102 protein-coding genes and 9 pseudogenes (2 of these 111 only partly in view) are annotated in these 113133 nt (G+C 61.4%); 51 read left to right on the forward strand and 60 right to left on the reverse strand.

Annotation, left to right across the window (positions count from 1 at the left end; all coding sequences use genetic code 11):
- The 6 genes and pseudogenes from xdhB to ETW23_RS14285 form a co-directional block, all read left to right on the forward strand.
- Positions 1-516, forward strand: a pseudogene (xdhB, locus tag ETW23_RS14260) (xanthine dehydrogenase molybdopterin binding subunit) (it extends 1815 nt beyond the left edge of the window).
- Positions 506-1440: pseudogene (gene xdhC / locus ETW23_RS14265) on the forward strand (xanthine dehydrogenase accessory protein XdhC). Before xdhB ends, xdhC begins: the two co-directional pseudogenes overlap by 11 nt.
- Positions 1437-2952: pseudogene (locus ETW23_RS14270) on the forward strand (ABC transporter ATP-binding protein). Before xdhC ends, ETW23_RS14270 begins: the two co-directional pseudogenes overlap by 4 nt.
- Before the next feature lie 99 nt (positions 2953-3051).
- On the forward strand, positions 3052-4134 hold the full coding sequence (locus tag ETW23_RS14275) for an ABC transporter permease (protein WP_134830375.1): 1083 nt from the start codon (positions 3052-3054) through the stop codon (positions 4132-4134).
- Complete coding sequence (locus tag ETW23_RS14280) at positions 4134-5054, forward strand: ABC transporter permease (RefSeq protein ID WP_129370072.1); 921 nt, start codon at positions 4134-4136, stop codon at positions 5052-5054. The genes ETW23_RS14275 and ETW23_RS14280 overlap by 1 nt, the downstream gene beginning before the upstream one ends.
- Positions 5055-5119: 65 nt before the next feature.
- Positions 5120-6193 (forward strand): BMP family ABC transporter substrate-binding protein, encoded by a 1074-nt coding sequence (locus tag ETW23_RS14285; protein WP_129370071.1) that lies wholly within the window; start codon positions 5120-5122, stop codon positions 6191-6193.
- 71 nt (positions 6194-6264) lie between these two features.
- Here ETW23_RS14285 and ETW23_RS14290 read toward each other — a convergent pair whose 3' ends face one another.
- Complete coding sequence (locus ETW23_RS14290) at positions 6265-6855, reverse strand: hypothetical protein (RefSeq protein WP_134830376.1); 591 nt, start codon at positions 6853-6855, stop codon at positions 6265-6267.
- Positions 6856-6970: 115 nt separating this feature from the next.
- Here ETW23_RS14290 and ETW23_RS14295 point away from each other — a divergent pair, with 115 nt between their 5' ends.
- The 4 genes from ETW23_RS14295 to ETW23_RS14310 all read left to right on the forward strand — a co-directional run bounded on the left by ETW23_RS14295 (position 6971) and on the right by ETW23_RS14310 (position 10065).
- Positions 6971-7924, forward strand: coding sequence for an aldo/keto reductase (locus ETW23_RS14295; RefSeq protein WP_134830377.1), 954 nt, complete (start codon positions 6971-6973; stop codon positions 7922-7924).
- Between the two features lie 4 nt (positions 7925-7928).
- A complete protein-coding gene (locus ETW23_RS14300; protein ID WP_134830378.1) occupies positions 7929-8999 on the forward strand; it encodes an FAD-binding oxidoreductase in 1071 nt (356 codons plus the stop codon).
- A complete protein-coding gene (locus ETW23_RS14305; protein WP_134830379.1) occupies positions 8999-9655 on the forward strand; it encodes a DUF938 domain-containing protein in 657 nt (218 codons plus the stop codon). Before ETW23_RS14300 ends, ETW23_RS14305 begins: the two co-directional genes overlap by 1 nt.
- 74 nt (positions 9656-9729) lie before the next feature.
- The gene (locus tag ETW23_RS14310) at positions 9730-10065 is read left to right on the forward strand and encodes a carboxymuconolactone decarboxylase family protein (RefSeq protein ID WP_134830380.1); all 336 of its coding nucleotides are present in this window, start codon (positions 9730-9732) and stop codon (positions 10063-10065) included.
- Positions 10066-10128: 63 nt separating this feature from the next.
- Here ETW23_RS14310 and ETW23_RS14315 read toward each other — a convergent pair whose 3' ends face one another.
- Positions 10129-10974 (reverse strand): LysR family transcriptional regulator, encoded by an 846-nt coding sequence (locus ETW23_RS14315; RefSeq protein WP_247676946.1) that lies wholly within the window; start codon positions 10972-10974, stop codon positions 10129-10131.
- Between the two features lie 99 nt (positions 10975-11073).
- On the opposite strand from ETW23_RS14315, the pseudogene ETW23_RS14320 reads away from it, so the two are divergent.
- Positions 11074-11663, forward strand: a pseudogene (locus ETW23_RS14320) (HD domain-containing protein).
- Positions 11664-11801: 138 nt separating this feature from the next.
- On the opposite strand, the gene ETW23_RS14325 reads toward ETW23_RS14320, so the two are convergent.
- From ETW23_RS14325 to ETW23_RS14350, 6 genes are all read right to left on the reverse strand, one after another.
- Complete coding sequence (locus tag ETW23_RS14325; RefSeq protein WP_134830382.1) at positions 11802-12953, reverse strand: matrixin family metalloprotease; 1152 nt, start codon at positions 12951-12953, stop codon at positions 11802-11804.
- Between the two features lie 579 nt (positions 12954-13532).
- Positions 13533-16040 (reverse strand): FAD-dependent oxidoreductase, encoded by a 2508-nt coding sequence (locus ETW23_RS14330; protein WP_129370062.1) that lies wholly within the window; start codon positions 16038-16040, stop codon positions 13533-13535.
- Positions 16041-16258: 218 nt separating this feature from the next.
- Positions 16259-16600 (reverse strand): hypothetical protein, encoded by a 342-nt coding sequence (locus tag ETW23_RS14335; protein WP_129370061.1) that lies wholly within the window; start codon positions 16598-16600, stop codon positions 16259-16261.
- A gap of 540 nt (positions 16601-17140) precedes the next feature.
- The gene (locus tag ETW23_RS14340) at positions 17141-18544 is read right to left on the reverse strand and encodes an FAD-binding oxidoreductase (protein WP_134830383.1); all 1404 of its coding nucleotides are present in this window, start codon (positions 18542-18544) and stop codon (positions 17141-17143) included.
- A gap of 134 nt (positions 18545-18678) precedes the next feature.
- Positions 18679-20457, reverse strand: a complete 1779-nt coding sequence (ggt, locus tag ETW23_RS14345; protein WP_134830384.1) for a gamma-glutamyltransferase — start codon at positions 20455-20457, stop codon at positions 18679-18681.
- A 41-nt stretch (positions 20458-20498) separates the two neighbouring features.
- Positions 20499-21485, reverse strand: coding sequence for a D-glycerate dehydrogenase (locus ETW23_RS14350; protein WP_134830385.1), 987 nt, complete (start codon positions 21483-21485; stop codon positions 20499-20501).
- A 209-nt stretch (positions 21486-21694) separates the two neighbouring features.
- On the opposite strand from ETW23_RS14350, the gene ETW23_RS14355 reads away from it, so the two are divergent.
- Complete coding sequence (locus tag ETW23_RS14355) at positions 21695-22192, forward strand: SH3 domain-containing protein (RefSeq protein WP_129372846.1); 498 nt, start codon at positions 21695-21697, stop codon at positions 22190-22192.
- Between the two features lie 309 nt (positions 22193-22501).
- Positions 22502-24715, forward strand: coding sequence for an NADP-dependent isocitrate dehydrogenase (locus ETW23_RS14360; RefSeq protein ID WP_134830386.1), 2214 nt, complete (start codon positions 22502-22504; stop codon positions 24713-24715).
- Positions 24716-24799: 84 nt separating this feature from the next.
- On the opposite strand, the gene ETW23_RS14365 is transcribed toward ETW23_RS14360, so the two are convergent.
- Complete coding sequence (locus ETW23_RS14365; RefSeq protein WP_134830387.1) at positions 24800-26695, reverse strand: methyl-accepting chemotaxis protein; 1896 nt, start codon at positions 26693-26695, stop codon at positions 24800-24802.
- Positions 26696-27184: 489 nt separating this feature from the next.
- Between ETW23_RS14365 and mobC the strand changes: the two genes are divergently transcribed.
- The 4 genes and pseudogenes from mobC to ETW23_RS14380 all read left to right on the forward strand — a co-directional run.
- Positions 27185-27604 carry a plasmid mobilization relaxosome protein MobC gene (gene mobC / locus ETW23_RS14370; protein ID WP_134830388.1) on the forward strand — a complete coding sequence of 140 codons (420 nt, stop codon included), beginning with the start codon at positions 27185-27187 and terminating at the stop codon, positions 27602-27604.
- Positions 27585-27740 (forward strand): hypothetical protein, encoded by a 156-nt coding sequence (locus ETW23_RS25190; RefSeq protein ID WP_167738119.1) that lies wholly within the window; start codon positions 27585-27587, stop codon positions 27738-27740. The genes mobC and ETW23_RS25190 overlap by 20 nt, the downstream gene beginning before the upstream one ends.
- 44 nt (positions 27741-27784) lie before the next feature.
- A pseudogene (locus ETW23_RS14375) lies at positions 27785-28955 on the forward strand (IS3 family transposase).
- A gap of 43 nt (positions 28956-28998) precedes the next feature.
- A pseudogene (locus ETW23_RS14380) lies at positions 28999-29286 on the forward strand (hypothetical protein); the annotation flags it as partial.
- Here ETW23_RS14380 and ETW23_RS14385 read toward each other — a convergent pair.
- The 5 genes from ETW23_RS14385 to ETW23_RS14405 all read right to left on the reverse strand — a co-directional run bounded on the left by ETW23_RS14385 (position 29244) and on the right by ETW23_RS14405 (position 33161).
- Complete coding sequence (locus ETW23_RS14385) at positions 29244-30029, reverse strand: formate/nitrite transporter family protein (protein WP_134830389.1); 786 nt, start codon at positions 30027-30029, stop codon at positions 29244-29246. The pseudogene ETW23_RS14380 and the gene ETW23_RS14385 overlap by 43 nt on opposite strands.
- 6 nt (positions 30030-30035) lie before the next feature.
- On the reverse strand, positions 30036-30596 hold the full coding sequence (locus ETW23_RS14390) for a hypothetical protein (RefSeq protein ID WP_134830390.1): 561 nt from the start codon (positions 30594-30596) through the stop codon (positions 30036-30038).
- Positions 30593-31192 carry an SCO family protein gene (locus tag ETW23_RS14395; protein WP_134830391.1) on the reverse strand — a complete coding sequence of 200 codons (600 nt, stop codon included), beginning with the start codon at positions 31190-31192 and terminating at the stop codon, positions 30593-30595. The genes ETW23_RS14390 and ETW23_RS14395 overlap by 4 nt, the downstream gene beginning before the upstream one ends.
- Positions 31192-32544: a cbb3-type cytochrome c oxidase subunit I gene (locus tag ETW23_RS14400; protein ID WP_247676709.1), complete on the reverse strand. Its 1353-nt coding sequence runs from the start codon at positions 32542-32544 to the stop codon at positions 31192-31194. Before ETW23_RS14400 ends, ETW23_RS14395 begins: the two co-directional genes overlap by 1 nt.
- 107 nt (positions 32545-32651) lie before the next feature.
- Entirely contained in the window at positions 32652-33161 is a 510-nt protein-coding gene (locus ETW23_RS14405) for a cytochrome C oxidase subunit I (RefSeq protein WP_134830392.1), read from the reverse strand.
- Positions 33162-33269: 108 nt separating this feature from the next.
- On the opposite strand from ETW23_RS14405, the gene ETW23_RS14410 reads away from it, so the two are divergent.
- Complete coding sequence (locus ETW23_RS14410; RefSeq protein WP_134830393.1) at positions 33270-33725, forward strand: Rrf2 family transcriptional regulator; 456 nt, start codon at positions 33270-33272, stop codon at positions 33723-33725.
- Positions 33726-33766: 41 nt separating this feature from the next.
- Here the strand turns inward: ETW23_RS14410 and ETW23_RS14415 are convergent, their stop codons facing one another.
- From ETW23_RS14415 to ETW23_RS14460, 11 genes are all read right to left on the reverse strand, one after another.
- The gene (locus ETW23_RS14415; RefSeq protein WP_134830394.1) at positions 33767-33949 is read right to left on the reverse strand and encodes a hypothetical protein; all 183 of its coding nucleotides are present in this window, start codon (positions 33947-33949) and stop codon (positions 33767-33769) included.
- Positions 33933-34805, reverse strand: coding sequence for a cytochrome-c oxidase, cbb3-type subunit III (gene ccoP / locus ETW23_RS14420; RefSeq protein ID WP_134830395.1), 873 nt, complete (start codon positions 34803-34805; stop codon positions 33933-33935). Before ccoP ends, ETW23_RS14415 begins: the two co-directional genes overlap by 17 nt.
- Entirely contained in the window at positions 34796-34888 is a 93-nt protein-coding gene (locus ETW23_RS25985) for a cbb3-type cytochrome oxidase subunit 3 (RefSeq protein ID WP_368075896.1), read from the reverse strand. The genes ccoP and ETW23_RS25985 overlap by 10 nt, the downstream gene beginning before the upstream one ends.
- 70 nt (positions 34889-34958) lie before the next feature.
- The gene (ccoO, locus tag ETW23_RS14430; protein ID WP_134830396.1) at positions 34959-35690 is read right to left on the reverse strand and encodes a cytochrome-c oxidase, cbb3-type subunit II; all 732 of its coding nucleotides are present in this window, start codon (positions 35688-35690) and stop codon (positions 34959-34961) included.
- A 6-nt stretch (positions 35691-35696) separates the two neighbouring features.
- A complete protein-coding gene (gene ccoN, locus ETW23_RS14435) occupies positions 35697-37319 on the reverse strand; it encodes a cytochrome-c oxidase, cbb3-type subunit I (protein ID WP_134830397.1) in 1623 nt (540 codons plus the stop codon).
- Positions 37309-37461 (reverse strand): hypothetical protein, encoded by a 153-nt coding sequence (locus ETW23_RS25990; protein WP_254695026.1) that lies wholly within the window; start codon positions 37459-37461, stop codon positions 37309-37311. The genes ccoN and ETW23_RS25990 overlap by 11 nt, the downstream gene beginning before the upstream one ends.
- Positions 37425-37598, reverse strand: coding sequence for a hypothetical protein (locus ETW23_RS25995; RefSeq protein ID WP_254695217.1), 174 nt, complete (start codon positions 37596-37598; stop codon positions 37425-37427). The genes ETW23_RS25990 and ETW23_RS25995 overlap by 37 nt, the downstream gene beginning before the upstream one ends.
- Positions 37595-38335, reverse strand: coding sequence for a DUF2189 domain-containing protein (locus ETW23_RS14445; protein WP_134830398.1), 741 nt, complete (start codon positions 38333-38335; stop codon positions 37595-37597). Before ETW23_RS14445 ends, ETW23_RS25995 begins: the two co-directional genes overlap by 4 nt.
- 73 nt (positions 38336-38408) lie before the next feature.
- Complete coding sequence (locus ETW23_RS14450) at positions 38409-38828, reverse strand: group III truncated hemoglobin (protein WP_134830399.1); 420 nt, start codon at positions 38826-38828, stop codon at positions 38409-38411.
- Positions 38829-38955: 127 nt separating this feature from the next.
- Positions 38956-39957: a haloalkane dehalogenase gene (locus tag ETW23_RS14455; protein ID WP_247676710.1), complete on the reverse strand. Its 1002-nt coding sequence runs from the start codon at positions 39955-39957 to the stop codon at positions 38956-38958.
- A gap of 13 nt (positions 39958-39970) precedes the next feature.
- Positions 39971-40801: an SDR family oxidoreductase gene (locus ETW23_RS14460; protein WP_167738120.1), complete on the reverse strand. Its 831-nt coding sequence runs from the start codon at positions 40799-40801 to the stop codon at positions 39971-39973.
- A gap of 490 nt (positions 40802-41291) precedes the next feature.
- Here ETW23_RS14460 and ETW23_RS14465 point away from each other — a divergent pair, with 490 nt between their 5' ends.
- Positions 41292-41795 (forward strand): hypothetical protein, encoded by a 504-nt coding sequence (locus ETW23_RS14465; RefSeq protein WP_134830401.1) that lies wholly within the window; start codon positions 41292-41294, stop codon positions 41793-41795.
- A gap of 47 nt (positions 41796-41842) precedes the next feature.
- On the opposite strand, the gene ETW23_RS14470 is transcribed toward ETW23_RS14465, so the two are convergent.
- The 4 genes from ETW23_RS14470 to ETW23_RS14480 are packed head-to-tail and all read right to left on the reverse strand — an operon-like array spanning position 41843 to position 47853.
- The gene (locus tag ETW23_RS14470) at positions 41843-43300 is read right to left on the reverse strand and encodes a hypothetical protein (protein WP_134830402.1); all 1458 of its coding nucleotides are present in this window, start codon (positions 43298-43300) and stop codon (positions 41843-41845) included.
- Between the two features lie 37 nt (positions 43301-43337).
- Positions 43338-46193 (reverse strand): efflux RND transporter permease subunit, encoded by a 2856-nt coding sequence (locus ETW23_RS14475; RefSeq protein ID WP_254695027.1) that lies wholly within the window; start codon positions 46191-46193, stop codon positions 43338-43340.
- Complete coding sequence (locus ETW23_RS26000; RefSeq protein WP_254695028.1) at positions 46118-46717, reverse strand: efflux RND transporter permease subunit; 600 nt, start codon at positions 46715-46717, stop codon at positions 46118-46120. The genes ETW23_RS14475 and ETW23_RS26000 overlap by 76 nt, the downstream gene beginning before the upstream one ends.
- Before the next feature lie 2 nt (positions 46718-46719).
- Positions 46720-47853, reverse strand: a complete 1134-nt coding sequence (locus ETW23_RS14480) for an efflux RND transporter periplasmic adaptor subunit (protein ID WP_167738121.1) — start codon at positions 47851-47853, stop codon at positions 46720-46722.
- A 132-nt stretch (positions 47854-47985) separates the two neighbouring features.
- On the opposite strand from ETW23_RS14480, the gene ETW23_RS14485 reads away from it, so the two are divergent.
- Entirely contained in the window at positions 47986-48603 is a 618-nt protein-coding gene (locus ETW23_RS14485) for a TetR/AcrR family transcriptional regulator (RefSeq protein WP_134830404.1), read from the forward strand.
- 179 nt (positions 48604-48782) lie between these two features.
- Here ETW23_RS14485 and ETW23_RS14490 read toward each other — a convergent pair whose 3' ends face one another.
- A complete protein-coding gene (locus tag ETW23_RS14490; protein ID WP_134830405.1) occupies positions 48783-49301 on the reverse strand; it encodes a MarR family winged helix-turn-helix transcriptional regulator in 519 nt (172 codons plus the stop codon).
- Positions 49302-49382: 81 nt separating this feature from the next.
- On the opposite strand from ETW23_RS14490, the gene ETW23_RS14495 reads away from it, so the two are divergent.
- From ETW23_RS14495 to ETW23_RS14505, 4 genes are all read left to right on the forward strand, one after another.
- On the forward strand, positions 49383-50372 hold the full coding sequence (locus tag ETW23_RS14495; protein ID WP_134830406.1) for an alpha/beta fold hydrolase: 990 nt from the start codon (positions 49383-49385) through the stop codon (positions 50370-50372).
- Between the two features lie 164 nt (positions 50373-50536).
- Positions 50537-50794 (forward strand): hypothetical protein, encoded by a 258-nt coding sequence (locus ETW23_RS26005; protein ID WP_254695029.1) that lies wholly within the window; start codon positions 50537-50539, stop codon positions 50792-50794.
- Between the two features lie 157 nt (positions 50795-50951).
- Entirely contained in the window at positions 50952-51926 is a 975-nt protein-coding gene (locus ETW23_RS14500) for an aminotransferase class V-fold PLP-dependent enzyme (RefSeq protein ID WP_254695030.1), read from the forward strand.
- A gap of 24 nt (positions 51927-51950) precedes the next feature.
- Positions 51951-52229 carry a Crp/Fnr family transcriptional regulator gene (locus ETW23_RS14505; RefSeq protein WP_134830407.1) on the forward strand — a complete coding sequence of 93 codons (279 nt, stop codon included), beginning with the start codon at positions 51951-51953 and terminating at the stop codon, positions 52227-52229.
- 656 nt (positions 52230-52885) lie between these two features.
- On the opposite strand, the gene ETW23_RS14510 is transcribed toward ETW23_RS14505, so the two are convergent.
- Entirely contained in the window at positions 52886-53065 is a 180-nt protein-coding gene (locus tag ETW23_RS14510) for a hypothetical protein (protein WP_134830408.1), read from the reverse strand.
- Between the two features lie 345 nt (positions 53066-53410).
- On the opposite strand from ETW23_RS14510, the gene ETW23_RS14515 reads away from it, so the two are divergent.
- A complete protein-coding gene (locus ETW23_RS14515; RefSeq protein WP_134830409.1) occupies positions 53411-53821 on the forward strand; it encodes a hypothetical protein in 411 nt (136 codons plus the stop codon).
- A gap of 11 nt (positions 53822-53832) precedes the next feature.
- Here the strand turns inward: ETW23_RS14515 and ETW23_RS14520 are convergent, their stop codons facing one another.
- Entirely contained in the window at positions 53833-54594 is a 762-nt protein-coding gene (locus ETW23_RS14520) for a GntR family transcriptional regulator (protein ID WP_134830410.1), read from the reverse strand.
- 158 nt (positions 54595-54752) lie between these two features.
- Between ETW23_RS14520 and ETW23_RS26010 the strand changes: the two genes are divergently transcribed.
- The 11 genes and pseudogenes from ETW23_RS26010 (at position 54753) to ETW23_RS14560 (ending at position 63336) form a co-directional block, all read left to right on the forward strand.
- Positions 54753-55199, forward strand: coding sequence for a hypothetical protein (locus tag ETW23_RS26010; RefSeq protein WP_254695031.1), 447 nt, complete (start codon positions 54753-54755; stop codon positions 55197-55199).
- Between the two features lies 1 nt (position 55200).
- Positions 55201-55533: a hypothetical protein gene (locus tag ETW23_RS26015; RefSeq protein WP_254695032.1), complete on the forward strand. Its 333-nt coding sequence runs from the start codon at positions 55201-55203 to the stop codon at positions 55531-55533.
- A 4-nt stretch (positions 55534-55537) separates the two neighbouring features.
- Positions 55538-56716 (forward strand): Xaa-Pro peptidase family protein, encoded by a 1179-nt coding sequence (locus ETW23_RS14530; protein ID WP_167738122.1) that lies wholly within the window; start codon positions 55538-55540, stop codon positions 56714-56716.
- An 18-nt stretch (positions 56717-56734) separates the two neighbouring features.
- Entirely contained in the window at positions 56735-58186 is a 1452-nt protein-coding gene (locus tag ETW23_RS26020; protein ID WP_254695033.1) for an FAD-dependent oxidoreductase, read from the forward strand.
- Between the two features lie 11 nt (positions 58187-58197).
- A pseudogene (locus ETW23_RS26025) lies at positions 58198-58763 on the forward strand (aminomethyltransferase family protein); the annotation flags it as partial.
- A gap of 18 nt (positions 58764-58781) precedes the next feature.
- Positions 58782-59189: a glycine cleavage T C-terminal barrel domain-containing protein gene (locus ETW23_RS26030; RefSeq protein WP_254695210.1), complete on the forward strand. Its 408-nt coding sequence runs from the start codon at positions 58782-58784 to the stop codon at positions 59187-59189.
- Positions 59190-59353: 164 nt separating this feature from the next.
- Positions 59354-60196, forward strand: coding sequence for a transporter substrate-binding domain-containing protein (locus ETW23_RS14540; protein WP_129370010.1), 843 nt, complete (start codon positions 59354-59356; stop codon positions 60194-60196).
- Positions 60197-60262: 66 nt separating this feature from the next.
- Positions 60263-60928: an ectoine/hydroxyectoine ABC transporter permease subunit EhuC gene (gene ehuC, locus ETW23_RS14545; RefSeq protein ID WP_134830412.1), complete on the forward strand. Its 666-nt coding sequence runs from the start codon at positions 60263-60265 to the stop codon at positions 60926-60928.
- A gap of 3 nt (positions 60929-60931) precedes the next feature.
- A complete protein-coding gene (gene ehuD / locus ETW23_RS14550) occupies positions 60932-61597 on the forward strand; it encodes an ectoine/hydroxyectoine ABC transporter permease subunit EhuD (RefSeq protein WP_134830413.1) in 666 nt (221 codons plus the stop codon).
- A gap of 2 nt (positions 61598-61599) precedes the next feature.
- Positions 61600-62415 carry an ectoine/hydroxyectoine ABC transporter ATP-binding protein EhuA gene (gene ehuA / locus ETW23_RS14555; protein WP_134830414.1) on the forward strand — a complete coding sequence of 272 codons (816 nt, stop codon included), beginning with the start codon at positions 61600-61602 and terminating at the stop codon, positions 62413-62415.
- 639 nt (positions 62416-63054) lie between these two features.
- Positions 63055-63336 carry a hypothetical protein gene (locus ETW23_RS14560; protein WP_134830415.1) on the forward strand — a complete coding sequence of 94 codons (282 nt, stop codon included), beginning with the start codon at positions 63055-63057 and terminating at the stop codon, positions 63334-63336.
- Between the two features lie 330 nt (positions 63337-63666).
- Here ETW23_RS14560 and ETW23_RS14565 read toward each other — a convergent pair whose 3' ends face one another.
- The 17 genes from ETW23_RS14565 to ETW23_RS14645 all read right to left on the reverse strand — a co-directional run bounded on the left by ETW23_RS14565 (position 63667) and on the right by ETW23_RS14645 (position 80116).
- Entirely contained in the window at positions 63667-63963 is a 297-nt protein-coding gene (locus tag ETW23_RS14565) for a transposase (protein ID WP_134830416.1), read from the reverse strand.
- 204 nt (positions 63964-64167) lie between these two features.
- On the reverse strand, positions 64168-65541 hold the full coding sequence (locus ETW23_RS14570; protein ID WP_134830417.1) for an aspartate aminotransferase family protein: 1374 nt from the start codon (positions 65539-65541) through the stop codon (positions 64168-64170).
- A 28-nt stretch (positions 65542-65569) separates the two neighbouring features.
- Positions 65570-67045, reverse strand: coding sequence for an NAD-dependent succinate-semialdehyde dehydrogenase (locus tag ETW23_RS14575; RefSeq protein ID WP_134830418.1), 1476 nt, complete (start codon positions 67043-67045; stop codon positions 65570-65572).
- Between the two features lie 121 nt (positions 67046-67166).
- On the reverse strand, positions 67167-67952 hold the full coding sequence (locus ETW23_RS14580) for an SDR family NAD(P)-dependent oxidoreductase (protein ID WP_134830419.1): 786 nt from the start codon (positions 67950-67952) through the stop codon (positions 67167-67169).
- Positions 67953-68049: 97 nt separating this feature from the next.
- Entirely contained in the window at positions 68050-68529 is a 480-nt protein-coding gene (locus tag ETW23_RS14585) for an Lrp/AsnC family transcriptional regulator (protein WP_129371850.1), read from the reverse strand.
- Positions 68530-68541: 12 nt separating this feature from the next.
- A complete protein-coding gene (doeB, locus tag ETW23_RS14590; protein WP_134830420.1) occupies positions 68542-69534 on the reverse strand; it encodes a N(2)-acetyl-L-2,4-diaminobutanoate deacetylase DoeB in 993 nt (330 codons plus the stop codon).
- 3 nt (positions 69535-69537) lie between these two features.
- Positions 69538-70725 (reverse strand): ectoine hydrolase DoeA, encoded by a 1188-nt coding sequence (doeA, locus tag ETW23_RS14595; protein ID WP_134830421.1) that lies wholly within the window; start codon positions 70723-70725, stop codon positions 69538-69540.
- A 19-nt stretch (positions 70726-70744) separates the two neighbouring features.
- Positions 70745-71620, reverse strand: a complete 876-nt coding sequence (gene eutC / locus ETW23_RS14600) for an ectoine utilization protein EutC (protein WP_134830422.1) — start codon at positions 71618-71620, stop codon at positions 70745-70747.
- Positions 71620-72735, reverse strand: coding sequence for a hydroxyectoine utilization dehydratase EutB (eutB, locus tag ETW23_RS14605; RefSeq protein WP_134830423.1), 1116 nt, complete (start codon positions 72733-72735; stop codon positions 71620-71622). The genes eutC and eutB overlap by 1 nt, the downstream gene beginning before the upstream one ends.
- 18 nt (positions 72736-72753) lie before the next feature.
- Positions 72754-73518, reverse strand: coding sequence for an ectoine utilization protein EutA (gene eutA / locus ETW23_RS14610; RefSeq protein ID WP_134830424.1), 765 nt, complete (start codon positions 73516-73518; stop codon positions 72754-72756).
- 11 nt (positions 73519-73529) lie between these two features.
- A complete protein-coding gene (locus ETW23_RS14615; protein WP_134830425.1) occupies positions 73530-73958 on the reverse strand; it encodes a universal stress protein in 429 nt (142 codons plus the stop codon).
- A 12-nt stretch (positions 73959-73970) separates the two neighbouring features.
- Positions 73971-75257 (reverse strand): TRAP transporter large permease, encoded by a 1287-nt coding sequence (locus ETW23_RS14620; RefSeq protein WP_134830426.1) that lies wholly within the window; start codon positions 75255-75257, stop codon positions 73971-73973.
- A gap of 10 nt (positions 75258-75267) precedes the next feature.
- Positions 75268-75834, reverse strand: coding sequence for a TRAP transporter small permease (locus ETW23_RS14625; RefSeq protein ID WP_027234607.1), 567 nt, complete (start codon positions 75832-75834; stop codon positions 75268-75270).
- Positions 75835-75903: 69 nt separating this feature from the next.
- Positions 75904-76920 carry a TRAP transporter substrate-binding protein DctP gene (dctP, locus tag ETW23_RS14630; RefSeq protein ID WP_134830427.1) on the reverse strand — a complete coding sequence of 339 codons (1017 nt, stop codon included), beginning with the start codon at positions 76918-76920 and terminating at the stop codon, positions 75904-75906.
- 95 nt (positions 76921-77015) lie between these two features.
- A complete protein-coding gene (locus ETW23_RS14635; protein ID WP_254695034.1) occupies positions 77016-78380 on the reverse strand; it encodes a PLP-dependent aminotransferase family protein in 1365 nt (454 codons plus the stop codon).
- A 231-nt stretch (positions 78381-78611) separates the two neighbouring features.
- Positions 78612-79709: a DegT/DnrJ/EryC1/StrS aminotransferase family protein gene (locus tag ETW23_RS14640; protein WP_134830429.1), complete on the reverse strand. Its 1098-nt coding sequence runs from the start codon at positions 79707-79709 to the stop codon at positions 78612-78614.
- Positions 79706-80116: an FdtA/QdtA family cupin domain-containing protein gene (locus ETW23_RS14645; protein ID WP_254695035.1), complete on the reverse strand. Its 411-nt coding sequence runs from the start codon at positions 80114-80116 to the stop codon at positions 79706-79708. Before ETW23_RS14645 ends, ETW23_RS14640 begins: the two co-directional genes overlap by 4 nt.
- A gap of 109 nt (positions 80117-80225) precedes the next feature.
- On the opposite strand from ETW23_RS14645, the gene ETW23_RS14650 reads away from it, so the two are divergent.
- From ETW23_RS14650 to ETW23_RS14665, 5 genes are all read left to right on the forward strand, one after another.
- The gene (locus tag ETW23_RS14650; protein WP_134830430.1) at positions 80226-80900 is read left to right on the forward strand and encodes an acetyltransferase; all 675 of its coding nucleotides are present in this window, start codon (positions 80226-80228) and stop codon (positions 80898-80900) included.
- A gap of 78 nt (positions 80901-80978) precedes the next feature.
- On the forward strand, positions 80979-81464 hold the full coding sequence (locus ETW23_RS26035) for a hypothetical protein (protein WP_254695036.1): 486 nt from the start codon (positions 80979-80981) through the stop codon (positions 81462-81464).
- A gap of 118 nt (positions 81465-81582) precedes the next feature.
- A complete protein-coding gene (locus ETW23_RS26040; protein WP_254695037.1) occupies positions 81583-81825 on the forward strand; it encodes a hypothetical protein in 243 nt (80 codons plus the stop codon).
- A 3-nt stretch (positions 81826-81828) separates the two neighbouring features.
- Positions 81829-82770, forward strand: coding sequence for a GNAT family N-acetyltransferase (locus ETW23_RS14660; RefSeq protein WP_254695038.1), 942 nt, complete (start codon positions 81829-81831; stop codon positions 82768-82770).
- A gap of 95 nt (positions 82771-82865) precedes the next feature.
- The gene (locus ETW23_RS14665; RefSeq protein ID WP_302658486.1) at positions 82866-83885 is read left to right on the forward strand and encodes a glycosyltransferase; all 1020 of its coding nucleotides are present in this window, start codon (positions 82866-82868) and stop codon (positions 83883-83885) included.
- Here ETW23_RS14665 and ETW23_RS14670 read toward each other — a convergent pair.
- The 5 genes from ETW23_RS14670 to pcaQ form a co-directional block, all read right to left on the reverse strand.
- Entirely contained in the window at positions 83812-86457 is a 2646-nt protein-coding gene (locus ETW23_RS14670) for a methyl-accepting chemotaxis protein (protein WP_134830432.1), read from the reverse strand. The two genes, ETW23_RS14665 and ETW23_RS14670, sit on opposite strands and share 74 nt — an antisense overlap.
- A gap of 244 nt (positions 86458-86701) precedes the next feature.
- Positions 86702-87160 carry a hypothetical protein gene (locus ETW23_RS14675; RefSeq protein WP_129371866.1) on the reverse strand — a complete coding sequence of 153 codons (459 nt, stop codon included), beginning with the start codon at positions 87158-87160 and terminating at the stop codon, positions 86702-86704.
- Positions 87161-87313: 153 nt separating this feature from the next.
- The gene (locus tag ETW23_RS14680; protein WP_129371867.1) at positions 87314-88972 is read right to left on the reverse strand and encodes a transcriptional regulator; all 1659 of its coding nucleotides are present in this window, start codon (positions 88970-88972) and stop codon (positions 87314-87316) included.
- A 375-nt stretch (positions 88973-89347) separates the two neighbouring features.
- Positions 89348-90259 (reverse strand): MBL fold metallo-hydrolase, encoded by a 912-nt coding sequence (locus ETW23_RS14685; protein ID WP_134830433.1) that lies wholly within the window; start codon positions 90257-90259, stop codon positions 89348-89350.
- Positions 90260-90387: 128 nt separating this feature from the next.
- Positions 90388-91314, reverse strand: coding sequence for a pca operon transcription factor PcaQ (gene pcaQ, locus ETW23_RS14690; RefSeq protein WP_129371869.1), 927 nt, complete (start codon positions 91312-91314; stop codon positions 90388-90390).
- A gap of 88 nt (positions 91315-91402) precedes the next feature.
- Between pcaQ and pcaC the strand changes: the two genes are divergently transcribed.
- The 4 genes from pcaC to ETW23_RS14710 are packed head-to-tail and all read left to right on the forward strand — an operon-like array spanning position 91403 to position 93995.
- Entirely contained in the window at positions 91403-91801 is a 399-nt protein-coding gene (gene pcaC, locus ETW23_RS14695) for a 4-carboxymuconolactone decarboxylase (RefSeq protein ID WP_134830434.1), read from the forward strand.
- Entirely contained in the window at positions 91798-92532 is a 735-nt protein-coding gene (pcaH, locus tag ETW23_RS14700) for a protocatechuate 3,4-dioxygenase subunit beta (protein ID WP_134830435.1), read from the forward strand. The genes pcaC and pcaH overlap by 4 nt, the downstream gene beginning before the upstream one ends.
- Entirely contained in the window at positions 92532-93152 is a 621-nt protein-coding gene (gene pcaG, locus ETW23_RS14705; RefSeq protein WP_134830436.1) for a protocatechuate 3,4-dioxygenase subunit alpha, read from the forward strand. The genes pcaH and pcaG overlap by 1 nt, the downstream gene beginning before the upstream one ends.
- 12 nt (positions 93153-93164) lie before the next feature.
- Positions 93165-93995 carry a 3-keto-5-aminohexanoate cleavage protein gene (locus tag ETW23_RS14710; RefSeq protein WP_129371873.1) on the forward strand — a complete coding sequence of 277 codons (831 nt, stop codon included), beginning with the start codon at positions 93165-93167 and terminating at the stop codon, positions 93993-93995.
- Positions 93996-94109: 114 nt separating this feature from the next.
- Here the strand turns inward: ETW23_RS14710 and cueR are convergent, their stop codons facing one another.
- Complete coding sequence (gene cueR / locus ETW23_RS14715) at positions 94110-94499, reverse strand: Cu(I)-responsive transcriptional regulator (RefSeq protein WP_129371874.1); 390 nt, start codon at positions 94497-94499, stop codon at positions 94110-94112.
- Positions 94496-97002, reverse strand: a pseudogene (locus ETW23_RS14720) (heavy metal translocating P-type ATPase). Before ETW23_RS14720 ends, cueR begins: the two are co-directional and overlap by 4 nt.
- A gap of 356 nt (positions 97003-97358) precedes the next feature.
- Here ETW23_RS14720 and ETW23_RS14725 point away from each other — a divergent pair.
- A complete protein-coding gene (locus ETW23_RS14725; protein WP_129372948.1) occupies positions 97359-98471 on the forward strand; it encodes an S-(hydroxymethyl)glutathione dehydrogenase/class III alcohol dehydrogenase in 1113 nt (370 codons plus the stop codon).
- A gap of 112 nt (positions 98472-98583) precedes the next feature.
- Here the strand turns inward: ETW23_RS14725 and ETW23_RS14730 are convergent, their stop codons facing one another.
- From ETW23_RS14730 to ETW23_RS14740, 3 genes are read right to left on the reverse strand one after another with little or no spacing between them, the layout of a single operon-like run.
- Positions 98584-100098, reverse strand: coding sequence for a SpoVR family protein (locus tag ETW23_RS14730; RefSeq protein ID WP_134830437.1), 1515 nt, complete (start codon positions 100096-100098; stop codon positions 98584-98586).
- Entirely contained in the window at positions 100085-101422 is a 1338-nt protein-coding gene (locus ETW23_RS14735; protein ID WP_129371877.1) for a YeaH/YhbH family protein, read from the reverse strand. Before ETW23_RS14735 ends, ETW23_RS14730 begins: the two co-directional genes overlap by 14 nt.
- Before the next feature lie 18 nt (positions 101423-101440).
- On the reverse strand, positions 101441-103375 hold the full coding sequence (locus tag ETW23_RS14740) for a PrkA family serine protein kinase (protein WP_129371878.1): 1935 nt from the start codon (positions 103373-103375) through the stop codon (positions 101441-101443).
- A gap of 727 nt (positions 103376-104102) precedes the next feature.
- Here ETW23_RS14740 and ETW23_RS14745 point away from each other — a divergent pair.
- The 4 genes from ETW23_RS14745 to ETW23_RS14760 all read left to right on the forward strand — a co-directional run bounded on the left by ETW23_RS14745 (position 104103) and on the right by ETW23_RS14760 (position 111471).
- The gene (locus ETW23_RS14745; RefSeq protein ID WP_134830438.1) at positions 104103-106631 is read left to right on the forward strand and encodes an Ig-like domain-containing protein; all 2529 of its coding nucleotides are present in this window, start codon (positions 104103-104105) and stop codon (positions 106629-106631) included.
- Between the two features lie 72 nt (positions 106632-106703).
- Positions 106704-107993, forward strand: a complete 1290-nt coding sequence (locus ETW23_RS14750) for a TolC family protein (RefSeq protein ID WP_134830439.1) — start codon at positions 106704-106706, stop codon at positions 107991-107993.
- A 5-nt stretch (positions 107994-107998) separates the two neighbouring features.
- Complete coding sequence (locus tag ETW23_RS14755; protein WP_134831332.1) at positions 107999-110296, forward strand: ATP-binding cassette domain-containing protein; 2298 nt, start codon at positions 107999-108001, stop codon at positions 110294-110296.
- A complete protein-coding gene (locus tag ETW23_RS14760) occupies positions 110293-111471 on the forward strand; it encodes an HlyD family type I secretion periplasmic adaptor subunit (protein ID WP_134830440.1) in 1179 nt (392 codons plus the stop codon). Before ETW23_RS14755 ends, ETW23_RS14760 begins: the two co-directional genes overlap by 4 nt.
- 69 nt (positions 111472-111540) lie before the next feature.
- Here the strand turns inward: ETW23_RS14760 and ETW23_RS14765 are convergent.
- Positions 111541-112253 (reverse strand): annotated as a pseudogene (locus ETW23_RS14765) (serine protease).
- A gap of 542 nt (positions 112254-112795) precedes the next feature.
- Here ETW23_RS14765 and ETW23_RS14770 point away from each other — a divergent pair.
- On the forward strand, positions 112796-113133 hold the beginning of the coding sequence (locus ETW23_RS14770; RefSeq protein ID WP_134830441.1) for a HAMP domain-containing methyl-accepting chemotaxis protein. 1996 nt of this gene lie beyond the right edge of the window; only the first 338 of its 2334 coding nucleotides appear in the window; it begins with the start codon at positions 112796-112798; its stop codon lies beyond the right edge, outside the window.

A 113133-nucleotide genomic window follows, 5' to 3' on the forward strand; every position in this document is an offset into this window, starting at 1 on the left:
GGTGCAATGGGACCGGATCAAGGGCCAGGGCCGCCCGTTTTATTACTTCGCCTATGGTGCCGCGGTGACCGAAGTGGTGGTGGACGCCCTCACCGGCGAGAACCGTATCCTGCGTGCCGACATTCTGCATGACGCCGGCGCCTCGCTGAACCCTGGCATCGACATCGGCCAGATCGAGGGCGGCTATGTGCAGGGCGCCGGCTGGCTGACCACCGAGGAGCTGGTCTGGGATGATGCCGGGCGCCTGCGCACCCATGCCCCTCAACTTACAAAATCCCTGCCTGCTCGGACCGGCCCGATGTGTTCAACGTTGCCCTCTATGACGGGCAGAACCGCGAGGACACCATCTACCGTTCCAAGGCGGTGGGGGAGCCGCCTTTTATGCTGGGCATCTCCGCCTGGCTGGCGCTCAGCGATGCGGTTTCGGCTTTTGGTGATGCCTACCCGGCGCTGGATGCCCCCGCCACAGCGGAGGAAGTCTGGCGCGCAATCCGGAGGGTACGTGATGGGGTTTGATGTCCAGGCCCTCCGCAAGGCGGTCGAGGAACATGGCCGCGTGGTGCGGGTGGTGATCGCGGCTGTCCGCGGCTCCTCCCCGCGCGAGGCCGGCACTGCCATGCTGGTTTGGAAGGACGGCCAAAGCGGCACCATCGGCGGCGGCACATTGGAGTTTGAAGCTGCAGAGGCCGCACGCCTGCAAGCCGAGCCCAAGACGTTCAGCACCCATGCATTAGGGCCGGACCTGGGCCAATGCTGCGGCGGCGCGGTCACCCTGCTGAACGAGGTCTATGAGACCGCGGATCTGGCCGCGCTGGACCAGGAGATCATCGCCCGCTCCGCCAGCCCGGCGCCGATGCCGATGGCGGTGAAACGCATTCTTGCTGCCGCCCGCAGCCAGGGCCTGCCCCTGCGCCGCAGCTGGTGGACGGCTGGATGATCGAACCTGTTCATAAACCAAACAGCCCGGTCTGGATCTGGGGCGCAGGCCACGTGGGCCGCGCACTGGTGAACGTTCTGACACCGCTGCCGGATCTGGAGATCACCTGGGTGGACACCGGCGCAGAGCGGTTTCCGGCAGAAACGCCTTCCGGCATCACAGTAGTTCCTGCCACAGACCCTGCGCTTCTGGTGCCGCATGCGCCTGAAAACGCTGTGCATTTGGTGCTGACCTATTCCCATGCGCTGGATCTGGCGCTATGCCACGCGCTGTTGGGCCGCGGCTTTGCCTTCGCTGGGCTGATCGGTTCCAGAACCAAATGGGCGCGGTTCCGGTCGCGTCTTGCCGCCCTGGGCCACAGCCCGGACCGGATTTCACGGATCGCCTGCCCGATCGGCGATCCGCAACTTGGAAAACATCCGCAGATGATTGCGGTCGGCGTCGCGGCCCAGTTGCTGCGGCTGAGTGCAAAAGATGAATTGAGAAAGGACCGGCGCGCGTGAGTGTACCACTGTTGAGCCTGCAAGGCCTGACCAAGGCCTACCCCGGGGTTGTGGCCAATGACTCCGTCTCCTTTGACATCGGCGAGGGCGAAGTGCATGCCCTCCTTGGTGAAAACGGCGCCGGGAAATCGACGCTGGTCAAGATGATCTATGGCCTCGTGAAGCCCGACAGCGGCCAGATGCTGCTGCGCGGAGCGCCTTTCGCCCCTGCTGAGCCGCGTGCGGCACGTGCTGACGGCATCGCCATGGTATTTCAGCATTTTTCGCTGTTTGACGCCTTGAACGTGGCTGAGAACATTGCGCTGGGGATGGAGAACCCGCCGGAGTTGCGCGACCTCGCCGCCCGCATCCGCGAAGTGTCGGAAACCTATGGGTTGCCGCTGGATCCCTTCCGCACCGTTGGTGATTTATCGGCAGGTGAGCGCCAGCGGGTCGAGATCATCCGCTGCCTGCTGCAGGACCCGAAACTCTTGATCATGGACGAGCCGACCTCGGTCCTGACCCCGCAGGAGGTGGAGATCCTGTTCAAGACCCTGCAGAAGCTGCAGTCCGAGGGTACCTCGATCCTGTATATCTCGCACAAGCTGGAGGAAATCCGCACGCTCTGCGATCACGCCACCATTCTGCGGCTGGGAAAGAACGTCGGCGAATGCACCCCGGCCGAAACCTCGGCCCGCGACATGGCGGAGATGATGGTCGGCAGCACCCTGCAGACCCCGAACGCGGCAGCCGCGAATTCGGCGGTGTGGCGATGGATATCTCCGGCCTGTCGGTACCGGCGCCTTCGGCCTTTGGCACTGCACTGAAGAACGTGCATTTGACGGTGAAAAAGGGCGAGATCCTTGGCATCGGCGGCGTGGCAGGCAACGGGCAGGACGAACTGCTGGGTGTGCTTTCCGGCGAGGTCCTGACCGATGCGGATGCGGTGAAACTGCATGGGCAGCCCATTGGCCGCCTTGGCCCCGCCGCACGGCGCAAGCTGGGCGTTCTGGCAGCACCCGAAGAACGTCTGGGCCATGCCGCGGCGCCTGATATGAGCCTGACGGAGAATGCCATGCTCACCGGATCGGTGCGCGAGGGGCTGGAAAAGAACGGGTTTCTGGATTGGGCTGCAACCAAGGAATTTGCCGAGCGCATCATCAAGGCTTTTGACGTCCGCACGCCTGGTCCCGGCAATGCGGCGCGCTCGCTGTCGGGCGGCAATCTGCAGAAGTTCGTGATCGGGCGCGAAGTGCTGCAGGATCCGGACGTTCTGGTGGTGAACCAGCCGACCTGGGGCGTCGATGCCGCAGCAGCCGCAGCCATCCGCCAGTCGCTGCTGGATCTGGCCGCCAAGGGGCGGCGGTGATCTGCATCAGCCAGGATCTGGACGAGCTGATGGAAATCTCCGACAGCTTTGCCGCCTTGAACGAAGGCCGCCTGAGCGCCCCGCGCGAGGCTGCGGGCCTGACCGTAGACGAAATCGGCCTGATGATGGGCGGCGCCCATGGCATGGAGGTGGCGCATGTTTGACCCCGCCCGCAGTTGTTTCACCTCCCCTCTCGGCGGCAAAGCGGTCTGCCGGGCAAAGGGCGGGAGTATTTTTGGAAAGATGAAACAGGGAGCCGCTACATGATCCGGCTTGAGAAACGGCCGCAGCCGTCGCGCGCCTGGTCGATGGCAACGCCGCTGGTGGCGGTGCTGGCGACGATGCTGTTTGGCGGGCTGTTGTTTGCAGCCCTTGGCAAACCGCCGGTGGAGGCGATCCGCACCATTTTCTGGGAACCGCTGTTTGGCGAGTTCTCCTTTTACTACCGCCCGCAGCTCTTGGTGAAAGGCGCACCGCTGGTGCTGATCGCCATCGGCCTGTCGCTGGGTTTCCGCGCTGGGATCTGGAACATCGGTGCCGAGGGCCAGTACATCATGGGCGCCATCTTTGGCGCTGGCGCGGGCCTGGCCTTCTATCCTTCCGATTCCTTCCTCATTTTCCCCTTCATGGTCCTCGCCGGCGCCTTTGGCGGCTGGCTCTGGGCGATGATCCCGGCGGTGCTGAAAACCCGCTTTGGAACCAATGAGATCCTGGTGTCGCTGATGCTGGTCTATGTGGCCGAGCAGTTCCTCGCCTCGGTCTCATTGGGGCTGCTGAAGAACCCGGAGGGATTTGGCTTTCCCGGTTCGCGCAACCTGCAGTCCTGGGACGCCGCCCATAACGCTGAGCTGATCGCGGGCAGCGGCATGCACTGGGGCGTGGTGGCGGCGCTGATTGCGGTGATCTTTGCCTATGTGCTGCTGAACCGCCACATGACCGGCTACCACATCCGCCTGACCGGCGAGGCGCCGCGCGCGGCCAAGTTTGCCGGCGTGAACCCCACCCGGCTGGTGCTGTTCTGCCTTGGCACCTCTGGCGCTTTGGCCGGGCTTGCCGGCATGTTTGAGGTTTCGGGCCCCTCCGGCCAGGTCAGCATCGACTTTAACGTGGGCTATGGCTTTACCGCCATTATCGTCGCCTTCCTGGGCCGTCTGCATCCTGTCGGCATCTTGCTGGCAGGCGGGCTGATGGCGCTGACATATATCGGCGGCGACATCGCGCAATCTAACCTGCAGCTGCCCGCCGCTGCCATTCAGGTGTTCCAGGGGATGCTTCTGTTCTTTCTCTTGGCCTTTGACCTGTTGACCAATTTCCGCATCGCACTCAGCAAGCCGGAGGTGGCGTAATGGATCTTTCTGCAATCAACCCGGTCCTGCTCATCGCTTCGCTGATGGTGGCCGCCACCCCGCTGCTGCTGGCCGCCATAGGCGAGCTGGTAGTCGAGAAATCCGGCGTCCTGAACCTTGGCGTTGAGGGGATGATGATCACCGGCGCCATCGCAGGCTTTGCCGTGGCGGTAGAGAGCGGTTCGCCGCTCCTCGGCTTCGTGGCCGCCGCCATTGCCGGTGCCGCCCTGTCGGTCCTGTTTGCCATCCTCACCCAGTTTGCCCAGGCAAATCAGGTGGCCTCGGGCCTGTCTTTGACCCTGTTCGGGCTCGGGCTTTCGGCGCTGTTGGGACAGTCCTATGTCGGTGTGAAACCGCCGCAGATGGGCGATATCCATATCCCGGTGCTCAGCGATCTGCCCGTGGTCGGCCCGATCCTGTTCGGCCATGACATCATCCTTTACTTCGGTATCGTGCTGACCGCCGCGGTCTGGTGGGTGCTGAAATATTCCCGCATCGGACTGGTGCTGCGCGCAGTGGGGGAAAACCACGACGCCGCCCATGCGTTGGGATACAAGGTGCTGAAGATCCGCCTGATGGCGATCATGTTCGGCGGCGCCTGTGCCGGTCTTGGCGGCGCCTACATCAGCCTGATCCGTGTTCCGCAATGGACCGAGGGCATGACCGCCGGCATCGGCTGGATTGCCCTGGCGCTGGTGGTTTTTGCCAGCTGGAAACCCTGGCGCGCGCTGCTGGGTGCTTATCTCTTTGGCGGGGTCACCGTGGTGCAGCTCAATCTGCAGGCGGCAGGCGTTGCCATTCCGGTCGAGTATCTGGCAATGTCGCCCTATCTGATTACGATCATTGTGCTTGTTATCCTTTCGGCGGACAAAAGCAGCGCACCCGCCTCGCTTGGCCGCAACTTCCACGCCTCCCGTTGAACATGGGGGGCTTTTCACTGCCCCGGCAGCCCGGGGCCAAAAAGATCCAAACTGGGGAGAAATTGATGAAACTGACCAAACTTCTGACCAGCGCCGCGATGGCGCTTGGCCTCGCCGCAGGCGCGGCGATGGCCGACACCACCAAAGTGGGCTTTGTCTATGTCGGCCCCGTCGGCGACGGCGGCTGGACTTATGAGCACGACCAGGGCCGCAAGGCGGTTGAGGCCGAATTCGGCGATCAGGTCGAAACTGTGTACGTGGAAAACGTCGCCGAAGGCCCGGACGCCGAGCGGGTAATGACCCAGATGGCGCTGGAGGGTGCCGACCTGATTTTCACCACCTCCTTCGGCTACATGGACCCGACCATCAACGTCGCCAAGAAATTCCCGAATGTGAAGTTCGAGCACGCCACCGGCTATAAACGCGCCGACAACGTCTCGACCTATTCCGCCCGCTTTTACGAAGGCCGCGCAGTACAGGGCACCATCGCGGGCCACATGACCGAAAGCAACGTGGTCGGCTACATCGGCTCCTATCCGATCCCGGAAGTGGTGCGCGGCATCAACTCCGCCTATCTCCACGCCAAGAAGGTGAACCCCGACGTCCAGTTCAAGATCGTTTGGGCCTTCACCTGGTTCGATCCTGCGAAAGAGGCAGATGCCGCCAAGGTGCTGATCGAACAAGGTGCCGACGTGATCCTGCAGCACACAGACTCCACCGCGCCGCAGGCCGCCGCACAGGCCGCAGGCAACGTGATCACCTTTGGTCAGGCCTCTGACATGGCGGAATACGGTCCCAAGCCGCGGGTGTCTTCGATCATCGACGACTGGGCGCCCTATTACATCGCCCGCACCAAGGCAGTGATTGACGGCAACTGGGAGTCGGTTGACACCTGGGACGGCATCGGCGCCGGCATGGTTGGCATCGGCGAGATTTCCGATGCGGTTCCGGCGGATGTGAAAGAGGCAGCCCTTGCGATCAAGGCGTCGATCGCCGACGGCTCTTACCATCCGTTCACCGGTCCGGTCAAAAAGCAGGACGGCTCTGACTGGCTGGCTGAGGGCGAGACCGCAGACGACGGCACCCTGGCTGGCATGAACTTCTATGTCGAAGGCCTGGAAGGCGACATCCCGCAGTAAGCGCGCGTCACTCAGAAATGGAAAGGCCCGCCGGTTGGCGGGCCTTTTTCATTCGGTGTCCCCGGCCCCGGTCAGGAACAGCGCACCGGCGCTGCCAGCCGCCGCACCTGCCCGCTATCCCGTTCAGCCAGCGGCGCGCCGGTCACTGCGCAGCCTGAAATCTGCGCGACATAGGCCGTCAGCTCCTGCAGCGCGGCACTGCCACCGGCCTGCAGCCCGGCCCTGGGCATGCTAATGGCGAACAGCACAGCAAAGCTGCTGCCGTCCACTGTAACGATCCGGAACCGGGTCTGCGCATCCCCCAGGTTGGTCTTTGCCGCATAGGGCGACTTGCGTTCAGACGCCTTGTAGGCAATTGCAGCCCCGGCGGCTTCGCGGGCGGCCAGCCGTGCGCCGCCTGCCTGGAAACCCGCCGAATGGGCCACCAGCCATGGGGCGCCGGTACGGGTCTTGTGCAGGCCCGGGCGCATCGCTGCATGGGGGGCCAGCTCAGCCTCGGCTGCTGCCCGGTAATCTGTGCCGCTTGCCCCGGCCGGCACCCCGGTCTGCCCTCCCGCCTGCGCGCTGGAACCTGCCCGCGTTGCCGACCAGTAATCGGGCTTCTCCGGTCCCGCACAGGCTGCCAGAAGCGCCGCCGCCCCGATCATCAGAAACTGTTTCACGTTTGCTCTCCGTAGCTTTGCGGCCCCTATCCTGACAAGAAAACCGGGCCGCATTATGGCATCCAGGCATGGGCTGCACGAAGGCTGCAATCCGTCTTTCCCTGCCGCGCCCCCTATGCCAAGCTCCGCGCATGACGCAGAATCTGACCACCCCCGATGGCACCCCGCCAGCCGCTTTGCCTTTGGCTGCATGCAGTTCGGCGGCCGCGCCGATGAGGCGCAATCGGCCCGGATGTATACCGCCTGCCGCACCGCCGGCATCAGCCACTTTGACACCGCCTGGATTTATACGGGTGGCCGTTCGGAGGAGATCCTGGGCCGCCTGATCCGGGAGGAGCGCGAGCAGCTGCTGATCGCCACCAAGGCGGGCTATACCGGCGGTGCCGGCGCCGCGAATATCCGCGCTCAGTTTGACGAAAGCCGCCGCCGGCTGGGACTCGACATGGTCGATGTGCTTTATTTGCACCGGTTTGATCCGCATACCGACCTGCGCGAAACCATGGACTGCTTTGCGGCACTGAAAAGCGAAGGGCTGATCCGCTATGCGGCGCTGTCGAACTTTGCTGCATGGCAGGTGGTGAAGGCGCAGATGGCAGGCCTCGCCTCGGGCACCGCCGTGGACATCCTGCAGCCGATGTATTCGCTGGTGAAACGCCAGGCCGAGGTGGAAATCCTGCCGATGTGCGCTGATCAGGGCATAGCCGCCGTCCCCTATTCGCCGCTGGGCGGCGGGCTGCTGACCGGCAAATACGCCGCCGGCGGCAGCGGCCGCATCACCGAGGACAAAGGCTACCGCACCCGCTACGGGCAGGCCTTCATGCATGAAGCCGCCCAAGCCCTGACCGCTCTGGCAGCGGATCATGGAACCGATCCGGCCACTCTGGCCGTTGCCTGGGCCGCAGCGCATCCCAGCCGCCCTGTGCCGATCATCTCTGCCCGCACTGTCCAGCAGCTGCAACCCTCGCTGGCAGCGCTGGATTTTGGTATGGAGCCGGACCTTTACCAAGCAATTGAAGCACTCAGCCCCCGGCCCGCACCCGCGACCGACCGGCTGGAAGAACAGGATTAGACCCATGCAGGATTTCATCGTCATCGGCGGCGGCATGGCCGGCACCAGCGCCGCCGCCCGGCTTGCAGACCTCGGCAGCGTTACCCTGCTGGAGATGGAGGACGCGCTTGGCTACCATTCCTCGGGCCGCTCCGCCGCCTTGTTCGAGGAAAACTACGGCCACGGCCCCACCATCGACCTGAACCGCGCCAGCGCAGCCCATTTGCGCGACGGCGGCTATCTGTCGCCGCGCGGTCTGATGCTGGTGGGGGCTAAGGAGGATGCCGAGGGCTTTGCCCGCGACGTGGATGAGCTGCAGATGGCCACGCTGGAGCTGGACGAGGCCCGCGCCATGATCCCTATCCTGAACCCTGATACCGTCGGCTTTGCCGCCGTCAGCGGCGCGGCCGAGGATATCGACACCGACAGGATGCTGCAAGATTTCGCCAAATCCCTGCGCGCCGGCGGCGGTCAGATCGTGACCAAGGCGCCGGTGAGTGCCATCACCCGCACGGCTTTTGGATGGGAGGTCACTGCAGGCGGCCAATCCTATCAGGCACGCAATCTGGTCAATGCGGCGGGCGCCTGGGCGGATCAGGTTGCGGCACTGGCAGGCGTGGAAACCATCGGCCTGCAGCCCAAGCGCCGCTCGATGGCGCGGTTGCCTGCGCCGGGCGGGCATGACGTCAGCGGCTGGCCGATGATGATCGGTGTCGGTGAAACCTGGTACGCCAAACCCGACGCGGGCAAGCTGTTGGTCTCCCCCGCCGATACCGACCCGGTGGACCCGCATGACGCCTATGCCGACGACATGGTGCTGGCCGAGGGACTGGCGCGCTACAAGGATATGGTGACCGAGCCGGTGACGCGGGTCGAAAGCAACTTTGCCGGGCTGCGCAGTTTTGTGGCCGACGGCACCCTGGTTCTGGGCCCGGATCCCGAGCAGCCGGATTTCATCTGGTGCGCGGCCCAGGGCGGCTATGGCATCATGACTGCACCCGCCGCCTCGCAGCTGATTGCCGATCTGGCGGCAGGCCGCACGCCGGCACTGGATGCGTCCGCCGTCGCGGCCCTGTCGCCTGCAAGGCTGCGCTGATGACAGTGCGCTCTGTCCCCGGATCAGCTTCGGTTGCGGCACCTGAGGATGGCAAGCTGTTCGCCCCTGCCGCCGCCCGCAACAGCGATGTGCTGTGCGATCTGCTGGCAGAGGTTGCCCCGCCGCAAGGCCGCGCGCTGGAACTGGCCAGCGGCACCGGCCAGCATATCGCGGCCTATGCCGCGCGCCTGCCCGGTCTGATGTGGCAGCCCAGCGAAGCGGAGGCGGTCCGGCTTGCCAGTATCCAAGCCTATGCCGAGGGGGCGAGCCTGGCAAACATCGTCCCGCCGGTTCCTCTGGACGCCACCGCCCCCGGCTGGGGTGCAGATCACCCGGGGCAGGATTTGGTCGTGCTGATAAATCTGCTGCATTTGATCAGCGAAGATGAAGCCCGCACCCTCATCGCCGAGGCCGCCGCCTCCCTCGCCCCCGGCGGGCGCTTTGTGATCTATGGCCCCTTCCTGCGTGGCGGCGAGCTGACCAGCGAGGGCGACAAAGCGTTCCATGCCAGCCTCACCGCCCACGACCCGCAGATCGGCTACAAGGACGATTTCGACACTATCGGCTGGCTGCACGGCAACGGGCTGGAGCTGCTGCAGGCGGTCGAGATGCCAGCCAACAACCTGGCGCTGATTGCGGAAAAACCACGCCTCTGATCTGGATCAATGCTGCCCGACCCTGCGGCCCATACACCTTCGGAAACTGGAATATATTACTGAGGGACAGGCAGATGGACTGGCACGGCAAACTTAATGAGACCCGCAAGGGTCTGCGCAATCTGAACGGCGCCATCCCCGAAGCCGCGCAGGCCTTCGGCGCACTTGGCAAAGCTGTGAAACAGGGCAGCGTGCTGGAGTTCAAGCAAAAGGAATTTGTGGCCCTTGGCATCGCGGTGGCCCTGCGCTGCGAGGATTGCATCGGTCTGCATGTGGAGGCGCTGGTCAAGTCGGGGGCAAGCCGGGCGGAAGTGGGCGACGTGCTGGCGATGTCGATCCAGATGGGCGGCGGGCCGGCAATGATGTATGCGGCCAAGGCGATGGACTGTTTCGATCAGCTGACCCGCTGACCTCCGACGCGGAATTCAGCCCGGAGACCACCTGTTTTCCGGCGGAAATTCCGCACCGGAATTTTAAGTACGCACCTCCTGCAACCCTTGCAAGACCTGGCGGATCTGCTCCAGCGCCGGGTTGTCCGGCAGGTACAGCACCTTGCAGCTCAGTTGGATTGTCGGCGCGTCCTCGACCCTGTGGATTTGTCCCGCCGCCAGCGCCCCCGCCGCCATATAGGCAGGAAAATACCCCATGCCGCCCCGTTTCATCAAATAGCGCAAGCCCATCGGCGCGTTACCCAAAACGATATGCTGGCGGCTGCGCTGCGGCAGCACCTGCTGCACCTGCGCCGCATATTCGCTGCCGAACTCCAGGTTGATGAACAGGGGCAATGCGTCCCGACCCAGCCGCAACTGCTGGTCCGACACCAGAACCAGCTCCTCCGGCGGCAGCTCCTCTACCCCCAGCCTTGTGCCTGCGGGAACCTCGTTCACAATTGCCAGATCCAGCAGCCTGCGCGCCACCGCTTCGCCCATGTTGAGACCGTGATCATAGTTCAGCGTGAACGGCACGGTGCCCTGCGCCTGTTCCAGCCAGACGGCCACATCGACCAGCAGAGGATCCCAAACTGACAGCTGCGCCCCCAACCGAAGTGAAACCCTTCCTGCCAGGCTTTCCCGCAAATCGCCGGAAACAAACTCCCAGGTCCGCATCATCTGCTCGGCATAGGGCAGAAACTGCCGGCCCGCCGCAGACAGCCGGGTGCCGCCCGGCCCGCGTTCAAACAGGCTGGCGCCCAGCGCCTCCTCCAGCGCCTTGATGCGGGCGCTGACCGCGGTCTGGGTGATGTGCAGCCGCCGCGCCGCGGCGTGAAAACTGCCGGCGGCCTCGATAGCCAGAAAGGTCTCAAAAGCGTTGATCTGCATGATGATCACTATTTCTGCTCGGATCGAGCAAATCAATTCGTTTTTCTGCTTAGTTACGTTTCGCTAGGCTGAAACCATATCAACCAAGGGACCCGCGACATGCTGGACAAAAGCCACAAGCCCACCTGGACCAGTTTCGAAGACGCCACGCCCGAAGACTGGGCCGCGGTGGAGAAATATGAGGAGGAATACAACGCCGCCCTGCCCGACCGGATTCTGGACGCGATCCGCTCTTTGGACGAGGATTGGACCCCCTACCCGGTGAACCGGTACCAGCACTCGCTGCAGGCCGCGACCCGCGCGCATGAAGACGGCGCCGATGACGAGATCATCGTCGCCGCACTGGTGCATGACACCGGCGATATCCTGTCGCCCTACAACCATGGCGAGCTGTCAGCGGCGATGATGAAGCCCTATGTCAGCGAGAAAACCTATTGGATTCTGAAACATCACTGCGTGTTCCAGGGTTTCTATTACAACCATCATTTCGGCGGTGACCGCAACGCCCGCGACAAATACCGCGGCAGCCCCCATTGGGAGGACTGCCGGTATTTCTGCGAAAAATACGACCAATGCGCCTTTGACCCGAGTATCCCACCAAACCCCTGGAGTTCTTCGAGCCGATCCTGCGCAGGGTTCTGTCGCGCGGCTGGGGTCATATGGAGCTGGCAGAGACGGCGCAGGAATAAACCAGACAGCAGCAACTCCGCCTCTCCGGGGCCGGATCAATGCCTTCCGGCCGCCGCGCGATAACCGCATCCCAAATGCCGGCACAGGCTGCGCGCCCAGGCTTTACCCCCGGGCGCGCAGAAACAAAACCTATGCGTTCACCACATCATGACAGCCGCATCGCCTGCAGCCCAGTCATAGTAGAGGCGGATACGCAGCTTATAGCTCCGGTCCTTTATCAGCCGTACGGTGAAACGGGCGTTGCGGTTAAAGCCGCTGTCATCGTCGCCCTCCACATAGACCGGGGTGCCGTCAATATCCTCAAACAGCACCATAACCGTGTCGGACAATCCGAAGGTTGAAAATGTGTAATCACGCGAATGGTCCGGGATCACTGCAAAATTCTTCTGCTCGCCGGGCATCAGGGCCAGCTGCTCGGATTTGAACGGGATGAGCTGCGGCAGCGCCGCCGCGCCGATTGGCGGATAGAAACGGCGGATCACCTCCTTGTCCTTTTGCGAAAGCCCCGGTGCAGGCTCAAGCCCGCCGCGAAACTCCGGCGGCTGGTTGATCAGGCCGGCGGCAAAGGCATAGTGCATAACCGAGTCGGGGTCCCATTCCGTTCCGTCGACCGTCGCCGGGTCGAGTTTATTCAGAATGTTGTGGTCGGTCGTTTCCTCGTCCCAGGGCGGGTTCTGCGTGCGGGCAAAGTAGTCGTACACAGCCTGGCGGTTCCAGACGATACCCGCGTTGGGGTTTTGGTGTTCGTGTTTCAGCCCAAGCGCGTGGCCGATCTCATGGATGGCTGTGTCCAGCCCGTTCGGGCCGGCCTGGGTAATGTCCCAGCCGAAATTCATGGTGCGCTCTTGCTGGCCCAAACGCAGCGCCACGGTGCCGATGTAGGACCATGAGCCATCGTTGCGCAGGAACCCGATGCGCAGCTCTGCATCCCGGATATCGGTTACCTCGGTGAAATTCAGGCCAATGCCTAGATCCTTCCAAACCTGAAACGCCTGCTGCACAACCGCCCGCTGGTCGCTGGCACCGCCAAACAACCCGCTGGAAAACAGGAAATAGTGAATATTGGTGCCATTGACCCATTTATCGCCGGTCGCCAGTATTGCCCGCTGCCGGTCGGAAGACACTCCGGCATCAAATGCACGTTCCGGCAGCACCGGCAACGAGCAAACCTGAGGCGCGCTGCCGGAACGGCCATAACAGTCCGGGTCCTGGCCAAGCTGTTCCTCTAAGTCGTCAATCCGGTCTTCCAGTTCTTCGATGCGGCTGGATTGGGTTTTGCGAGCGGCCATTTCAAACCTCCTTTTCGGACAATCGTTACTGGTATCGCAGTGCAGGCCGCGTTCATTGAGCAGAGGCGGCAAAACACCTGGACGCGGGGTTGCGGATTCCTGTGCGGCACGCTTCCCTGCAAATGCCGCAAGAGGCGGCGCACGGGCATTGCGCAACATGGCTCGAAACGGGAAGCCCCATAAAAAGTCAAGTTTTCCAGCGCCTTGCCCGCAAACTTAGCTGCTGCGCGGTTGCATCGCGCCAAGGTATGTTTCAGCGGCCACGCCGTACCGTTCTGTGCCTTAAAAGGTTCGGCAAACTGCGGAACTTGCAGTGTTGAGGGCCTGCGTTCCGACAGCAATCATATCACACTTTAAAGGGGAAATCATCTGCGCAAAGCACGCGTGATACATTCAGCTGACAGACACATGGCATCGAACGCAACGACCAGGCCGCCAATGCCAGACCGAACAAAAAATACCCCGGCGCACAGGCCGGGGTATATTGCTGTTTCCTGAGCCAGATCCGGGGCTCCGCCGCGGTCTCCTTAACCCGTCCCTTGGACGGGCTGCCGGACCCCAAGGGGCCCGGGCCAAAGATCACCCGTTCTGGCGGATGGTCTCGTTCTTCGGGTCATAGGGGCTGTCGCAGGTCACAACCGCGTCCCACAGCTTGTCCTGGATCTTGACCTTCAGCTTGGTGCCTTCCACCGCCATCTCGGGCTTTACATAGCCCATGCCGATGGATTTCTCGAAGGCCACCGAATAGCCGCCCGAAGTCAGGCGGCCCACACGGGTGCCATCCTCGGCGTACAGCGCCTCGCGGCCCCAGGGATCAGCGTCTTCGGGTCCGTCGATCAGCAGAGTGCAGCATTTCACCCGCACGCCGGTCTCGATCAGCTTTTCCTTGCCGTGGAAATCTTTTTCCAGGTCGATAAAGCGCGGCAGATCCGCTTCGGCCGGGGTTGCGTCGCGGCCCAGTTCGTTGCCAAAGGCGCGATAGGATTTCTCCTGGCGCAGCCAGTTCTGCGCACGCGCACCCACCAGTTTCATGCCGTGCTTCTCACCGGCTTTTTCCAGCAGATCGAACAGGTAGTTCTGCATCTCCATCGGGTGGTGCAGTTCCCAGCCGAGTTCACCGGTATAGGCCACGCGGATCGCATTGACCGGGCACATGCCCAGTTCGATCTGACGGGCCGACAGCCAGGGGAAACGCTTGTTGGACAGCGCGGTTTCCGGATCGGCATCGACGATGATCTCTTTCAGCACGTCGCGCGATTTCGGACCGGCAATCGCAAACACGCCCCACTGGGTGGTCACGTCCTGCAGCTCGATACGGCCGAATTCAGCTTCCTTATCCGCGATCGCCTTCTTCAGGAAGTCGGCGTCGTATTCGGTCCAGGCACCTGCGGACACCAGGTAATACTCGTCGTCCTTCAGGCGGACGATAGTGTACTCAGTCCGGGTGGTGCCGGCTACGGTCAGTGCATAGGTCAGGTTGATGCGGCCGACCTTGGGCAGTTTGTTGCAGGTGAACCAGTCAAGGAACTGAGTCGCACCAGGGCCTTTGACGATGTGCTTGGTAAAGGCGGTTGCATCGACCAGGCCAACACCTTCGCGGATTGCCTTGGCTTCGTCCACAGCGTGCTGCCACCAGCCGCCGCGGCGGAAGGAGCGGGCTTCCTCGTCAAAGTTGTCGGCGGCGTCCACGGGACCGAAGTAGTTCGGACGTTCCCAGCCGTTGACCCAGCCGAATTGCGCGCCGCGGGCTTTCTGGCGATCGAACGCGGGCGCGGTGCGCAGCGGGCGGGCTGCCGGGCGCTCTTCATCCGGGTGGTGCAGGATATAGACGTGCTCATAGCACTCTTCATTCTTGCGGGCCGCGAACTCGGTGGTCATCCAGTTGGAGGAGTAGCGTTTCGGGTCGAGCGACGCCATGTCGATCTCGGCTTCGCCGTCGACCATCATCTGCGCCAGATAATAGCCGGTGCCGCCTGCGGCGGTGATGCCGAAGGAGAAGCCTTCCGCCAGCCACATGTTGCGCAGGCCCGGTGCCGGGCCGACCAGCGGGTTGCCGTCGGGAGTGTAGCAGATCGGGCCGTTGAAATCGTCTTTCAGGCCGGATTCAGCGCAGGACGGAACCCGTTCCGCCATCGCCATGTACTGATCGGCAATCCGGTCCAGTTCCAGCGGGAACAGGTCGGCGCGGAAGCTGTCCGGCACACCGTGCTCAAAACGCGCAGGTGCCCCGCGCTCATAAATCCCCAAGATCCAGCCGCCGCGTTCTTCGCGGGCATAGGATTCATTGTCGGCGTCGCGCACCACGGGGTGCTCGGGGTTGCCTGCTTCACGCCATTTGACCAGCTCGGGGTCCTTGTCCATGACGATGAAGGTGTGCTCGACCGGGATTGCCGGCATCTTGATGCCCAGCATCTTGGCGGTGCGCTGCGCGTGGTTGCCGGATGCGGTCACGACATGCTCGGCAGTGATCACAACCTTCTCGTCGCTCTCCACCAGGTTGCCGCCCTTCTCCACCATTTTGGTGCAGGTGACTTCCCAGTGGGTGCCGGTCCAGTGGAATTCATCGGCCTGCAGCTTGCGAACGATCTCAACACCGCGCTGACGGGCGCCCTTGGCCATCGCCTGGGTCACGTCTGCGGGGTTAATATAGCCGTCCTCGGTGTGGTAGATCGCACCCTTCAGATCAGAGGTCTCGATCAGCGGCCAGCGCGCCTTGATCTCATCCGGGGTCAGCCATTCATAAGGCACGTCGCAGGTTTCCGCGATGGAGGCATAGAGCATGTATTCGTCCATGCGCTCCTGGGTCTGCGCCATGCGCAGGTTGCCGACCACGGCAAAACCTGCGTTCAGGCCGGTTTCCTCTTCCAGGGTCTTGTAGAAATCGACCGAGTACTTGTGGATGTGGGTGGTCGCATAAGACATGTTGAACAGCGGCAGAAGGCCGGCTGCGTGCCAGGTCGAGCCGGAGGTCAGCTCGTCACGCTCGATCAGCATGACGTCTTCCCAGCCGGCCTTGGCCAGGTGATAGGCAATCGAGGTGCCAACGGCGCCGCCGCCAACAACAAGCGCTTTGACTTGGGTTTTCATTCTCCGGCTCTCCAGCTTTGTGAGATTCTTGCCTGCGGTTATGCCCAAGCCGCGCAATCGGCGCAAAATCAGGCCGACGCAAAAACAGCCAAAACCGACCTTGCGCGCCACAGCATACAGGATTTTGATGGAAGCCCTGCCGGAAATGGCGTTTTTCTACGCAGCAAACAGCAGGCCGGCGCCCCCTGTGGTTCCTTGATCAGGCTGGTTTGGGGCTGTCAGCAGTCCGCAACATTGCCGCGGCGGATGCAGACGGGCTGCGGCGCGTCCTCGTTGTTCTGTGCATCTGCAACCTGCTGACCGCCCGAGAGCAGGCTCTTGCCATAGCCGGCCGCCTCGCTCCAAATCGACTGGCCGTCCCCGGCAGCAAGCCCGGCAAGGCTGGTTGCCTCCTTGGCGGCACGGGCACGGGTAAAGCGGTCCTGCAGGATGGTGCTGTAGTCGGTGGCGCTGAGATCCCCCCAATTCAGCCCCGCGGCACGGGTCTGGATGTAGTAATCATAGCCGATCACCGCCTGGGTGCTGAACACCAGAATGCCCATTGCCTTTTTCAGTCCCATGCCGTTCTCCGGTTTTGCGAAACGCTCCGGCTTCATCCCAATTCAGGACCCGGCGCAGAATTGCGGCAGCTTTCCGGCAATTCAGGGAAGAGTGCAGTGCAATCGCCGCTGTCCGGCCAGGACCCTGCCCTGCCGGTTGCTGCCGCATTCTGCCGGTGCTGATCCTTGGGTGCTGTCTGATGCTTTGATCGTCAGCAATTAGGAATGGCGGCGCCGCCATGGAGGCGGAGGCGGGACGGGAGGTTCCTCCCGCACGCTGAACATTGTCTCTGCGTGCCCTTGCCAAAGGGCCCTGTTCCAAAATGCCGGGGGTGTCAGGCCCGGCGGTGACCGCGATCAAGGGGATCATGACAGAGCGGGTTTAAGATACGCTGAGGCAGGCGTGCGCCGGGGGTGCAACATCTTGGCGCTGCATCCTGTTGCCCCCGTTGCGCAGTGAGTATTTGAGAAAAGATGAAGCGACAGGGCAGTGCTTCAGCTTTTTCTAAATACTCAAAGTCCGCCGTTGATCCAGCATGGTTCGCAGGCGGCTCCTACGGCTCACATCTCCAGGATCTTGCCCGGATTCATAATGTTCTCCGGATCCAGCGCTGCCTTGATGGCTGCCATATAGCGGGTCGTCTCGCCCAGCTCCTTTTGCAGATAGGGACGTTTGCCCTGTCCGATGCCGTGCTCGCCGGTGCAGGTGCCGTCCATTGAGATCGCCAGATCGTTCAGCCAGCCGACAAAATCATCCGCCTTCTGCCGTTCGATACCGCTGTCCATATCAATCAGCAGCAGCGCGTGAAAATTGCCGTCGCCCACATGGCCGACAATCGGCGCCATCAGTCCCATGCTCTCGGCTTTGTCCCGCGCGGCGCCGACGCATTCCGCAAGGCGCGAGATCGGCACGCAGACATCGGTCGAGATCCCCTTGGCACCGGGGCGCAGCTGCAGGCTGGCCCAATACATGTCATGGCGCGCCTGCCAAAGTTTGTTGCGCTCCTCGGATGTTGAGGTCGCGGCAAAGTCAAAACCGCTGAATTCCTCGGCGATGGAGGCAAACATGTCCGACTGTTCCACCACACCCGCGTCCGAACCGTGGAATTCCAGCAGCAGCAGCGGCGTCTCTGGCAGGTCGAGGCCGGAATAGGCATTGGCCGCCCGCACGCTGAGCGCATCCAGCAGTTCGATCCGGGCAACGGGGATGCCGTATTGGATAGTCATCATCACCGCGCGGCAGGCGTCATCCACGGTGCGGAAGGAACAGCGGGCGGAGCGGATCGCCTCGGGGATGCCCTGCAGTTTCAGCGTCAGCTCGGTGATCAGGCCCAAGGTGCCCTCGGAGCCGACCAGCAGGCGCGTCATGTCATAACCTGCCGAGGATTTCCTGGCCCGCTGCGCCGTGCGGATCACGCCGCCGTCGGCCATCACCGCCTCAAGCGCCAGCACGTTGTCCTTCATGGTTCCGTAGCGCACCGCGTTGGTGCCCGAGGCCCGCGTCGCCGCCATGCCGCCCAAGGATGCATTGGCGCCGGGATCGATCGGGAAAAACAGACCCTGATCGCGCAGGTAGGTGTTGAGCTGCTCACGGGTGACACCGGGCTGCACCACCACGTCGAGGTCTTCGGCATGGACGGCGATAATCCTGTCCATCCGCATCATGTCGATGCAGATACCGCCGGCGGGGGCGTTCACATGGCCTTCCAGAGAGGTGCCGGTGCCGAAGGGAATAACCGGCACGCCGTATTCGGCGCAGACCTTGATAATCTCGGAAATTTCTTCCGTAGAGGTGGGGAAGACCACCGCATCCGGAGGCTGATTGGTGATCCATGTGGTGGTGTGGCCGTGCTGATCGCGGATGGCCTGGCCGGTTTGCAGCTGATCGCCGAACCGCTGGCTCAGCGTCTCGACAGCGGCGGCGATCCCGGCCTCGTTGCGGGGCAATGAGATGGCTTGCACCATAATGGGTCTCCTCGGGGTCAGGGCACAGAGCCCGGAACTTCACCTGTTAACCTACGCACCGAACTTGCAGTTCAGCAATACCCAGAACCCCGTAGCGCTGATGCCGCCCGGCATGGCGGCCGGGCAGTAACGGGCTAACCGCCCAGCGCAATCCCTTCCCGTCTCGGGTCCGCAGCTCCCCTCAGCCCTTCGCCGATTTCAATCGCGTGCAGGCCGGAGGTCAGATCGCGGATATTGACCTCATACCCCATGTCTGTCAGCGCCTGTTCCAACCCCTCGGCGCTGGTGCCTGCCTCCAGATCATAGGTGCCGAACCGGTTAACCAGATGCGGCAGCGCCAGTGCCTCTTGGATGTTCATCCCCCAATCCGCCCATGCCACGATGGATTTCGCCACATAGCCGATGATCCGGCTGCCGCCGGGAGAGCCGATGGCCAGCACCGGCTTGCTGTCCCGCAGCACGATCGTCGGCGCCATCGAGGAGCGCGGACGCTTGCCCGGTTCCAGCCGGTTGGCAATGGGCACGCCGTCCGCATGGGTGCGGAAGGAGAAATCCGTCAGCTCATTATTCAACAGGAAACCGCCCGCCATCAGACGCGAGCCAAAGGCGTTTTCTATCGTCGTGGTCATCGACAGCACGTTACCGTACTGGTCCACAATCGAGATATGCGAGGTCGAGGGCAGCTCGATCGACTCGTCATCTGCCAGCAGCAGCGCGTGATCGAACTCGGGCGTGCCCGGCGCCACCTCGGGCAGCGCATCACCGCTTTGCAGCAGCCTGGCCCGGCTGGCGAGGTAATCCGCTGCCACCAGCCCATGCGTCGGCACCGGCACAAAATCACTGTCCGCCATGTAACGGCCCCGGTCGGCGAAGGCGAGCCGCGAGGCATCGCCGATCAGCCGCCAGGCCTCGGCGCTTTCGGCGCCCAGTTCCGCCAGATCATACTGTCCAAGCATTCCCAGGATCTGCCCCACCGTCAGCGCACCGGACGAGGGCGGCCCCATGCCGCAAGCCTCAAAATCGCGGTAAGCGGCGCAGACTGCCGGACGTTCCCTGACCTGATAAAGCGCCAGATCGGTGGCGGACAAAACGCCCGGGTTGCCCTCGGCCGTGTTGACGGTGCGAACGATCTCTGCCGCGATGGGACCGGTGTAAAACGCCCCTGCCCCGCCCTGCGCCAGCGCCCGCAAGGTGGCGGCATAGTCAGGGTTCAGCAGCATAGCGCCTTCGGCAATGGGTGCGCCGTCCGGCAGGAAGTATTCCGCGGTGGCTGGGTAACGCGCCAGCCGCTCTGCATCGCCCGCCACCAGCGCAGCCAGACGCGGCGAGACGGAAAATCCTTCCTCGGCCAGCTGGATCGCCGGTTCAAACAGCGACGGCCAGTTGGCGCGCCCCCAGCGCCGGTGCGCGGCTTCCAGCAGCGCAGGTGTGCCCGGCGTGCCGACAGACAGACCGCCGACCACCGCATCAAAGAATTTCAACGGCTCGCCGTTTTCATCCTGAAACAAGATTGGTGTGGCAGCCAGCGGCGCCGTCTCGCGCCCGTCCAGTGTGGTCAGCTCGCCCGTGGCAGCGTCATACCAGACCAGGAACGCGCCGCCGCCAAGGCCCGAAGATTGCGGCTCAACCAGCCCCAGCACGGTCTGCACCGCCACCATCGCATCAGCCGCGGTGCCGCCTGCGCGCAGCACGGCGGCGCCGGCCTCCACCGCATGCGGATTGGCGGCGGCGACCATCCAGTTTTCGGCGTCTACAGGCAGGCCCGCGGACTTGGCCTCCAGCGCAGCAGCCACATCCGCCGAGATCGCCTCAAACCTGCCGGCAGTTGCCCCTTCGGGCGCGACGGCATCCGCAGCCTCCTGCGCGGCTGCACTGCCCGCGCAGACAATACAGGCCAGAATCAAGTATCTCATGGAAAAGTCCTTTCTTAAATTCCGGCCCGGCGTGCGGGCAGTTACAGCATCGACGGCACCACCTGATCCGGCGGCCGGTGACCATCCTCGAAGGTCTTGATATTCAACAGCACCTTCTCGCCCATCTCGATCCGGCCCTCGATTGTGGCCGAGCCCATATGCGGCAGCAGCACCACATTGGGCAGCTCGCGCAGGCGCGGGTTGATGTCGGTGCCGTGCTCATAGACATCAAGACCGGCACCGGCGATCTCTTTCGAGCGCAGCATGCGGGTCAGGGCGTGTTCGTCGATTACCTCGCCGCGCGAGGTGTTCACGATCACCGCCGAGGGTTTCATCAGTTTCAGCCGCCGCGCATTCATCAAGTGAAAGGTCGAAGGGGTAGACGGGCAGTTGATCGACAGCACATCCATCCGCGCCGCCATCTGATCGAGGCTTTCCCAATAGGTGGCCTCCAATGCCTCTTCGATTTCGGGACGCAACCGGCGGCGGTTATGGTAATGGATCTGCATGCCAAAGGCCGCCGCGCGCTTGGCCACGGCCTGGCCGATCCGTCCCATGCCAAGGATGCCAAGACGGCGCCCGGCAATCCGCCCGCCCAAAAGCGCTGTGGGCGCCCAGCCCTGCCAGTCGCCCTTCTGCATCACGGCAAGCCCCTCGGGCATGCGGCGCACCACTGCCATGATCAGCGCCATTGCCATGTCAGCCGTATCATCGGTCAGCACCCCGGGGGTGTTGGATACCAGAATGCCGCGCTGGCGGGCGGTGGACACATCAATATGATCGACGCCTGCGCCGTAATTCGCAATCAGCCGCAGCCGCTCGCCCGCCTGACCCAGGATCCCTGCATCAATGGTATCGGTGACCGTGGGCACCAGCACATCGGCATCCTTCACCGCCGCGGCCAGCTCGGCCCGGGACATCGGCGCGTCATCCTCGCGCAGGCGCACATTAAACAACTCGCTCAGCCGGGTTTCCACAGGCTCCGGCAACCGTCGCGTAACAACAACACTCAGTCGGTCTCTTGGCACTTGCGCTCTCCCTTGGGCTTTTCATTCCGCACGCCTCCATGGCATCGTGGCGCAGGACGCGGGCGGGCACAAGAACCCAAGCGCAACTCCCTTGCCGCAGGCCGGAAATTTCCCGGCCAGTGCAAAAAGGCGGGCAGAAGACCGGAACAAGAGGCTGGGCCTGATCCGGCTGGGCAAAAAGAGGCGAGCAGGCAGTGAAAAATGCGGCAATGGCAATGCGCCATCTGGCAGCGGCAGCGGTATCCTTGGCGCTGGCGGGGGCTGTGTGCGCCGCCGAATCCCGCGGCCCTGTCACCAACCTGCCGCTGCCCCGCTATGTCTCGATGAAGGCCGCCAAGGGCAATGTGCGCCGCGGCCCGTCACTGACCCATAAGATCGACTGGGTGTTCAAACGCCGCGGCATGCCGCTGGAGATCACCGCGGAATACGGCCACTGGCGCCGGGTTCAAGACCGCGAGGGGGCCGGCGGCTGGGTGCATTACGCGCTGCTGTCCGGCGTGCGCACGGTGCTGATCGAAGAAGACATGCTGACCGTGCATGCGCGCCCGGACTCCCGCGCGCCGGTAACCGCCGCATTTGAACTGGGCGTGGTTGCCCGCCTCGGCGACTGCGAAACCAGCTGGTGTGAAATCTCGGCCGGCGGCTACAGCGGCTGGGCACCGAAGAAAAAACTCTGGGGCGTTGCTCCGGAAGAGCTGCGCGAATAACCCCCTTCTCTCGCAATTTTCATCTTTCCCCAAATACTCCGGGGTGAATTGGGCCGTAGGCCCAAGAGGGCAGCGCCCCTCTCCCGCCCGCCTCAGGGCCTGCCGCGGCAATCCGCGCGGGTTCAGATGCGCCAAACCATTGCACCCGCAGCAATCGTGTTCTACATGGGGGCCATACCATTGGCTGCCAGGCCGGGTTCCGCCCATTTTCAGGGCACCGCCGCGGCAGCACCGGAATACTCGAACCTGGCGCGGCCTGTCTGCGCTGACGTCACAAAAGCCTCCGAGATCGCTGAAAGGTTGTGAAACATGGCAGAAAATCAAACCCCGGACATATTGTATACCATTGTAGACGAAGCGCCCGAACTGGCCTCGGCATCCTTCCTGCCGATCATCCGCAAATTTGCCGCAGCCGCTGGTGTCTCGGTCGGAACCAAGGATATTTCGCTTGCGGGGCGCATCATTGCAGCCTTCCCGGAAGGGCTGACCGCAGAACAGCGCCAAAGCGATGATCTGGCCGAACTGGGCCAGCTGGTGAAAACCCCGGACGCCAATGTCATCAAACTGCCCAATGTCTCTGCCTCGGTGCCGCAGCTGGTTGCCGCTGTCACGGAACTGCAGGGCCAGGGCTATGCCATTCCGGACTACCCGGCAGAACCCGCCACAGACGCCGAAAAAGACATCCGCGCGCGCTTTGATGCGATCAAGGGCTCGGCTGTAAACCCGGTCCTGCGCGAAGGCAATTCCGACCGCCGCGCCGCCAAGGCGGTGAAGAACTTTGCCCAAAAGAACCCGCATTCGATGGGCGCATGGTCCGCAGACAGCAAGACCAAAGTGTCGTCGATGCCGGGCAATGATTTCTATGCAAACGAGAAATCCGCCACCATCACCGCCGCGCAGGCCGGGGACGCAAAAATCGAATTCACCGCCAAAGATGGCTCCGTCACCGTGCTGAAAGACGCCTGGCCGCTGGAAGACGGCACCGTGGCCGATGCGACCTTCATGTCTGCCAAGGCCCTGGCCGCCTTTCTGATCGAGGCGATCGCAGACACCAAAAGTGACGGCACCATGTTCTCGCTGCACATGAAGGCCACAATGATGAAGGTCTCCGATCCGATCATCTTCGGCCACGCCGTCAAGGCCTGGCTGGCGCCGGTGTTCGGCAAATTCGGAACTGAACTGGACGCGCTGGGTGTGAACCCGAACTCGGGTCTGGGCGACCTGATGGCGCGGGTCAAGGACAACGCAGAGATCATGGCCGCCATCGAAGCAGTCCGCGCCGAGCGCCCCGACATGTATATGGTCGACAGCGACAAGGGCATCACCAACCTGCATGTGCCGTCCGATGTGATCATCGACGCCTCGATGCCCGCAGTAATCCGCGCTGGCGGCAAGGGCTGGGATCAGAACGGCAACAAGGGCGACACCAACTGCGTGATCCCCGACCGCTGCTATGCCACGATCTATGACGAGACCATCAATTTCTTCAAAGCCAATGGCGCGCTGGACGTGACCACCGCCGGTGCCGTCGCCAACGTCGGCCTGATGGCGCAGAAGGCCGAAGAATACGGCTCCCATCCCACCACCTTCGAGGCTCCCGCAGACGGTACCATCCGGGTGGTTCTGGCAAATGGCGGTACGCTGCATTCGCATGACGTCGAGGCGGGTGACATCTGGCGTGCCTGCACTGTGAAGAAGGCGCCGATCGAGAACTGGATCCAGCTGGCAATGGACCGCCAGCGGCTGACCGGCTCGGAATCGATCTTCTGGCTGGACGCTAACCGCGCCCATGACGCCGAGCTGATCAAATATGTGACCCCGGCGCTGGAAGCCGCTGGCGTTGCTGACAAGTTCCAGACCCTGGCCCCGCGCGAAGCGACCCGCCAGAGCTTGGAGACCATTACCGCAGGCAAGGACAGCATCGCCATCACCGGCAATGTGCTGCGCGACTATCTGACCGACCTGTTCCCGATCCTGGAGCTGGGCACCTCGGCCAAGATGCTGTCAATCGTCAAGCTGATGCAAGGCGGCGGGCTGTTTGAGACCGGCGCCGGCGGTTCCGCCCCGAAACACGTGCAGCAGCTGGTCGAGGAAAACCACCTGCGCTGGGATTCGATGGGTGAATTCTGCGCCCTGGGGGAAAGCCTGAACTTCCTGGCCGACAACAAAGGCAACGCCAAAGCAGGTGTGCTGGGCGCCGCGGCAGAGGACGCCACCCAAGGCATTCTCGACCACAACCGCTCGCCCTCGCGCAAGGTTGGCCAGCCGGACAACCGCGACAGCCACTACTGGTTTGCCCGCTATTGGGCCGAAGCCCTGGCAGCACAGACCGAAGACGCAGGTCTGGCGGCGCATTTTGCTCCCATCGCCGAAGAGCTTGGCGCCAAGGAAGAGCAAATCCTGTCCGAACTGGCCGCTGCCCAGGGCCCGGCAGCCGACATTGGCGGCTACTATCGCCCGAGTGTCGAGCTGAAGGCCAAGGTGATGCGTCCCAGTGCCACGCTGAACGCGATCATCGGCTGATCTTTCCGGACAGTCCGAAACAAAAAAGCGCCCGGGGATTTCCCCGGGCGCTTTTTTGTTTACCTGTGAAGGTTGCCGAATGGATCAGAAATCCTGCCACATGTTCTTGGCCGCATTGCCGCCGGCCGCCGCAACAGGCTGCGCGGCGGGCTGCATGTCCCAGTCATCGTTGCCATGGGCGGACGGCACAGATACCGGCGTGCTGGCCGCCTGGACCGGAGCAGCTGCCATACGGCCGCCGGGGATTTTGAAGTGCGCCACCAGATCGGTCAGCTTGGAGGCATCGGTCTTCAGCAAATGGCCGGCGGCCGTCGCCTCCTCCACCATCGCCGCGTTCTGCTGGGTGACCTGATCCAGCTGGGTGACGCCGGTGTTGATCTCATTCAGGCCGGTGGACTGCTCCGCCGCGCCCTCTGCAATGCCAGAAACCAGCTGCGAAATATGGGTAACCTGGCTGACGATGCTTTGCAGCGCATCCCCCGCCTTGCCCACCAGATCCACACCGCGGGCCACCTGGCCGGAGCTGTCAGAGATCAGCGTCTTGATCTCCATCGCCGCATCCGAAGACCGCTGTGCCAGCGCCCGCACTTCAGACGCCACCACCGCAAAGCCGCGCCCTGCCTCGCCTGCGCGCGCCGCCTCGACACCCGCGTTCAGCGCCAGAAGGTTGGTTTGGAAGGCAATGTCGTCGATCACCGAAATGATCTGGCTGATCTTGTTGGAGCTTTCTTCGATCTCGGTCATCGCCGACACCGCGCTCTGCACCACTTCGCCGCTGGTGCGGGCCTCTTCTTTGGCCTCGTCCATGGTAGCTTCGACGCTGCGGGCGCCGTCGGCGGCGGATTTGACGCTTGCGGTCAGCTCATCCAGCGCTGCGGCGGTCTGTTCCAGCGTGGCGGCCTGGCTTTCGGTGCGGTGCGACAGGTCATCCGAAGCCTGGCTGATTTCTGCAGCACCGCTGCGGATGCTGGCGGCCGCGGCAATCACTTGCTCAACCGTGGCGCTGAGGTTCTGCGCGGTGGTATTGAAATCCTGGCGCAGCTGCTCGTAATTCTCAGGGAAGACCTCGGTGATCTGCGCGGTCAGGTCCCCCTGCGACAGGGCTGACAGTTTGCCGCTGAGCACGGCCACGACATTGCTGCGCTTTTCATTGCGTTGCTGCTCGGCCTTCTCCAGATCTTTCTGACGGATCAGTGCCTGGCGGAACACATCGAGGCTTTGGGCAATCTCCCCCATTTCGCTGCGCGCATTGGCGGAGGGGATTTCACTGTCGGTGTCGCCATCGGCCAAGGTCTGCATGCGTGACTTGAGACCGTTCAGCGGTCCGGTGACACTGCGGGTGATGAAATAGGCGGCAATCGACAGCGTCACCAGGCTGATGCCCAGAATGATCAGCGCCTCATTGCGCATCAGCGCCACGTCCGATTCGATATCCGAGACATAGGCGCCGGTGCCGACAATCCAGCCCCAGGGTTCATAGGCCTGCACATAGCCGATCTTGGCTTCGATCACGTCGGAATCCGGTTTCTTGAAGTAATATGTAAGCTCCCCTGCCCCATTAGCTGCGGCGATTTTCTCCAGCTCCTGGAACACCTTCATGCCTGTCACATCCTCGTAGGCGCCCTGGTTGGTGCCGTTCCAGGCAGGCACGATCGGATGCGCCTGCACCACCAGATCATGGTCAAAGACATAGACATAGCCTGCATCGCCGAAACGCAGAGCGGTGAGCCGCTCTCGGCCGATGTCCCGGGCCTCCTGCTCGGTGAAACGGCCGGATTTCACCCCTTCTTCCAGATCGCGCAGCAGGCTGACTGCGGTGTCTGTGACGTTGTGCAGCTCGGTATAGCGCATTTCATAGGCGTTTTTGACGGATTGTGACAGCAGCAGGAAAGTCAGCACAGCCGTCAGGCTGAGAGCCAGCGCCGCCAGCGCATAGATACGAACAGGCAGACGGTACAGAAAATCGGGGAGTCGGAGCATTAGTGCGGAACCTTCGTTACGTGCATATTGCCAGCAGGTTTAAGCTGCACTCTCTAACAATTTCCTAGCCGGATGCAGCTTTCCGCCGCATTTCGCAAAGTTCATGCCGCAATGCGCCAACGATGCTCTGGGCTGTCACCCGCCAGTGCCTGCCCTGCGGCTGCATCCCAGCCTCTCGGCCCGGCACACAGAACCGGTCCAAGATCCCGCCCGGTCTCTGTACGCGCCAGAGGCGAGACAGGAGGCCGCAGCGGCGCTGCGCGCCTGGATTCCGGAGGTGCGGATGGTTCCGGACAATGTGGCGTCCGAAGGCCATCAGCTTGACGTTGTTGGCAAATTGGCCGGGATCATGCCTTTTGGAAACGGTGGTTGCGAGAGCAGGCAAGCAACGCCTCTCACTCGTCGCAGAATACGACGTGCGATACGGTCAACCATCTGAAATAAAATATATTTCAGGCGCATACCGGCGCGTCGGGGAGTCATCCCGACATGTCTACGAAGAACGAGTTCAATGCGAAGAGCAAGTGTAAAAAGCGCGCGGCTCCCTTTTCCCTTCGTCTCACCTTCGAGGAACGAACCAAGCTCCTGAACGCTGCAAACGGCGTTCCCCTCGGTGCTTACATCAAGGCGGTGTTGTTCGACGGTGATCTAACCAAGGTTCGTCGTCGCAACATGAACCCAACGCTTGACGACGCCGCGCTCGCTCGCATTCTCGCCGCTCTGGGGCAATCCAGGATTTCATCGAACCTCAATCAGCTCGCACGAGCTGTAAACACGGGCATACTGCCCGTTCACCCCGAAACGGAGGAAGAGCTTAAAGAAGCCTGCGGCGAGATCGCGGCAATGCGGGCCGATCTTCTCCGAGCCCTCGGCAAGAAGGAGGGCCGTCATGATCCTGAACGGAAATGAACGCGCCGGTGCGCAACGTTTGGCGCAGCATCTGATGAACACTCGGGACAACGACCACGTCGAGCTGTACGATATGCGCGGCTTTGTTGCTGATGACCTGCACGGCGCTCTACAGAATGGACGTGTCGCGGTTTGATGCCGCTCCTTTGATAGCATTTATTGCAGCAAAGGAGACGAACTATGGGCTTGAAACGAACGGACGAGTTCCGCGCAGATGCGGTGCGAATCGCGCTGACGAGCGGACTGACACGCAAGCAGGTGGCATCTGATCTGGGCGTTGGTCTATCGACTTTGAATAAGTGGGTTTTAGCGCACCGCGACACGGATGCTGTGTCCGACAAGGACCTTGATCTTGCACGTGAGAATGAACGGCTTCGACGGGAAAACCGCATTCTCAAGGAGGAGAGGGAGATCTTAAAAAAGGCAACGCAGTTCTTTGCGGGCCTAAAGCCATGAGGTTCAGGTTCATCGAAGAACACCGATCCGCCTTTTGCGCCAAGAGGATGTGTGAGGTGCTGGACGATAGTGTTCGCGGCCTGCGTGCCTGTCGCAGCCGACCAGCGGGCCAAAGGCAACGAACCGGCATGGTTGTCTTGGCCCGCATCAAAGAACAGTCCCGTCTCAGTCTGGGCAACTATGGCCGTCCACGAATGACCGGGGAACTAAAGGAACTCGGTTTGAATGCCGGGCATCGGCGTGTTGGCCGTTTGATGCGTGAGAATGGCATTCGTGTTGAACGGTCGAGAAAATACAAGGTGACGGCCATTGCCCGGCAGGCGATTGCAACGCAATCTGCCGAGAGGGGGGCAGCAACCCCGCTTTCAATATCGCACCCGACCTTTTGAACCGGAACTTCTCAGCAGACAAACCCAACCAGAAATGGGCTGGTGACATCAGTTACGTGTGGACCCGAGAGGGATGGTTGTATCTTGCTGTGATCTTGGACCTGCATTCACGGCGCGTAATCGGGTGGGCGTTAAGCAATCGGATGAAGCGTGACCTGGCCATCCGGGCATTGAAGATGGCTGTGGCGTTGCGGCAGCCACCCAAAGGATGCATTCACCACACGGATCGCGGCAGCCAATATTGTTCCCACGACTATCAGAAACTTCTGCGCCAGCATGGGTTCCGGGTGTCGATGAGTGGTAAGGGAAATTGCTATGACAACTCTGCTGTCGAAACCTTCTTCAAAACAATCAAAGCAGAGTTGATCTGGCGCAGGTCATGGCCAACGCGCCGAGACGCTGAAATGGCCATCTTCCAGTACATCAATGGCTTCTACAATCCGCGCCGACGGCACTCAGCATTGGGTTGGAAAAGCCCGGTCGCGTTCGAACGGAAAGTGGCCTAAACGAGCACTTGGCGCGGCACGAAAACGGGACAGGTCCAGGCCCGGCGCCGTCGCCCGCAACGAAGCGCTGCGAGCCTCGAAGGACTTGGGCCGTGCCGTCTGGCGACGGTGGAGCGGCTGCCACCGCCGGAGCCGTGTCGAGATATGAGGAGGATCAGAAAAGGATCCGGGGGATCCTTTTCCCGGCGATTGGATGAATTGCATCAAACTCCTTGGCCAATCCTTGATGGCACGAGACTTCGAACGCCAAGTCGCCGAGCTGCAGGTCCGTATCGCCGTGCTGAACGGCTACACTGCGCTTGGCATACCTGTTACGCGGCCCGTGGGATAGCCCCAGCCCATAATCACCGCGCCGGCAAAAGTATTGCCCAGGGTGACAAAGGCAAGGTTATAGGCGGCACCGACCAGGGAGATACTGTCCGGGTGGTCCGACATCAGCGCCACCGAGAACACCGTCATATTAGCCACGCTGTGCTCGAAACCGGCCGCAATAAAGGCGTAGAGGCACCAGAAAATGATGATGCATTTGGCCACGTCGTCCCTGGCGCGTGCCGAGCACCACAAGGCCAGGCACACCAGCCAGTTGCACAGCACCGCCTTGGCAAAGAGCTGCAGCGCAGGGCTCTGCATCTTCTTGGCCACCACTTTGTAGAGCAGCGCGTCCTCGCCCGCACCCAGGATCAGTCCGCCGCCGCCCGCGGTGAACAGCGCCGCCAGCAGCAACGCCCCGGCCAAGTTGCCGCCCCAGCTGGCCGCCCAGCAGCGCAACAAGTCGCCTGGTCCGGTCCGGCCGGTCAGCAGCCCGTGGGTCATGTACATGGTGTGGCCGGTGAACAGTTCGGCACCGGCAAACACCACCAAGATAAGCGCAATGCCGAAACTGGTGCCCATGACAATCGGGCGGAAGGCTCCTTCGACACCCTGCCCCACCGAAAAGATCAAGAGGATCCCGGCCCCGACAAAGGCGCCCGCCTTCAGCGTCAGGATCAGGAAGGCCAGCGGATCCGTGTGCAGGTGGCGGTTTTTCTGCTGCGCCAGCTGCGCGAAGCTCAGCACGGTTTCGGCATAGGTCATATCGCATCACACTCCGCATCTGTTGCATCCCGCCGTGCCGAACGGCCCGCGGCGCGGGTGCCCGAACAGAACCGGGATGGCCCAAAGGCAGGCCAGAGCCGCGGCGAGGTAAAGAAAGGCGACTCCCAGATCCTGCTGGGCGGACACCAGGTAGGAATTGGAGATCCGCACAGGGGCATGGGTGTAAAGGAACCCCAGCACTCCCAGCATCGACAGCGCATTGGCCTTGAGGAAGCCGCGCAGGACGGGCCCCAGCCAGGGCCAGCTCAGCCGCAAAGGCACGCCAAGCAGCAGCGGCAGGCTCAGGTATTTGGCGGCCTCCCCCGCAGGCGTCAGCGCCCAGTCCACGTTGCGCGGCAGCATCCAGAATAGAAATGCCGTCAACGCCGTCAGCAATAGCGGACCCGCCCAATCACGCCGCCCGTGCAAATCCCAGCCCAGAAGCACGCCCGCCAGAACCAGCAGCGGCATCTGAACCAGCACATGCTGGATCGGACTGACCCCCGCCGCCTCCCTTAAGGCGATCGCTGCAGCTAAGGCCAGCAGGGCCAGGACGATCTTCCTCATGGCTGTGCCCGCCGGAGATGGGCAAGCACCGCCTCTACTGCGTCGGTGTCGAAGACCGCTGAAAACCGGCCGTCGCTGCTGATCACGTGGATCGCTGCATTATGCTGAAACCCGCCCCACTCATCCGGGATAACTGTCACATCGAACAGGTCCAAAAGCCCCGGCAGGTCGCGCTGGTCCGGCCTGGCAACGGTCCACATCCTGCTGTCTGCTTCATGAGCATCGCCATAAATCGACATCTGCTCCGGCGTGTCCCGTTCCGGGTCAAAGCTGACAGTCAGCAGCCGGGACTTCACCCCCTGCGCCTGCAGCCGATCGCGGATCTCGGCAAAATCCGCGGCAGCAATCTGACAGATGTCGCCGCAGACGGTGTAGATGAACTCGACCAGCACAACCTCGCCCGCTTGCGGCAGCAATGGCACCTGCCGGCTGGTCATATCCTCCAGCAGCACTTCGGGCACTTTGCGGGGCGACTGCACCACATCCAGCCGCCGCGCCGCCTCGCTGGTAAAGGCCTGCGCCCCGTCGGTGACCTGCCACAGGATCCCGCCGCCAATCACAGCGGCGAGAAGTGAGGGGAGAGAGCGGGTCAGCATTAGCCGTCGCTCCGCCCCAGCCGCGCAACAAAGCGCAGGACAAAGATCAGCGTTCCCAGGACCACCAGCACGCTGAACAAGGTGCCGATGCGGTCATGGGTCAGCCATTCCTCGTAATGCACTGCCCAGCGGCGCGGGATCGAGGCAGCGCCGGAGACCAGGAACACCGTCACGAAACCGGCAGCACCCGCCAGGTAGGTCACAAAGGCCGCACGGTCCAAGCCGCCCATCTGCGAGATCGTCTTGCCGCGCACCAGCCAGGCCATGAAGCCAAAGGCCATCGCAACCTCGCCCAGCAGCAGATAGGTGTGGAAATGGCCCGGCACCCACATGGTGTTATGCATCACCTTGTTGACGCTGATCATCCCGTCGATCGAGGCCGGGATCGAGCCCACTGACCAGCCCGCAACCGATAGCACCAGCAGCGACGACGCCAGGTCCCATGTCATCTTGGAACCCCTCACATAAAGAAAGGTGGAGAAGGCCGTTACCGCGATCAGGGGAATGCCGCTGAAGTAGGAGACCAGCTGCCCCACCACCAGCATCCAGGGCGGCATCACCACATCCTGCAGCAAATGGTGCCAGTAGACCGCCATTACAAAGATCAGCACCGCGTTCCAGGCAATTGCAAACACCCGGTTCGATTTCCATGGGCGCCCGGTGTACTCCGGCAGGATCTCGTAAACCGCCGTCACCGCCATGTAGATCGAGGCGTTGATGAAGACATGGCCGAAGAAATAGATCAGGTTCTTGGCCAGGAGCGCATCCACCTCGAACTCCGGCACCAGCAGATGCACCAGGCTCGCAACCAGCACCGCCGCCCCCAGGATAGTCCCGATCGAGTTGAAGATGGTGACTGCCGCAGCTGCAACGATCGCAGGCGGCGGCGGATCATTATCCTCGCGCCCCAGGATCAGGTTCCAGCCAAGCGCCCGCGCCAGGCTGCCGTAACGGGCATGAATACGGCGGCCCAGCTCCAGGTAATAGAGCAGAAAACCCACCCCGATAGCGGTATAACCCAGCATGAAGGCCGCGGCTGCGCCCGCCTCCCAGGCGCCGCCAGAGAGTGCAGGCAGAGGGAAAAGGAAGGTCCAGGCACCGCCGTAACCGCCGATGAAGATGGCGCCAAGGATCAGCACCACCCCCAGCAGAAACAGTCCCAGGAAGGCCCAGTAAATGCCGCCGGCCAGCTCCAGATAACGGCCGCAGAAGTACCACATGATCGCCGCGCCCGACAGCGCCGCGGTGCCCACCATTCCCGCGCCATGCGCGGTCAGCAGCTGATAAAACAGCGCCGGGTCCAGCTCGATCCACTGGCCCTGCGCCGCGCGCATGATGAGGCCGAAGACCATAACAGCGCAAACACTGCGCCGGACAGGATCATTGTCAGCTTGACCGCCCCCGCCTGGGGGCCGGCTGCTGCCGGTTCAAATGCGAATGATTCAGATGCAGTGCTCATTTACTCCTCCGCCGCGATGACTTCGAATTCGTTGACCATGTCGTGATGCGCCACGCCGCAGAATTCCATGCACAAGACCTGGTAGCTGCCCGGCTCCTCAAACGTGTAGGTGACCTGCGTCGTGTAGCCGGGGATCGCCTGCACCTGGGTCAGCAGCGTGAGGTTGCTGTCATAGATGCCCATCCCGTGGGTCACGTCCTCGGTGGTGACGTTGAAATTGACCGGCTTGCCCGCCGGGATTTCCGTGGTGTCGATGTCCCACCACCACTGGCCACCGCTGACATTCACCTGCAGCGCGTCGGCGGTGCTGGCCAGCGCATGCGGCCACTCCCTCAGCGAGGCAAAGGAGGCGATCACACCCACAATGGTCATCGCCCAGATCAGTCCGGTGCGTTTAGCGTTGGCGCCCGGACCCGGCGCCGGGCCGCGCGCAGCCCGCGCCGCCAGAACAAAGACCGCTGACAGCGCCGCCATGAGGATCAGCGAGATTAATAGAACAACTGGCTGCATGATCTGCCTCCACTTAATAAGCATTTAAGATGCCTATTATTGGATGGCGCGGATACATGTCAGCAAAATACGTCTTTTCAATGCATATTAATTGTGGGATGAACGCTTATGCAGATCACCAAGTTTTCCGATTACGCCCTGCGCATCCTGATTCACCTCGCCACCCACGAGGACGGACTGATGACCACCCGCGAAATAGCCGGGATGCAGCAGCTGCCGTTCAACCATCTGGCCAAGATCTCCCAGTGGCTGACCCACGAGGGCTATGTGGAATCGGTCCGCGGCCGTAACGGCGGCATGCGCCTGGCCCAGCTGCCCGAGGCGATCTCTATTGGCGGGCTTCTGCGCAAATCCGAACACGGCACGCCGCTTGTCGAATGCATGAAGGAGGACGGCGGCTGCTGTGTGATGACGCCGGCCTGCGGACTGCTGCCGATCCTGAGCGAGGCGCAGGAGGCCTTCTTTGCGGCGCTGGACAGCCGCACCCTGAAGGACGTGCTGGAAGGAGACCGCGGCATGAAAAACCTGATCCGCGCGCTGGAGGCGGAGCAGGCCCTGAAATAGGCTGCGAGCGCCTGCTTGGGCCCGGCCGTTTCAGCCGCCACTCACTTGGCGGCGCCGGAAACCGTACCCTCCAGCACCTGCCCGTCCCAGGCTTCAAACGCCACTGACAGATGCCAAGCCTTGAACCCGGCGTAGCCTGCCAGCAGCGCCAGTATCAGCAGGTACATCGCCCTGCGGAAACGCGGGTTTTCCTCTGACGTTTTATTCTCAGTCGGCGGCATCATTGCCGTTCCACAGCACGTAAAGTGTCAGCATCCGGATTTGGGCATCGCTCAACCTGCCCTCCCAAGCGGGCATGACGCCCATTCGGCCATAGTAGACGCTGCGGTAAACATCGTCCCGGCTGCCGCCATAGATCCACTGGCTATCACCCAGATCCGGCGCGCCGTTTTCATAGCCGCCGCGCCCATCGTCGCCATGGCAGGCAGCACAGTTGTCCTCAAATACTGTCCTGCCCGCTTTGGCCAGCTCCGCGTTATGCGCCTGTCCAGACAGCGACAGCACAAATTCCACTGCCTCCTTGACCTGCGCCTTGTCCAGCATCCCGTCGGCGCCAAAAGCCAGCATCTGGGCGCTGCGGGTGTCGTCATGGGCCGCATTGATGCCATAGCGGATGCTGTACTCGACTTCCTCCGGGCTGCCGGACCACAGCCAATGCCCATCCGTCAGATTGGGAAACCCGGTCTGGCCCATCAGCTCCGCAGTGTGGCAAGCGGCGCAGTTGTCGGCATATAGTTTGCCGATCGCCTGGCTATAGCGCGCCTCCAGCTCCGGTTCTGCCGCCAGCGTTGCAATGTCCGCGGACTGGAACGGCGCAAAGGCCTGCGCCCGCTCCGCCTCCGCCTGATCCACCGCAGCTGCCACCTCCGCCCGCGTGGAATAGCCCAGCAAGCCCTTGGCATAGCCGGTGACCAGCGGAAATGAGGGGTACAGCAGCCAGAACAGCACCGACACCGCAATGCTGATCCACAGCGCCCAGCGGGAGGCCCAGGGCACGGGCGTGTCCATTTCCTTGATCCCGTCCCACTCGTGGCCGGTCAGCTCAGTGCCCGAAACCGGGTCCTTTTCCCTCACTGCCATGGCTGATCCTCCCGCCCGTCCAGCGGGGATTGTGCCGCATCGTCATAGATCCGCCGCCGTGACGGCCAATAGGTCCAAAGCACTGCCGCCAAGAACACCACCAGCAGGTAAACCGCCCCCAGGTCTTGGAGAACACAAGTACGGCATCATGAGTCATCGGTTGCTCTCCTCCGGGTCCAGCGTATCCAGGTCCGCAAGCGTTCCCAGCATCTGCAGATAGGCGACCAGCGCATCCATTTCCGTCAGCCGCCCGGGCTGGCCGTCAAAGTCGCGCACCTGCACCTTTGCGCCATAGCTCTCTTGCAGCTCGCTTTCGTAGTTCTGCTCGAAATCCGCCTGCCAGACCGCGTCCTTCTCTGCGTTTTCGATCTGGGCTTCGGTATAGGGCACCCCGGCGCGGCTCAGCGCCTTCAACGCTGCGGGCAGATGGCCGATCGCCAGCCGAGTATCCGACAGAAAGGCATAGCCGGGCATCACCGAACCCTCCACCAGTTCCCGCGGGGCCTCTAGGTGGGCCACGTGCCAGGCATCAGAATATTTGCCACCGATCCGCGCCAGATCCGGACCGGTGCGTTTAGAGCCCCATTGGAACGGATGGTCATACATGCTTTCGGCCGCGAGGCTGTAATGACCGTAGCGCTCCACGTCCGAGCGCAGGGTGCGGATCATCTGACTGTGGCAGGCATAACACCCCTCCCGCACGTAGATGTCGCGCCCGGCCAGCTCCAGCGGCGTATAGGGGCGCATCCCCTCGACCTCCTCCACCGTATTCTCGATGGTGAACAGCGGCGCGATCTCGACAATGCCGCCGATCGAGGCCACCAGCAGGATCGCCAGGGCAAACCCGATGGAATTCCGTTCAAGTTTCTGATGCTGTGTGCTCATGGCTAGTCACTCCGCGGGCTGCCGGGGGATTGGCCCCGATTGCCGGGTTTGGGTCTTTCGCGGCCCGCTCACCGTCATCCAGATGTTATAGGCGCCAATGCAGCCACCGATCAGGTAGAGCAGCCCGCCAACCGCGCGCGCGGCATAGTAGGGATGCATTTCCACCACGCTGTCGAGGAAGGAGTAGAGGAACGCGCCATCGGCATCATAGGTCTGCCACATCAGCGATTGGGTGATGCCGCTGTTCCACATTGCGCCGACGTAGATCAGCGTTCCGGACAGGGCGAGCCAGAAGTGCCAGGCCTCCAGCTTCAGGGAATAGACACCATCGCGTTTCCACACCCAAGGCACCAACTTGTACATCGCTCCGAAGGTGATGAAGGCAACCCAGCCCAAGGCGCCTGCATGGACATGGCCCACTGTCCAGTCGGTGTAGTGGCTCAACGAGTTGACCGGGCGGATCGCCATGAACGATCCCTCAAACGTTGCCAGCCCGTAGAACAGCACAGCAACCATCATGAACCGCACTGCCGGGTCGGTGCGCACCTTGTCCCAGGCGCCGTTAATGGTCAGGATGCCGTTGAAGACCGAAGCCCAGCTCGGCACCAGCAGGATGATCGACATAGTCATGCCCAGGTACTGCACCCAGTCCGGCAGAGCCGTGTAATGCAGGTGGTGCGAGCCGGCCCACAGGTACAGGAAGGTGATCCCCCAAAAGCCGACAATCGACATCCGGTAGGAGTAGACCGGCCGGTTCACCGCCTTGGGCAGGAAGTAATAGAGCATCCCCAGAAACCCGGCCGTCAGCAGAAAGCCCACTGCGTTGTGGCCGTACCACCACTGCGTCATCGCATCCTGGGTGCCTGCAAACAGCGAGTAGCTCTTGGGGTAAGCAATCGACACCGGAACCGACAAGTTGTTCACAGTGTGCAGCATCGCAATCACTACGATGAAGGCCAGGTAGTACCAGTTGGCGACATAGATATGCGGCTCCGCCCGCCGCGCCAGTGTCTTGAGATACAGCGCCAGATAGCCAACCCAGACCACTAGCAGCAGCAGATCCGCATACCATTCCGGTTCCGCGTATTCCTTGGACTGGGTGATGCCCAGCGGATAGCCCGACGCCGCCAGCACCAGGAACAGGTTGTAGCCCCAGAAGACCAGCCAGGGCAGCGTCTCGCTCGCCAGCCGCGCCCTTGAGGTCCGCTGCACCACATAGAAAGAAGTGGCAATCAGCGCGTTGCCGCCAAAGCCGAAGATCACGCCGGAGGTATGCACCGGCCGCAGCCGCCCAAAGTTCGACCAGGACATATCGCCGTTCAGCGCCGGGAAGGCCAACTGCCAGGCCAGGATGTCGCCCACCGCGAAGCCGATGATGGCCCAGATCAGTGCTCCGACCACGCCGAAACGGATCACCCTGTCGTTATAGGCCTGCGGCACCTCAGCCGGGGATTCCCCCATCCGGTTCAGCATCCACAGGATGCCCCACCCCGCCGCCAGCGCAATCAGCCAGCCATGCAGCACATATGCCACCGGCACGCCCCAGCCCAGGATCGCCAGCCCGCCTAGCAGCACGAGGCACAGGGCGCACAGGATTGCGGAATCTTCCAGGAGAACTCTACGGAGCATCGGGGGCCTCCTGCCGGAAGAAGCGGACTTCGAATTCCACCTGGCCGGGCGCATCCACCGAATGCACCTCCTGCGGCGCAAAAACGGCAGCCTCGCCAGCCTTTATCAACAGGTCCGCCTTGCCTTCACGGCGAAACAGCAACTGCCCGCTTTGAACCGCCAGCTGCCCCCAGACCCCGCCTTGGTGCTGTGATGCGTGCGCAGCTTTTCCGGCAGGGTATGCTCGTTGAAACGCGAGGTGGCGTAATGCACCGCGCCTTCAGGAAGGGCCTCATTCATCTTGCTTCTCCATGAAACAGATCTGCGTAAGCGTGCCAGGTCGCGTAGCCCAGCAGTGGAAAGATTATCGCCAGCCCCAGTAGGCCGGTCAGCACCCCCAGCCCGGTCAGCAGGGTGATCGCCGCCCCCCACCAGACCGACAGCCGGAAGTTATGGGTGGCAGCGTTGAAGCTCAGCCCCATGGCGGAGAAACCATCGATCCGGCGCTCCACCAGCATCGGCAAAGAGAAGGCCGAGACCGCAAACCCCAGCGCCGCAAACAGCCCGCCGGTCAAGGACCCGGAAATCAGCAGCATCCAGCCCGCCGGTGTGCTGATCATCAGCACCAGCGTATCAATGAAGCCGGCAAAGGGCCTGAGGCCATAGACGATGGCGAACAGCACCGTCGCTGCCCGGATCCAGGTTAGGGCAAAGACCATCAGGATTGCGCCTACCAGCGCGATCTGGCCTTTCGAAGCGACCTCGCTCTGCCCGCGGGCCACCGTGTACAAGCCGACCGTGGCAACCGGCCCTACCAGCACCCCGCCCGCCAGCAGCGGCAACAGCATCCAGCCGGTGCCTGTGGCGGCCAGCAGCCAGACTGCCAGCCAGCCCAAGAGCACCAGCGCGCCCCCGTAACACAGCGAATAACCGGGATTGCGGCGCAGGTCGGCCCAGCCTGCCGCCAGCCAGCGCCGCACAACACGGGCAGGCGGCTCTGAGATGATCCGGGCCTTCGAGTAAAGTGGATCCGGCATGTCAGCTATCCCCCGCACTTGCGGCCTGCGCCGCCAGCATAGCACATTCGGCCCCCTGCCTCTGCCGCCAAGCTCATGTCAGCACCGGCGGCGCATCCGCTTCGCGCCGGAAGTTCTCCAGCCCGTAAGACAGGCCCTTGCCTATCCGGTCCGCCAAAGCGGCAAAAGCACGGGCTGTCTCCGGCCTCAACTCCCGCTCCGCGGTATCACGGAACAAAGCCAGCCAGACAGGGAAATGCTCTGGCCGGATTTCCGGATTAGCCAGATGAATCTGCATCGGATTGCCCTCATACCCCGGCTCCCGCAGGATCGCCCCGCGCCAGAAGGCGGCAATCTTTTCCTCATGCGAAGGCCAGTCGCTGACGGCCGGATTGAACACCGGTCCCAGCACCGCATCCGCACGGACTCGGGCATAGAAACAACTGACAAGCCTGGCGATTTCTTCGGCTGTCACCTCGAACATCCAGGGCTGCTTTTGCGGCGAATCCTTCATGGCACCACTCCATACATGCATGCAGCATTCATGTATCATTAAATAGGTATTGTAAAGTCGTATTTAAGGCGCCAAAGGGATCATGGACAGTGCCCGGCAACTGACCCGGCGCCTCCAGTTAACCTTATTACTCCAACGCCAGCAGCCATTTTTTCAATGCTGCTCCTATTTCATGCGGACTGGATTCCTGCAGAAAATGCGACCCGGACCCAAGGTCGACATGGGTGAGGTTCAAAGCGTTCACAATCACATACTTAGCGACGGGTGGCGGCATCAGCGCTCCCGGTTGCGCATGAAAGTAAAGCTTGGGAATACCCGATGAATAGAGCCAGTCCCCATTGGCCTCAATTTCCGCTGCGACATCGGCAGGCTCTCCCGCAATCGGGATCTGGCGTGGCCAGGCCAGTGTCGGAAGGCGGTCCTTTACGGCGGCAAACGGCGCTCTGTAGTGCAGCATTTCCGCTTCACTCAAGGTCCGCCCCGAGCCCATTCGGCCAAGCACGGTTTCAACAAAGAAGTTGTGCTGAAGAATCATCGACTCACCCAGCCCTGGTGTTCTGAGAGCCCGGAAAAGCCCGCCAGTGAGAGGGCCCATTGCATCATAGCTCGCAACAGGCACACCAGGCGGGACCAGAGCCTCCATAAAGGCAATTGCCCTTACATTCTCCGGGTTCCGCCGGGCGTATCTCATGCCCAGAACCGAGCCCCAGTCGTGGACAACCAAGGTGATATCACGCAGCCCCATAGCCTCGATGAAACCGTCCACGTAGCGCACGTGATCTGCAAAAGTATAGTTGATGTCCGGCTTTGAGCTGTCCCCCATTCCGATGAGGTCCGGCGCAACAACACGGTGGTTCTTGGCGGCATAAGGGATGATGTTGCGCCAAAGGTAAGACGAAGTCGGATTGCCGTGCAAAAACAACACCACCGGCCCGCTGCCCTCATCTATGTATGCGATACGTTCACCCAGAACTTCAGCCGCCTTTTTCTCATAGGGAAATTCCGCGGATACTGGACGGTTGGGAACTAGGGCTTCCGACGCCGCCGGCATGGCAGGCAGTAAAAGCGCAGTGGCCGCAACCGCGGCTGTCAGCGTGCCTGCGGCGTGTTTGAAGAAATCTCTCATCATCGTTTCTGTCCTGTTATGCCGCGTCTTCTTCTGAAGGGTGACGGAGTTTGTTTCTCAGCACGGTCCGAAACACATTGCCAAAGGCCCGAGTGGCAGCCTTGCGGCTCATCAGACGTTTACTCAGATGATAAAGCAGAGAATTTCCCTTCCCTGGAACAGCCAGGCGATGGCGCCCGATCGCTTCGATCGCTGCAGCAACCGCTTCCGGGGCCATTGGCTTGAACTTTGTTCCCGAAAATTCAAAATCCGGCGACAGCTCGGTGTCGGTGAATCCCGGCGCAATCGCGAGCACATCGATACCCGCCGGCTCCAGCTCTGCTGCCAAGCTTTCGCTCAGGATCAGATCGTAGGCCTTTGTTGCTGCGTAATTGGCGATCAGGGGTACGCCCTGGAAGGCAACAATCGAGGAAAGGAATACGATGCCGCCACGCGACCTCTTCGCCATGTCTTGCGCGAAATGGTGGGAGAGCAGAAGCGGCGCGCGCGCATTAAGATCCAGCGTCATAAGCGCAGCATCAATACTGCTGCTAAGGAACGGCCCCGAATCCTCCCGGCCTGCGTTATTTATCAAAAGACCTATTTCTAGACCGGCTGCCGCATCTTGCACCGATTGCACTCCGGCATGAGTTGCCAGATCGGCGACGACGATACGTACGTCGGTCTTATGCTGCGCCAACAACTGCTCAGCCAAGGCGCTCAAGTGACCTCCGCGCCGCGCAACCAGGATCAGGTCAAAGCCTTCGGCCGCAAGATAGGCTGCAATTGCCTTGCCGATACCGGATGAAGCGCCTGTGACGACCGCCCAAGGCCCGTATCGGGTGAGTATCCGTTTCTGCTTTGCCATGGTGCAGCCTCCTGGATGCAAAACAAGTGCCCCCCTAAACGGAACCCAAGGCGCTTCAGGGGGTGATCCGCGCCGCTTTAAACGTTGCCAACGGCGACTGGTGAACATGGGTTCCGCTCACGTAGAAGAATGGGGGCTGAGGCACCTGAAACCGAAGTTACTAACCGTTAACGGCAGGCCGCACTCCTGCTCAAAATCATCGATATTGAAAGCTTATTGACACGATTTCAAATAGTTACGCCGCACCTGAGTGACATCGCACGCAGCGTGGATTTCAGTCCGCTCTCTCAGATACTTGGCACCGGCAGCTCGTCCGGTGGCGGGAAACCAAGCTGCCTTACCCGTTACTAACTCCCTTAAACTACAAACCGTCCACCTTAGCCCCGACAATATTCCTGTTCGCAATAGTCCACGCTGCACCTGAGCCATCCGGTGCCCGCGGGAATCTGCTGCCCGGAATAGGAGCAGCCTCTCAAGGAAAGGAAACACCATGCCACTGGAAGCCATCTTTGGACTTCAGCTGATCTTCAGTATTGTTGTTGTCTCAGTTATCGCCCGGGTTTACATCGCTCCGTGGCTGTCGGGATTTGCGCACCACGCCGCCTTGGCTATTCTTGTTCTGCCGCACACTATCCGCCACATCGGAATGAGCTTTCAGGTGCCAGGTCTCGTTGGCGACGCTTTACCAAGCGACTTTGCCGCAGCTGCGGCTTATGGCGACCTTGCCAGTGCGGTGTTTGCCCTGCTCGCTTTCCTCCTGCTTCGCTCAGGGGCTTCAGTCGCCATTGGCTTTGCCTGGATCTTCAATCTCTTCGGCTTTATTGATCTGGTCAATGCGCTGCGGCAGGCTGAGGCAATACCGCAGCTTGGCGTAACCTGGTTTATCCCGACTTTCATCGTGCCGGTTCTTTTGGTCACTCACGTGATGATTTTCGCCCGGTTGATCCGAGGCGCACCAACCACGCAGCCAGGCAGCACAGCACAGACAGGCTGACCCCGCCAATAAAAGTCTCTGGCGCAGGAACCTACTGGCGTCAGAGACTATTGCGGCAGTTCTTCCAGGTAATACCGATAGGCCGCGCTCGCGGCGTAACCGGAGTTAATATCTTCCATTGCCTGGCGCGCTGTTACCGCCGCCTTATCATCCGACAGCTCCAGCACATGGACCTTGAAAACATGGTTGGGCAGAAACTCCGGATTGCGCCGGATACCGCGATCAAAGGCCCCCAAAGCTGCCATCGGCCTGCCAAGCGCCAGCTGCGCCCGCCCATAGGCAAAGATTGAAGTCACGCCATAATGCGGGTCGAGAGCCATGCTTCTTTCAATTGCCGCCAATGCCTCATCGCCTCTGCCCAGTGCAGACAAGATAAGCGACTGCCAAACATATGCTTCAGCGAAGTTCGGGTTGAGCGCCACAGCCTGGCCGATTGCCTCCGCCGCAGCTTCGTATTGCCCGTCCCAGCGCAGCGCCCAAGCCAGATTTGCATGCCCCATCGGCAACGAGCTATCTAGGCGGGTCGATTTACGTGCAAGTTCAATGGCATTGCCAATTGTCTCAGACTTTGACGTAACAAATCCCGCAATAAAAGCATAGACAAGGGCGCGTGACTTCCAGGCATAAGCGTCAGCATATTCAGGATCCGCTTCGATGGATGCTCCAAACAGCTCCACTGCTCGGCTCACTCCAGCCCGGGTAAACTGGTAGAAGCTTTCCCGGCCTTGCAGATAGGCATCCTGAGCGATGATGCTAGACGTGCCGCGGCGGGCCAGCTGGGCTTCCGCCTGCCGCGTCAAGGCAATCTCAAGCGCAGCAGCCACCTTGCGGGCGACATCGGTCTGCACCGCGAACACGTCGCCGGTGCTCCTGTCATACCGGCTTGCCCAGACATGCGCTCCGGAGGCCGCGTCAATCAGCTGGGCTGTGATCCGCAACATACTGCCCTCCTTGCGCACACTGCCCTCCAGGACATGTGATACGTTAAGATCACGTGCCACGTCGCGGATGGTAACAGGCCGGTCCTTGTAGGCGTAGGTGGAGTGCCGTGCGATCACCGTCAGCCCGGGAATGATCGAAAGATCGGTTATGATGTCCTCGGTGATGCCATCACTGAAATACGCCTGCTCAGGCCGCGCGCCCATATTGTCGAACGGCAGGACGGCGATGGAGGGCTGCGGTCCCTGGACCAGCCGGCGGGCAGGATCATCTGCCCGCCATTGGACAACCAACAAAACCATGCCAGCCAAGGCGCATAGCAGCATAAGCTCAGCCCAAGTCCGAAACGCAAGCCGGATCCGCAGCTGCGGCGTACTTTCCGGTTCCCGCCTCAGAACCCGCAAACGCGGTGCGTAGCCGCCTTTCGGCAAGTCGATCAGTACGGCGTCCTTCAGGCCGCGGCCGGTGTAGTATTCGGTTAATTTTGACCGGAGCCGCCCAGCTTCCACCCGGACAATCGCGTCGATTGCCGGATCGAAGGAGGCATCGCGGTCAAATACGTCCACGCCAAGAGAAAATTGAGAAAGTTCTGCATCGCACCCCTCAAGCACGGCCTCGACGATATAGCTCAGAAACCTTTTCTGCCTTGGCCCTTGCGCAAACTCCGGGGCTTCGAGAATCCGCTTGAGCTGATCGCGTATCAGCTTTGCATCTGCTTTGCTCCACTCTGAAATCGCACAGTCTCCAACTTAAGGCGCCGCAAAGTCTTATACCAACTCCGGGGCCTGGCATCCATTGCTCCAGCCCTGGCGCTTCCCGCCGCTGCAGGCAGCGGGTGCGGTTCAAGCCGGATCGATCACTCCGCCGCCACCGGCGAGCCCGCCGCCGGCACCGGCACAACTCCGGCCCGCGGCTTCCGCCCTGCAAGCAGGCTGAAGGCAGGCGGCACAAAGTAAAGCGAGACAATCGAAGACAGCAGCACACCACCAGCAATCGAAACAGCGAACGGCGGCCAGAACCCGCCCCGGCCAGGATCAGCGGCAGGAAACCCCCGAAAGTAGTTATCGTTGTTGAAATGATATGTCGGCTAGAACGCATCACCACGCCACGGATCGCATCCCGGTCTCCGCGCGAAGCTGCCCGGTCTTCCTGCAGGGCAGTCACGATGATGATAGCTGCGTTGATCGACACTCCGATTGCTCCGATCACCCCGATCAGCGCCTGGATACCGAAAGCGTAGGAAAATACTTCCAGCGGCAGCAGGCTCAACCCCATCGACAGACCTGCTACCACAAGGACCACACCGCTCAGCCGCCAAGAATTGAAGGTCAGTACAACAGTAGCAACCGTCGCCACCACCACCAGCCCCATGACCGACATGAGATTACGGATTGTCTCCTCCCGCGCGTCCCCTTCGCCGCCCCACTCAATGCGGTAACCAGGCGGCAATTCGATTGGATCTTTGGCCAAGACCTGCTGGAACTCGGAAAGAGCCATATCCGGAAGCACGCCATGAGCCAGGAACCCCTGCACCGTGTTCACGCGCTCGCCGTTGCGGCGGGCAATCGGGCTGTCAGAAGGTTCCAGCCGCAAACCGCCGAGCGCCAGAAGCGGAATGCCCGGATTGGCAGCCGCCAGCTGCTGAGCACCTGGAGGCACGATTTGCAGCGCCGCCAGCTTGTCAGCGGCAGCCCGCTCCGGACCGGACAAACGCACACGCACCGGCAGTTCCTCGGCCCCTTCCACCAGAGATCCGCCCAAGGCACCTTCTGAAAAACCCTTCAATTGCCCAGCCACATCGTTCAGGCTCAACCCGGCAAGCCGTACCTTGTCCTCATCAAGATCGAAGAGCAGCTTAGCGGCTCCACCGGCCAGCACAGTGCGGCTGTGAATCACACTGTCCACACCGGCCATCCGCACGCGGGCTTCTTCGCCCAGGGCGCGGAGCACTTCCAGGTCCGGTCCGACAAGCCGCAGCTCAAGCGGAGCATCAACCGGGGGCCCTTGCTTCAGGCCGCGCACCAGGACGCGTGCCTGCGGCAGGGCGGTATCTAGCGTTCTTTGCAGTTCCGGGATAATCCGGGCCGTCGCCTCCGGAGAAACTGTAGTCACCAGCGCCTCCGCAAAGAGCGCGTCATTGTCCCTGTTGTTCAACATGTTGTAGTAGAATGCAGGCGCACTGCGCCCCACGACCCACTGAACCTGAGTAATACCTTCGACCCGGTTCAGAACCTTGTCGGCGGCAATCGCCGCGTCCCGTGTTTGCTCGATCGCGCTGCCGTCAGCCAGTTCAACCTGCACATGGAACTGGTCGCGATCCACTTCGGGGAAGAACTGCGGACGAAGTGTCGGAAAGGACAGGAAGGCAACAACGGCCGGCGCCGCAGCACACAACATTGCCAGCCGCGGCCAGTTCAGCGCCGCGGCCAGGCTGGCATCGAACAGGCGGCCGGCTGTTTTGCTCCGGATCCCTGATTGCCACCATGCCTGGCCTTCGCGCCCATCGCTCAGCGCCAGTCCCGCGATGGCGGGGGTGACCGTCAGAGCCAGCAGCAGCGAGCAGACCAGCATGACGATAACCGAGACTGCGATTGCACCAACAAAGTCGCCGGGAGGCCCGGGCAGCACCATCATTGGCACAAAGGCCAAAACCGTGGTGACGGTCGAGGCCAAAAGCGGCAGTGCCAGCCGCCGCACCGCGCCGCCAACGGCGGCTTGCGCCGGAACCCCCGCCTGAAGCCGCTGACGGACCTCATCTGTGGTCACGATGGCTGCATCGACCAGGAGACCCAGCGCCACGATCAGCCCGGTAACCGACATCTGGTGGATGGTCATGCCCAACTTCTCAAGAATTGTCAGAGACATCAGGCTGGTCAGCGGCAGCATGGCGCCAACAATCAGAGCAGAGCGCCAGCCCATCGACACGAACAGGACCGCAATCACCAGTGCCACACCTACGGCCATGTTCACCGCGACTTCGGTCAGACGCTGTGCGGTATATCTGCTTTGATCGAACAGCAGCTCAAGATACAAGCCGCCAGGCAGCTCAGCCTTCATCTCCTCGATTTCTGCCCGGGCTGCGTCGGCCCAAACATCAACTTGCCGGTCGTCTTCGGTCTTGGCGCCAACCAGCACCGCGCGTCGGCCATTGACATAAGCCAGCGCCGCAGCCGGCATCTGTTCGGTTCGCAGCACGGCAGCAACATCGCCAACCCGGACCGCTTGCCCCGTTGCAGCGGTCCGCAACGGGATGTTCCGGATCCGTGCCAGACCGTCGATCTCACCCGCCAGCTCGACCAGATAGTCGGAGGCACTGCCGCGAACCTTCCCGGCCGGCACCTTGGCGTCGGCCTGCGCGATACGGTTCGCCACCGCACCCGGTGTCAGCCCCAGAGATGCCAGCGCATCCGCATCAACCTCGACGCGGATCTCCTCCGTCGCTTCGCCGTAAAGGGCCACCAGCTTGGTATTGGGAACTTGGCGCAGGCGCTCCTGAAGATCCTCTGCATACCTGCCAAGGATACCAGGGGCGGCCTCCGCCCGCCAGCCGCCGTGATAGAAGCCAGCATCGTAAAGGCACCAACCCGGTCGTTGTCGAATTCCGGCTCCGGCACGCCGCGGGGCAATTCCCGCCCGGCGTCCGCCAGCGCATCGCGCACTTCCGACCAGACCTGTTCGATCCGAGCATCCGGAGTGAAGTCCGACAGCTCGATCTGCACAGTTGAAATTCCCGTCCGCGATACCGAAGAAATCACGTCGATTTCCGAAATCTCTCGCAGCTCAGCTTCGATTTTCTCTGTAACCAGCGCTTCGACCCGGGAAGGATCGGCTCCAGGATAAGGTGTTATCACCGTTGCAAAAAGATTGGTGATCGTTGGATCTTCCTGCCGCCCGATGGACTGAAAGGCAATAGCCCCTAGCGATGCGATGACGAGAAGCGCGAGGATCAGAATGCGAGGGCGGCGGTACAGGTACGTTTCCATGGTCAGCTCCCGCCAGCTATGGTGACGGCCTGGCCGTTGCTGAACTTATGCGCTCCGGACCGGACATACAGAGCACCACCGGCAAATGTGCCGCGGACAAATGCACGCCCGTTTTCAACATGCAGAACTTCAGCAGCCTCTCGGCTGATGATCTGCGCCCCTTCCTTTTCTACCACCGTCAGCACCGACCAGAGACCGTTGCCCGCATCACTCAGCGCTGTTAGGCCAACCCAGGCACCGCGGCCCGGAACCCGCCGCTCCATCTGCAGCCGCACCACCTGCCCCATGGCCAACTGCGTGTCCGCCGGCAAGTCAACCAGAACTGCAACAGTGCGCGTGGCGTGATCCATATCTCTGGAAACGGCAACTACCAGGCCTTGGAGTTGCTGGCCCAGATATTCCAGCTCAAGCACTTGCGATACCCGAAGCGCCGCGGCCCGGTCAGGAGGAACACCGATGCGGGCTTGAGGCCGGCTGGTTTCCTGCAACTGAACAATTGCAGTGCCTGCATTGACGACTGCGCCTTCGTCCGCCAGCCGCGCGGCGATACGCCCGGCGTAAGGAGTAGTCACCACAGATTTCTCGATATCCAGTTCCACCAGGGCAATAGCCGCATCCAGCGCATCTCTGCGTGCCTTGAGAGCTGCTAAGGAAAACTGCGCCTCATCATTGATCTGACTGCTCGCCCAGCCTTCGCCGGCCAGTTTCGCCCGCCGCGCCGCGGTGCGCCGGGCCAGCTCTATTTCGGCGTCCAGCCCCGCCCGTTCCGCAGCCAGCCGCGTGCGTTCGATTTGCAGCGGCTTTGCATCCAATCGGGCCAGCATCTGACCCTGAGCCACTTGGCTGCCCTCTTCCACCAGGATCTCTTCTATCAGCCCGGCGCGTTCCGCCGCAGCGAGTGTTTGGCGGGCAGGCTCGACCCGTCCCGCAAAACTTTCCCGGATGACATAGCCATCGTCGACCGTCAGCTGCCCAGTTAACGCAATTGCGGGTTCCCCAATACTGCCGCGCTCGGCCTTGCCTGCACGTGCGTGCAATGTCTGAACTGCCACCGCGCTGCCAGCGAAAACCGCCAGGCCAAAGACAGTGGCTACAGGCCAGCCGCGAAAATACTGTTTCAGCGATGTTATAGGCATGACGTGCTCCTTGGCGGCAAGTAAGTATCCCTTACTTATATTGAGTGCTGCCAACATGGTATAAGATACTCTTACTTTCAAGAAGCTGATGGAGTAGAAATTGGCAGCCGCCGCAACCGCTCAAGGAAACCGATGACTGAGCCGCAATCCAAGAAGAAATTCCATCACGGCGATCTCAAGACCGCCCTGATCGATGCAACCATTGAAATGATCCGGAAAAGGCGGGTTGAGGACGTAAGCGTTGCCGATGCCGCCCGCGCCGCCCAAGTTTCAAGCGGCGCGCCATACCGGCACTTCAAGGACCGCGATGAATTGCTGGCAAATGTCGCAGCTGAAGGCTTCCGGAGATTGTCCAAGGCCAAGATTGCTGCCTTTGCCAAACATCCAAAACATTCAGTTGAAAGCCTGATTGCTGGCGGCTGCGCCTATGCTGAGTTTGGCGCAGACAATCCCGAACTGTTTCACCTCATGTGGGCGGCGGCCCGAAAACAGGACACCACCGATGTCGCGCGCGTGGCCAGCAGCGCTGCTTACAACACTTTCATTGATGAGCTGACGGGCATCATGAAGGCGCAGGGCCTCGGCCATCTGGACCCGCATGAATTCGGAACGCCTTTGTGGGCAATGGTGCATGGTTTTGCCAGTTTGCTGATCGGCAAACCTGCAAATCTAGACAGCGGCAGCCAAGCGCTCAGAAGCCGCATAGCAGACGCCACCTGGGCTTACGTCCGAGGCAATCAGACCGGTTAGAACCCTGGCTGCAGCCCGCTACTGGCTTTCTGCACAGACTAGTTCTGGATTACGTAAGACCGAACCGGTTTCTCCGCCGGCAGGTATCTGATCCGGCAAATTGGGCTGCCACGCTGGATTAACGAGGGCAATCCCCCTCGACGTTCGCGCGACAAAGCCTGGCACTATTGCCTGGCGCTTCAGTCCGCCCCGCTTACAGGCACCAGTATCGGGCAATTTGTGCAGGCGCGGCTGTCGCACAGCCGACAGGTCCGCAGCTTGTGCGTGTCGTCACCGGCAGCAGCTTGCAGCAGTTTTTCCAGCAGCCGGGCCAGGTCCCTTTGTTCGTCAGCGGACAGGCTGCCGGTCACTTCCTCCAGTGCGGCCAGCCGCTCGCGCAGTATGTTCTCCCGAGCGGCTTGGCCGGCTTCTGTGAGATAAAGCGCAATGCTGCGCTTGTCGTGCTCTGCCGCCTGTCGCCTGACAAGGCCGTCCTCGGCCAGCCTGTCGATCAGGCGCACCGTGCCCGTATGGGTGAGATCTAAAATCCGGCTCAGTGCGTCATTCGACAAACCTGGCTGGTGACCCAGCGCGCAAAGCGCCGCAGGCCCTTCTCCGGAGCGGTGGAACTGCCTCGCCAGAACCGCCTTCAGCTCATCGTGCAGGCAGAGCACCGCCGCCCCCAGTAAATTCGCAGTCCGCCGTGATTCCTCCGTCATATGGGGAATATGTGATTCACACACTTGAATTGGAAGGGGTTATTTATATATGTGACACACACACATTTATGGAGAAACCCAATGACCGTTGACCTTCAGACAAGTGAACCGGCATCGCAGCAATCCGCGTCAGGCCATGATCCGCACCTGATAGCGGTCGCTGCCGAAGAGACCTTTGAGAAAACCTGGCCCTATCCAGCCCGCTACAGTTCCGCCTCCGGCCACCCTATGCACTATGTCGATGAGGGCAGCGGCCCAGAGACGCTGCTGCTGCTGCATGGCGAACCGACCTGGAGCTACCTTTACCGTGCTCAGATTGCTGAATGGTCCCGTGATGCCCGTGTGATCGCTCTTGACCATATGGGATTCGGCAAAAGCGCCACCCCGCAAGACCGCAGCTATTGGCTGCAGGATCACATCGACAATACGGAACGCTTTGTTTTGGAGCAGGATCTCCGGGATGTGACCCTTGTCATGCATGATTTCGGCGGGCCGGTTGGCATGGGCCTGGCGATCCGGCACCCGGACCGGATCAAGCGGATCGTTTCGGTTAATGGCCCGACGCCCCTCGGACAGCCTGATCTTTTGAATCGCTTGATTGCCAATGCCGGTGCTGCACCCTGGTTCCAGTGGATCCTGCAGGCAGAGGAAAACGGCACCCTGGAGGCGGTGCTCGGCCACCTTGATTTCAACATCCTGTCGACACTCAAGCTGAACGGCTTTGTTCGCAACGAGCTGATCACAGAGACTTGGCTGAACGCCTACCGGGCGCCGTTTCCCGCGCCGGAATTTGCCGCGGGCGCCATCGGCTGGGCCAAGGGCTTTGCCACCGGCCAACATGCCTTTGAGGAGCCAAGTGACGCGGTGAAAGCCGTGCTGGCAAGGAAACCTGCGATCGCCATCTGGGGCGAAGCCGACAGCACGCTGCAGGCAGAGCAGTTTCTGCCCCTGTTCCGGCAGGCGTTCCCCCGCGGTCAGATCAAGACCTTGCCCGAAACCGGCCACTACAGCCCGGAAGACGCGCCGCAGCTAGTTTCCGGGCTGGTGTCCGAGTTTATTGCAGCCAGCTGAACGGCGGGCGTGCTATCAGCAAGGCTCTGCATTTGCGCCTTCTCCGGCGCGGATGCGGCAGGCGCGGCAGCATGGGGCGCAGGCCAGGCGCAGCACGGGCAGGAATGACCGCAGTCTGCAGGCCTGCTATCAACCAGAGAACGGTCTCAGACAAGGAGTTCAGAATGCAACGGACGGCGACAGAAGAACAGCAGGGCGAGCTGCAGCTGCTGCGCGATGCAGAGGCCAGAGCCGCGCGCTACATTGCCAGCGTGTCGGAGATGCCTGTTTTTCCCGCTGCCGCCGCCCGGCAGCAGCTTGCACGCTTTGATGAGCCATTGCCGGACACCAGGAGGGATGCAACCGAAACGCTGGCGCTGCTTGATGAGGCCGACTCGCCGGCGACAACTGTTTCAAACGGCCCCGGTACTTTGGCTTTGTAATCGGTGCGACGCTGCCGGTCGCCGCCGCCGCGCAGCGCCTGGCGTCGGCCTGGGATCAATGCGCCTCCTCGCAAATGAACTCTCCGGTGGCGGACAAGATCGAGAAAGTCGCGGCGCGTTGGCTGCTGGAGATCCTGGACCTGCCCGCGAAAGCGGAGTGGCGTTTGGCACTTCGGCAACCGCGAGCACGCTTGTCTGCCTCAGCGTCGCGCGGCGCGAACTGCTGAAGAAATGCGGATGGGACTTCGATGCCATGGGATTGCTGGGTGCGCCGGAAATCAAGGTTGTGGTTTCCGAACTGGCCCATATCACGGTTCTCAAGGCCCTCAGAATTCTGGGCTTCGGCCAGGCCCGGCTGATCAAAGCACCGGTCGACAGCGCCGGCCGCATTGACCCGGCCCGGCTTCCTGCACTGGATGGGCAGACCATTCTGTGCCTGCAGGCCGGCGAGGTGAATACCGGCAGCTTTGATCCCTTCCTGCCGCTTATCGAAAAAGCGAAACAGGCCGGCGCATGGGTGCATGTCGACGGGGCCTTTGGATTGTGGACGCGCGCGTCCCCGGCAAAGCGCGGCCTGACCAGCGGCATCGAGGGCGCGGACAGCTGGACCACTGACGGCCACAAATGGCTCAATACCCCGTATGACGGCGCGGCGGGCATCTGCCGCGACCGCAACGCAATGGCGGCCGCCATGAAAAGCGACGCCGTATATTCCACCGCATCCACTGAAAGCCAGAAGAACCTGGGCATCGAATTTTCCCGCAGCGCCCGCGGCGTGCCGATCTGGGCGGCGCTGCGCACGCTTGGCCGCGCCGGCGTCGCCGAACTGATCGAGCAACACTGCAGCATGGCTGCCCGCATTGCCAAGGCCCTACCCGGCCTTGGGTTTGAACTGCTGTGCGAGCCCGTCTTGAACCAGGTCCTGTTCCGCTATGGCACCGAGGCGCAGACCAGGGAGCTTCAACAGCGGGTGGAGCGCTCCGGGAAAGCGTGGTTCGGCGGCACCGTCTGGAACGGCGAACCGGCCCTACGGATCAGCGTCTCGTCCTGGCGCACCAGTGATCAGGATATCGATGTCCTGCTGAACACGCTGCAGGCGGCCCGCGGCAGTTTGGACCGTGGAAACCAGTAAAGCTGCCGAAGGCCAGCTGATGCCATGGAGATGGCCCAATGCATTCCTGACACGCAGGCACAGCTAAAAGACAAACTGGTGCCTACAGTCCTTTCCGCCGGGCAATGGATTCATCGTATCGGGGACCCTGCTCAGCAGGTGTTCTTCATCCGCGAAGGGGTCGTTCGTATTGGCGCCATCAGCGCAGTTGGCAAGGAATTCATTGTCCGCGACCTTGGCCCCGGTGATTGGTTTGGCTTCAAGGCCCAAGGCGTAGTTGAAATTGGATACAGGAGTATCACCTACAACCGCGCCCGGCTGTAGTCTGCCTCAAATCATGTTGCCGTCGGGGTGCCACGTTACAACTAGTCCTGTTGTTCAGCCTAGTTCGTCAGCAACGGGAGGGAGTGCAGCTGCTCGGCCCCGCGTCCCCGCAGGATGGTCGGCGGCTTTGTTCGCTCTTCGATGGTCGATCCCGATCGCGGCGAAAGGGCGGTTTGGATTTGGCCGAAATTTACACCGATGAATGACCGCAATCGGGAAATCCGCTGCGTCGCCGCAAAAACCCTGCCGCAAGGGCGAGAGCTTTCTGCATGAGCAATATCCGCAGCGGCAGAAGTCCGGTTAGTCTCGTCAGCCGTCTTTGCCTGCTGGGCCTTGCAATAGCCGCATAGCGTCGGCTCGCGTACATCGTGCGGGAAAGCCTGACCAGCGAATAAGGCACACATAGCGCTGGTTCCATTCCTCCACTACGCTTGGCGTGAATAACCGCAGGGCAGCCTGAGCTGGAAATCCGTCCCGCCTCACTGTGACATGCGCGACTAATAGGAAAACAGATGAAACATGCCGATCTTCCGGCGTTTGCCGATGCAAGCCGTACCCGTCTTCCTGCAATTGCTCGATGTTTGGGCTTGAGGTAACGAAAAGCCGAACACCTAAGAAAGGATGTTACGTGTACACTGTTCCCGTGCAAGTGAGGGTCATGCTGCACTTTCAGGCCAAGCATCAAGCCCCTGCTCTCTCTCACGCCGCGCATAGAACACGCGGTAGATGGCTTGGTTGATCTGTTCCTGATCTTTGGTGGCATAAGCGTCGCGAAGCAGCTCAAATTGCGCATCAAGATCCGTTGCCAATTGCTCATCGGTCACAGGGGGTTGCATTTTTTCTCTCTCAATTTCTAGGGCCTTTCCCTTAGAGGTCGGGCCGAGAGCGAGCAGCGCTGCGATATATGAGGTCTCCGCGCTGCTCGCCTTCTCAGCACTATGCGACCTTAGCGTCGTTCAAGATTACCGTCACTTCTTTCTAGGAAAGTGCTGCAGTGTAGTCGGGAACCGGGTGGCAGTCAGCCGAGAATACCCAGCAAGTATGGCGGTGCGGTCTAGGCCCGGGTGGCAATTGGTCGAGAACATCCACGTACGCCAGATGCTGGAGCGCAGGCGGGAGCGCTTCGATCTGTTTCCTGAACGGATACTGCCTATGGCACCGCCGGGATGCCCGGCTGACTGGTGAAGGAACAAAGTATTGAGCCGCATATTCCCGTTTTTGATAAACCCGCCCGCAAGGATGGAGCTTTCCCAGACACTGAGGTCATCTATGATCCAGACACAGATGCCTATCAATGCCCCGGCGGTCGTGAACTGCGACCCTACTGGCGCAACATCTCGCAAGGCAGGCAAAAATTCGACAAGGATAGGGTCAAACGTTGTCAGGCCCGAAAACAGGACTGTGCCGCTAGCCCGCTGAAGCCAAAATGCACACCCTGCCTGATTATTCGAAAGATCTCTCTATCCAAGCACAAAAGAGCCCGACAGAAGGCCCGCGAAATCGCCGCGACCGTTGCCTATGTCGCGTCGAACCGGAAGCGAAACCTTCCTGGCCCACATTTGATGCGATTCATTGCTCGCAAGAAGCGATGAATTATTTAAGACTAGTCTGGAGTTGGAAGATGGCGGTCCCGCACGATTGCATGGGCGGTGAATTCGGCCAGTTCGCCGCGCCAGATTTGACGGTCAAAGCAGAACGGCCGGCCACCCGCATCATAGATCACCTGTTCCAGCTCGATCCCTGCATTATAGGTCGTCAACCCAAGCAATCCTGCCTCCTCCTCATTCAATGCGCGCATACGGATGGAAATGTCGCCGGAATGAGGCGGCATACCGTATTCCCGCTCCATAAGCAGCGTTGTTGATTGCTGCAGGTCATGGCTGAAAAGATCCGGAAACAAATGCGCGACGGCAAATTCCTCTTCTACAAAGGCAGGGTGCCCTTTGAGCAGAAACAGCCGTGTGTACTTGTAAAGGGCGTCGCCCTCGGACACTGCAAGCTTGGCCGCCAGGGCGGCGTCGGCTTGGGTCAGCTGTTTAGAGATCAGTTCAATCTTAAGGCCAAGTTCGCCGCTTTCTGCATGGGCAAAGAAGCTGACCGTCTTGCTGATGTCATAGGTCAGCCGCTGCGGAGAGACGAATCGGCCGCGGCGCCCGGAACTGTAGGCGAGACCTTCCTGTTCAACCGCTAAAAGTGCGCGGCGGGCGGTCATTCTGCTGATGCCGAACTGCTCGCCGATGGCTCTTTCGGAGGGCAGCGCGCTATGTTCGGGCAGCTTTCCTCTGCGGATCTGATCTCGCAGGTGGTCAATAACCTTCTGAAAGGCAGGCATTTTCTTTTCTGAGGTCAGATCATTTGCGCCCATGTGTCCAGTTCCCACAACTTTTCTTTTGGTATATACCAAATCATTGGTATATACCAGCGAGCGAGAGTTTCATCTCCTGACTGCATGGAGTGCCCATGGAATGCAAGGCGATGGAGCAGAGGGAAGGGCTGACGCCCGTATTTTCCAGAGGCAGGTTTATGAACGTGGTGCCGGATATTCAGACACTGGAGTTCACAGCGGACGGCGGTCTGGGCGCAAGGGCGCGGATCGGACTGATCGTGCTGCAATCCGACCAGACGCTTGAGCATGAGTTTTCCGCGCTTTTACGGCACGATGATGTCGCCTTGTATCACGCGCGGATCCCGAACGAGATGGAAGTCACCTGTGGCACGCTGCGCAAGATGGAAGCCGATCTTCCGGCGGCGGCTGAGCTGCTGCCGCCGGCGTTTGAATTCGGCGCAATTGGTTATTGCTGCACATCCGGCGCCACGATGATTGGCGAAGCACGGGTGGGCAGCATGCTGAACAAAGTGCACCCGAAGGCAAAAATCACCAATCCGCTAACGGCCTGCAAAGCCGCGCTTCAAGCCCTGAAGGTGAAAAAGATCGCACTGATCACCCCTACGCCCCGAGGTTACCACTGAAATGCGGGACAATCTGGCTGCGGCGGGGTTCGAGGTGAATGCGATTGGAACCTTCAACCAATCGGATGATTACAAGGTCGCCCGGATTTCCTCGAACAGCATTCTGGCTGCGGTCAAGGAAGTCGGCCGGCGCGATGATTGCGATGGCGTATTTGTGTCCTGCACCAGCCTGCGAGCGCTGCCCATTATCGCTGAAGCCGAAGAAGCCCTGGGCAAGCCGGTTCTGTCCAGCAATCAAGTCACCGCCTGGCACCTTGCCCGGCTGGCAGGGCTGCGCGACAGCGTTGCCGGTGCGGGCATGCTTTTTCACACTCAATTGAAGCCTCAGGATTAAGATGATGACGGACGTGCACCCGGCTGCCGAGCGCGGCTTTTCCACCAGCGAGTTTGAGCAGCGGACCGCGGCAGCGCAGAAGATCATGTCGGGTCTTGGGCTGGACGCCCTGCTGCTGACCACGGAACCCGAGGTGCGCTATTTCACCGGCTTTGACACCATCTTTTGGCTCAGCCCGACACGGCCTTGGTTTGTGGTGATCCCGGCCAGTGGTGCCCCGATTGCAGTGATCCCGGAAATCGGCGGCCCCAGCATGTCGCTGACCTGGATTTCCGATATCCGTACCTGGCTGGCGCCGCAGCAGGGGGATGACGGTATTTCCCTGCTTGCTGATACTTTGCGCGAGGTGATGCCGGGCGGCGGAACATTGGGTCTGCCGATGGGCCATGAAACCCATGTGCGGATGCCGGCGGCCGATTATCAGCGGCTACAGAGCCAGCTGGAGGGCATTTCGATTGCCGACGGCACCGATGTGGTGCGCAGCCTGCGGATGGTGAAATCCCCCTCTGAAATCGCCAAGATCGCGCGCATCTGCAGTATTGCCTCCGCGGCCTTTGAAGATCTGCCGAACCATATCCGGGCAGGCGACACCGAACGCCAGGCCTTTGCCAAGTTCAAGATCGATCTGCTGCAGAAAGGCGCCGATGACGTGCCGTATCTGGTCGGCAGCTCCGGCCCCGGCGGGTTCTCGGACGTGATCAACCGTCCTACGGACCGGGTGATCACAGACGGCGACATGCTGCTGCTCGATACCGGTTCGCTGTGGGGCGGCTACAGCTGCGACTTTGACCGGAACTATGCCTTTGGCCACGCTTCGGACGAAGCCAAGACGGCTTATGATCTGGCCTGGCGGGCGACAGAGGCCGGCCTGCAGGCGGCGCGCCCCGGCATCACCACCGCGGATCTGTGGGGCGCTATGGCCAATGTGCTGGAAGAGGGCGGCTGCAGCGGCCATCAGATTGGCCGGATGGGCCACGGGCTGGGGATGCAGGTGACAGAATGGCCCTCGCTTATGCCCGGTGACACGACCGTGATCGAGGCTGGCATGGTGCTGACGCTTGAACCCGGCTTCGCCTTTGGCGGCAACAAGATGATGCTGCACGAGGAAAACATCGTCATCCGCGAGGATGGCGCCGAACTTCTGTCCCGCCGCGCGCCGCGCGAGCTGCCAATCATCACCTAACACATGGGATCCGATCACATGAAAAAAGACCTTCCCTCCCATGCCCAGGTTGTCATTATCGGCGGCGGCATTCATGGCTGTTCCGTTGCCTATCATCTGGCCAAACAGGGGCTGACGGATGTGGTTCTGCTGGAGCGCAAGCAGCTGACCAGCGGCACCACCTGGCACGCGGCCGGGCTGGTCGGGCAGTTGCAGGGCAGCCATGCCACAACCGCTTTTGCCAAATACGGCATCGAGCTGCTGCAGGAGATCGAGGCAGAGACCGGCCAGAATCCAGGCTACCGGCGGTCGGGGTCGATCTCTATTGCGGTGAATGACGAACGGATGGCGGAGCTGAAGCGCAAGGCGGATTTCGCCAAGCTGCACGGGATCGAGGCGCATTATCTGGAAACGGCGGAAATTCAGGAGCGCTGGCCGCTGATGAACCCCGATGGTGTTCTGGGCGGCATTTACATGCCCAGCGACGGATCGGCCAACCCGGTGGATCTGACCACGGCCCTGGCCAAGGGCGCGCGGATGCGCGGCGCGAAGGTTTTTGAAAACATCAAGGTCGAAGAGGTGCTGACCCGCGGCAATAAGGCGGTGGGTGTTCGCACCGATCAGGGCACCATCAGCGCCGATTACGTGGTGAACTGCGGCGGCATGTGGGCGCGGGACCTGGGCCGGCAGAACGGCGTTGGCGTGCCGCTGCACGCCTGCGAGCATTACTATCTGGTGACCGAGGCCATCGAGAACCTGCCCAGCGACCTGCCGGTGCTGCGCTCCTATTGCGATGGCACCTATTGGAAGGAAGACGCGGGCAAGCTGCTGTTCGGCTTTGCCCATTTCCAGGCCAAACCCTGGGGCATGAAAGGCATTTCCGAGGACTTCGAGTTCGACAGCCTGCCATTTGTCGAGGAAGATGTGATGGAGGTGCTGGAACTGGCGATGAACCGGGTGCCGCTGTTGCAGGAAACCGGCATCCGCACCTTCTTTAACGGGCCGGAAAGCTATTCCTATGACGGGCGCTTTATCCTGGGGCAGGCGCCTGATATTTCAAACTATTTTGTGTTGGGCGGGGTGAATTCCACTGGTATCCAATCCGGTTCCGGCGCGGGCCGGGCCGTTGCGCAATGGATCATCGACGGTCACCCGCCGATTGACCTCAGCGAAATGGACCCCAAGCGCTGCGAGGAGTTCCAGGCGCGTGACCCTTATCTGCAGGAACGCTGCCCGGAAACGCTGGTGCTGACCTATGCGATGCATTGGCCGAACCGCCAGCGTGATACCGTCCGCAACCTGCGCCGCACGCCGTTCTACCACCCGATGAAGGCCCGCGGCGCCTGTTTCACCGAGGCCCAGGGCTGGGAACGCCCCGGCTGGTTTGCGCCTGAAGGCGTTGAGCCGAAGTATGAATACAGTTTTGGCCGCCAGAACTGGTTCCCCATGTGCAAGAGGAACAGAAGGCCGCGCGTGAAGCTGTTGCGATGATCGACTACACCATGCTGGGCAAGCTGATGGTCGAGGGCCGCGACGCCGAAAGCTTCCTGCAGCGGGTCTGCACCAACAACATGGCCATGGCCGAGGGCCGGGTTGCCTATACGCTGATGCTGAACGAGCGCGGCGGCATTGAAAGCGACGTCACGGTGGCGCGCCATGGGCCGGATAGCTTTATGGTTATGAGCTCGATCTCGCACACCCGGCGCGACTATCTGCATCTGCGCGACCTGGTCCAGCCGGACGAGGATGTGCGCGTGCGCGATGCGACAACTGCCTATGGCGTGCTGGGGATTATGGGGCCGAAAAGTCGCGAGCTGTTGCAGGCCGTCAGCGATGCGGATGTCTCGCACGCGGCGTTCCGGTTCAATAGTCTGCGGCATTTCCATATCGGCCACGCCCCGGTGTTCGCGCAGCGCCTTTCCTATTCCGGCGAATTGGGCTGGGAGATTTTCATCACCCCGGATTTTGCTGAACATGTGTTCGAGGCGCTGATGCAGGCGGGCGAGCAGTTCGGCCTCCGCCTGATCGGGGCGAGGCGCTGAACGCACTGCGGCTGGAAAAGGGTTTTGTCCATTGGGGCCACGACATGGCCTATACCGAGGCGCCGCATCAGATGGGCATGGAGTTTGTCTGCAAGGTCAAGAAGCCCATCCCCTTCATCGGGCGCGACGCCTATCTGGCGCGCAAGGCGGAAAACAAGGGGCCGTTCCTATGTTCGGTCAAGCTGCGCGACCCGGAACCGCTGCTGCATCACAACGAACCTGTTCTGCGGGACGGCCAAATCGCGGGCTATGTGACCGCCGGCGCCTGGGGCCAAACGGTCGGGGCGGCTGTCGGCCTGTGCCTGCTGACCCTGCCGGAAGGCGAAATTGAGAAGGCAGCGGTGGAGAACGGCCAATTCACGGTTCTTGTTGAGGGGCAAAGCGTTGAAGCCGATGTCAGGCTGACGCCGTTCTATGACCCGCAAAGCAAACGGATGCTGTCCGGCACCTGAGGGCGCCTGGCACCAAGGAGGAGTTCACGGTCCTGATGCACATCCCCGGTGTCCCGATCTCATCACCGGCTCAAGCTCAGGACCGTGGCAATGGAGACGCCGCCCCAACCAAACAGCAGGCGCGAGTTCCAAATCGAAGACAGGTTAAATTCTGGGAGGAAACCATGACTTACAAACTACTCAACACTTTGGGCGCAGCGGCAGTTGCAACCGTGGTCAGCTCGATTGCGGCGCTGGCCGGGCCGATTGATGACCGGATCGCCGCGGGCGAGCCGCTCCGCATCGGCTTCTCCAACATTCCGATCTGGGGCTACCCTGACGAAAATGGCGACGCCAAGGGCTTTGTGAACGAGATCGCCATCGATATCTTGAAAAAAATGGGCCACGAAAGCGTCGAGGCGACCGTAACCGACTGGGGCGGGCTGATCCCGGGGCTGCAGGCCAACCGCTATGATATGATCACCGGCGGGCTTTATATCCTCAACAGCCGCTGCGAGAATATTTCCTTCTCCGAGCCGATTGCCCAGTCCGGCGACGCCTTTATCGTTCCGGCCGGCAATCCCAAGGGTATCCAGACCTATCAGGACATCCTGGCTGCAGAAGCGGTACTGGCTGCAGGTTCCGGCTACAACACCGTCGAAGCCGCCAAGAAGGAAGGGTTGACCGACGCGATGATCATGCAGGTGCCAGGGCCGACCGAGATGCTGGCCGCAGTTAAGGCAGGCCGCGCAGATGCTGCGGGCATGACCTATTTCGAAGCGGCGCATCTGGCGGAAAGCGATGAGGCCGTCGACGTGACCGACCCCAGCGCCCTGCCGGAATGGACGCTGAACTGGGTCGGCGTCGGCTTCCGCGACGCTGACAGCGATTTCCTGGCAGAGTTCAACACCGCGCTGGCGGAATACATCGGCTCTGAGGAGATGATGCAGACCGTCGCAAAATACGGCTACACCGAAAGCACCCTGCCCGGTGACAAGACCACCGAATGGACCTGCGCCAACCGCTGATCCGAATGTGCGGCGGATCCCTGGGGTCCGCCACATGCAAATCTCCTCGTGCCATACGGATTACAGATGGGTTTCTATGATTTCCTGATCCAGTACTGGCCGCGGCTTCTGACAGGGACGGGCGTCACCTTGGCCCAGTTCCTGCTCGCTGCGGTGATTGGAATCGCGATCTCGCTCTGCATGGGCCTGATGAAACTGTCGCAGAACGCGCTTATGCGCGGCGCGGCGGTGACCTATATCGAGATTTTCCGCGGCACCTCGCTGGTGGTGCAGCTATACTGGATTTTCTTCGTGCTGCCGCTGTTCGGTCTTACGATCGAAAAATTCACCGCAGGATACCTGGCTATCGGCATGAATATCGGCGCTTACGGCGCCGAGCTGGTGCGCGGTGGCATTCTGTCAGTGCCCAAGGGGCAATGGGAAGCGGCGCTGGCGATCAACATGAGCCCGGCGCAGCGGATGCGGCGGATCATCCTGCCGCAGGCGCTGGTCAGCATGCTGCCGCCCTGGGGCAACCTGATGATCGAGCTTTTAAAGGGCACCGCGCTGGTGTCGCTGATCTCCGTTGCCGACTTGATGTTCGAGGCGCGGCAGATCAATGCCTCGACCTTCCTGTCGGCGCAAGTCTTTGGCGCGGCACTGGTCATCTATTACGTCCTGGCCCGCTTTTTCGTGACGCCGTTCATGCGCTGGCTGGAACGCCACATGGCGCGCAAGATGGGGAGGGCGTAAGCCATGTTTGACTGGCAATGGGATTTCACCTGGGAGATTCTGCCCCGCCTGATCACTGCCACCGGCAACACGCTGGTTGCGGCCCTTGCGGGCTATGCGATTGCGGTAGTGCTGGGGCTGATGCTGGCGCTGGCACAGCGCACACCGTCCAGGGCGGTGACCTTCACAGTGCGCGAGTTTGTGGAGTTCATCCGTTCCACCCCGCTGATCCTGCAGATCTTCTTTGTGTTCTATGTAGGGCCGCAGTTCGGCATCCGGCTCAGCCCGTGGATGTCCGGCATGATCGCCATCGGTCTGCATTATGCCTGCTACCTGTCTGAGGTCTTCCGCGGCGGTATTGAAAGCGTGCCGAAAGGCCAGTGGGAGGCGGCAATCGCGCTCAACATGTCCACCGCGCAGAAGTACCGCCGGGTAATTATTCCGCAGGCCATCCCGCCCGCGCTGTCGGGCATGGGCAACTACCTGGTCGGCATCTTCAAGGACACGCCGATGCTGTCGGTGATCGGGGTTGCCGAGCTTATCCATACCGCCAATGCCATCGGCTCGGAAAACTACCGCTTTCTAGAGCCTTACACGATGGTCGGCATCATCTTTCTGGCAATCTCCCTGCCGGCAGCGGGCCTGATCCGGCTGTTCGAAGGGTATGTGCGCCGCAAACTGGGACTGTAACGATGCTGGACAATACTGGCTTTCCGCTTGAAATCACCGGTGAAGACACGCCGATGGTGAGCTTTCGCAAGGTGAACAAATCCTATGGGGCGCTCACTGTGCTGGACGATCTCGATCTCGACGTCGCGGCAGGGGAAATGGTCTCGATCATCGGTCCCTCCGGCTCGGGCAAAACCACCGTGCTGCGGATGCTGATGACGCTTGAGCAGATCAACGGCGGGGTGATCTATGTGGACGGCAAGCCGCTGACCCATATGCCCAAGGGCGGCCAGCTGGTGCCCGCCAGCGAGCGCCACCTGCGCAGCCGCCGCGCTGACATCGGCATGTGTTTCCAGCATTTCAACCTGTTCCCGCATATGACCGCGCTGGAAAACTGTATGGAGGGGCCGGTGCAGGTGCTGGGCCTCTCCAAGGCAGAGGCGCGCGACCGCTCAGAAGAGCTGCTGGAACTGGTCGGCATGATCTCCAAGAAGGATCAGCATCCCTCGCGCCTGTCGGGCGGCCAGCAGCAGCGGGTGGCGATTGCCCGCGCACTGGCCATGCGGCCCAAGGTGATGCTGTTCGACGAGGTCACCTCGGCCCTGGACCCGGAGGTGATCGGCGAGGTGACCAACGTGATCCGCCAGCTGGTCTTGGAACATAACCTGACCATGCTGATGGTGACTCACCAGATGGGGTTTGCCCGCGATATCTCGGACCGGGTATGCTTCTTTTATGGCGGCAAGATCGAGGAGCAGGGCCCACCCGCGCAACTGTTCGGCAATCCCCAGCGGGAGCGGACACAGCAATTCCTGAGCGCAGTGCGGGAAGCGGTTTGAAGATCAAAGAGGGGTTCCCGGGAAACTGGTTAAGGCGGCGGGTCTGCCCTGCGAGCAGACCTCTGATCTTGGCAAATGCAGCTTGGCACATGAGCGGCTGGTCTGGTGAAGCTGCACTACCGCGGCTAAAGGTAAGGTGAACGATAGCTCGGGGCCGGCCAGGCTCCGAAGGGCGTCGGCAGTTCGAAACTTTGCAGCGGCAGCTTCCTGCGCATCTGTGCCACTGGAGTGGAGCGCAGCCTCTGCCGGGCCGCCACAGGCTTCTGGACGGTTGCTTTCAGAAAACTGGCCCAAATGCTTCGCACTCGCAGCGGAATTGGCACTGCAACTGATACGAATGTCCCGTCCGGGCTGGCTCGAGCCGATCACAGCCGGCCTGGGGCAGGCTGGTGCTGGTTTCTAGGTTCTGTGCCACCGCAAGGCGGCTCTGAACCCATTGCAGAAGCGCTAAAACTTTGCTGCGCGCGCACGCCGATTTTTCCACGCTGCACGGCGGCTGAGTCCACCGCTGCACCGCAGTGAGTAAGGCAGCCATTTATGCAAGCCGCAGCACGGCTCGGATTAGAAACAACTAGAGGTGGCCGCGGGAATTCAGACCTGTAGCCAAGGTGGATCGCATGATGAAAGCGACGATCCAATATGACGAAACGCAAGAACCCTTCTCCCGAATTCAAAGCCCAAATTGCGCTTGAGGCGATCCGCGAGGAGAAGGTACTGGCAGAGTTACCGAAGACGTACGGCGCGCATCCGAACATGATCAGCGGCTGGAAACGGGCTGCGGTCAAGAACCTGGCCCAGGCCTTTTCCAAGAGGATCGGCGCTGCGGCCAAATCCAACGGGACTGAGATCGGCACACTGCATTCCAAGACCGGCCAGCTTGTGGCTGAACGCGGTTTTTTGAAACGCGCCCGGGATCGTTAAGCGAGGATCGCAGGCAGATGTGCATTGAAAAGGATCATCCGAAGATCAGCGTTCGCCGTCAGTGTCAGATGCTGTCGCCGGCCTGTTCGAACCTGTATCACACGCCCAAAGGCGGGAGCGCCGGGAACCTGCGGTTCATGGCAATCATCCGCTGCCCGGCAGGCGGTTTGCTGCCGCAATTCTGCAGGGAGGGACAGGCAGTTTCCTGAGACGCCGTGGTAGGGCTCCCGCCAGATGGCCCGCTATTTGCAGCGGCAGGGCCAGTAATGCGGCAGAGCTGAGCGATCGGGTAAACTGTCTTGCGGGCAGCGACGAAAGCACGTTTCGCGTTCATGTCTTCGCTGCCCTTGGGGCGAAAAAAGCGGAAGCTTTCTCGAGGATTTCATTTTCCAGCTTCAAGCGTTTGTTTTCCTTCCGCAGATGATCCAGTTCCGCTGCATCGGCCTGCTGCCTGCGCAGCGCCGCCATCGATCCTGCCGCTTCAATCTCCAGGCGCCACGTCTTGAGGTGGGAACTCGTCACACCCAGTTCCCTAGCCACGCCGGTTTGTGTGGCACCAGGCTTATAAAGCCGGCCAACAGCTGCGGCTTTGAATTCAACTGTGAACGTTCGTCTCGATTGTCCCATTCCATGCTCCTTCCGTGGACAGAGGTAAATTACCCCGCTGTCCGGGAACAGGGACGAAGTTCAGTTGATGAATTTGCAACAACCCGGCCAGAGCCACCACCTCTATTCATCAGATGAAGCCGGCACCGCAAATCCCATGGTTACAGAAACAGCGGGCAATCGAACCATTTACGTGTTTGAGCTGCTGCAGGCTCGGAGGCAACTTCATCCCAACACCGCTTGTACAGCCCGCAGCGCGGCTGCCACCACCTGATCAGCTTCCGCACGGCTGAGACAGAACGGCGGCGCAAAGCCCAGGATATCCCCCTGCGGCATGGCGCGGGCGATGACCTTGTCCTGCTCCAGCAGTTTGGCCGAGATCTGCGGTCCGATCTTGTCTGCCGAATCAAAGAAAGTGCGGCTGTCCTTGTCCTTCACAAATTCCACGGCACACAGCATTCCCTCGCCGCGCACGTCGCCCACATTGGCGTGACCGGACAGTGCCTCTGCCATGGTGGCGTTCAGATAGGCGCCGGTCTCGCCTGCGTTCTGCACCAGGTTCAGCTCATCGATCAGCTTGAGGTTGGCAACACCCGCTGCCGCACCGATCGGGTGCGCCGAATAGGTCCAGCCGTGGCCGATCGGGCCGTTTTCATCGGTGCCCTGTTCCAGCACCTTCCAGACCTTGTCCGAAATGATGGAGCCGGACAGCGGCGCATAAGCCGAAGTGAGGCCCTTGGCGATGGTGATGATATCAGCCTCGATACCATAGTGATCCGAACCGAACATGCTGCCGAGACGGCCAAAGCCGGTGACAACCTCATCAGCAACCAGCAGGATGTCGTGCTTCTTGAGCACCGCCTGAATGGCGGACCAGTAGCCTGCGGGCGGCGGTACGATGCCGCCGGTGCCCAGAACCGGCTCACCGATGAAGGCAGCGATTGTATCTGCGCCCTCATGCTCGATCAGTGCCTCCAGTTCGGCGGCGCAATGGGCGACGAACTGCTCCTCGGTCTGGTCCAGGTTGTTGCGGCGGAAATAGTACGGCGCCTCGGTGTGGATCACCTGTTCGATTGGCAGGTCGAACTTCTTATGGAACAGCTCCAGCCCGGTCAAAGAGCCGGTGACCAGCCCCGAGCCGTGATAGCCGCGCCAGCGGGAGATGATCTTTTTCTTCTCCGGGCGGCCCAGGATGTTGTTGTAGTACCAGATCAGCTTGACGTTGGTTTCATTGGCGTCCGAACCGCCGAGGCCGAAATAGACCTTGGACATATTCGCAGGCGCCCGATCCAGGATCATCTTGGACAATGTGATCGAGGCTTCGGTACCGTGGCCTACATAGGAATGATAATAGGCCAGTTCTTTGGCCTGATCCCCGATCGCTTCGGCGATTTCCTGGCGGCCATAGCCCACGTTCACGCAATAAAGACCGGCAAAGGCGTCCAGCAGCTTGTTGCCGTCGCGGTCTTCTATGAAGACACCGGATGCGGTCTTGATCACCCGGTTCGGGCTTTCCCCGCGGGCGTGCTGGGCCAGATGAGTCGAGGGGTGGAAAAAATTCTCGCGGTCCCACTGGTCGAGTTGGTCGTTCTTCAGCATCGTTCTTCCTATCTCTTGCCTGCGGGGTTCAGGCCCAGTCGCGGCATATGTACTTGATTTCGGTAAATTCTTCCATGCCAAGGCGGGCACCTTCGCGGCCAAGGCCGGATTGCTTGGTGCCGCCAAAGGGGATCGGCGCGCCGGTGACTTTGGTGCGGTTCACAGCAACCATGCCGTACTGCAGCGCCCGGCTGAGGCGGTAGATCCGGCGCGGGTCGTGGCTGTGGAGATAGGCCACCAGCCCGTACTCGCTGTCATTGGCACGGGCCACCACTTCTTCCTCGGTATCGAAAGGGGTAACGGGCGCAACCGGGCCAAAGGTTTCCTCGGACATGATCAGCGCATCTGCGGGAACATCGGTCAGCACGGTGGGTTCATAAAACAACGGCCCAAGTGCATGGCGCTTGCCGCCGCAAGCCAGTGTTGCGCCCTTGGCCAGCGCATCCGCCACATGCTGCTCCTGCTTTTGCAGCGCCTTTTCGTTCATCAGCGGCCCGAGATCGCAGTCATCCATACCTTTGCCGACGCTCAGTGCCTTGGCAGCCTCAATGAACTTCGCGCAGAACTCCGCATAGGCCGGGCGTTCGACAAAGATCCGGTTGGCGCCCAGGCAGTCCTGACCGGAGGTGGCGAATTTCGCCTTGATCGCTTCATCCACCGCCTTGTCCAGATTACAGCCTTTGAAAACGATCACCGGTGCATGGCCGCCCAGCTCCATCACCAGCCGCTTCACGGTGTCGGCCGACTGGCGGTACAGAAGCTTGCCGGTATTGGTGGAGCCGGTGAAGGATAGCGCCCGCACCCTTGTGTCGCGGGTCCAGGGTTCAACAATGGTAGGGGCATGGCCAGTCACCACGTTGAACACGCCTGCAGGGACGCCTGCACGCTCGGCCAGCTCCGCCAGCGCCAGCGCGCTGAACGGGGTCTCACCCGAAGGATGCGCCACCACGGTGCAGCCCGCCGCCAGCGCCGCCGCTGCTTTGCGGGTCAGCATGGCAGAGGGGAAGTTCCAGGGCGTGATCAACGCCGCCACGCCCACCGGCTCACGCCACAGTTCTACTTCGGCGTCGGGCAAATGGCTGGTCACGCCTTCGATGTTTGGGCGTTTGGCCTCTTCGGCGTAGAATTCCACAAAGGCGGCGCCATAGTCTATCTCGCCGCGCGCCTCGGAAAGGGGCTTGCCTTGTTCCAGCACCATGATGCGGGCAAGGTCTTCCTTGTGTTCCAGCTGCAACTCATACCAGCGCCGCAGGATGGCGGCGCGCTGCTGCGGCAAAAGACCTGCCCAGGCCGGGAAAGCTGCCTGCGCCGCGTCCACAGCGGCACAGGATTCTTCTGCAGACAGACTGGCGACGTGGCCAAGTTCAGCACCATCCGCCGGATCGCTGACCGGGAAGGTTTCGCTGCTTGCCGCGGCGCACCACTTTCCATTTATGTAGGAAAATGAACGAACTAACGCCTTGTCCGCAATGTCCGCGCGGGCAGAGAGAGCAGTCTCTGTCATGGAAGTTCTCCTGTGCTTTACAGGAGAGCTTGTCTGATGCTGACAGACGAAGTGTCTGAAGTTTCCTGAAACAGCAGAAGAAACAGCTGGCTTTTGCGCCAACCAGCTTGATTTGAAGATATCACCCGCCGGACGGGTTCATCTGCCGCTTGATGACGCCGGCTCCCATGAAGCCGCCATCAATCGGCAGCACAACTCCGCTGACGTAAGCGGCCCCGGAACTCAGGAGGAACTCCGCCGCAGCACCAACTTCATCCGGGGCTCCGTAGCGGTTGGCAGGAATACCGCTGCAATAGGCGGTTCTGGTCTCCGCGTCATGCATGCGGCTGACCAGCTCGGTCTCAATGGCGCCGGGTGCCATGGCATTGACCGTGATCCCTAGTTCGGCCAGCTCGACCGCCATGACCCGGGTCAATGCATGAACGCCCCCCTTGCTGGCCCCGTAAGCAGAGCGCCCGGTTCCTCCGCGTTCACCGGCGGCGGAGCCCATCAGCAGGATGCGGCCATAGCCTTGGCCGGCCATCATCCGCGCCGCGCCGCGCGCACACAGGAATGTCCCGGTCAAGTTGATGCCGATCAGCCGGTTCCAATCATCCAGCGAGGTGTCGAGGATGGTTTTTTCCACACCGATCCCGGCGCAATGCGCCATTCCGTGCAGTGTGCCACCAAATTGCTGAACCGCCGCGAACATCGCCTCGACGTCGGCTTCGCGGCTGATATCAGCCTCAATCGCCAAGGCTTCGGCGCCTGCATCGCGCAATTCGGAAGCCGTGGCTTCGGCTGTGCCCGCGTTGCGGTCCGCAATGGCCAGTTTGGCACCGGCACCTGCAAGCCGACGGGCAATTGCCTGCCCGATCCCGCTTCCGCCGCCTGTTATCAGAATATTTTGCCCCGAAAACATGCCCATGCCGCAGCCTCCTCCACTCCTCTGACACCCAGCCTAACCTGCTGCCCGCAAGCTGTTTGGGTCTGCATACGACCGGATTCCACCTGAAACTGCCGTTTCAGTCCTGCCGCAGCAGAACATCCAGAGGCGGTGCGCCAGCCCCTTTTACAGGTTTGGTCACAACATAGGTGAAATAGCGGGAAAGTCCGATGCGGGCGTCCAGCATCTCATCAATCAGCCGCTGGTAAGCATCGATGTCGCGGGTGACTATCTGCAGCAGATAGTCAAAGCCGCCTGCCAGCGCCCAGCAGGCGGTGACCTCGTCATAGCGCTGCATCGCCGTTTCAAACGCATGGAAACTGGCAGCGGTGTGGTCAGCAATCTCAGCGGCGACAAACACAGTCAGATGCGGCGCCAGTTTCTTGAGGTTGATGCGGGCGCCGTAGCCCTCGATCAGACCGGCCTGTTCCAGCTTTTTCAGCCGGTCCCAGCAGGGGGTCGGCGACAGGCCGATCCGGTCGGCCAGCGCGGCCTTGGTGATGCGGCCCTCGGTTGAGAGCACGCGCAGAATGTCGAGATCGCGCTGGTCCAGTTGCATAGGCTTGCCCTATCAGGCGCCGGTGACGCCGACAACTGCCACACAGTCACCGGATTTGATCAGGCCGGGGAAATGGCGGCTGATCACCAGCCCTGCGCGGCGGGCGCGGTATTCCACCGGCCGCTGCCCGGTGCGGTCGAGCGGCCACACCCGCGCCAGCAGATCCCCCTTGGCAACCGTTTCGCCCAAATCGGCCATCATCTCATAAAGGCCGTCGCCTTCGCTGAACAGGAAGCAGTCGTCATCCGGCATCGTCAGGTTCACGGTCTCTTCCAGCTGCATCTCCCCCTGCAGGATGCCGAAGTGGATCAGCACATTGCGCAGCCCCTTCTTGGCGATGGCATTGCTGCGCGCGGAGGACGATCCGCCGCCGCCCAGCTCCGTGGTGACCAGAACTTTGCCCATTTCCTCGACCGCGGTGTCATACATGCCGCCGCTGTCGATCTCCAAAAGCTCCACCGAATAAGGCGCGTTGAACGCCTTCATCGCGGCAAAGCAGGCCTCCTGCGCAGCTTTGTCCTCCAGGATATGCGCCGCGGCAAAAGGCACGAAATCCAGCGTTTTGCCGCCAGAGTGGAAGTCCACCGCCAGATCCGCCATCGGCAAAAGCGTACGCTGGAAATAATCGGCGATCTTCTCGGTCACGGTGCCGTCGGGCCGGCCAGGGAACGACCGGTTCATATTGCCCTTGTCGATCGGCGAGGTGCGGGTGCCGGCCCGGAATGCCGGATAGTTGAAGGCCGGCACAATGATCAGCCGCCCGGTCACATCCTCTGCCGCCGTCGTGGCAGCCAGCTCGTGCAGGGCAATCGGGCCTTCGTACTCGTCGCCGTGGTTGGCGCCTGTCAGCAGCGCCGTCGGCCCCTCGCCGTTCTTGATCACCGTCAGCGGGATCATCACTGACCCCCAGGCCGAGTCATCCCGGCTGTAGGGCAGTTTCAGAAATCCGTGATGCACGCCGTCCTGATCCAGCGCGATGGTGGGGGAAATCGGGTTTGCCTTCATGGGTCAGTCCTTCACGAACATTTTGCGCGGCACATCCGACAGGCACTCCGGCCCGTCCACCCCGATGCGGATGCTTTCAGTGATCTCGAAACCCCAGTCCTCCATCCAGAGGCCGGTCATGAAGTGGAAGGTCATGTTTTCTTCCAGAACGGTGGTGTCGCCAGGACGCAGCGACATGGTGCGCTCGCCCCAGTCCGGCGGGTAGCTGACGCCGATCGGATAGCCGGTGCGGTTATCCTTTTCGATGCCGTATTTCTTCAGCACCTTGAAGAACGCCTTGGCAATGTCCTCGCAAGTATTGCCGGTTTTTGCCATTTCCAGACCCGCTTCCATGCCTTCCAGCACCGCCTTTTCCGCGTCAAGAAAGGTCTGTGTCGGCTTGCCTAGGAACACCGTGCGCGACAACGGGCAGTGGTAGCGGTGCACAACACCTGCGATTTCAAAGAAAGTACCCTCGCCGGATTTCATCGGCAGATCGTCCCAGGTCAGATGCGGCGCGGCTGCATCCGGTCCTGACGGCAGCAGCGGCACGATGGCGGGATAGTCGCCGCCAAAGCCCAGACCCTCGTCATAACGCAGGGCGGCGTCATAGATATCTGCCACCAGATCGCATTTGCGCATCCCTGGCTCAACCTTGTCGAAAATCCGCTGATGCATGCGCTCAACGATCTTGCCGGCCTGGCGCATATAGGCGAGTTCAGCCTCGGATTTCACCGCGCGCTGCCAGTTGACCAGCGCGTTGGTGTTGGCAAAACGGGCATTCGGCAGATGCGCCTGCAGGGAGGCATAGGCAGCTGCGGTAAAGTAGTAGTTGTCCATTTCAACGCCGATAGTGCCGCCGTCCAGCCCGCGATCCGCCAGTTGCGCCGACAGGTAATCCATCGGGTGGCGGTCAGCCGATTGCACGTAATGGTCCGGATAGCCAATGATACTGGCGGGGGCCATGAAGCAGGTGCGCAAAGCGCCATTGGCATCCTGACCGCGGCCGTACCAGAGCGGCTCACCCTCAAGGCCCAGCACGACGCATTGATGGACATAGAAGGACCAGCCGTCATAGCCGGTCAGCCAGTTCATGTTCGAAGGATCCGTGACGATCAGAAGGTCGATGCCGCGGCGGGCCATCTCGGACCGGGTTTTGTCTATACGCGCCTGGTATTCGGAGCGGGAGAAATACAGCTTGGGGTCTGCCATATGCGTGGTTCCTGGTTGATCAGCTGGTGAAACTGGCGCCTGCCCCCGCCGCATCTGCGCGGGAGCCTGCAAGGGTTGCGATGGCGGTGTCCTGAACGCCGGTGCCGGTCAGGTCGGCAATGATCAGATCACTGTCCGCCTGGCGCCCGGCGGCCTTGCCTGAAGTGACATCTCCCAGTTCGGTGAAACTGCGGTCATTTGCGATCAGCCCCGCCCCGATGGCACTGCGCAGCTCGCCCTTGACGGCACACTGCGCCTGGCTGTCAGGCACGTATAAGTCTGCCTTGGCCAGGCAAGCGGGGTTCAATTCACACTTGTGCTCCTGATCCGACCCCATGGCGATGACCAATTGGCCAGGCCGCAGCCACTCCGCTTGGATCACGGGGTCAGCAGCGGGGGTGGTGGTGACCACAATGTCAGCTGACAATACTGCCTCTCCGATGTCCGAGCTGGCCGAGATTTCCAGCCCAAGCTCTTCGCGCAGGCTTGCAGCAGCAACCTCAGCCCTGGTGCTGTCCCGCGCCCAGATGACGGCGCTTTTGATTTCGCGCACCAGGGTCATGGCCTTCAGCTGCATCTTCGCCTGCACGCCCGCGCCAATGATGCACACACGCGCCGCATCCTCCCGCGCCAAATGGCGCGCTGCAACCGCCCCGGCGGCGGCGGTGCGCACATCGGTAAGGTAGCCATTGTCCAAAAGCAGCGCCTCCAAAAGGCCGGTCTTGCTGGAAAACACCACCATCAGTCCCGTGGTGCTGGGCAGCCCAAGCTTGGGGTTGTCGAAAAACCCCGGGCTCATCTTCATCGCAAAGCTGTCGATCCCCGGCACATAGGCGGTTTTGACACAGACCTCGCCGTTATGATCCGGCACAGGCAGCGTCATGATCGGCGGCATCACCACCCTGCCCCGGCCAGCGTGGTAAAGCCCTGCTCAATGCAATCCACTGCATCGCCGTCCAGCGGCACCAAATCGCGCAGTTCCGTCTCAGTCAGGATCTTGATGTCAGGCATCTGCGCCCCCTTGGTTTCGGCCGCCACGTCGACATCTTCTCCGTTGATGATGCGTTTGTGCAGCGCCATGTCGATGTTCTGACCACTGACCAATGAGACGCAACGGCCCAGATTTTCGATCTTGCCCGCCAGCAGGGCAGCGATGCCAACGCTGCCGGAACCTTCGATCACCTGGCGTTCTTCGAAATACGCGTGGCGGATGGCGGCGGCAATTTCCGTCTCGGAAACCAGCACCACATCATCGACAAAAGCCTTGGTCATTTCAAAGGTATAGGCATTATCCAGCCCGATGCCACCACCCAGAGAATCCGCAAGCGTGGCTTTTTCCTCTACCAGGACCGGTTTGCCGGCCTGCAGGCATTCATACATCGCCGCGCCGCGTTCCATCGAGATGCCGATAACACGGATCGCCGGATTTGCGGCTTTCATCACCATCGCCACGCCGGAAATCAGCCCGCCGCCGGACAGCGGCACCAGCACAGTGTCCAGATCCGGCGCCTGTTCCAGCATTTCCAGCGCCACGGTGCTTTGGCCCGCGATGATGTCGCGGTGGTCAAATGGCGGCAGCATGGTCATGCCGTCCGCCACCAGCCTGTCGACCTCAACCTGGGCATCGTCCTGGGAGCGGCCCGCAATCCGCACTTCGGCGCCGTGGGATTTGATGCCCTCGATCTTGTTTTGCGGCACCAGCTCCGACATGCAGATGATGCAGCGCACACCGGCCTGCGCCGCGGCATAGGCCAGCCCGCGCCCGTGGTTGCCGGTGGAGACGCCAACAACCCCCGCCGCGCGCTGTTCATCGGTCAGCGACAAGACCGCGTTGGTGGCGCCGCGCAGTTTGAAACTGCCGGTGATCTGGGTGCTTTCCAGCTTCAACGAAACCTCTCCGCCGCAATGCGCGCTGAGAGAGGGCGAAGATACCAGTGCCGTCTGCCGGATTTTCCCGCCAATCCGCGCCCGGGCCTGATAGCTGTCCTGAAGGGTGATTTTGTCAGTCATTGGATCTGTTTAGCCTATTTAGAGTTCAAAAAGCCTGCCGAAACCTTTTACCGGATCCGTGATCCCGGCCAGGCGCAGGCAGCGCCAGACCATTGCCTGGTTGGAGCTGACAACCGGCTTGCCCAGGTGGTCCTCGATCCGCTCAATGCAGACAGCCGCCCGCAGCGCGGTGCAAGACAGGAAAAGCGCATCGGCTGATGAATCACAGGCGGCAATCCCGGCTTCAATGATGCTGTCCTCGGAAATCCGCGCCATCTGGCGGTCGTCGGTCAGCCCGAAACAGGCGGCACTGACCACCGCTGGGCCATGCGCCGCAAAATACTGCGCCATCTCATCGGTGACCGCCGGGCTGTAGGGTGTCAACAGCGACACCCGCCCGGCCCCAAGTGCGGCAAACGCATCAAACGCGGCAGAGCTTGGGGTGACGCAAGGCGCGCCCGGCTTGGCCGTGTTCAGAGAGCGGGCGACCGCATCATTGCCCAAAACGATGGAAGCCGCGGTGCAGCCATAGGCCACCACATCCACCGCCTCCTCCGGCAGGATCTGCGCCGCGGCTGCAGTCAGCCGCGGGCCGGTCTTCAGCAGCGTTTCCCGGGTGGTCGGGTTCTCGTATGCGATCCGGTTCACATAGACGCCCACCCGGTCCGGGTCGCAGATCCGGGCAAAGTCGCGCTCGGACGTGTGGTCGGTCGCCAGCGCCACCAGCGCGATCCGTTTCTTCACGGGGCGGTGGTCCAGCCGGGCCGGAACCCGCGAGGGCGTGGCATGGATATCAAAGGCCATTTTCTGCCTTCCTAAACAACTAGAACCGGGGTTTCGGCCAGGCTCGTTACCTTGTGAGATACACTCCCCGGCAGCGCCCTTTCCAGCGAGCCAAGACCCCGGCTGCCGATCACGATCAGGTCTTGCCCATGCTCCCTGGCAAACCCCGTGATGGTGCGCGCCACCGGCCCGGCTTTGACAAAGGCGCGGGGGTTTGAAACGCCGCCCTCTGCCGCCAGCACCTTGCCGCGCTCGGCCACCTCGCGGGCGTGGCCGCGCATGATCTCGTCCAGGTCGTCCGGCAGATCCGGGCGCACCATATGCATCGAGGCCTCCAGCAGCGAGTGGTGGCGATAGACCGTCAGCAGCGTCAGCCCAGCCCCGCACAGCTCCGCCGCCTTGGCCAGCGCGGCCTCCGCCCCTTGCGAGCCGTCAAAGGGCACCAGAATGGATGTGAACATCGCCGCGCCTCCTTATTTGGCAAAGGCCAGGTCGCGCAGAAACAGCGCAATCTGCGGGAAGAAGATCAGCGCCACCGACACCCCCAGCAGCATCAGGATGAAGGGCGGCGTACCGCGAACCACCTCGGCATAGGGGCGTTTGAACACGGCAATCGCAGTGAAGATATCGCAGCCAAAGGGCGGCGTGGCCGATCCGATAGCCACCTGCAGGGTGATGATTGTGCCAACCAGAACCGGGTCCAGCCCCACCGACTTCACCACCGGCGCAAAAACCGGCACCAGCACCAAGATCACCACGATGGGATCGACAAACATGCAGCCGATGAAAAACGCGATGGAGATCACGAACAGCACCCCGATGGCGCTCATCTCGGCAATGCCGATGGCGCCAAGGATCTGCTGTGGCACCTGCGCGAATGAGATAACCCAGGAAAACGCAGCCCCTGCCCCCACCAGAATGAACACGATTGCGGTGACCAGCCCGGTGGATTTTGCGGTTTCATAGACATCCGCCAGCGACATCGAGCGGAACACGGCGACCTCCAGGATCAGCGCATATAGAACGCAGGCCGCTGCCGCCTCGGTCGGGCTGAACACGCCGCCATAGATGCCGCCGATGATGATCACCGGGAACCCCATCGGCCACAGCGCCTGCCGCATGGTCTGAAACCGCTCGCCCCAGGTCGCCTTGGGCTCGGTCGGCACGTTGTTACGCACCGCATAGATATAGGCATAGGCCGAAAACAGCAGCAGGATCAGCAGGCCGGGCCCGATGCCCGCAATGAACAGCTCGGCAATCGAGGTGCTGGAGACCACGCCATAGATGATCATCCCGATGGAGGGCGGGATCAGAAAGGCGATGTCGCTGGCATTGACGATCAGCGCCAGCACAAAGCTGTCCTTGTAGCCCGCCTGCAGCATCCGCGGGCGCAGCGGCGAACCGATGGCCACAACGGTCGCCTGTGTCGAGCCGGAAACGGCGCCGAACATGGTGCAAGCGGCAGCGGTGGAAATCGCCAGCCCGCCGCGGATATGGCCGATATAGGCCATCACCACATTGATCAGCCGCCCGGCCGACTGGCCCCGGGTCATGATGTCGGCGGCAAAGATGAACATCGGCACCGCAATCAGCGAGGCGGGCCGGATACCGGCCATCATCTGCTGCACCATGGTTTCGGTCCGGGCCAGATCGCCGAACAGCATCAAGAAGCCGATGAAAGCGCCGGCAATCAGCGGGATCATCATCGGAAAGCCCAGCAGCAGCAGGACAATCATGGTCAGGAAAATAGTTGCAGCCATGGGTCCGCCCTCAGATTTCGATTTCTTCCGCGTCCTCGTACCCCTCTTGCACATGGGTCGAGAGGTAGATGCCGGAGGACGTCAGGTTGCGCACCGCGGTCAGCAGGTACTGAGCACCGGTCATGAAGAACCCCGCAGGCACCCAGACCAGGATCACCCAGACCGGGATTTGCAACGCCGGCAGCACCCGCCCGCGCGACGCCTGCGAGCCGATGTATTTCACCGCGTAAAAGCACAGCAGGAACATGAACCCGGCGGTGATCACCGAAATCACCACCACCATCACCTTGCGCAGATGCGGCGGCAGCAGGTCATAGATCGCCGACATCCGGATATGACGGGCATTGCGCGCCGCATAGCTGATGCCGGCAAAGGTGATCAGGATGATCAGGATCCGGTTCAGCTCTTCGGTGAAGAAGATGGAATTGCCCAGCACGAACCGCCCCACCACATTGGCCACGGTATTGGCCGCCATCAGCAGCACGCCGGCGGCCAGCAGGAACGACTCGGTGCGGCTGATGGCGCTGTCGATCACGCCCAGGAAACCGGGCAGCGCGGACTCATGTGTCTGGTGCATTCCGTCCTCCCAGGGTCTGCGGGGCGCTGAGCGGGCAGCACCCGCTCAGCGGTGACTTCAGAGCAGGCGTCAGTTGGCAGTTGCTGCCAGGTCTGCTTTCATCTGCTCCAGGATCGCAGCGCCGCTGTCGCCGGTCATCTCGATGAACTTGGCCTCAACCTCTGCCGCCGCCTCCTTGAAGCAGCTGCGCTGCTCGTTGGTCAGCACTGTCACCTTCATTTCCGGCTTGGCTTCCATGATCTTGGCCAGCTCGGTTTCTGCGGCCTGCTGCTGGTAAACCACGGTGTGGTCATAGGCGGCCTGCGCCGCGTTCTGCACCAGCTGCTGATCCTCGGGGCTCAGGCCGTCATAGAAATCCTTGTTGGCCATCACCGCGGTGGTGAAGTTGTTGTGGCCGGCATAGGTGATGTAATCGGTGACCTCATAGATCTTGGTCGAGTACAGGAAGAACGTCGGGTTCTCCTGCCCTTGGATCACATTGGTCTGCAAACCGCCGTACACCTCGCCCCAGGGCAGCGGCGTCGGGGTGGCGCCAAAGGCCTTGTAGCTTTCGACCAGCAGCGGGTTGGTCATCACCCGGAACTTCACCTCGTCCAGATCGGCGCAGGTGGCCACCGGAGTCTTGGTGGTCATCGCCACTTCGCCCTCGGGGAACATGTTCAAAAGCTCCAGCCCCTGATCGGCATAGAGCGGCTTGAACATATCGTTGATCGCCTTGCTTTCCTTGTAAAAACGCGCCAGGTGATCCTGATCGGTCGGCAGCAGGTAGGGCACAAAGAAGACCTGCGCCTCGGGGATCAGCGAGCCGGTAAAGCCCGGTGATTGGTCTACGAACTGCAGAATGCCGTCCTGAGTCTGTTCCATGATGTCGGCCGATTCACCCAATGTGCCATAGGGGAACAGCTGGATCTCGTGATCCGAGTTTGCCTCGATCTCTGCCTTGAATTTCTGCGCATAGACGCCCTGCACATCGGTCATCGCCTCCTCAAAGGCATAGCGCCAGGTGTCCGCCTGCGCCGCGCTGCCTGCCAGGGCAATCCCCGCCGCCGCCAGGGCCGCGAAGGTGATTTTGACTGTCTGAGCCATGATTTCCTCCCAAGTCTCACCGGTGCCTGCGCACCGCTGCGGCAGGTTTGAGAAGAATTGTACTGCATGTCAATTTTTTTATTGTTGCAGGACAATCAGTATGTGAAAGGCGCAACCCCCTCCGGCGGGCGGCCCAGCATTCCGGCGATCAGCTCCAAGGCTTGCCTGAAACGCCCCAAATCCTGGATGCTGCCAAGCGACAGACGCACAGCATTCTGCGGCGGCGTCTTGGGGGGCAGGAACGGCGCATCCGGCGCCACCGCGACTTTCAACTCACGTGCGTAAGACACGAAACTGCTGGTACTCCAGCCCTTGGGCAGCGGCAGCCATAGATGCAATGCCGAAGGGTGGCCCTGCCAGTGCCAGTCTTTCAGCACCTCAGCGGCGATGCCATGGCGCTCGGCCAGTGCAGCCCGCTGCCACTGCGCCAGCTCCAACGCGGTGCCGTCCAGCACCCAGCGGGTGGCCAGTTCGCACATCAGCGGCGTGGCCATCCAACCGAACACGACAATCCGTCCGGTTAGCGCCGGCAGCAGATGCTCCGGCGCTGCCATATAACCTGCGCGCAACCCTGACACAGTGCATTTGGTAAAGGTGGTCAAATAGATTGAACGCTCCGGCGCGAGGGCAGTAACCGCCACCGGACGCCCCTCGGCCACCGGACCAAAGGCATCGTTTTCGATGATGTGCAGATCATGTTTGCGGGCAACCCCCACCAACGCACGGCGGCGTTCCTCAGGCATCATGCCCGCCGTCGTATTGGCCAAGGACGGAAGCAAAAACAACACTTTAGGGTTGCTTTCCTGACAATACCGCTCAAGCGCATCCGGGAGGATACCATCCGCATCCACATCAACCCCCGCAAGGTTCAAACCCAAATAAGAACACCCCGAAACCAGCAAATGATGCGTGACCTTGTCTGATACCACCGTGTCGCCTGGCCGGGTCAGCGCCGACAGCGCCGCTGACATGCCATGACTGACCCCATTGGTCATAATGATCCGCTCCGGCGGCACCTCCAAACCGCAGTGCCGCAGCCATTGCGACCCGGCGGCACGATGGGCGTCATGACCGATGTTCGGACGGCAGGACAGATAGTAGCTCGGATCCAACCCCTCCGGCAGCTCCCTCAGCGCTTGTTCGAACCGCTCAGCGTGCTGCTGCGAGAATGCCGGGCGTGAAATCGACAAGTCGAAACCGCCGCCGCGCTCAGAGCTCAGCTGAAACGGCTGATCGTTGGACTTGTCAGGATCCAGAACGTAGCTGCCCCGGCCGACCTGGCCGTCAATCAGCCTTTGCCGCCGCAAACTTTCATATGCCTTGCTGACGGTGTGGACACTGAGGCCGAGATCATCAGCCATTTTGCGATGGGTCGGCAGCTGCGTCCCCTTCGGCAGCTTGCCGTCTGAGATTGCCTTGGCAATGGCCAGCGCAAGGCTCGCATGCAGGGGGGAGGTCAAGGCGGAGGGATCAGGATGCCAAATTGTCATGCGACATTTTACAGGTGACGGCCCCGATTTCGCAATACAATTTCCACGCAGCTGCCTTCCAAACGCAGGCATGATCCAACTGCTGGCTTTTCAATGGTCAGTTTCGGCTGCCATTTGATGCGATAACCAGCTCTCCCGTGCGCCATCCTAGCCCGCGGGCAGATCCAATGCGCGAGGTATCAGAAAACCCGGACGCGCCGGTCACGCCAGTTTCAGCACCTGCTCGATTACATATTCGGTCTGCGCTTCAGTCTGAGCAGGCCCGATCGGCAGACTGATCACCTGCGCAGCCAACGTCTCAGAAACAGGGAACGCACCCTTGCCATAGCCAAGCCCGGCATAGGCGTTCTGCAGATGCGGCGGTTTGGGGTAGTGGATGACAGTGCCGACTCCTGCTGCCTCCAGCCGGGTGCGGAAAGCATCCCTGTCCGGATGGCGCACCACAAAGAGGTGCCATACCGGGTCCGCCCATTCCGGCACCGCAGGCAGTACCAGCCCGGCCGCAGACAGTGCCTCCAGGTAACGGGCGGCAATGGCCTGGCGGCGGGCATTCCAATCATCAAGCACTTGCAGTTTCACCTGCAGTGCCGCTGCCTGCATCGGATCCAAACGGCTGTTCTGACCGGCCAGCTCATGCTCGTATTTAACCGCCGAGCCATAGTTGCGCAGCATCGAGACTCGCTCTGCCAGCTCCGGCGAGGTGGTGGTAAACCCGCCGCCATCCCCAAGCGCACCCAGGTTCTTACCCGGGTAAAAGCTCCAGCAAGCGGCCTCGCCGAAGCTGCCGATCCGCTTGCCTTTGTATTTGGCGCCATGCGCTTGGGCGGCGTCCTCCAGCAGGTGCAAACCGTGCTGCCCGGCCAGTTCAATCAGCGGATCCATGTCAGCAGGCTGGCCATAAAGATGAACCGGAATGATTGCCTTGGTGCGGGACGTGATGGCAGCGGCCACCGCCTCCGGGCCGATGTTGTGGGTGGCTTCCAGCGGTTCCACCGGAGCGATGGTTGCACCGCAAAAGCTGACTGCCAGCCAGGTCGCAATATATGTGTTCGCGGGCACTATGACCTCGTCCCCCGGACCGATCCCCATTGCCTTCAGCGCAAGGATCAGCGCGTCCAGGCCGTTTCCAGTGCCCAGGCAGTGCGGCGCACCGGTGTAACGGGCAAAACCGGCCTCAAATGCTTCCACCTCAGGACCCAGAATGAAGTACCCGGACCGCACAACCCGCAGCACAGCTGCCTCCAGCTGGTCCTGAATTTCGGCATGGGCGCCCGCAACATCGAGTAAGGGAACCTTCATGCCGCACCTACGGCGGTTTTGAATTCATCATAGTCGCGGATGTAATCCGCTTCGTCATAAACTTCGGAGGTCAGCACCATGCAAACCGCCCCGGAGGAGAAATTGTCGAGGTAGCGCCACATCATCGGGCAGACATACAACCCGTAGTAGGAGCGGTTCAGGTGGAAACGCTTGGTCGCAAAGCCGTCGTCCAGCAGGATGTCGAAACTGCCTGACATGCAGATTATGAACTGATGCAGCGCCTTATGCGCGTGCTCGCCGCGGTCGGCCCCGCCCGGCACGTCATACAGGTAATATACCCGTTTGATATCAAAGGGGATATGGTTGCCGCCCTCAACAAAGGTCAGGTTGCCCCGCACGTCTGTTATCTTGGGCAAGTCAATGATTTTGCAGTCAGTCAGAGGCACGGAAACCGCCTTCGCATTTGAATGTCCCTTGTGTATATGCATATCTGAACCGGACCAGCAAGCAGCGCCGGCCGACAGCGCCGCCTCAATCAAGGACAACGTCCCTCCCATGAGCAAAAAGCTACTGATCATCGGTGCGGGTGAATTCGCCGACATCGCCTATGAATACTTTACCGTCGATAGCGACTATGAGGTCGCGGGTTTTGCGGTGGAGGCAGAGTTTCTGACCGAGGATGAGAAATTCGGCCTGCCTGTGGTCGCGCTGGAAACCGTGGAAACCATGTTCCCCGCCTCCGAGGTTGAAGCGCATGTGGCGGTGACCTCAACCAAACTGAACCGGATCCGCGCACGGCTGATCGAGATCGCCCGCAGCAAGGGTTACACGCTGGCCAACTTCATCAGCCCCCATGCCATGGTTTGGCGCACAGCAGAGCTGGGCGACAATGTTTTCATCTTTGAAAACAACGTTGTGCAGCACGGCGTCAAAATCGAAAGCGGCTGCGTCCTGTGGTCGGGCAACCATATCGGCCACCAGACCCGGATCCGCGAGCACTGTTTCCTGGCGTCGCACGTGGTGGTCTCGGGCTATTGCGATATCGGCGCACGCAGCTTTGTCGGGGTCAATGCGACCTTTGCGGACAACGTGAAAATCGGTGAGGACAGCTTTGTCGGCATGGCCGCCGCCGTGAACAAGAGCTTTGACACACCGGGCCAGATCCTGAACGGCAACCCGGCCGAGCCTGCCAAAGTTTCCTCCTACCGCTATTTCCGGATCAAACAGTAAGATGGGCTGGGTCAAGAAAGGGCTGGTATTTGCCCCGGACGGAAGCCAGGACTGGGCCAGGCATTCCTTCATGACACCTTGCCCTGGCAGCGGGACGCGGACACCATCCGTCTGTTCGGCGGGATGCGGGATGATCAGGGGATCAGCCGGATTGGCTGGGTGGACGTCGATGCCTCCGACCCCCTGCAGGTCAAGGCTGTGTCCGAACAGCCGGCGATCGGGCTGGGGGCGCCAGGCATGTTCGATGACAACGGCATGATCCTGGGTGATGTGCTGGAGGTCGCAGAGAATGAGCTGCGGCTGTACTATGTCGGGTTTCAGCTGGTGGAAAAAGCCAAGTTCCTGGCCTTCAGTGGGCTGGCCATCAGCCGCGACCGGGGCGACAGTTTCGAACGGGTGCAGCAGACACCGGTCATCGACCGCTGCCCGAAGGTGCCTTCATCGGTGCGCTTCATTCTATCGCCACGCTTCCCGATGGCTCCTACCGGGCTTGGATATCCCGCGGCTTTGGCTGGCAGGACATCGGCAGCCGGCTGTTTCCGCAATATGACTGCTGGACGCTGACCAGCGAAGACGGCGTGCGCTTTGACAACGCAACCGCGCAGCGGATCATCCCCCTGCCCCGGAGGAATACCGCATCGGCCGCCCGCGTGCGAACCAGCTGCCGGACGGATCATGGGAATTGCGCGCGACCTCCGACACTCTGTCAAAGCAATATGCCAGCTTCCGGTTCACCTCTCCTGACGGGGTTAGCTTTGCCCGGACCAGTGACGAGGAACTGCCGCGCGGCACCGCAGGTTCCTGGGACGGCGAGATGACCTGTTATCCGGCACGGATCGACACCACCCAGGGCCGCAGCTTTCTGTTTTACAACGGCAACAACATGGGCGCGACCGGCGTGGGTGTTGCCATGTTTGAGGATTGACCCGTGGCGATTGAGGTACAGCGCTACGCAGCTGAAAACGCCAGCCACTGGGACGATTTCCTGAAGGTGTCGAAAAACGGCACCTTTCTGCTGCAGCGCGGGTTCATGGACTATCACGCCGACCGGTTTCAGGATCATTCTTTGATGATCCATGAAGACGGCAAGCTGCTGGCGGTGCTGCCGGCCAATGCCGATGGCACGGTGCTGAATTCCCATGGCGGGCTGACCTATGGCGGGGTCATTTCCGGTACCAAGATGAGTGCGGAGCGCATGCTTATGGTTTTTGACGCGCTTGCCGCCTATCTGCGCCCCGCCGGGTTCACCGAAGTGAACTACAAAGCCATCCCCTATATCTATCACCGCCAGCCGGCCGATGAAGACATCTATGCGCTGTTCCGGCAAGGCGCGCAGGTTGTACGCACGGATGTGTCAGCCACCATCGCAGTACCGCACCGCCTGCCCTTTGGCAGCGGCAAAAAAGACGGGCTGCGCAAGGCGCGCAAGGCCGGTCTGGAAATCCGCGAAAGCACCGATTGGAGCGCCTGCTGGGCTTTGCTTACCCAAGTTCTGGACGACCGGCATAATGCGCGGCCTGTGCATAGCGAGGCGGAGATCCGGCTGCTTGCGGGCCGTTTTCCTGATCGGGTCCGGATGTTCGGCGCCTTTGACAGTGATCAAATGATCTCCGCCCTGGTGATCTTTGACTGCGGCCAGACCGTGCACGTGCAATATATCGCCTCGTCTGCCCCAGGCCGGCAGAAAGGCGGTGTCGACATGATCGTCCACCACTTGCTGGACGCTGTTTTTACCGGCAGGACATGGTTCGACTTTGGCATATCCACCACTGATCAGGGGCGGGAACTGAATACCGGCCTGGCCCGGCAGAAAGAGATGTTCGGCGCCCGCAGCACGGTGTATCAGCAGTACCGCTGGCAACTCATCTGACGAACGCTTCTGCCGTCCGGACCTCTGACAGAGGAGGCGGCCGGCGGAACAAAAGGACAAGCAATGACACAGACCCCGCCGCCAGTTTCATCCTGCTGTCCTATTGCCAGGAAGACACTATCGCCGAAGCGGTGCAGTCCTTGCTGGACCAGAATTGCGAACCGATCGAGATCATCATCTCGGATGATGCCTCCGCCGACGGAACGTTTGAGAAGATCAAGCAGCTGGCCGGCACCTATTCCGGTCCGCACAGGGTTGTGGCCCGGCGGAACGAAACCAATATGGGCGTCAATCGGCATATCGAACATGCTATCTCCCTCGCCACTTCCGACCTGATGATCTGGACCGCCGGCGATGACCGCAATGCCCCCAACCGTGCACAGCGGGTTATCGACAGCCACCGGGAAACCGGCGCCAAACTGCTCTATTCGGATGCGGAAACCGTCGGCCCGGACGGAGAACCCGGCGAGAACGCCTACCGCCGCGCCCTGTTCTACAAGGACTTCAGCACCGAGGATGCGGCCACCGCCTTTTCGCTCTACCTGGGGGCAACTGCTGCATGGCACAAAGACCTCTATCGCAAATACGGCGGCTTTCCCAAAGACCGTGCCTATGAGGATCTGATCCTCGGCTTCCGCGCCCTGCTGGAGGACGGCCTGCACTACATTCCCGAGAATCTGGTGATCTACAAAGAAGACGTCGGCATCTCAGCCCAGCTGACCAAGAAGATCAGCACTCTGACCAATCAGGAACGCCGGGCGCGAATGCTGAAAGGGCACCTGGCCGTCTTAGAGCAGCGACTTGCGGATGCCAGAACCTTTGGCCTGGCGGATAGCTCTCCGGTTGTCAGGAAGATCAAGCAAGCTGCCGGCAAGATCCATGCCCGGTTGGATTTCTATAACGGTATCGGCGCCGTGCTGGCCAGCCGGCACTATGGCTGGGGGCAAAGCTGCAGGGCATCGCCAGCGAAGGCATGCGCAGGCTGCGCAACAGGTAACGGGGCAGGCCCAAAACGCCGGCCAGCCGGCAGGCCGCAGATTGTCAGGCTTGCAGCCTCCAGGGATCTTCCTGTTCCAGACTACCTGAAACCGCCTCCGACTCTGTATTTGTCCTGAAGGCGCCGATGGCCCCGGCCATGGCCTGCGCTTCTTTGGACAGACCCAGGCTTGAGGAGGTGACCTCTTCGAACAGGGCCGCATTGCGGGTGGTGGCATCGTCAAGATTTGACATTGCCGAATTGATTTCCTGCAGGCTGCCGGATTGCTCTGAAGAGGCCTGGGAGATAGTTTTCATCAGATCTGCTGCGCTGTCGACAGAGGCGGAGATTTCACCAATTGCCGTGCGGGTCTGTTCAACCAGATCCGCACCAAGTTCGACATTCTGGCCGGCTTCATCCACCAGAGCCGAAATTTCAGTCGCAGCTTCTTTCGACCGGTGCGCCAAGGTCCGCACTTCCGAGGCCACCACCGCAAAGCCCTTGCCAACAGTGCCGGCACGTGCCGCCTCGACCCCGGCATTCAGCGCCAGAAGGTTGGTCTGCTGGGCAATCGCCTCGATCATGCCAATGATCCGTGAGATTTTGTCTGAGCTTTCCTTGATTGCTTCCATTGCGCCGTAAGTCCGCTTCACCACCTCAATACTGGCGCTGGCATTCTCGCGTGCCGCTTCAACAGAGGCTGATGCCTCCCCCGAGGCCTGGGCGGTGCCGGTAATGGAAACCGAGAGCTGGTTCACGGCAGCAGCCGTGCCTGCCAGTGTCTGCGCAGTACGCTCCGAGCGTTCGGACAAATCGCGGGAAGCCGAGGAGATTTCGGTGCTGCCGCCGGCAATCGACTGGCCGCTGGTGCTAAGGCTGCTGACAGACGCCTCCAGTTTTTCCAGCGCCGCATTGAAATCATCCCGCAGCTTGGTATAGCCCTCGCCCATTTCCCCGTGGATCCGGGCTGTCAGATCGCCCTGCGACAGCTGCTCCAGACCCTCGCCAATGGCCGTCACTGCCGCCGTCTGCTCTGCCAGGCGGGCGTCACGTTCCGCATCCGCTGCGGCCTCGACTTCTGCCTTCTCCACCAGCCCGTCGCGAAACACCGAGAGCGCCGTGGCAATCCGGAAGATTTCATCACTCGACCGGTCGTACCCTGTTACCGGGCGCAGATTGCCGGCAGCCAGCCGCTCGGTTGTGCCGCTGATATCAGCCAGAGGGTGCAGGATAAGGATCCGGGTCAGAAACAGAGACGCCAGGAAGACACCAGCAGCCACAGCCGCCAGGATTTGCAGCTGTTGCTGCGCTGCCTTCACCTCAGCCGCAAGACCGTCGGCAATGGACGCGATTTCCAGCCGGCTTTCGGCCCCAAGACTGGTTGCGTGATGTGCAAATTCCAGCACCGCATCCACAGTAGCCTGCGACGCCGCAGCAGCCGCAGCTGTGGCCTCCAGCGACGCCACCTTGAAGACCGGCAATCCCTCCGACGGATCGGCCAGGCCAACCAGGTCCTTAAGCTCCTGTGCAAATACCCCGTTATTGAAACCGGTATAACCCTGCAGCGCCTTGGCAGCGTCCTGAAGCGGGGCAGCAGCGGCATCTGCGGCATCAATATCATGCGCAGCCGCCACATCCAGCGCCGCCACCTGGAAGGCGCTGATCCAGCCATTGATCTCCAGCAGCTGCTGCAGCACGCCGACCTGGTTGTCCAGCAGCCCCTGGATCGCCGACCGGTTATCAGAGCTGGCCTGGGTTGCCGCAACAGACAGGGTGAACACCATACGCTCCATCGCCTGGGTCAGCGGCCGCACGCTGGCATTGCGGGCGCTCAGAACTTCCTTGCGGCTGTCCTTCAGCTCCTTGCGGCTAGCGGTAAGGGTATAGCGGAACAGCTCCACACCCGCGCGGACCTTTTTGGCCCTGAATGTATCCAGGCCCAGCTCTTCCAGCCGCCCCATGACCGGCTCCAGCCGGCTCAAAGCGTCATTCGCCATTTTCTTGAGCGCCCGCTTGGTGGGCACGTCGCGCACGTGGCCCAACGCCAGTGCCGCACCGGACAAAATGCTGATATCAGCGCGGGCTTCCAGCAGCGTTTGCAAGCTGCCGAACTGTTGCTCAACCAGGTTTTTGAGGACCTCATCAACCTGGCCGATTGTGTCTTCGCCGCCTGCCATCAAACTGTCGCTGGCCTCCGACGCGACCTGCACAAGCTTTTCCTGCACAGTTTGGCTAAGAGTCTGCAGGCTGCCGGTCTGGGAGTCGATCCAGGCCTGGTTTCGAAAGGCGCTTTTGCGGGCCGCGATAAGATTGCTGAGCATTTCGGAGGCCGCGTCCGCCTCCGGCCTAAACATGGCCCGCTCTGCCGCAGGCAGTTCAGCCAGGCTGTTTTCAAGATGCGCAATCGCTGCAACCGCCTCAGTCTCGGCCTGGACCAGCTCGTCAACTGATCCAGCTTGCAAGACCGCGATCATCGCATCCTTTGCCCGGCTTCCCGCCTTGACAAGACGGCCGCTCAGCTCCAGCCGGGGCACCTTCTGTTCCGTCAAAACCTCCATTTGGCGGCCGGTCTGGGAAAAGACCAGCGTAACCATGACACCGCCAACAGCAATAGCAGCCCCCATTGCCATCAGAATCAGCGTGATTTTTGCGCCAATGCTGGAAAACAATCGGAAACCGCGCTTGGCGGGAAGTTTTTTCTTTGCAGTCATAGTATCACCCAAGGCATCCGCCCATATTCCGTGCCAAGACCGGACTAGCAGCCGGCCTCACCGCCGTTATCGGCCGGTCAGGCATTCAATGGTGCAGGACCGCTGCCGCACAGCTGCCCGCATCTCCCAAACAAAAGGGACGCAAGAATGTAAAAAAAATATGAGCGGCAATCGGGAAATCTGTTGAATTTTATCGACTGGCAGTGAAAGCAGCCCGCTGCAAAGGCCGCTTCAACATTACCGGTCAGATCTCTCCGGAGAGACGGCGCGCCGCGTGCAGGGGCAAATTTGTGGTTTCGGTAACAGGCCGGTAACCGGAAAGCGGATCAAATATATGCCGGATCTGCCCGCCCTCGCGGCACGTGGTCAGCAGCACCGGACGGCCATTCACCTGCTGGCCGGAAACAGTAACAGGCAAGGTGCCTGTCAACCAGCCGCCATAGCTGACGGCCCCGCTGCCGCTGCGGATGACAATCTCGAAGTAGTCCAGCGCTGCCATTCTGAAGATCAGATCCGGCACCTCGCTTGGCCCGCCGCCCAGATGCTCAACCGTCAGATCGGCACCGATAAGGTTTTGCACCGAATAACCCCAGCGGTGCATGAAATCCTCAACAACGTCCAGGATCTCTTGCGTCCGCTCCTCTGGCTGCACGCCCGGGCCGTATTCCGAAAACCGGCGTTCGAAAGACAGATTTTCTGGCACTCCGCCTCCTAGACCTTGGTTCAGGGCCAAACTGCCCGATTTGCTGCTGGTTCCGGCAAAGCCTAGCACGCACAACTGCTTCCTGCAGAAAAGATATTTTTAGAATACAAGTTACACAGCGTCACCGTGGCTTTTGCACAATCGCTTGACCGGCTATTCCGGTACGCCCGCCTGCCGCAAGGCAGAAGCCCATTCCTGCCCCGCCGGGCTCATCGCTGCAGGATTGTCGCGCTGGAACTGCGACAGGCAGAACTCCGGCGCGGCCTCAAGCAGTTTTTGGACTGTGCTGCGGGCTTCAGCGCCCCGGCCGGACATTTGCAGGGCGATCGCCTTGGACCTCAGCGGCACTGGAAAGGCGCCCTTGGCTTCAAGCGACCGCTCGGAAAGTTCAATGGCACGGGCAAAGTTGCGGGCAGACAAATACGCCAGCGCCGAGAGCGCATCAAAATAGTACCGCTGCGGCCCTAAAGGCGTCAGCCGCCGGGCCGCGTCGGTCATTTGCACCGCCTCATCCGGCATGTCCTGATAGGCCAGCGTCGCCCCTTTCAAAAGCAGCGCCAGCGCTTCGTTTGGATTGTCGCGCAGCGCCAGGTCATAGGCGTCTTGTGCCAGATCGAAGCGGAACGTCAGATGGCTGGAGATAAGCCCCTTGAGCGTATGAGCCAATGAGAAACCAGGTGCAGCTTCGATGGCGGCCTCTGCCATCCGGCTGGCCAGGCGGCTGTCCTCTCCACGGTTCGGAGACAAGCCCTTTTCAACCCGCATCACATGCCAGAATCCCATCCAGGTCAGCGGCAGCACATGTTTTGGCTCCCGTTCAAGCAGATGCGACAGGATTTCATGTGCTTGCTGGAATTTGCGCGCGTCCATTTCCTGCATCAGCGAAATCGCCGCCATCAACAGAGTATGGCTTTCCAGGGTGGACAGCGGCTTAAAACCCGCCAGCCGGACAGCTTCGCCCGCAGCGGTCTGTCCGATTTGCTGGGTGGCATTGCGCAGGACAGCACTGCGGCCCTCCATCAGGCTGCCTTTGCTGCCCTCGAAACTGCGCGACCAGATTACTTTTTCGCGGACTGCATCATGCAGATCGATCTCAACCCGGAACCGGTTGCCGTCGCAGCTGACGGTGCCCGACACCAAGTAATCCACGCCCGCGACCGAAGACACTTCGGCTGGACGCACTGTTTCCGGATCAAACTGGCGCGAGGCCAGATAGGAGGTGACCGAAAACGCCCAGCTGCGCGACAAGTACCGTGACAATTCTTCAGACATCAGCGATCCCAGCGGCACAACCGCGTCGCCAGGGGCACGATGCACAAAGGGCAGCACCGCAATCGAAGGCAGCAGCCCATCCAGGATAACACGGCCTGGCGATGTTCCTGCCTGCGGTCCAGGCCGGGCAGCACCACGGGCGAACTCCGCCCGGGCTTCGTTCAGCCAAGCGTTAAAAGCGGTCTCATGAGGCAGTTCAAACCCTTCCATGAAAACCGCATTGCCTGCGCAACTGTCCAACTCCACCCGGGTCAGGTCGAGGATAACCCGCTCCCGGTTTGCATACAGCAGCTTGGCCGCTTCGGGGCCCAGATGCCGGCGCAGCGTCGACAAGGCTGTCCGCAGGCTTGCCTTTGCCTGTTCGGGCTGCGCCAGGCACCACAAGGTCTTCTCCAGAAACGCCCGCGTGCGGATCCCGCCATCAGCTGAGGACAAAAGCGCCAGCAGCGCCTGATGTTTCGCCCCAAGCTGAACATTGGTTCCATCTGCGTGAAAGACGCCAAACGCGCCAAACCGACATATCTTCAGAAGGACAGTCATCCGTAAACCCCACAAAAATCCGCGTCGCACTTGAAATTAAAGTAACGTTACATTGCATTGCCGCAATATGTTTTGCAATTACTGATTGCATTAACTTCGCAATTCATTTCAAAAGCAACGCCTGACAACGTTCACGCATATCTGAGGGCGATCATAACTGTGCACACGACATGGCACCGCAAACTGACCACAGGCAGCAGCCTGCTTTAGTGCAGCAGTGCAGGTCCTTCGCAACAACCATGACCTGATCTGCTAAAAAGAACAACCACACACGCAAAAACTGTAATCCATTGTCCAATTGGAACAACGGGACTGACTGCCGGTATCGATTTTCAAGTCCTCACCCCTCGGCCTGTGTTGTTTTGATACCTGCCCCTAAACCGCTGGCACAAAGCGGTAGCCGCTGCCAATGCGCTCTGCCCGCCCGATACCGCCGCCAGGCAGATGATAGCCGATCAGCTGCATTTGCTCGGCGGCAAGCCGGTCCAGCAAACGCATACGTGTCGCAGCAGCCGTTTGCGGCTCCTGGTCGGCACCAACCGGCCTGCCAGGGTCAGCAAAGCTCACATGATGATTACCCACTGCATCCCCTAGAACCAGGACACTTTTACTGCCATCCCGGACTTCAAATGACATATGCCCCGGCGTGTGGCCTGGCGTGGCATGAGCTGCGACACCCGGCAGGATCTCCTCGCCGTCCCGGAAAAGCTGCACCTTGTCTTCCAACTGCTCCATCCGGCGGCGGGCCCCAATGGCCATGGCTGTCCTGTTGCTGCCGATACTGTCTGCAGTCTCCGGGTCGAACCAGTAATCCCATTCTCCCTGCCCCATCAGATAGGCCGCGCCAGGGAACAGCAGATCGTCAAAATCATCCAGCACCCCCCACAGGTGATCCGGATGGCAATGTGTAAAGACCACATGCGTCACCTCGTCAGGTGTGACGCCAAGAACATCCAGCGCGCCAGACAGATTTCCCGCACTATCCTGAAACCCCGGCCCAGCGCCGGCATCGAACAGGACAACTCTGCCTTCTTCGCGCAGCAGCGTTACATTCACCTCCGGCGTCAGCGGCCCGGCTGCAAGCCCGTACTGCTCCAACGCCTGCTGCAAAGCGTCCGGCTCAAGCCCGTCAAACAGAAACTCCGGCGGCAGAGTGAGATACCCGTCCGAAACTGTCTCAATCCGCTTGTTGCCCAAATTGATCCGCGCCGAAGCCCAGCCGGGAACAGCAGCAGCAGCGAGCCCCGCTGCAGCCGACAAGCCAAATTCACGCCTGGTGAACCCCATACCGTTTCCTTTCCCTATCGCCGCGCAATCAAATGCATAAATATTGTTTGATGAATATTACTTCATCACGGCACTAAGGGAAACACTCGGCGATGCCGCAACCCGGCATGCCGGAGTACTGGCGGCACCTAGGCCAGCCCCTGCGCGGTGCAAGCCCTGCGCAGGGCCGCACAAAACCGCTGGGCGGCGGCCGAAAGCCGGTGCTCCCGCCGGACACACAGACCCACGGGGCCAAGGGTGCTGTCCGTATTCAAGGGCAACACTGCCATGCTGCCAGCCTCCAGCTCCGGCCGCACCACACCGTGGCTGATAATCCAGATCGCTTGATGCGCCAGGACAAAGCGCCTTCCGAATGTGGCGGAAACGGTTTCGATCGGAAACCTGGGCAGTGCCAGCCCCTGCTCAAGAAACATCCGCTCGACCATCGGCCGGATTATCGATCCTTCTGACGGCATCAGCACCGGGTAGTCCTCAAATGCTGTAGGCGGCACATGCACGGCGCCGGCCAAAGGATGGTCCCGCGCGACGACAACGGCCACCCGCTCGCGGTACAGCGGGTCGAATTCCACACCCGCCATGGCTTCCGGCGCAGGCATCCTGCCAACCACCAAATCAAGCCCGCCGCGGCGCAGCTGGTCGATCAGGTACTGATTGCCCCCGGACATCACCATGAACCGCCCCGGCGCGCCGCCGCCGCGCAGTTGTGCCAGCGTGTCAGGGACCAGATCGGCGGCGACGGTGGGCAGTGCGCCAATGGAAACCAGCGGTCCATCTGCCGCGTCCAGGCCACGCAACAGCGCCACCCCGTCGCGAGCCAGCGCCAGGCTGCGCCCGGCATGGTCCCGGAACAGCTCGCCATACCCGCTGAGCCGGATACCGCGGCCATGCTTTTCGACCAGCGGCTTGCCGCAAACTTCCTCCAGTTCGCGCAGTGCCCGTGTCACCGCGGGCTGGGTCATGCCCAAGGCCGCGGCCGCCTGGGTGACGCTCATCTTGCGAGCCACCTCTACGAAGACCTCAAGATGGCGCAGCTTCAATGAAGACGATAGCCGCATATCCCTCCGGTTATGATTACATGTATGTTTCAAGATTATACAGATCAGCTCCGGTATGCGATACTTTATCCAGCACGGGGAGACCAGGATGACGCAGCAGGACCGGTACAGCCAAGGCATGCAAATCAGGCGCAAGGTGCTTGGCGGCGCCCATGTGGAGCGCGCCGAAGCCGCCAAATCCGCGCTGGACGCCCCCTTTCAGGAGCTGATCACCGAAGCTGCCTGGGGCACGGTCTGGGCCTCTGACCGGATTTCGCTGCGGGAACGGTCCATGCTGACACTGGCACTGCTGGCTGCCACTGGGAATTTCGACGAGATTCCGATGCACATCCGCGCCACCGCCCGCACCGGCGCCAGCCAGGAAGATGTGCTGGAGGCCTTCCAGCATGCGGCCATCTATGCCGGGGTGCCGTGCGCGAACCGTGCCCTGAAGCTGGCCAAGCAAACCTATGCCGAAATGGAAAGCGAGGGAGGGGAAACCCCATGACCAAGCCGCAGCCCGGGGAGTTCTACCAAAGGGACCGCCGATGGCACCCGCCTGCCCTGTCGCAGGACTACAAAACCTCGGTCACCCGCGCGCCGCAATACCCGCTGATCAGCCTGGAAAACACCGCCAGCGAGATCACCGGCCCGGCGTTTGGCCACAACGACATCGCCGCTACCGACAATGACCTGCTGGCCAACTTTGCCCAGCCCGGTGAAAGCCCGATCGGTGAGCGCATCATCGTGCATGGCCGGGTGCTGGATGAAAACGCGCGGCCGGTGCCGAATACGCTGGTAGAGATCTGGCAGGCCAACGCTTCTGGCCGCTACCGGCACAAGAAGGACAGCTATCTGGGCGCACTGGATCCGAATTTCGGCGGTTGCGGGCGGGTCCTGACGGATGAAAACGGATGCTATCATTTCCGCACCGTGAAACCCGGCGCCTACCCCTGGCGCAACCGGGTGAACGACTGGCGGCCCGCGCATATCCATGTCTCGGTCTTTGGCACCGGCTTTGCCCAACGGCTGATCACCCAGCTGTATTTCGAGGGCGACCCGCTGATCGCCCGCTGCCCGATTGTGAACACCATTCCGGACCCGGAGGCGGTGGAGATGCTGATCGCGCGGCTCGACATGAATGCAACCATTCCGCTCGACACCATCGCCTACCGCTTTGACATCGTGCTGCGCGGACGGCGGTCCACCCTGTTTGGAAACCGGCTGGAGGGGAATTAATGCGTCAGCGTTTTGATTATCTGAAAGAAACCCCTTCGCAAACCGCCGGGCCTTATGTCCATATCGGCCTCGCTCCCGGCGCTGCGGGATTTGAGATCTATGATCAGGAACTTGGCTGGGACATTGCCGGGCCTAACGCCAAGGGCGAGCACATCCGGGTCGAGGGCATGGTCATCGACGGCACTGGCTCGCCGGTCAAGGACGTGCTTCTGGAGGTCTGGCAGGCCAATGCGAACGGCGTCTATGCCCACCCCGAACATGGCGGCACGGTTGAGGACGGCTTTCGCGGCTGGGGCCGGGTGATCTCCGATTTTGAGACCGGAGAATGGGGGTTCGGCACAGTAAAGCCCGGGCCGGTTATGGGCCGGGACGGCCAGATGATGGCGCCGCATATCAACCTGTGGATCGTGGCGCGCGGCATCAATGTGGGGCTGAACACGCGGGTCTACTTTGAGGACGAGGCAGAGGCCAATGCCACCGACCCCGTGCTGAATGTGATAGAATGGGAGCGCCGCCGCGCCACCCTGATTGCCAGACGCAGCGAACGGGACGGTTTGGCGATTTACCGCTTCGACATCCGCCTGCAGGGCGACGATGAAACAGTGTTTTTCGACATCTGAAGGGGAGCAATCATGAGTAAACCCTGCATCATCTGCGTGGCCATCACCGGCTCGGTTCCGACCAAGAAAAACAACCCGGCAGTGCCCGTCACCATCGCCGAGCAGATCGAAAGCACCCAGGAGGCGTTTGAAGCCGGCGCTTCCATCGCTCATTGCCATGTGCGCAACGACGACCAGACGCCGACCTCGGACCCGGAACGGTTCGCCCGCCTGATGGAAGGCCTGCACAAACACTGCCCCGGCATGATCGTGCAGCTGTCGACCGGCGGCCGCTCCGGCGCCGGACACGAGCGCGGCGGCATGCTGCCCCTACGCCCCGACATGGCCTCGTTGTCGGTGGGATCGAACAATTTCCCGGCGCGGGTTTATGAAAACGCCCCCGATTTGGTGGACTGGCTGGCCTCGGAGATGCGTGCGCATGAGGTGAAGCCCGAGATCGAGGCCTTTGATCTGTCGCACATACATCAGGCGGTAAAAATGAACCGGGAGGGGCGCATTGCCGGCACGCTTTATGTGCAGTTCGTGATGGGCGTTAAGAACGCGATGCCGGTCGACAGGGACGTGTTCGACTACTACGTCAAAACCATGCAGCGGCTGGCGCCGGAGGCCCAGTGGTGCGGCGCCGGTGTCGGGCCGGGGCAGATCCTGGTCAACGAATGGTCCATCGCCGCGGGCGGCCATACCCGCACCGGGCTGGAGGACAATATGCGGCTCGACCGCGACACCCTTGCGCCCTCCAATGCCGCGCTGGTGAGGCGGGCAGCGGCGCTTTGCGAAACCTACGAACGCCCTGTCGCCACCTGGCAGCAGGCCCGCAAGATCCTGGAACTCCGGCCCGGCTGATGCCGCCCGCTTCGGGCCGCAGGGCCGAAGCCACGCCCAAGGCCGCCAGGCGGCCCGTCAGGGCAGCCGCGGGCGCGGGAGCCCCCTTCCGCCCGGCCGGCCAACTGGCGCCGGTCAACTCCCGCCGGAAAGGTCCTTGAGAATCGGGCAGTCCGGGCGGCTGTCGCCTGCACAGCCTTTGACCAGCTCTCTCAATGTGCCGCGCATCGCCTGCAGATCGGCGATCTTCTCCTCGATCTTGCCCAGATGCTCCAGCGCCAACTGCTTCACATCGGCGCTGGCGCGGGTTTCGTCCTCGTAAAGCGCCATTAGGGTACGGCAGTCCTCGATGGTGAAGCCCAGCGCCCGGGCGCGGCCCAAAAAGGCCAGCTTATGCAGATCAGTCTCGGCAAAGCAGCGATAGCCATTGGCGCTGCGATGCGGTTTGATCAGGCCGATATCCTCGTAATAGCGGATGGTCTTGGCCGGCAGGCCGGAGCGGCGGGATACATCTCCGATATTCATGCGCGCGCCTCCTGCTTGCCGGCCGCAAGGACCGCCGGCCCGGCCTGTCCTTCATCCATGGCCGGTTTCAGGCGGCGCAAGCGCAGGGCATTGGACAGGACAAACACGCTCGACAGTGCCATTGCGCCTGCCGCAAGTGCCGGCGACAAAAGAGGCCCCCAAGGGGGTACAGAACCCCGGCCGCCACCGGTACCAGCAGCACGTTATAGCCAAAAGCCCAGCCCAGGTTCTGGCGGATGTTGCGCATGGTGGCGCGGCTGACTGTCAGCGCGTTCACCACCCCGCGCAGATCACCCGAGACCAGCACCACATCCGCCGCCTCGATCGCCACATCGGTGCCGGTGCCGATGGCAATTCCAGCATCCGCCGCCGCCAGCGCCGGGGCGTCGTTTATGCCGTCGCCCACAAATGCCAGCGCGCCATGCTCTGCCTGCAGCTCCTGGATCGCGGCAACCTTATCAGCAGGCAGGCATTCGGCTTTCACTGCATCAATACCCAGCCGCGCGGCAATCGCCTGCGCCGTCGCCAAAGCATCACCGGTGATCATTGCCACCTTCAATCCTTGGTCATGAAAGGCTTTGATTGCCGCCGGGGTACCCGGCTTGACCGGATCCGCCACCGCAATCACCGCCGCCGCCTGGCCGTCAACGGCGGCGAAAAGCGGGGTTTCGCCGCGCTCTGCCAGTTTCAGCCCTTCCGCCTCCAGCGGGCCAAGCGCAATGCCTTCGCGCGCCATCAGCCGGGCGGCACCGGCCAGCACCACTCGGCCCTCGACCTCGGCGCGCAGGCCATAGCCCGGGATTGCTTCAAACGCATCGGGTTCGGGCAGCCCCTTGCCTGCCGCTGCCGTGACGGCGCGGGCGATGGGGTGTTCCGACTGCGCCTCAGCGGCGCCGGTCAGGCGCAGCACCTCTTCGCGGGCGAATCCTTTGGCGCAGATCAATTCGGTCAGCACCGGCCGGCCCTCAGTCAATGTGCCGGTCTTGTCGAGCGCTACCACGCGCACTTCCTGCAAGTGCTGCAGCGCATCGCCCTTGCGGAACAGAACCCCCATCTGCGCCGCGCGGCCGATGCCGACCATGATAGAAGTCGGCGTCGCCAGCCCCATGGCGCAGGGGCAGGCGATAATCAGCACCGAAACACCGGCCACCAGGGCCAGCGGCAGGGCGGGCGCAGGGCCGAGCAGAGACCACACCAGCACGGTCAGCGCCGCAACCGCGATCACTGCGGGTACGAACCACAGGGTGATACGGTCGACCAGCCCTTGCACCGGCAGCTTGGCACCCTGCGCCTGCTCGACCATGCGGATGATCTGCGCCAGTACTGTGTCGCGGCCAACGCGGGTGGCCCGGAATTCCAGCGCAGAATTGCCGTTGATGGTGCCCGTCGTCACTTCATCACCGCGGGACTTGGCGACGGGCACCGGCTCACCGCTGATCATGCTTTCGTCGATGTAGGAGCTGCCGGAGGTGATCTCGCCGTCCACCGCGATGCGCTCTCCCGGACGGACGCGGATCAGGTCGCCTGGGCCGATTTCTTCCACCGGAGTTTCAATTGCATCCCCGCCCGAGACCACCATGGCGGTTTTCGGCTGCAGCCCGGCCAGCTTGCGGATCGCGGCGCCGGTGCGGCCCTTGGCGCGGGCCTCCAGGAAGCGGCCCGTGAGAATAAGGGCGACGATCACCACCGCCGCCTCGTAATAGACATTGGCGGTGCCCGCGGGCAACAGCCTGGGCGCGAAGGTGGAAATCACCGAGAATCCATAGGCCGCGGAGGTCCCCAGCGCCACCAGCGCGTTCATGTCGGGAGCGCCGCGGAGCAAGGCCGGAAAGCCCTTAGCATAGAATTGCCGGCCCGGCCCGGCCAGCACCGCGGTAGTCAGGGCGAATTGCAACAAGTAGCTGTTTTGCGTGCCTATATTTTCCATAACCCAATGATGCAGCGCCGGGACCATGTGGCCGCCCATTTCGATCAGGAACACCGGCAGTGTCAGAAGCGCGGCGATCAGCACCTGCCGGCCCAGTGCGGAAATCTCACCCGCGTTACGGCGGCCGGCCTGCTCCGCTTCATCCTCTGCCGCACCGCTGAGACGGGCCGGATAGCCGGTATCCGTCAATGTGCGGGCGAGATCGGCGGCGCGGGCCATGCCGGTCAAATAACGGATTTGTGCCGTCTCATTTGCCAGGTTCACGCTGGCCGATAGCACCCCCGGCACCGCCAGCAGTGCCTGTTCCACACGGCCCACGCAGGACGCGCAGCTCATGCCGCTGACCACCAAGGAAGCTTGCGCCTCTGCCGCCGGATACCCCGCAGAGGCCAAAGCGCTGGTCAGATCCATCAGCGGAACCTCCGCGGCAGCCTCCACCTGGCCGGTGGCATTGGCAAGGTTGACGGAGGCGCTCTGCACGCCTTCGACCGCCGCCAAGGCGCGCTCAGCACGCCCTGCACAGCCCGCACAGCTGAGGCCGGTGATATTCAGTGAAATCCTGCTAAGTTCAGACATCGGAATCCTGCCGCTTCTGGTCCTTTGACAAGGGATATGAGGGTTCCAGCGAGGGGAAGGTCAAGACCCGGCATTCAATTTCCTTCCCATAACTGGAATCTTTCGAGCAAGCTGCTGGGAACCGGCAGTTTTTCGTCACGCGGGAATGGCGCGGACCGTTGGCCGGCTGTCGCATTCAGGGCAAGGCCCGGCACCCTGCTCCTGATAATGTGCCGAGGCAAAGCTTGCGTGCGCCAGCCTGCAAATGTAACGCTGGGTCATTCCGGCCCGCGGCCCTGCTGCTGGCTACGCATTCAACCGGATCCGCTTCGCGGCGGCCCGGCCCCGCAGAATTTGGACGAAGGACCAGTCACATGATCAAAACCCGCGCCGCCGTTGCGGTTGCCCCCGGCAAACCGCTGGAAATCATGGAAGTGAACCTCGAAGGCCCGAAAGCGGGTGAGGTTCTGGTGGAAATCAAGGCAACCGGCCTGTGCCACACCGACGAATTCACCCGTTCGGGCGACGACCCCGAAGGCATTTTCCCGGCGATCCTGGGCCATGAGGGCGCAGGCGTCGTGGTTGAGGTCGGCGAAGGCGTCACCAGCCTGAAACCGGGCGATCATGTGATCCCGCTGTATACGCCCGAGTGCCGCGAGTGCGACTATTGTCTCAACCCGAAAACCAACCTGTGCCAGGCGATCCGCTCGACCCAAGGGCAAGGCCTGCTGCCGGACGGCACCACCCGATTCTCGATGCAGGACGGCACCCCGATCCACCACTACATGGGCTGCTCGACCTTCGCCAACCACACCGTGGTGCCGGAAATCGCGCTGGCGAAAATCCGTGAGGACGCACCGTTCGACAAGGTCTGCTATATCGGCTGCGGCGTCACCACCGGTATCGGTGCGGTGATCAACACCGCCAAGGTGGAAATCGGCTCGCGGGCTATCGTGTTCGGCCTCGGCGGCATCGGTCTCAACGTGATCCAGGGCCTGCGGCTGGCCGGGGCTGACCAGATCGTCGGTGTCGACCTGAACCCCGGTAAGGTGGAAATGGCCACAAAGTTCGGCATGACCGATTTCGTCAATCCTGCCGAGGTCGAGGGCGACTTGGTGGCGCATCTGGTCGAAGTGACCGGGGGCGGTGCCGATTACACTTTTGACGCGACCGGCAACGTCAACGTCATGCGCACCGCATTGGAAGCGGCGCATAAGGGCTGGGGGGAATCCATCATCATCGGTGTGGCGCCTGCCGGTGCCGAGATTTCGACCCGGCCGTTCCAGCTGGTCACCGGCCGCTCCTGGCGCGGCACCGCCTTCGGTGGCGCCTCGGGCCGCACTGACGTGCCCAAGATCGTGGACTGGTACATGGACGGCAAGATCGAGATCGATCCGATGATCACCCACAAGCTGACGCTGGATCAGATCAACGAAGGCTTTGAACTGATGCACGAAGGCAAGTCCATCCGCGCGGTGGTGGAATTCTAAGCCCTATCCAGTTCGCAAACAGCAAAACGCAGGCCCTGGGGCCTGCGTTTTCGTTTCTGCGGCACGGCTGAAAAGCTGCCGCCAAAAGCCGGATCCAGCCCTGTGGAGTGCGTCAGTTTTCAAAGGCGGTCTCCACCGCGTCCAAGCTGACGTCATACCCCCAAAGACGGCGCAAGTGCTTCAGCACCTCTTCCTGATCCTCCTCATCCAAATGAATGCCATCCCGCACAGTATGGGTCAGCTTCAATTCCCGGTCACCGCGCAGATCCGCGTCTGTCACCTGAATATCAGGTTCCAGGTAAGCCAGATCATACTGCTTTGCCAAATCGCGGCGGATCGCCTTGTATCCCGCGCGGTTATGGATCTGACTCACCACCAGATTGGGCAGGTCGGCGTCATTGGTCAGCGTGAACAGCTTGAACTTACGGATCAGATGCGGCGACAGGAACTGCTGGATAAAGCTTTCATCGCGGTAATTCGCCCATGCATCGCGCATCACTTTCCGCCAGTCGGGATCACCGGCGAAATCGGGGAACCACTCGCGGTCCTCATCAGTCGGGTCCTGACAGATCCGGCGGATATCCTGCATCATCGCAAACCCCAGCGCATAAGGATTGAGGCCGGAGAAACGCCGATCGTCAAATTCCGGCTGCAGCACCACGTTGGTATGGCTGTGCATTATCTCCATAAAGGCGCCTTCGGTGATTTGGCCCTGCTCATAAAGCTTGTTTATGATGTAGTAGTGCACGAAGGTCGCGCAGCCCTCGTTCATCACTTTGGTCTGTTTCTGCGGGTAAAAATACTGCGCCAGCATCCGCACGATGCGCAGCAGCTCACACTGCCAGGCCTCCAGCACCGGGCTGTGCTTTTCCAGGAAATAAAGCACGTTCTCCTGCGGCAGGTTCATCTGCTTGCGGCGCGCGCTGAAATCAGCATCCTCGACCAGTTCCAGCTTGTCGCGACCCAGGGTTGTATCGGTCCAGATATCCAGCACGCTCTGGCCGCTTTCATAGCCTTCGCGCACCTTCTGCATCGCCACCAGTTCCTCGGTGGTCGGCTTGGGCGGGCGCCCGTAGCGGAACACGCCTTGGGATTGCAGCGCATGGGCCGCGTCCAGAATCTCTTCGACCGCACAAGGGCCATACCGTTCCTCGCAAGCGGCGATGTAATTTTTGGCAAAGGCCAAGTAATCATGAATACCAGCTGCATCTGTCCACTGCTGAAACAAATAATTGTTCTTGAAGAAATGGTTATGTCCGAATGCCGCATGCGCCATCACCAGCGTCTGCATCGCCATGGTGTTTTCTTCCATGTTGTAGCTGATGCAGGGGTTCGAATTGATGACGATCTCATAGGCCAGACCCTGGCGGCCGGTGCGGTACAGCGCCTCGTCGCGGGCGAAATGCTTGCCGAATGACCAATGCTGATACATCAGCGGCAGGCCGACACAGGAATAGGCATCCAGCATCTGCTCAGCCGAAATGATTTCGATCTGATTGGGATAAACATCCAGCCCAAGGTCGCCCAGCGCGATCTCCTCAATCGCGTCGCGCGCTGTTTCCATCAGTTCAAAGGTCCATTCCGGCCCGTCGAACAGCGGCTTGCGCGCCTTTTCAGCTGCCTGCATACTGCGCCCCTTTCACCTTGGGGAGGAAGAACTCCCGGAAAATCGGATAGATGTGGCCGGGTTGCGAGACACGCTGCATTTCAAAATGCTGCGCCTGGCCCTTCACGTCACGGTAGTTCTGCCACAGGTCTTCGCCTGCTTCGGGATTGTTCAGCAGCATTTCCGCCGCCTCATCGACGATTTCCACATAGGCATAAAACTGGCTGACCGGCAGCAGGTCGTTCAGCAGCAGATTTTTGCAGCGCACCGAGTCATTGCCGAAATTCTCGCCGTCGGAGGCCTGCGCGCCGTAGATGTTCCATTCATCCGGCGGGTAGCGCTCTTCGATGATCTCCTTCATTTTTTCCAGCGCGGTGGACACTATGGTGCCGCCGGTTTCCCGGGCATAGAAGAAGGTTTCCTCGTCGACTTCCTGGGCGTGGTGAGTGTGCCGCACGAACACCAGTTCGGTGTGTTCATAGCAACGCTCCAGGAATAGGTGCAGCAGCAAGAAGAAGCGTTTGGCCAAGTCCTTTTCGCGCTCCTGCATGGAGCCTGAGACATCCATCAGGCAGAAGACCACGGCGCGGGAATTGCGGATCTTTTCCGGTACAAAGGTATCATACCGCAGGTCCAGCGGGTCGATATAGCCGACGACCTTGCGCTTGCGGAGGATACCTTCGAGTTTCTTTTGCAATTCGGCCAGAAATGCCTCTTGCGGCGGGCTGCGTTCCTCCAGCGCTTCCAGTTCGGCGATCTGCTCTTCCAAATCCCGCTGCGACTTGGTGGTCGGACGCTGCAATGCGATCCGGCGCCCCAGAGAGTTGCGCATGGTGCGCACCAGATTGAGGTTATTGGGCGTGCCCGCAGTGGTCAGGCCGGCTCGGCGGGTGCCGATGGTTTCGGTCTCCACCGTAGCCTTTTCCACTAGGTCCGGCAGCTCCAGCCCCTCAAACAGGATTTCCAGGTATTCTTCCTGCGTAAGTGTGAAGGAAAATTCGTCCGCACCATCCCCGTCCTCGGAGGCCTTGCGGCCGCCCTCGCCCGCACCGCCGTCCGGGCGTTTGATGGTGTCGCCGACAACAAAATCCTTGTTGCCGGGCAGAACATGACGGCGCAGGCCGCCCTTGGAAGAGTGAAAGAACCGCGGCTCCTTCAGCCCTCTGGTCGGGATAGTGACCTTTTCGCCTTCGTCCGGGACACCGCTTCCGCTTTGGATCGATTTTCCCCGGACCGATTGGTCGACGCGTTCCTTAATATTCTCCCGGGCCCGCCGCAGGAACCGCTGGCGGTTCCCGAGGCTCTTGCCCTTCGGATTGGCGCGCCTGTCGATGAAATGATGCATATGCCACAGCGCTCCTCTTTAGCCCGCCTTGTTAACGCGCATGTACCATTCGACCAGACGCCGCACTTGGCGGTCGGTATAGCCATGGCCGCGCATACGCTCGACGAACTCCTGATGTTTGCCTTCGGTCTTGCTGTCCTTCTTGCTGCCGAAACTGATCACCGGAAGCAGCTCCTCGACCTGGCTGAACATGTGTTTTTCGATCACATCGCGCAGCTTTTCATAGGAATTCCAGGCCGGGTTTCTGCCCGTGTTTGCGCGATGGCGCAGGGCAAATTTCACGACCTCGTTGCGGAAGTCCTTGGGATTGGCGATGCCAACCGGCTTTTCGATCTTGGAAAGCTCCGAATCCAGCACTTCGCGGTTATAGAGCTGACCGGTGTCGGGATCCTTGTAATCCTGTTCTTCGATCCAGGCATCGGCGTAGGAGATATAGCGGTCAAAGACATTCTGGCCGTATTCCGTATAGCTTTCGAGGTACGCCTTCTGGATCTCGTTGCCGATGAACTCTTCATAGCGCGGCGCCAGTTCCGTCTTGATGAACTCAAGGTATTTCTGCTCGGTCTCCTGCGGAAACTGCTCGCGCTTGATCATCTGCTCGAGCACATACATCAGATGCACCGGATCCGCTGCCACTTCATCCGTGTCGAAGTTGAAAGTGGTGGACAGCACCTTGAAAGCGAAGCGGGTGGAAATGCCGTTCATCCCCTCGTCCACGCCGGCGCGGTCCTGATACTCCTGCACCGTCTTGGCTTTGGGGTCGGTGTCTTTCAGGCTTTCGCCGTCATAGACCCGCATCTTGGAGTAAAGGTTAGAGTTCTCATGCGGCTTCAGGCGGGTCAGCACCGAGAAGCGGCTAAGAATCTTCAGCGTCTCCGGCGCACAGGGCGCATCACGCAACTCGCTGAACTCGATCAGTTTTTCGTAGATTGAGGATTCATCCGAGACCCGCAGGCAATACGGCACCTTGACGATAGACACCCGGTCGATGAAGGCCTCGTTGTTCTTGTTATTCTTGAACGACTGCCATTCGCTCTCGTTGGAGTGCGCCAGGATCAGGCCGTTGAAGGGGATCGCACCAAAGCTTTCGGTGCCCATATAGTTGCCTTCCTGGGTCGCCGTCAGCAGCGGGTGCAGCATCTTGATCGGCGCCTTGAACATCTCGACAAACTCCAGAACACCCTGGCTCGCCCGGTTCAACCCGCCGGAGAAGCTGTAGGCATCCGGGTTATCCTGGCTGAAATGCTCCAGCTGGCGGATATCAACCTTGCCAACCAGGGTGGAGATGTCCTGATTGTTCTCATCACCCGGCTCCACTTTGGCCACGCAGATGCGGCGCAGGCGGGAAGGGTACATGCGAACAACGGAGAATTTGTTGATATCGCCGTCGAATTCATCCAGCCGCTGGACGGCCCAAGGCGACATCAGCCCTGGCAGGCGGTGCTGGACAATGCCGTATTCCTCTTCCAGAACCTTGCCCATGCGGACTGGATCAAACAGGCCCAGCGGACTTTCGAAAATCGGCGAGATCTGATCGCCGGCTTTCAGCACATAGATCGGCTGTTCTTCGACCAGGCGCTTCAGCCGCTCCGCCAGAGACGATTTGCCGCCGCCGACCGGACCCAAGAGGTAAAGGATCTGCTTTCGCTCTTCCAGGCCTTGCGCGGCGTGGCGGAAATAGCCGACGATCCGTTCGATGGTGTCTTCCATGCCGTAGAAGTCGTGGAAAGCACTGTAGCGCTTGATTGTCCGGTTCTGAAAGATCGGACCGAGCCGCGCGTCCTTGGACGTGTCTACCAGCTCCTCTTCGCCAATTGCCTTCAACATCCTCTCGGCGACGTTCGCGTACATGCTTGGATCGTCGCGGCAGGCGTTCAAATAATCCTGCAGCGGCATCTCCTGCTCGCGGGTTTCGCCGTACTGCTCTGCAAAAAGTTCGGCAATGTCTTTCATCTTGAATCAAGCCTCCTGGTTATCTGGCGCCGTTCCTCCTGGCGTTTTAGTTCGCGGACAGACAGACTGCGCCCGGTACGTGGGCATGGATGTCCGCGTTAGTGTTGAGTTCTGATTTCTGCTCGGCGCCGTTTCTGGCGTTATACGTCCGGCTGGCCGCTCTTTGCGGCGGCCTGCGCCCGGATACCAGGCTGGCGGCGTGTTGCTTACTCTCAAGCTTACACCAAATACGTACTTCTTACTATCTGAAAGTGGTGTACTTTTAATTAATTGCCAGAAACTTTTGCGGGAAATTTTCATCACATCGCGGCGATCACTGTTGTTGCGGCCGCCTTACGCGCCGCGGCAAATCAAGTGCCTCCAGCCGCGCGTCCACTGTTGATGCGAGGGATGCAAGGGGCTTTCCCCTCCTGCTTCTGAAGTCCAGACAACAGGGTTAGCAGTGCATACGGCAAGGCAAGACGGCCAATTCTCCGGCGCCAGCCATCCGCCCGCCCCATATCACGGCTGCGTGAAAAACCTTAGAAATTCTGCGGCACTCAGGACACGGTTGCCGCCCAAACTGCATGAATCCCGTCCCTGATGCACTGGACAGGACAATAAAAATCATCACAGTATGGCCTCAAAATGGCCGCAAAAGACGGTCGATGGGCAAACGTACAGGCAACGGAACGACGCAGCACCCGCCAGATTGCGGCGGCGCAGCGCACAGATGAGTGGTATTACAATGAGCACGGTCGCATTTATTACCCGCGATATGGCGGGCACTACACAGCATGGGAACTTTTCCGAAGGCACCCCGGCACGTATTGACGCCTCCCATGCCAAGGATATCTCGCTGAACCTCAGCCCTGCAGATGTCGAAAGCTATTCCCGCCAGGGCGGCAACCTGCACATCACCCTGGCCGATGGCCAGGAACTTGTGATTGAGAACTACTATTCCTACGGCTCATCCGGCGGGAAAAACCTGTTCCTAAGCCAGGACGGCGAATTCACCGAAGTTGTCCTGGAAGACAAATCAAGCGGCATGCTCTTTGCCACATACGAGCCGCTGGATCTGACCGGAAAATGGAGCGCCTACGATGAGATGGTGTTCCTGGACGTTGACCGCATCGAACCGGTGGTTGCACCGCTGGCCGCGCCGCTGTTCGGCGGGCTGGGTGCGGCCGGGGCCGCAGCCGGTGTCGTCGGCGCGGCTGCAATTGCGGGTGGAGGTGGCGGTGACGGCGGAGGCGGCGGCGGGACGGACGGTATTGTCCCGACAGTCGACGATCCTGATGCCACCTACCCTGTATCCGGTTCCACCACCGAACCGGTGGTTATCACCGGCACCGGCGCACCGGGTTCCGAAGTGACCGTCACTGTCGGCACGTCCACAGCCACCACAAACATAGACGACGACGGCAATTGGAGCGTCACCTTCCCGGTCGATGATCTGCCGGAGGACGGCAATTATGACACAACTGTGCATGTCGTTGACCCCAACGGGACCGAGTTCGACCTGGATGGCCCCGCTGTCGTAATCGACACGGTTGCCACTGTCGGCCTCGACGAGGGCCAGGCAGGCGGCGACGACATGATCAATGCCGCCGAAGCAGCCGACGGGGTGACCCTGACCGGAACCGCCGAAGCGGGCGCCACAGTGGAAGTCACTTTCCAGGGTGTGACCCGGACGGTTACCGCGACCGAAAGCGGGACTTGGAGCGCTGACTTTGCAGCTTCGGAAATCGCCTCCGGGGAATACGACTCAGAAGTCAGCGTCACCGCGACCGATGCTTTCGGCAATACTGACAGCGTCACCGGCACAATCCGCGTAGACACGACCACGGCTGTGGAAATCGACAATGGCCAAGCGGGCGGCGATGACATTGTCAGCAACGCCGAAGCTACCGCTGGTCTGACATTGACCGGAACCGGCGAGGCCGGCGCAAGTGTCAGCGTCACGGTTGAGGGCGTGACCCGCACCGCGACCGTGGATGCAGACGGCAACTGGGCCGCAGAATTCGAAGCCGGCTCGCTTCCTGCCGGTGAATACGACACCACTGTCAGCGTGACCTCCACTGACGAAGCCGGCAACACGGCAACCGCCACGGCGGATCTGCATGTGGACACTGTGGTCGATCCCCTCACCCTGAATTCCGGCAGCATCGAAGGCGACAATATCGTCAACGAGACCGAACGGAGCGACGGGGTAACCCTGACCGGCACGGTTGAGCCAGGCTCGACGGTTGTTGTGCAACTGGGTGATGCAACCGAAACTGCCACAGTTGATGCCGATGGCAACTGGAGCGCATCCTTTGCAGCCGCTGACATTGCCGAGGGCAGCTACGATGCGGCCGTGGTTGTGTCCGCCACGGACGCCGTGGGCAACACGTCGGAAATCACTGACACCCTGGCCATAGACACCGAGGTGGTGCCTTTCACTTCGGACAGCGTGACCGATGATGATGTGGTGAGCCTCGCGGAAAGTGCCGCGGGCCTCTCGATGTCCGGCACCGTCGAACCCGGATCGGCAGTACAAGTCACCATTCAAGGTGTAACCCGGAACGCGCTGGTGGATGCGGACGGCAACTGGACTGCCGAGTTTGAACCCGGCGACCTGCGCGAAGGCACCTATGAGGCCACAGCCGAAATCACGGCCACGGACCCGGCGGGCAACACGCAGACCCTGACCGAAGAATTCAGCGTCGACACCGAATACGATGCCCCAAATATTGGCGACGTGATCAGCACCGGCACCAGTGTCAGCGGTGTTTTCAGCGACGATTTCGAGGCCGGTGACACAATCCATGAGCTGACCAGCACTGGCAGTGTCTCAGATGTCAGCGGCACCGAAACCGATCTTGGCAACGGCCAGACCCTTTACGACTTCGATGCAGACGTGCCGGACGGCTCGCATCTTGTTGTGAACCGGGTGGATGACGCCGGCAACAGCTCTGGTACAATGGTGGTGCTTGAAGACGGCGCCGGCGCATCTGTACTGGATCATGCGGGCCTCTCGCAGTTCAACATCGACGAGCTGAACCTGGTTCATGCCGACGCTGTCGACCTGACCCTGACCGAGGCAGATATCAATGCGCTGTCGGGCAATTCCGACAAGCTCACTGTGCATGGGGAAGCTGACGACACGCTCACCATTACCGGGGCCACCGCCGCGGGAACCGAGACTGTCGATGGCGAGACGTACAATGTCTACACAATCGGCGATGACGGCACCACGCTGTCCGTGGATGAAGACGTCAACGTTGTGATCTGATCTATCGGCCCGGCGGTCATTGCCGCCGGGCCCAATACATCAAAAGCCTAAAACAAAAGGGCCTATGGCAGGATGCAACCGGGACGCTTTTTTTGCGCCATCGCAGTGATGTGCAGCCTGTCGGCCTGCGCCCGGACGCTGCCGTTCGGCGGCGGAGAAAGCGCGGAAACCGCGCCGCGCAGCAATTTCGCACAATCCGGCGAGACTTCCTCCGAGGTGATCCACGATCTGATGGGGCGCCGCTCCCTGCTGGCGCAGGACAGCGCCTATGGGCAAGTGGCCGAGGCCGCAATTGCCGCCTCTTCCCGCGCTGCCGAAGCAGAGCTGATCGGCGCCAAGCTGCGCGCCGAGGCGGCCTCAAAGAACTGGCTGCCAACCCTTGGCCCATCCGTCAGCCTGACCGATCTGGGGGATTTGGTGGCCGGCCTGCTGATTGAGCAGGTTCTGTTTGACAATGGCCGCCGCAAGGCCGAACGCGCCTTTGCCGCCGCCGATGTCGAAGTGGCCGCCGTCAGCCTGTCCCAGGACATGAACAGCCGCGTCGAAACCGCTGTCGGGCTGTATGCGGCTGCATTGCGCGGCGATGAAAAGGCCGCCTATGGCAACCGCGCTCTGCGCCGGATGCAGGAATTCCGCCGCATCGTTCAGGGACGCGTCGACGGCGGCGTGTCGGACCGCGCCGACCTCAATGTGGTAGACAGCAAGATCAGCGGCATCCGCACGGCCACGGCCACCGCCCATGACGCAGCCGCCACCGCACGCGCCGAGCTGCAGGCGATGACCGGCCAGTCCTTTGCGCGGAAACCCTCGCATCTGGGCATAGCCACGCCGCCGGAACAGGTACAGTTCCTGGCCGTGCTGAAGGCCAGCGCCGAAGCGGACCGTACCATCGCCCAGGCCAAGTCCGGCCGCGCCGGGCTGCTGCCCCAGATTGCCGCCTCGGGCAATGTGACCTCCGACGGGTCCGGTGCCGGGCTGACGCTGGGCGTTGGCCAGCCGCTGGGATTGGGCACGCCTGCCGCCATTCAAGCGCTGGAAGCCACCAAGGAGGCCGCCACCCGCCAGATTGGCGAAACCGAAGAGATTGCCCGCCGCACTTACAGCCGCCAGGTCCAGCAAATTGCGTCCTACCGGCGTCAAGAGGGCGAGACCGCCGCGCTGGTGCGCCGCAGCCGCGAGACTTACGGCCTGTTCCAGAAGCAATTCGAAGCGGGCCAGCGCCCGGTTATGGAGGTGATCCAGGTCTATGAAGAGCTGGTGCGCCGTGAACAGGCCTATATCGACGCGAAATATGAGGTGGTGCTGATCCAGCTGCAGCTGGCACGCGACCTGGGGCTGCTGGCCGATGGGGACAAGATTTGACCGACATGACCCAAAAGCCGCCCCGTCCCCTGCCCGCCTCCGGCAAAAAGCCGGTGCTGCGGGCGGTGCCTGTATCCGGAACCGGAGCACCGGAAGCGATGCAGCCGGCCAACACACCCGCCCCCGCTCCGGACGCCAATCCGCTGCCAAAAGCCCCGCCGCAGGACGTCCAGCCCGAAGTCGGCTCGCTGCTGGAGGGCGCAGCAACGCGTATTCAGCACCGCGCCAGCCTGATTGCCACCCTGGCCGCTCTGAAGGGCAGCGAAGTCCCGGTCAGCGACGTCGCCGCCTTCCTGTGGAGTGAAACACCGGGCGACCTGTCGCTGCATTCCCTGGCCAAGGCGTTGCACACGACCGGGCTGCAGCCGAAGATCCTGGAAAAGCAAACCCTGAACCCGGCCCTCTGGCCGGCGCTTGCGGTCATGTCCGGCGGCCAATGCGTGCTGGTGCTGAGCCAGACCGAAGAAACACTGACCATCTACGACACCGCCTGCGCGGACAACCGCACCGAAGTGCCGCTGGGTGAATTCAGCCCCTATTTCACCGGCACGGTGCTGTCGGCCCGCCCCTCGCTCAAGCAGATGGCGGCGAAACACACACCGCAGATCGACCCCGGCCATTGGTTCTGGAGCGAATTCCCGAAATACCGCCGCCAGGTGGGCGAGATCATGCTGGGATCGCTGGTCGCCAATATCCTGGCGGTTTCGGTCGCGCTGTTCTCGCTGCAGGTCTACGACCGCGTGGTGCCGCATCAGTCGCAAGCCACGCTGTGGGTGCTTGCAGTTGGTGCCTTTTTGGCAATTGCGCTGGAGGCGATGCTGAAGCTGGCCCGCGCCCGGCTGACCGATGCCGCCGGCCGCCAGATCGAGCTGTCGGTGCAGCACAATCTGATGCGCCGCCTGATCGGCATGCGTTCCGACAAGAAGCCGCTGCCGCCGTCCGGCCTGTTTGCTGCAATGCGCGATTTCGGTTCGGTACGGGAATTCTTTACTTCCTCCACCATCTCGACCCTGGCCGATATCCCGTTCATCGCCGTCTTCCTGCTGCTGGTCGCTTCGATTGCCGGGCCGGTGGTCTGGGTGATTGTTGCCGGCGGCATCCTGATGCTGCTGCCTGCCTATTTCATGCAGAAGAAGATGATCGCCCTGACCCGCCAGACCCAAGGCGCCAATGCCAAAGCCGGGCGCCTGCTGCATGAGGTGGTCACCGAACTCGACACCGTAAAAACCCAGCGCGGCGAGGAACGGGTGCTGCGGTTGTGGGATGAGCTGAACACGCTGTCCTCGCATTCCGCGACCGAGCAGCGCAAGCTGTCCAGCGCCCTCACCTATTGGTCGCAAGGGGTGCAGCAGGCCACCTATATCACCGCCGTGGTGCTGGGCACCCTGCTGGTTTTCGCTGGTGAATTCACCGTCGGCACCATTATCGCCACCGGCATCCTGACCAGCCGCACTTTGGCGCCGCTGACGCAGTTTGCCGGCACTTTGGCCCGCTGGAGCAACGTCAAGGCCGCACTCGAAGGGCTGGATGCGATTGCACAGGCTCCGCAGGAAAAAGAAAAGGAACGCACCTACCTGCGCCGTCAGAAAATCGAGGGCCGGTTCGAACTGCGCGACATCCTGTTCCGCTATGAAGACGACGCCGCACCGACGCTCGACGTGCAAGCCGTGGCGGTCACCCCCGGCCAGCGGGTTGCTGTTCTGGGTGTCAATGGCTCAGGCAAGTCCACCCTGCTCAAGCTGCTGTCGGGGCTTTATGCGCCCGATCATGGCCGGATCCTGCTGGATGGCACAGACATGGCGCAGATCGACCCGCGCGACCTGCGCGCAAACATCGGATATCTCAGCCAGGACGTGCGCTTGTTTGCCGGCACCCTGCGCGACAACCTGAACCTTAACCAGTTGGAACGCGATGACGACCGGCTGATGGAAGCGCTGGAGTTTGCCGGCCTCGGCGCCCATGTGCGCAACCACCACAAGGGTCTGGATCTGGAAATCAGCGATGGCGGCCATGGTCTGTCGATCGGCCAGCGCCAGTCCATCGGCTGGGCACAGCTGTGGCTGCAGGATCCGTCCGTGGTACTGCTGGATGAGCCCACCGCTGCGTTGGACCAAACACTGGAGCGCACCCTTGTCAGCCGCCTGGAAACCTGGCTGGAAGGCCGCACCGCAGTGGTCGCCACCCACCGGATGCCGATCCTGTCGCTGACCAACCGCACCCTGATCCTGCAGTCAGGCCGGATGGTTGTGGACGGGCCGCGGGACCAGGTCCTGGCCCATCTGGCCGCCGGGGAAGGCAAATGACCATGTCTGTGCATGACCCCTACGGCAACGCCGAGACTCCGCGCAGCGCCAGCCGCATCATCTACCTGGTGCTTGCCGCCCTGCTCACCTTTCTGATCTGGGCGGCTTTCGCCTCGATTGACGAAATTGTACGCGGCGAGGGCCAAGTGGTTTCTTCGTCCCGCGCCCAGATCGTTCAGAACCTCGAAGGCGGCATCCTGGCTGAACTCCAGGTGCGCCAGGGCGACATCGTCACCGCAGGCCAGGTCCTGGCCAAGTTGCAGGACACCAAATTCCGCACCGCAGCTGATGAGCTGCAAAACCAGATCGATGCGCTGGAGATCAAACGCTTCCGGCTGGAGGCGCAAATGAAAGGCGCCTTTGAATTTGCCGTGCCGGAGATGCTGGCGCAGCGCTCCCCCGGCATCCTGTCCTCTGAACGCGGGCTGCTGACGGCCCGCCAGACCGATTTCACCAGCCGCCGTGACAGCGCCAAACAGATCCTCGACCAGCAGAATGCCGAGCTTGCCAATATGGAGCGGCTCTACAAGCAGAAGATCGTGGCCTTGATCGAAGTGAACAAGGCCCGCAAACTGTCCACCGACGCTCGCGCCAAATACAACGAGATCGGCACCCAGGCAGAGCTGGAACAGGCCGAGGAATACTCCCGGACCTTGCGCGAACTGACCACGCTGCGCCAGGAGCAGCGTTTGGCGGTGGATCAGCTGAACCGCACCATCATCACCTCGCCGATGGCCGGCATTGTCAACAGCTTGTCGGTCACAACCATCGGCGGTGTGATCCGTCCCGGCGAAGAGATCCTGGAAATCATCCCGCTGGGCGAAGAGCTGTTTGTCGAGGCCCGCATCAAGCCTGAGAATATCGCCAGTGTGCAGCCCGGCCAGGACGCCACAATCAAGCTTTCAGCCTATGATTACACCATCTACGGCTCCCTGCGCGGCAAGGTGGACTTCGTTTCCGCCGACACTTTTGAGGACGAGCGCAATCCGCGCGCCGAACCTTATTACCGGGTAACTGTCCGGGTCGACAAATCCGGCTTTACCGAACGCCAGCAAACCATCGAAATCCGCCCTGGGATGCGGGCAACCGCAGAACTGCAGACCGGCGCCAAGACCGTGCTGCAATACCTGCTGAAACCGCTCTACAAGTCCCGCGAGGCCCTGCGCGAGCCTTAATGCAATGGAAAACGCCTGCCCCCAGTACGGCGGCAGGCGGAAAAGCGGTCCTGTCTCTGAATGGGGTCCTTAGCCCGCCCGCCGCATCAGATCCCGCAGCGTCGAATCCAGCGCCGTTCCAATCGACACCCGGCGGTTGCCCATCGCAGCCTTGGCCGAGATGACCGAAACCAGCCGCGGCGGCAATCCCGGGCGCATTTCCAGCACCGGCGAGCCGGAAGCACCGAAATCCACCAGGCAGGACATCACCAAGGTCCGGCTCTGCCGCGCCAGGACGCTGCAGGAGCGCTCCAGATTGGGCCGGGTTGCGTGCCTGCGGGTATAGGACAGAACCCCCAGGATATCCCCCGCGCGGCACCGCTGGACATAGTCAGCGGCTGAACCTGGCTGCGGCTGATCGGCCGGTCAAGTTTCAGCACCGCCAGATCGCTGCCGATCTGATGGGTGCCTGCAGGCCGGTAGCGGTACTGCGGGTGCATCACCGCTTTCACCACTTGCCGCAGGGCCACGGCCTGCCGCCCGGACAGGCCCGCTTCGAACCGGATCGTGGACGGGTCAACCCGCGCCCCCGTCCTGGGATCGAATAGGCAATGCGCCGCTGTCAGCACCAAGTCCGGCGCAACCAGCGCCCCGGTGCACATGTTTTTGTTGGAGATGTTCAGCCGTCCCACGGCCTCCCACCCTTCCATTGATCTGACGTTGGACCGCGAATCATCCGCAGCCACGCCATCGGGCATGCCCAATGACAGGCACGCCGCAATCGCAGCAATTAGAAGTCTCATTATCCACTCCAGCTTCCCACAGACGCATCGTTATTCAGGCGTGCGGCTGGAATGAGGCCCAAAGTTGCCAGGCTGAGACGGATTCATGGACAGAATGTGGCAGCGTTAACAATTCCCTAACCCCCGGTTATTGATGCTTAACCATGGCAAAAAAGCCCCCTGCAGCGCCAGAGAAAGTAAACAATTCGTTAATATTTTTTCCAAACCATGAACAAACAAGGAGAATTCCGCAGCCGTTCACCGGCCTGAGATCCCTGGTTCCGGACTGCACCCCCCGAATCGAGGCTCCAAATTCTCTGATACGTTAACGTTTTCCGCGCTTTCGAAGCAGAACGGTGCACTGGGCACATCAGCCCGCTGGCTGCGATGCCGCCCAAATGGTTAATGCGCATCGTCCGGGACCGATGCTGCATGCCCAACTCACCCCTGGAAACTGCAGGTGTCTTAACAGATCAAAAATCTATCTGGCGTTGTATAGGGAACAATATCAATGCCTGCATCCACTGCCCGGCGGATGCGTTCCGGAGGTCGCAAACTTAGAAATGTTCCGTTCCTTGAAACTGGCTCACAAGCTGCCAATGCTTGTCATCGGCTCTGCACTTACCCTGACAATTGTCCTGATTGCTTTCAGCAGCAGCTACTTCCGGCGCAGTGTTGTTCACGATGCCGAAATTTTCATGCAATCGATGATTCAGGACCGCGAGGCGGCGCTCCAATCCTATCTCGCCTCTATCGAGGCCGCGATCCTGACAATTTCTTCAGTCCCATCGACCGCCAAGGCAATGAAAGACCTAGGCGTGACCTGGACCACCCGTGAAGGATCCGGTCAAAAAGAGGTTCAGAACCTTTCGATGTTTGCCTCCGCCGCGTCGCCTTATGA

This window comes from Leisingera sp. NJS201, from assembly GCF_004535885.1.
GTDB lineage: Bacteria > Pseudomonadota > Alphaproteobacteria > Rhodobacterales > Rhodobacteraceae > Leisingera.

What these genes read in the sequence shown, in the direction of transcription:
- ccoN (WP_134830397.1), bottom strand. Translation starts at nt 37,319, where the DNA reads ATGCTCCGTAGAGTTCTCCTGGAAGATTCCGCAATCCTGTGCGCCCTG.
- ETW23_RS14580 (WP_134830419.1), bottom strand. Translation starts at nt 67,952, where the DNA reads ATGGGCATGTTTTCGGGGCAAAATATTCTGATAACAGGCGGCGGAAGC.
- ETW23_RS14305 (WP_134830379.1), top strand. Translation starts at nt 8,999, where the DNA reads ATGACAGTGCGCTCTGTCCCCGGATCAGCTTCGGTTGCGGCACCTGAG.
- ETW23_RS14455 (WP_247676710.1), bottom strand. Translation starts at nt 39,957, where the DNA reads ATGATGAGAGATTTCTTCAAACACGCCGCAGGCACGCTGACAGCCGCG.
- ETW23_RS14650 (WP_134830430.1), top strand. Translation starts at nt 80,226, where the DNA reads ATGAGCAAAAAGCTACTGATCATCGGTGCGGGTGAATTCGCCGACATC.
- ETW23_RS14450 (WP_134830399.1), bottom strand. Translation starts at nt 38,828, where the DNA reads ATGAAGGATTCGCCGCAAAAGCAGCCCTGGATGTTCGAGGTGACAGCC.
- ETW23_RS14755 (WP_134831332.1), top strand. Translation starts at nt 107,999, where the DNA reads ATGACCCAAAAGCCGCCCCGTCCCCTGCCCGCCTCCGGCAAAAAGCCG.
- ETW23_RS14710 (WP_129371873.1), top strand. Translation starts at nt 93,165, where the DNA reads ATGAGTAAACCCTGCATCATCTGCGTGGCCATCACCGGCTCGGTTCCG.
- ETW23_RS14415 (WP_134830394.1), bottom strand. Translation starts at nt 33,949, where the DNA reads ATGATGCCGCCGACTGAGAATAAAACGTCAGAGGAAAACCCGCGTTTC.
- ETW23_RS14340 (WP_134830383.1), bottom strand. Translation starts at nt 18,544, where the DNA reads ATGGTGCAAGCCATCTCATTGCCCCGCAACGAGGCCGGGATCGCCGCC.
- ETW23_RS14400 (WP_247676709.1), bottom strand. Translation starts at nt 32,544, where the DNA reads ATGGTCTTCGGCCTCATCATGCGCGCGGCGCAGGGCCAGTGGATCGAG.
- pcaQ (WP_129371869.1), bottom strand. Translation starts at nt 91,314, where the DNA reads ATGCGGCTATCGTCTTCATTGAAGCTGCGCCATCTTGAGGTCTTCGTA.
- ETW23_RS25190 (WP_167738119.1), top strand. Translation starts at nt 27,585, where the DNA reads ATGATCCTGAACGGAAATGAACGCGCCGGTGCGCAACGTTTGGCGCAG.
- ETW23_RS14330 (WP_129370062.1), bottom strand. Translation starts at nt 16,040, where the DNA reads ATGAAAACCCAAGTCAAAGCGCTTGTTGTTGGCGGCGGCGCCGTTGGC.
- ETW23_RS14390 (WP_134830390.1), bottom strand. Translation starts at nt 30,596, where the DNA reads ATGAGGAAGATCGTCCTGGCCCTGCTGGCCTTAGCTGCAGCGATCGCC.
- ETW23_RS14325 (WP_134830382.1), bottom strand. Translation starts at nt 12,953, where the DNA reads ATGGCCGCTCGCAAAACCCAATCCAGCCGCATCGAAGAACTGGAAGAC.
- pcaC (WP_134830434.1), top strand. Translation starts at nt 91,403, where the DNA reads ATGACGCAGCAGGACCGGTACAGCCAAGGCATGCAAATCAGGCGCAAG.
- ehuC (WP_134830412.1), top strand. Translation starts at nt 60,263, where the DNA reads ATGGGTTTCTATGATTTCCTGATCCAGTACTGGCCGCGGCTTCTGACA.
- ehuD (WP_134830413.1), top strand. Translation starts at nt 60,932, where the DNA reads ATGTTTGACTGGCAATGGGATTTCACCTGGGAGATTCTGCCCCGCCTG.
- ETW23_RS14560 (WP_134830415.1), top strand. Translation starts at nt 63,055, where the DNA reads ATGACGAAACGCAAGAACCCTTCTCCCGAATTCAAAGCCCAAATTGCG.
- ccoP (WP_134830395.1), bottom strand. Translation starts at nt 34,805, where the DNA reads ATGGCAGTGAGGGAAAAGGACCCGGTTTCGGGCACTGAGCTGACCGGC.
- ETW23_RS14760 (WP_134830440.1), top strand. Translation starts at nt 110,293, where the DNA reads ATGACCATGTCTGTGCATGACCCCTACGGCAACGCCGAGACTCCGCGC.
- ETW23_RS25995 (WP_254695217.1), bottom strand. Translation starts at nt 37,598, where the DNA reads ATGAATGAGGCCCTTCCTGAAGGCGCGGTGCATTACGCCACCTCGCGT.
- ETW23_RS14505 (WP_134830407.1), top strand. Translation starts at nt 51,951, where the DNA reads ATGGAGATGGCCCAATGCATTCCTGACACGCAGGCACAGCTAAAAGAC.
- eutB (WP_134830423.1), bottom strand. Translation starts at nt 72,735, where the DNA reads ATGACTGACAAAATCACCCTTCAGGACAGCTATCAGGCCCGGGCGCGG.
- ETW23_RS14565 (WP_134830416.1), bottom strand. Translation starts at nt 63,963, where the DNA reads ATGGGACAATCGAGACGAACGTTCACAGTTGAATTCAAAGCCGCAGCT.
- pcaG (WP_134830436.1), top strand. Translation starts at nt 92,532, where the DNA reads ATGCGTCAGCGTTTTGATTATCTGAAAGAAACCCCTTCGCAAACCGCC.
- ETW23_RS14490 (WP_134830405.1), bottom strand. Translation starts at nt 49,301, where the DNA reads ATGACGGAGGAATCACGGCGGACTGCGAATTTACTGGGGGCGGCGGTG.
- cueR (WP_129371874.1), bottom strand. Translation starts at nt 94,499, where the DNA reads ATGAATATCGGAGATGTATCCCGCCGCTCCGGCCTGCCGGCCAAGACC.
- ETW23_RS26005 (WP_254695029.1), top strand. Translation starts at nt 50,537, where the DNA reads ATGCAACGGACGGCGACAGAAGAACAGCAGGGCGAGCTGCAGCTGCTG.
- ETW23_RS14735 (WP_129371877.1), bottom strand. Translation starts at nt 101,422, where the DNA reads ATGCATCATTTCATCGACAGGCGCGCCAATCCGAAGGGCAAGAGCCTC.
- ggt (WP_134830384.1), bottom strand. Translation starts at nt 20,457, where the DNA reads ATGAGATACTTGATTCTGGCCTGTATTGTCTGCGCGGGCAGTGCAGCC.
- ETW23_RS14385 (WP_134830389.1), bottom strand. Translation starts at nt 30,029, where the DNA reads ATGACCTATGCCGAAACCGTGCTGAGCTTCGCGCAGCTGGCGCAGCAG.
- ETW23_RS14640 (WP_134830429.1), bottom strand. Translation starts at nt 79,709, where the DNA reads ATGAAGGTTCCCTTACTCGATGTTGCGGGCGCCCATGCCGAAATTCAG.
- dctP (WP_134830427.1), bottom strand. Translation starts at nt 76,920, where the DNA reads ATGGCTCAGACAGTCAAAATCACCTTCGCGGCCCTGGCGGCGGCGGGG.
- ETW23_RS14575 (WP_134830418.1), bottom strand. Translation starts at nt 67,045, where the DNA reads ATGACAGAGACTGCTCTCTCTGCCCGCGCGGACATTGCGGACAAGGCG.
- eutA (WP_134830424.1), bottom strand. Translation starts at nt 73,518, where the DNA reads ATGGCCTTTGATATCCATGCCACGCCCTCGCGGGTTCCGGCCCGGCTG.
- ETW23_RS26000 (WP_254695028.1), bottom strand. Translation starts at nt 46,717, where the DNA reads ATGGAAACGTACCTGTACCGCCGCCCTCGCATTCTGATCCTCGCGCTT.
- ETW23_RS14680 (WP_129371867.1), bottom strand. Translation starts at nt 88,972, where the DNA reads ATGACTGTCCTTCTGAAGATATGTCGGTTTGGCGCGTTTGGCGTCTTT.
- ETW23_RS14625 (WP_027234607.1), bottom strand. Translation starts at nt 75,834, where the DNA reads ATGCACCAGACACATGAGTCCGCGCTGCCCGGTTTCCTGGGCGTGATC.
- ETW23_RS14300 (WP_134830378.1), top strand. Translation starts at nt 7,929, where the DNA reads ATGCAGGATTTCATCGTCATCGGCGGCGGCATGGCCGGCACCAGCGCC.
- ETW23_RS14730 (WP_134830437.1), bottom strand. Translation starts at nt 100,098, where the DNA reads ATGCAGGCAGCTGAAAAGGCGCGCAAGCCGCTGTTCGACGGGCCGGAA.
- ETW23_RS14740 (WP_129371878.1), bottom strand. Translation starts at nt 103,375, where the DNA reads ATGAAAGACATTGCCGAACTTTTTGCAGAGCAGTACGGCGAAACCCGC.
- ETW23_RS14310 (WP_134830380.1), top strand. Translation starts at nt 9,730, where the DNA reads ATGGACTGGCACGGCAAACTTAATGAGACCCGCAAGGGTCTGCGCAAT.
- ETW23_RS14410 (WP_134830393.1), top strand. Translation starts at nt 33,270, where the DNA reads ATGCAGATCACCAAGTTTTCCGATTACGCCCTGCGCATCCTGATTCAC.
- ETW23_RS14395 (WP_134830391.1), bottom strand. Translation starts at nt 31,192, where the DNA reads ATGCTGACCCGCTCTCTCCCCTCACTTCTCGCCGCTGTGATTGGCGGC.
- ETW23_RS14530 (WP_167738122.1), top strand. Translation starts at nt 55,538, where the DNA reads ATGACGGACGTGCACCCGGCTGCCGAGCGCGGCTTTTCCACCAGCGAG.
- ETW23_RS14745 (WP_134830438.1), top strand. Translation starts at nt 104,103, where the DNA reads ATGAGCACGGTCGCATTTATTACCCGCGATATGGCGGGCACTACACAG.
- ETW23_RS14275 (WP_134830375.1), top strand. Translation starts at nt 3,052, where the DNA reads ATGATCCGGCTTGAGAAACGGCCGCAGCCGTCGCGCGCCTGGTCGATG.
- ETW23_RS26015 (WP_254695032.1), top strand. Translation starts at nt 55,201, where the DNA reads ATGCGGGACAATCTGGCTGCGGCGGGGTTCGAGGTGAATGCGATTGGA.
- ETW23_RS14685 (WP_134830433.1), bottom strand. Translation starts at nt 90,259, where the DNA reads ATGGGGTTCACCAGGCGTGAATTTGGCTTGTCGGCTGCAGCGGGGCTC.
- ETW23_RS26020 (WP_254695033.1), top strand. Translation starts at nt 56,735, where the DNA reads ATGAAAAAAGACCTTCCCTCCCATGCCCAGGTTGTCATTATCGGCGGC.
- doeB (WP_134830420.1), bottom strand. Translation starts at nt 69,534, where the DNA reads ATGAAGGCAAACCCGATTTCCCCCACCATCGCGCTGGATCAGGACGGC.
- ETW23_RS14360 (WP_134830386.1), top strand. Translation starts at nt 22,502, where the DNA reads ATGGCAGAAAATCAAACCCCGGACATATTGTATACCATTGTAGACGAA.
- ETW23_RS14405 (WP_134830392.1), bottom strand. Translation starts at nt 33,161, where the DNA reads ATGCAGCCAGTTGTTCTATTAATCTCGCTGATCCTCATGGCGGCGCTG.
- ETW23_RS14520 (WP_134830410.1), bottom strand. Translation starts at nt 54,594, where the DNA reads ATGGGCGCAAATGATCTGACCTCAGAAAAGAAAATGCCTGCCTTTCAG.
- ETW23_RS14570 (WP_134830417.1), bottom strand. Translation starts at nt 65,541, where the DNA reads ATGCTGAAGAACGACCAACTCGACCAGTGGGACCGCGAGAATTTTTTC.
- mobC (WP_134830388.1), top strand. Translation starts at nt 27,185, where the DNA reads ATGTCTACGAAGAACGAGTTCAATGCGAAGAGCAAGTGTAAAAAGCGC.
- eutC (WP_134830422.1), bottom strand. Translation starts at nt 71,620, where the DNA reads ATGCCGCCGATCATGACGCTGCCTGTGCCGGATCATAACGGCGAGGTC.
- ETW23_RS14485 (WP_134830404.1), top strand. Translation starts at nt 47,986, where the DNA reads ATGACTGAGCCGCAATCCAAGAAGAAATTCCATCACGGCGATCTCAAG.
- ETW23_RS14465 (WP_134830401.1), top strand. Translation starts at nt 41,292, where the DNA reads ATGCCACTGGAAGCCATCTTTGGACTTCAGCTGATCTTCAGTATTGTT.
- ETW23_RS14285 (WP_129370071.1), top strand. Translation starts at nt 5,120, where the DNA reads ATGAAACTGACCAAACTTCTGACCAGCGCCGCGATGGCGCTTGGCCTC.
- ETW23_RS14620 (WP_134830426.1), bottom strand. Translation starts at nt 75,257, where the DNA reads ATGGCTGCAACTATTTTCCTGACCATGATTGTCCTGCTGCTGCTGGGC.
- ETW23_RS14615 (WP_134830425.1), bottom strand. Translation starts at nt 73,958, where the DNA reads ATGTTCACATCCATTCTGGTGCCCTTTGACGGCTCGCAAGGGGCGGAG.
- ETW23_RS14480 (WP_167738121.1), bottom strand. Translation starts at nt 47,853, where the DNA reads ATGCCTATAACATCGCTGAAACAGTATTTTCGCGGCTGGCCTGTAGCC.
- ETW23_RS14445 (WP_134830398.1), bottom strand. Translation starts at nt 38,335, where the DNA reads ATGCCGGATCCACTTTACTCGAAGGCCCGGATCATCTCAGAGCCGCCT.
- ETW23_RS14280 (WP_129370072.1), top strand. Translation starts at nt 4,134, where the DNA reads ATGGATCTTTCTGCAATCAACCCGGTCCTGCTCATCGCTTCGCTGATG.
- ETW23_RS14365 (WP_134830387.1), bottom strand. Translation starts at nt 26,695, where the DNA reads ATGCTCCGACTCCCCGATTTTCTGTACCGTCTGCCTGTTCGTATCTAT.
- ETW23_RS14295 (WP_134830377.1), top strand. Translation starts at nt 6,971, where the DNA reads ATGCCAAGCTCCGCGCATGACGCAGAATCTGACCACCCCCGATGGCAC.
- ETW23_RS14495 (WP_134830406.1), top strand. Translation starts at nt 49,383, where the DNA reads ATGACCGTTGACCTTCAGACAAGTGAACCGGCATCGCAGCAATCCGCG.
- ETW23_RS14335 (WP_129370061.1), bottom strand. Translation starts at nt 16,600, where the DNA reads ATGGGACTGAAAAAGGCAATGGGCATTCTGGTGTTCAGCACCCAGGCG.
- ETW23_RS14670 (WP_134830432.1), bottom strand. Translation starts at nt 86,457, where the DNA reads ATGACTGCAAAGAAAAAACTTCCCGCCAAGCGCGGTTTCCGATTGTTT.
- ETW23_RS14750 (WP_134830439.1), top strand. Translation starts at nt 106,704, where the DNA reads ATGCAACCGGGACGCTTTTTTTGCGCCATCGCAGTGATGTGCAGCCTG.
- ETW23_RS14540 (WP_129370010.1), top strand. Translation starts at nt 59,354, where the DNA reads ATGACTTACAAACTACTCAACACTTTGGGCGCAGCGGCAGTTGCAACC.
- ccoO (WP_134830396.1), bottom strand. Translation starts at nt 35,690, where the DNA reads ATGAGCACACAGCATCAGAAACTTGAACGGAATTCCATCGGGTTTGCC.
- doeA (WP_134830421.1), bottom strand. Translation starts at nt 70,725, where the DNA reads ATGGCAGACCCCAAGCTGTATTTCTCCCGCTCCGAATACCAGGCGCGT.
- pcaH (WP_134830435.1), top strand. Translation starts at nt 91,798, where the DNA reads ATGACCAAGCCGCAGCCCGGGGAGTTCTACCAAAGGGACCGCCGATGG.
- ETW23_RS14510 (WP_134830408.1), bottom strand. Translation starts at nt 53,065, where the DNA reads ATGCAACCCCCTGTGACCGATGAGCAATTGGCAACGGATCTTGATGCG.
- ehuA (WP_134830414.1), top strand. Translation starts at nt 61,600, where the DNA reads ATGCTGGACAATACTGGCTTTCCGCTTGAAATCACCGGTGAAGACACG.
- ETW23_RS14355 (WP_129372846.1), top strand. Translation starts at nt 21,695, where the DNA reads ATGGCAATGCGCCATCTGGCAGCGGCAGCGGTATCCTTGGCGCTGGCG.
- ETW23_RS14585 (WP_129371850.1), bottom strand. Translation starts at nt 68,529, where the DNA reads ATGCAACTGGACCAGCGCGATCTCGACATTCTGCGCGTGCTCTCAACC.
- ETW23_RS14460 (WP_167738120.1), bottom strand. Translation starts at nt 40,801, where the DNA reads ATGGCAAAGCAGAAACGGATACTCACCCGATACGGGCCTTGGGCGGTC.
- ETW23_RS26030 (WP_254695210.1), top strand. Translation starts at nt 58,782, where the DNA reads ATGGCCTATACCGAGGCGCCGCATCAGATGGGCATGGAGTTTGTCTGC.
- ETW23_RS14315 (WP_247676946.1), bottom strand. Translation starts at nt 10,974, where the DNA reads ATGCAGATCAACGCTTTTGAGACCTTTCTGGCTATCGAGGCCGCCGGC.
- ETW23_RS26010 (WP_254695031.1), top strand. Translation starts at nt 54,753, where the DNA reads ATGAACGTGGTGCCGGATATTCAGACACTGGAGTTCACAGCGGACGGC.